108 protein-coding genes (1 of these 108 running past the window's edge) are annotated in these 115343 nt (G+C 38.2%); 29 read left to right on the top strand and 79 right to left on the bottom strand.

All coding sequences use genetic code 11. The features are described from left to right. Positions 1-58, bottom strand: partial view of an immune inhibitor A domain-containing protein gene (locus tag NRL14_RS02515; RefSeq protein ID WP_306723911.1) — the 5' portion only. It extends 2963 nt beyond the left edge of the window; 58 of the gene's 3021 nt are visible here — the first part of the coding sequence; its start codon is at positions 56-58; its stop codon lies beyond the left edge, outside the window. 487 nt (positions 59-545) lie between these two features. On the opposite strand from NRL14_RS02515, the gene NRL14_RS02510 reads away from it, so the two are divergent. Together NRL14_RS02510 and ilvN are read left to right on the top strand one after the other, a co-directional pair. Then, entirely contained in the window at positions 546-2270 is a 1725-nt protein-coding gene (locus NRL14_RS02510) for an acetolactate synthase 3 large subunit (RefSeq protein ID WP_306723910.1), read from the top strand. After that, the gene (gene ilvN, locus NRL14_RS02505) at positions 2270-2767 is read left to right on the top strand and encodes an acetolactate synthase small subunit (RefSeq protein WP_007376319.1); all 498 of its coding nucleotides are present in this window, start codon (positions 2270-2272) and stop codon (positions 2765-2767) included. The genes NRL14_RS02510 and ilvN overlap by 1 nt, the downstream gene beginning before the upstream one ends. A 92-nt stretch (positions 2768-2859) precedes the next feature. Here ilvN and NRL14_RS02500 read toward each other — a convergent pair whose 3' ends face one another. The 15 genes from NRL14_RS02500 to NRL14_RS02430 form a co-directional block, all read right to left on the bottom strand. Then, entirely contained in the window at positions 2860-3135 is a 276-nt protein-coding gene (locus NRL14_RS02500) for an HU family DNA-binding protein (protein WP_002962474.1), read from the bottom strand. Between the two features lie 206 nt (positions 3136-3341). Then, positions 3342-3881 carry a DUF3833 domain-containing protein gene (locus NRL14_RS02495; protein WP_007376320.1) on the bottom strand — a complete coding sequence of 180 codons (540 nt, stop codon included), beginning with the start codon at positions 3879-3881 and terminating at the stop codon, positions 3342-3344. A 1-nt stretch (position 3882) separates the two neighbouring features. Then, positions 3883-4371, bottom strand: a complete 489-nt coding sequence (locus tag NRL14_RS02490) for a chalcone isomerase family protein (protein WP_007376321.1) — start codon at positions 4369-4371, stop codon at positions 3883-3885. A 53-nt stretch (positions 4372-4424) separates the two neighbouring features. Then, positions 4425-4925, bottom strand: coding sequence for a DUF2878 domain-containing protein (locus tag NRL14_RS02485; RefSeq protein ID WP_306723909.1), 501 nt, complete (start codon positions 4923-4925; stop codon positions 4425-4427). Next, the gene (locus NRL14_RS02480; protein WP_008137087.1) at positions 4903-6165 is read right to left on the bottom strand and encodes a cyclopropane-fatty-acyl-phospholipid synthase family protein; all 1263 of its coding nucleotides are present in this window, start codon (positions 6163-6165) and stop codon (positions 4903-4905) included. The genes NRL14_RS02485 and NRL14_RS02480 overlap by 23 nt, the downstream gene beginning before the upstream one ends. 39 nt (positions 6166-6204) lie before the next feature. Continuing rightward, the gene (locus NRL14_RS02475; RefSeq protein ID WP_033030200.1) at positions 6205-6942 is read right to left on the bottom strand and encodes a DUF1365 domain-containing protein; all 738 of its coding nucleotides are present in this window, start codon (positions 6940-6942) and stop codon (positions 6205-6207) included. Further along, positions 6935-8191 carry an NAD(P)/FAD-dependent oxidoreductase gene (locus tag NRL14_RS02470; RefSeq protein WP_306723908.1) on the bottom strand — a complete coding sequence of 419 codons (1257 nt, stop codon included), beginning with the start codon at positions 8189-8191 and terminating at the stop codon, positions 6935-6937. The genes NRL14_RS02475 and NRL14_RS02470 overlap by 8 nt, the downstream gene beginning before the upstream one ends. Next, the gene (locus tag NRL14_RS02465; RefSeq protein WP_008137092.1) at positions 8188-8898 is read right to left on the bottom strand and encodes an SDR family NAD(P)-dependent oxidoreductase; all 711 of its coding nucleotides are present in this window, start codon (positions 8896-8898) and stop codon (positions 8188-8190) included. The genes NRL14_RS02470 and NRL14_RS02465 overlap by 4 nt, the downstream gene beginning before the upstream one ends. Positions 8899-8900: 2 nt before the next feature. After that, positions 8901-9329, bottom strand: coding sequence for a nuclear transport factor 2 family protein (locus tag NRL14_RS02460; RefSeq protein ID WP_007376327.1), 429 nt, complete (start codon positions 9327-9329; stop codon positions 8901-8903). 1 nt (position 9330) lies between these two features. After that, entirely contained in the window at positions 9331-10725 is a 1395-nt protein-coding gene (gene phrB / locus NRL14_RS02455; protein WP_306723907.1) for a deoxyribodipyrimidine photo-lyase, read from the bottom strand. After that, complete coding sequence (locus tag NRL14_RS02450) at positions 10725-11678, bottom strand: DUF523 and DUF1722 domain-containing protein (protein ID WP_007376329.1); 954 nt, start codon at positions 11676-11678, stop codon at positions 10725-10727. The genes phrB and NRL14_RS02450 overlap by 1 nt, the downstream gene beginning before the upstream one ends. An 8-nt stretch (positions 11679-11686) precedes the next feature. Beyond that, complete coding sequence (locus NRL14_RS02445; protein WP_007376330.1) at positions 11687-12367, bottom strand: ChrR family anti-sigma-E factor; 681 nt, start codon at positions 12365-12367, stop codon at positions 11687-11689. Continuing rightward, the gene (locus NRL14_RS02440) at positions 12360-12983 is read right to left on the bottom strand and encodes a sigma-70 family RNA polymerase sigma factor (protein ID WP_002962457.1); all 624 of its coding nucleotides are present in this window, start codon (positions 12981-12983) and stop codon (positions 12360-12362) included. Before NRL14_RS02440 ends, NRL14_RS02445 begins: the two co-directional genes overlap by 8 nt. Positions 12984-13051: 68 nt before the next feature. Continuing rightward, the gene (locus NRL14_RS02435; protein ID WP_033030193.1) at positions 13052-13630 is read right to left on the bottom strand and encodes an LON peptidase substrate-binding domain-containing protein; all 579 of its coding nucleotides are present in this window, start codon (positions 13628-13630) and stop codon (positions 13052-13054) included. Between the two features lie 235 nt (positions 13631-13865). Then, on the bottom strand, positions 13866-14138 hold the full coding sequence (locus NRL14_RS02430; RefSeq protein ID WP_306723906.1) for a hypothetical protein: 273 nt from the start codon (positions 14136-14138) through the stop codon (positions 13866-13868). A 302-nt stretch (positions 14139-14440) separates the two neighbouring features. Here NRL14_RS02430 and NRL14_RS02425 point away from each other — a divergent pair, with 302 nt between their 5' ends. Further along, positions 14441-16132 (top strand): alkaline phosphatase, encoded by a 1692-nt coding sequence (locus NRL14_RS02425; protein WP_306723905.1) that lies wholly within the window; start codon positions 14441-14443, stop codon positions 16130-16132. 64 nt (positions 16133-16196) lie between these two features. Here the strand turns inward: NRL14_RS02425 and NRL14_RS02420 are convergent, their stop codons facing one another. The 3 genes from NRL14_RS02420 to NRL14_RS02410 form a co-directional block, all read right to left on the bottom strand. Next, positions 16197-17675 carry a cellulase family glycosylhydrolase gene (locus NRL14_RS02420; RefSeq protein ID WP_306723904.1) on the bottom strand — a complete coding sequence of 493 codons (1479 nt, stop codon included), beginning with the start codon at positions 17673-17675 and terminating at the stop codon, positions 16197-16199. Between the two features lie 323 nt (positions 17676-17998). Further along, entirely contained in the window at positions 17999-18352 is a 354-nt protein-coding gene (locus tag NRL14_RS02415) for a hypothetical protein (protein ID WP_149604962.1), read from the bottom strand. An 88-nt stretch (positions 18353-18440) separates the two neighbouring features. Further along, complete coding sequence (locus tag NRL14_RS02410; protein ID WP_306723903.1) at positions 18441-20792, bottom strand: TonB-dependent receptor; 2352 nt, start codon at positions 20790-20792, stop codon at positions 18441-18443. Positions 20793-21011: 219 nt separating this feature from the next. Between NRL14_RS02410 and NRL14_RS02405 the strand changes: the two genes are divergently transcribed. Then, positions 21012-21641, top strand: a complete 630-nt coding sequence (locus NRL14_RS02405; RefSeq protein WP_197121451.1) for a hemolysin III family protein — start codon at positions 21012-21014, stop codon at positions 21639-21641. A gap of 74 nt (positions 21642-21715) precedes the next feature. On the opposite strand, the gene NRL14_RS02400 is transcribed toward NRL14_RS02405, so the two are convergent. Further along, a complete protein-coding gene (locus tag NRL14_RS02400; protein WP_306723902.1) occupies positions 21716-22090 on the bottom strand; it encodes a DUF3224 domain-containing protein in 375 nt (124 codons plus the stop codon). A gap of 98 nt (positions 22091-22188) precedes the next feature. On the opposite strand from NRL14_RS02400, the gene NRL14_RS02395 reads away from it, so the two are divergent. The 3 genes from NRL14_RS02395 (at position 22189) to NRL14_RS02385 (ending at position 26367) form a co-directional block, all read left to right on the top strand. Further along, positions 22189-22983: a helix-turn-helix transcriptional regulator gene (locus NRL14_RS02395; RefSeq protein WP_306723901.1), complete on the top strand. Its 795-nt coding sequence runs from the start codon at positions 22189-22191 to the stop codon at positions 22981-22983. 669 nt (positions 22984-23652) lie between these two features. Further along, complete coding sequence (locus tag NRL14_RS02390; protein WP_306723900.1) at positions 23653-25425, top strand: ATP-binding protein; 1773 nt, start codon at positions 23653-23655, stop codon at positions 25423-25425. Positions 25426-25581: 156 nt separating this feature from the next. Further along, complete coding sequence (locus NRL14_RS02385; protein WP_306724043.1) at positions 25582-26367, top strand: FRG domain-containing protein; 786 nt, start codon at positions 25582-25584, stop codon at positions 26365-26367. A gap of 146 nt (positions 26368-26513) precedes the next feature. On the opposite strand, the gene NRL14_RS02380 is transcribed toward NRL14_RS02385, so the two are convergent. Together NRL14_RS02380 and NRL14_RS02375 are read right to left on the bottom strand one after the other, a co-directional pair. Continuing rightward, complete coding sequence (locus NRL14_RS02380) at positions 26514-26825, bottom strand: MGMT family protein (protein ID WP_306723899.1); 312 nt, start codon at positions 26823-26825, stop codon at positions 26514-26516. Beyond that, positions 26815-27711 carry a LysR family transcriptional regulator gene (locus NRL14_RS02375; RefSeq protein WP_306723898.1) on the bottom strand — a complete coding sequence of 299 codons (897 nt, stop codon included), beginning with the start codon at positions 27709-27711 and terminating at the stop codon, positions 26815-26817. Before NRL14_RS02375 ends, NRL14_RS02380 begins: the two co-directional genes overlap by 11 nt. Before the next feature lie 122 nt (positions 27712-27833). Between NRL14_RS02375 and NRL14_RS02370 the strand changes: the two genes are divergently transcribed. Together NRL14_RS02370 and NRL14_RS02365 are read left to right on the top strand one after the other, a co-directional pair. Further along, positions 27834-28916, top strand: a complete 1083-nt coding sequence (locus tag NRL14_RS02370) for an efflux RND transporter periplasmic adaptor subunit (protein ID WP_007376342.1) — start codon at positions 27834-27836, stop codon at positions 28914-28916. Between the two features lie 2 nt (positions 28917-28918). Continuing rightward, positions 28919-31987 carry an efflux RND transporter permease subunit gene (locus tag NRL14_RS02365; RefSeq protein WP_149605454.1) on the top strand — a complete coding sequence of 1023 codons (3069 nt, stop codon included), beginning with the start codon at positions 28919-28921 and terminating at the stop codon, positions 31985-31987. Positions 31988-32095: 108 nt separating this feature from the next. Here the strand turns inward: NRL14_RS02365 and NRL14_RS02360 are convergent, their stop codons facing one another. The 11 genes from NRL14_RS02360 to NRL14_RS02310 all read right to left on the bottom strand — a co-directional run bounded on the left by NRL14_RS02360 (position 32096) and on the right by NRL14_RS02310 (position 48347). Beyond that, positions 32096-32428: a PBPRA1643 family SWIM/SEC-C metal-binding motif protein gene (locus NRL14_RS02360; protein WP_033030169.1), complete on the bottom strand. Its 333-nt coding sequence runs from the start codon at positions 32426-32428 to the stop codon at positions 32096-32098. Positions 32429-32761: 333 nt separating this feature from the next. Further along, positions 32762-33799, bottom strand: coding sequence for a 23S rRNA pseudouridine(2604) synthase RluF (gene rluF, locus NRL14_RS02355; RefSeq protein WP_306723897.1), 1038 nt, complete (start codon positions 33797-33799; stop codon positions 32762-32764). An 86-nt stretch (positions 33800-33885) separates the two neighbouring features. Next, positions 33886-34956 carry a DUF418 domain-containing protein gene (locus NRL14_RS02350; RefSeq protein WP_306724042.1) on the bottom strand — a complete coding sequence of 357 codons (1071 nt, stop codon included), beginning with the start codon at positions 34954-34956 and terminating at the stop codon, positions 33886-33888. A 30-nt stretch (positions 34957-34986) separates the two neighbouring features. Continuing rightward, on the bottom strand, positions 34987-36201 hold the full coding sequence (locus NRL14_RS02345) for an EAL and HDOD domain-containing protein (RefSeq protein WP_007376348.1): 1215 nt from the start codon (positions 36199-36201) through the stop codon (positions 34987-34989). Between the two features lie 90 nt (positions 36202-36291). Continuing rightward, positions 36292-37827, bottom strand: coding sequence for a glycogen synthase (locus NRL14_RS02340; RefSeq protein WP_306723896.1), 1536 nt, complete (start codon positions 37825-37827; stop codon positions 36292-36294). An 86-nt stretch (positions 37828-37913) separates the two neighbouring features. Beyond that, entirely contained in the window at positions 37914-39215 is a 1302-nt protein-coding gene (glgC, locus tag NRL14_RS02335; protein ID WP_008137132.1) for a glucose-1-phosphate adenylyltransferase, read from the bottom strand. A gap of 14 nt (positions 39216-39229) precedes the next feature. Further along, entirely contained in the window at positions 39230-41767 is a 2538-nt protein-coding gene (locus NRL14_RS02330) for a glycogen/starch/alpha-glucan phosphorylase (protein WP_306723895.1), read from the bottom strand. After that, complete coding sequence (gene glgX, locus NRL14_RS02325; protein WP_306723894.1) at positions 41760-43823, bottom strand: glycogen debranching protein GlgX; 2064 nt, start codon at positions 43821-43823, stop codon at positions 41760-41762. The genes NRL14_RS02330 and glgX overlap by 8 nt, the downstream gene beginning before the upstream one ends. After that, entirely contained in the window at positions 43816-46044 is a 2229-nt protein-coding gene (gene glgB, locus NRL14_RS02320) for a 1,4-alpha-glucan branching protein GlgB (protein ID WP_306723893.1), read from the bottom strand. The genes glgX and glgB overlap by 8 nt, the downstream gene beginning before the upstream one ends. Further along, a complete protein-coding gene (gene malQ, locus NRL14_RS02315; RefSeq protein ID WP_306723892.1) occupies positions 46044-48035 on the bottom strand; it encodes a 4-alpha-glucanotransferase in 1992 nt (663 codons plus the stop codon). The genes glgB and malQ overlap by 1 nt, the downstream gene beginning before the upstream one ends. Positions 48036-48044: 9 nt before the next feature. Continuing rightward, positions 48045-48347 (bottom strand): isoamylase early set domain-containing protein, encoded by a 303-nt coding sequence (locus tag NRL14_RS02310; protein ID WP_007376355.1) that lies wholly within the window; start codon positions 48345-48347, stop codon positions 48045-48047. Positions 48348-48738: 391 nt separating this feature from the next. On the opposite strand from NRL14_RS02310, the gene NRL14_RS02305 reads away from it, so the two are divergent. Then, complete coding sequence (locus tag NRL14_RS02305) at positions 48739-49683, top strand: hypothetical protein (protein ID WP_033030158.1); 945 nt, start codon at positions 48739-48741, stop codon at positions 49681-49683. A gap of 31 nt (positions 49684-49714) precedes the next feature. Here the strand turns inward: NRL14_RS02305 and NRL14_RS02300 are convergent, their stop codons facing one another. After that, positions 49715-50143 (bottom strand): Lrp/AsnC family transcriptional regulator, encoded by a 429-nt coding sequence (locus tag NRL14_RS02300; RefSeq protein WP_007376357.1) that lies wholly within the window; start codon positions 50141-50143, stop codon positions 49715-49717. A 197-nt stretch (positions 50144-50340) separates the two neighbouring features. On the opposite strand from NRL14_RS02300, the gene NRL14_RS02295 reads away from it, so the two are divergent. Genes NRL14_RS02295 through NRL14_RS02275 form a run of 5 tightly spaced genes read left to right on the top strand, consistent with a single transcriptional unit; the run spans position 50341 to position 55866 of the window. Further along, entirely contained in the window at positions 50341-51546 is a 1206-nt protein-coding gene (locus NRL14_RS02295; RefSeq protein ID WP_306723891.1) for an aspartate aminotransferase family protein, read from the top strand. A gap of 50 nt (positions 51547-51596) precedes the next feature. After that, on the top strand, positions 51597-52631 hold the full coding sequence (gene astA / locus NRL14_RS02290; protein ID WP_010553006.1) for an arginine N-succinyltransferase: 1035 nt from the start codon (positions 51597-51599) through the stop codon (positions 52629-52631). A 7-nt stretch (positions 52632-52638) separates the two neighbouring features. After that, positions 52639-54105 carry a succinylglutamate-semialdehyde dehydrogenase gene (gene astD, locus NRL14_RS02285; protein WP_306723890.1) on the top strand — a complete coding sequence of 489 codons (1467 nt, stop codon included), beginning with the start codon at positions 52639-52641 and terminating at the stop codon, positions 54103-54105. A 35-nt stretch (positions 54106-54140) separates the two neighbouring features. Further along, positions 54141-54944, top strand: coding sequence for a DUF1338 domain-containing protein (locus NRL14_RS02280; RefSeq protein WP_007376361.1), 804 nt, complete (start codon positions 54141-54143; stop codon positions 54942-54944). After that, positions 54922-55866 carry a hypothetical protein gene (locus NRL14_RS02275; protein ID WP_306723889.1) on the top strand — a complete coding sequence of 315 codons (945 nt, stop codon included), beginning with the start codon at positions 54922-54924 and terminating at the stop codon, positions 55864-55866. The genes NRL14_RS02280 and NRL14_RS02275 overlap by 23 nt, the downstream gene beginning before the upstream one ends. A gap of 495 nt (positions 55867-56361) precedes the next feature. On the opposite strand, the gene NRL14_RS02270 is transcribed toward NRL14_RS02275, so the two are convergent. The 3 genes from NRL14_RS02270 to NRL14_RS02260 all read right to left on the bottom strand — a co-directional run bounded on the left by NRL14_RS02270 (position 56362) and on the right by NRL14_RS02260 (position 61322). After that, positions 56362-56835 (bottom strand): hypothetical protein, encoded by a 474-nt coding sequence (locus NRL14_RS02270; RefSeq protein WP_096794558.1) that lies wholly within the window; start codon positions 56833-56835, stop codon positions 56362-56364. Positions 56836-56941: 106 nt separating this feature from the next. Next, the gene (locus NRL14_RS02265; RefSeq protein WP_232525550.1) at positions 56942-59917 is read right to left on the bottom strand and encodes a TonB-dependent receptor; all 2976 of its coding nucleotides are present in this window, start codon (positions 59915-59917) and stop codon (positions 56942-56944) included. A gap of 124 nt (positions 59918-60041) precedes the next feature. Beyond that, positions 60042-61322: a flavohemoglobin expression-modulating QEGLA motif protein gene (locus tag NRL14_RS02260; protein ID WP_149615224.1), complete on the bottom strand. Its 1281-nt coding sequence runs from the start codon at positions 61320-61322 to the stop codon at positions 60042-60044. A 146-nt stretch (positions 61323-61468) separates the two neighbouring features. Between NRL14_RS02260 and NRL14_RS02255 the strand changes: the two genes are divergently transcribed. The 7 genes from NRL14_RS02255 to NRL14_RS02225 all read left to right on the top strand — a co-directional run bounded on the left by NRL14_RS02255 (position 61469) and on the right by NRL14_RS02225 (position 68279). After that, on the top strand, positions 61469-61726 hold the full coding sequence (locus tag NRL14_RS02255; protein ID WP_007376364.1) for a DUF3081 domain-containing protein: 258 nt from the start codon (positions 61469-61471) through the stop codon (positions 61724-61726). Continuing rightward, complete coding sequence (locus tag NRL14_RS02250) at positions 61726-62031, top strand: hypothetical protein (protein WP_149605466.1); 306 nt, start codon at positions 61726-61728, stop codon at positions 62029-62031. The genes NRL14_RS02255 and NRL14_RS02250 overlap by 1 nt, the downstream gene beginning before the upstream one ends. Before the next feature lie 441 nt (positions 62032-62472). Next, positions 62473-63048 carry a transcriptional regulator BetI gene (betI, locus tag NRL14_RS02245; RefSeq protein WP_008137165.1) on the top strand — a complete coding sequence of 192 codons (576 nt, stop codon included), beginning with the start codon at positions 62473-62475 and terminating at the stop codon, positions 63046-63048. A 1-nt stretch (position 63049) separates the two neighbouring features. Beyond that, the gene (gene betB / locus NRL14_RS02240) at positions 63050-64513 is read left to right on the top strand and encodes a betaine-aldehyde dehydrogenase (RefSeq protein WP_306723888.1); all 1464 of its coding nucleotides are present in this window, start codon (positions 63050-63052) and stop codon (positions 64511-64513) included. 11 nt (positions 64514-64524) lie between these two features. Further along, a complete protein-coding gene (betA, locus tag NRL14_RS02235) occupies positions 64525-66192 on the top strand; it encodes a choline dehydrogenase (protein WP_306723887.1) in 1668 nt (555 codons plus the stop codon). A gap of 158 nt (positions 66193-66350) precedes the next feature. After that, positions 66351-67568 carry a BCCT family transporter gene (locus NRL14_RS02230; protein ID WP_306723886.1) on the top strand — a complete coding sequence of 406 codons (1218 nt, stop codon included), beginning with the start codon at positions 66351-66353 and terminating at the stop codon, positions 67566-67568. Between the two features lie 9 nt (positions 67569-67577). Continuing rightward, positions 67578-68279: a TorF family putative porin gene (locus tag NRL14_RS02225; protein ID WP_007376370.1), complete on the top strand. Its 702-nt coding sequence runs from the start codon at positions 67578-67580 to the stop codon at positions 68277-68279. 29 nt (positions 68280-68308) lie between these two features. Here the strand turns inward: NRL14_RS02225 and NRL14_RS02220 are convergent, their stop codons facing one another. The 3 genes from NRL14_RS02220 to fdxA form a co-directional block, all read right to left on the bottom strand. Then, positions 68309-70234: a bifunctional diguanylate cyclase/phosphodiesterase gene (locus NRL14_RS02220; RefSeq protein WP_306723885.1), complete on the bottom strand. Its 1926-nt coding sequence runs from the start codon at positions 70232-70234 to the stop codon at positions 68309-68311. Between the two features lie 626 nt (positions 70235-70860). Next, positions 70861-73104 carry a carbohydrate binding family 9 domain-containing protein gene (locus NRL14_RS02215; RefSeq protein WP_306723884.1) on the bottom strand — a complete coding sequence of 748 codons (2244 nt, stop codon included), beginning with the start codon at positions 73102-73104 and terminating at the stop codon, positions 70861-70863. Positions 73105-73251: 147 nt separating this feature from the next. Further along, on the bottom strand, positions 73252-73575 hold the full coding sequence (gene fdxA, locus NRL14_RS02210; protein ID WP_007376373.1) for a ferredoxin FdxA: 324 nt from the start codon (positions 73573-73575) through the stop codon (positions 73252-73254). A gap of 194 nt (positions 73576-73769) precedes the next feature. On the opposite strand from fdxA, the gene NRL14_RS02205 reads away from it, so the two are divergent. Continuing rightward, complete coding sequence (locus NRL14_RS02205; protein WP_007376374.1) at positions 73770-75377, top strand: NAD(P)/FAD-dependent oxidoreductase; 1608 nt, start codon at positions 73770-73772, stop codon at positions 75375-75377. Between the two features lie 116 nt (positions 75378-75493). On the opposite strand, the gene NRL14_RS02200 is transcribed toward NRL14_RS02205, so the two are convergent. The 21 genes from NRL14_RS02200 to dapA all read right to left on the bottom strand — a co-directional run bounded on the left by NRL14_RS02200 (position 75494) and on the right by dapA (position 94040). Next, positions 75494-76798, bottom strand: a complete 1305-nt coding sequence (locus NRL14_RS02200; protein ID WP_149605470.1) for a DEAD/DEAH box helicase — start codon at positions 76796-76798, stop codon at positions 75494-75496. Positions 76799-76888: 90 nt separating this feature from the next. Continuing rightward, positions 76889-78118: a beta-ketoacyl-ACP synthase gene (locus NRL14_RS02195; RefSeq protein ID WP_008137175.1), complete on the bottom strand. Its 1230-nt coding sequence runs from the start codon at positions 78116-78118 to the stop codon at positions 76889-76891. Then, entirely contained in the window at positions 78118-78843 is a 726-nt protein-coding gene (gene fabG / locus NRL14_RS02190; protein ID WP_007378697.1) for a 3-oxoacyl-ACP reductase FabG, read from the bottom strand. Before fabG ends, NRL14_RS02195 begins: the two co-directional genes overlap by 1 nt. Continuing rightward, positions 78840-79295 carry a hotdog family protein gene (locus tag NRL14_RS02185; RefSeq protein ID WP_096794661.1) on the bottom strand — a complete coding sequence of 152 codons (456 nt, stop codon included), beginning with the start codon at positions 79293-79295 and terminating at the stop codon, positions 78840-78842. Before NRL14_RS02185 ends, fabG begins: the two co-directional genes overlap by 4 nt. Beyond that, a complete protein-coding gene (locus tag NRL14_RS02180; protein ID WP_306723882.1) occupies positions 79288-80457 on the bottom strand; it encodes a beta-ketoacyl-ACP synthase in 1170 nt (389 codons plus the stop codon). The genes NRL14_RS02185 and NRL14_RS02180 overlap by 8 nt, the downstream gene beginning before the upstream one ends. After that, positions 80454-81014: a DUF3261 domain-containing protein gene (locus tag NRL14_RS02175; RefSeq protein ID WP_306723881.1), complete on the bottom strand. Its 561-nt coding sequence runs from the start codon at positions 81012-81014 to the stop codon at positions 80454-80456. Before NRL14_RS02175 ends, NRL14_RS02180 begins: the two co-directional genes overlap by 4 nt. Next, the gene (locus NRL14_RS02170; protein ID WP_306723880.1) at positions 81002-82240 is read right to left on the bottom strand and encodes an NAD(P)/FAD-dependent oxidoreductase; all 1239 of its coding nucleotides are present in this window, start codon (positions 82238-82240) and stop codon (positions 81002-81004) included. The genes NRL14_RS02175 and NRL14_RS02170 overlap by 13 nt, the downstream gene beginning before the upstream one ends. A 1-nt stretch (position 82241) precedes the next feature. Continuing rightward, entirely contained in the window at positions 82242-84482 is a 2241-nt protein-coding gene (locus tag NRL14_RS02165) for a transporter (RefSeq protein WP_306723879.1), read from the bottom strand. A gap of 46 nt (positions 84483-84528) precedes the next feature. Then, on the bottom strand, positions 84529-85038 hold the full coding sequence (locus NRL14_RS02160; protein ID WP_306723878.1) for an outer membrane lipoprotein carrier protein LolA: 510 nt from the start codon (positions 85036-85038) through the stop codon (positions 84529-84531). Positions 85039-85061: 23 nt separating this feature from the next. Next, a complete protein-coding gene (locus tag NRL14_RS02155) occupies positions 85062-85490 on the bottom strand; it encodes a thioesterase family protein (RefSeq protein ID WP_007378690.1) in 429 nt (142 codons plus the stop codon). Then, the gene (gene hutH / locus NRL14_RS02150) at positions 85483-87027 is read right to left on the bottom strand and encodes a histidine ammonia-lyase (RefSeq protein WP_149615215.1); all 1545 of its coding nucleotides are present in this window, start codon (positions 87025-87027) and stop codon (positions 85483-85485) included. Before hutH ends, NRL14_RS02155 begins: the two co-directional genes overlap by 8 nt. After that, the gene (locus tag NRL14_RS02145; protein ID WP_306723877.1) at positions 87020-87988 is read right to left on the bottom strand and encodes an acyltransferase; all 969 of its coding nucleotides are present in this window, start codon (positions 87986-87988) and stop codon (positions 87020-87022) included. Before NRL14_RS02145 ends, hutH begins: the two co-directional genes overlap by 8 nt. Further along, positions 87978-88727 (bottom strand): glycosyltransferase family 2 protein, encoded by a 750-nt coding sequence (locus NRL14_RS02140; RefSeq protein ID WP_033040622.1) that lies wholly within the window; start codon positions 88725-88727, stop codon positions 87978-87980. The genes NRL14_RS02145 and NRL14_RS02140 overlap by 11 nt, the downstream gene beginning before the upstream one ends. Next, on the bottom strand, positions 88720-89085 hold the full coding sequence (locus tag NRL14_RS02135) for a thioester dehydrase (protein ID WP_050482463.1): 366 nt from the start codon (positions 89083-89085) through the stop codon (positions 88720-88722). Before NRL14_RS02135 ends, NRL14_RS02140 begins: the two co-directional genes overlap by 8 nt. Further along, on the bottom strand, positions 89069-90433 hold the full coding sequence (locus NRL14_RS02130) for an AMP-binding protein (protein WP_007378685.1): 1365 nt from the start codon (positions 90431-90433) through the stop codon (positions 89069-89071). Before NRL14_RS02130 ends, NRL14_RS02135 begins: the two co-directional genes overlap by 17 nt. After that, positions 90426-90992, bottom strand: a complete 567-nt coding sequence (locus NRL14_RS02125; protein ID WP_306723876.1) for a hypothetical protein — start codon at positions 90990-90992, stop codon at positions 90426-90428. Before NRL14_RS02125 ends, NRL14_RS02130 begins: the two co-directional genes overlap by 8 nt. A gap of 4 nt (positions 90993-90996) precedes the next feature. Next, positions 90997-91242, bottom strand: a complete 246-nt coding sequence (locus NRL14_RS02120; RefSeq protein WP_002958648.1) for an acyl carrier protein — start codon at positions 91240-91242, stop codon at positions 90997-90999. A 21-nt stretch (positions 91243-91263) separates the two neighbouring features. After that, positions 91264-91521 carry a phosphopantetheine-binding protein gene (locus tag NRL14_RS02115; protein ID WP_306723875.1) on the bottom strand — a complete coding sequence of 86 codons (258 nt, stop codon included), beginning with the start codon at positions 91519-91521 and terminating at the stop codon, positions 91264-91266. Further along, positions 91518-92258 carry a 1-acyl-sn-glycerol-3-phosphate acyltransferase gene (locus NRL14_RS02110; RefSeq protein ID WP_008137205.1) on the bottom strand — a complete coding sequence of 247 codons (741 nt, stop codon included), beginning with the start codon at positions 92256-92258 and terminating at the stop codon, positions 91518-91520. The genes NRL14_RS02115 and NRL14_RS02110 overlap by 4 nt, the downstream gene beginning before the upstream one ends. A gap of 34 nt (positions 92259-92292) precedes the next feature. After that, positions 92293-93006, bottom strand: coding sequence for a beta-ketoacyl synthase chain length factor (locus NRL14_RS02105; RefSeq protein WP_188085301.1), 714 nt, complete (start codon positions 93004-93006; stop codon positions 92293-92295). Positions 93007-93122: 116 nt separating this feature from the next. After that, the gene (gene dapA, locus NRL14_RS02100; protein ID WP_306723873.1) at positions 93123-94040 is read right to left on the bottom strand and encodes a 4-hydroxy-tetrahydrodipicolinate synthase; all 918 of its coding nucleotides are present in this window, start codon (positions 94038-94040) and stop codon (positions 93123-93125) included. Positions 94041-94211: 171 nt separating this feature from the next. Here dapA and NRL14_RS02095 point away from each other — a divergent pair, with 171 nt between their 5' ends. Then, positions 94212-94865, top strand: coding sequence for a DUF6058 family natural product biosynthesis protein (locus NRL14_RS02095; RefSeq protein WP_007378679.1), 654 nt, complete (start codon positions 94212-94214; stop codon positions 94863-94865). Positions 94866-94994: 129 nt separating this feature from the next. Then, positions 94995-95855 carry a delta-class carbonic anhydrase gene (locus NRL14_RS02090; RefSeq protein ID WP_306723872.1) on the top strand — a complete coding sequence of 287 codons (861 nt, stop codon included), beginning with the start codon at positions 94995-94997 and terminating at the stop codon, positions 95853-95855. Positions 95856-95930: 75 nt separating this feature from the next. Here NRL14_RS02090 and NRL14_RS02085 read toward each other — a convergent pair whose 3' ends face one another. From NRL14_RS02085 to NRL14_RS02055, 7 genes are all read right to left on the bottom strand, one after another. Then, a complete protein-coding gene (locus NRL14_RS02085) occupies positions 95931-96695 on the bottom strand; it encodes a 2-keto-4-pentenoate hydratase (protein WP_306723871.1) in 765 nt (254 codons plus the stop codon). Between the two features lie 138 nt (positions 96696-96833). After that, positions 96834-97238, bottom strand: coding sequence for a hypothetical protein (locus tag NRL14_RS02080; protein WP_007378676.1), 405 nt, complete (start codon positions 97236-97238; stop codon positions 96834-96836). Between the two features lie 108 nt (positions 97239-97346). After that, the gene (locus NRL14_RS02075; RefSeq protein ID WP_007378675.1) at positions 97347-97505 is read right to left on the bottom strand and encodes a hypothetical protein; all 159 of its coding nucleotides are present in this window, start codon (positions 97503-97505) and stop codon (positions 97347-97349) included. Between the two features lie 26 nt (positions 97506-97531). Then, positions 97532-97687: a hypothetical protein gene (locus tag NRL14_RS02070; protein ID WP_306723870.1), complete on the bottom strand. Its 156-nt coding sequence runs from the start codon at positions 97685-97687 to the stop codon at positions 97532-97534. A gap of 302 nt (positions 97688-97989) precedes the next feature. Further along, the gene (locus NRL14_RS02065) at positions 97990-98277 is read right to left on the bottom strand and encodes a putative quinol monooxygenase (protein ID WP_306723869.1); all 288 of its coding nucleotides are present in this window, start codon (positions 98275-98277) and stop codon (positions 97990-97992) included. A gap of 79 nt (positions 98278-98356) precedes the next feature. Further along, positions 98357-99172, bottom strand: a complete 816-nt coding sequence (gene dkgB, locus NRL14_RS02060) for a 2,5-didehydrogluconate reductase DkgB (RefSeq protein WP_306723868.1) — start codon at positions 99170-99172, stop codon at positions 98357-98359. Between the two features lie 416 nt (positions 99173-99588). After that, a complete protein-coding gene (locus tag NRL14_RS02055; protein ID WP_306723867.1) occupies positions 99589-100761 on the bottom strand; it encodes an MFS transporter in 1173 nt (390 codons plus the stop codon). A 116-nt stretch (positions 100762-100877) separates the two neighbouring features. Here NRL14_RS02055 and NRL14_RS02050 point away from each other — a divergent pair, with 116 nt between their 5' ends. Next, a complete protein-coding gene (locus tag NRL14_RS02050; protein WP_306723866.1) occupies positions 100878-101765 on the top strand; it encodes a LysR family transcriptional regulator in 888 nt (295 codons plus the stop codon). A gap of 32 nt (positions 101766-101797) precedes the next feature. Here the strand turns inward: NRL14_RS02050 and NRL14_RS02045 are convergent, their stop codons facing one another. After that, entirely contained in the window at positions 101798-102094 is a 297-nt protein-coding gene (locus tag NRL14_RS02045) for a hypothetical protein (protein WP_007378868.1), read from the bottom strand. A gap of 183 nt (positions 102095-102277) precedes the next feature. After that, positions 102278-102547 (bottom strand): hypothetical protein, encoded by a 270-nt coding sequence (locus tag NRL14_RS02040; RefSeq protein WP_007378869.1) that lies wholly within the window; start codon positions 102545-102547, stop codon positions 102278-102280. Between the two features lie 239 nt (positions 102548-102786). On the opposite strand from NRL14_RS02040, the gene NRL14_RS02035 reads away from it, so the two are divergent. Continuing rightward, entirely contained in the window at positions 102787-103053 is a 267-nt protein-coding gene (locus NRL14_RS02035; RefSeq protein ID WP_007378870.1) for a type B 50S ribosomal protein L31, read from the top strand. Beyond that, positions 103053-103187: a type B 50S ribosomal protein L36 gene (ykgO, locus tag NRL14_RS02030; protein ID WP_007378871.1), complete on the top strand. Its 135-nt coding sequence runs from the start codon at positions 103053-103055 to the stop codon at positions 103185-103187. The genes NRL14_RS02035 and ykgO overlap by 1 nt, the downstream gene beginning before the upstream one ends. A 63-nt stretch (positions 103188-103250) precedes the next feature. Here the strand turns inward: ykgO and NRL14_RS02025 are convergent, their stop codons facing one another. From NRL14_RS02025 to NRL14_RS01990, 8 genes are all read right to left on the bottom strand, one after another. Beyond that, complete coding sequence (locus tag NRL14_RS02025; protein WP_306723865.1) at positions 103251-103637, bottom strand: OsmC family protein; 387 nt, start codon at positions 103635-103637, stop codon at positions 103251-103253. 72 nt (positions 103638-103709) lie between these two features. Next, on the bottom strand, positions 103710-104099 hold the full coding sequence (locus NRL14_RS02020; RefSeq protein WP_033040894.1) for a cytochrome b562: 390 nt from the start codon (positions 104097-104099) through the stop codon (positions 103710-103712). A 135-nt stretch (positions 104100-104234) separates the two neighbouring features. Beyond that, complete coding sequence (locus tag NRL14_RS02015) at positions 104235-106013, bottom strand: sugar phosphorylase (RefSeq protein ID WP_008137235.1); 1779 nt, start codon at positions 106011-106013, stop codon at positions 104235-104237. Between the two features lie 26 nt (positions 106014-106039). Further along, positions 106040-107284 (bottom strand): glycosyl transferase, encoded by a 1245-nt coding sequence (locus tag NRL14_RS02010; RefSeq protein WP_306723864.1) that lies wholly within the window; start codon positions 107282-107284, stop codon positions 106040-106042. Beyond that, positions 107277-109022 (bottom strand): HAD-IIB family hydrolase, encoded by a 1746-nt coding sequence (locus tag NRL14_RS02005; protein ID WP_306723863.1) that lies wholly within the window; start codon positions 109020-109022, stop codon positions 107277-107279. Before NRL14_RS02005 ends, NRL14_RS02010 begins: the two co-directional genes overlap by 8 nt. 145 nt (positions 109023-109167) lie before the next feature. Continuing rightward, positions 109168-110406 (bottom strand): uracil-xanthine permease family protein, encoded by a 1239-nt coding sequence (locus NRL14_RS02000; RefSeq protein ID WP_007378877.1) that lies wholly within the window; start codon positions 110404-110406, stop codon positions 109168-109170. 9 nt (positions 110407-110415) lie between these two features. Further along, the gene (gene upp / locus NRL14_RS01995) at positions 110416-111045 is read right to left on the bottom strand and encodes a uracil phosphoribosyltransferase (RefSeq protein WP_007378878.1); all 630 of its coding nucleotides are present in this window, start codon (positions 111043-111045) and stop codon (positions 110416-110418) included. A gap of 146 nt (positions 111046-111191) precedes the next feature. Beyond that, a complete protein-coding gene (locus NRL14_RS01990; RefSeq protein WP_306723862.1) occupies positions 111192-112148 on the bottom strand; it encodes a phosphotransferase in 957 nt (318 codons plus the stop codon). A gap of 569 nt (positions 112149-112717) precedes the next feature. Here NRL14_RS01990 and NRL14_RS01985 point away from each other — a divergent pair. Next, positions 112718-113602: a hypothetical protein gene (locus NRL14_RS01985; RefSeq protein WP_306723861.1), complete on the top strand. Its 885-nt coding sequence runs from the start codon at positions 112718-112720 to the stop codon at positions 113600-113602. Positions 113603-114143: 541 nt separating this feature from the next. Here the strand turns inward: NRL14_RS01985 and NRL14_RS01980 are convergent. Continuing rightward, positions 114144-115118, bottom strand: coding sequence for a transposase (locus tag NRL14_RS01980; protein ID WP_306723860.1), 975 nt, complete (start codon positions 115116-115118; stop codon positions 114144-114146). Positions 115119-115343 lie beyond the last annotated feature (225 nt).

Here is a 115343-nt window from a genome sequence, read left to right as displayed (position 1 = left end):
CTGCCACTATTGGGCTTAATAGCGTAGTTAAAAGCGCAATTAACATCACTTTTTTCACTGTGTCTTCCTCAAACATAATTATGTAGTAATCATACCTAATAATAGGAATTTAAACAGGCGATAAAAACATATAGTTAACATATGCAATAAAAGTTAATGGTCTCTCACTATTTTTATATCTAAAATCGAACCCACAACCTAAAGTGCATAATTTCTGCTAGTAAACTCAGTTAAACACAGAGTTTCTGCAGATTTGAATTAAAAAAATCCAAAAAACGAATTTAAAATGCAAAAAATCGCTTTCAAGGTTGACATAAAGGCTCAAAACCCTTAAAAATAAACCTATACAGAATTTTTAATTTAAAAGCAGTGTTTTGCTAAGTAGAGTAAAAACTATGAACACACACATTAATCTTTTAGTCGTACTCGTACTGGTCTTAGTTATAAGCCCAGCGGGGATGTATTAAAAGGTGATACTGCTTTTTAAAAACCCTCGCACTACGCGGGGGTTTTTTTATGCATAAAAAGCGCACAGAGGAATGAGGATGAGCAAACAAGAATATAATGGTTCTGAACTAGTTGTTCAGGCATTAAAAGATTTAAAGGTTAAATACATATTTGGCTACCCCGGTGGTTCAGTATTAGATTTATACGATGCACTTTTTCAACAAGATGATATTGAACACATACTCGTGCGTCACGAGCAAGCTGCTACGCATATGGCCGACGGCTATGCACGAGCAACTGGTGACGTGGGTGTTGTGCTTGCAACCTCAGGCCCTGGTGCTACAAACTGTATTACAGGTATTGCAACGGCCTACATGGATTCAATTCCTATGGTTGTATTATCAGGCCAAGTACCTACAAATTTAATTGGTGACGATGCATTCCAAGAAACTGATATTGTTGGCTGTTCTCGTCCTATAGTTAAACACAGCTTTAATTGTAGAAGTGCGCAGGAGATCCCTGCAATACTCGCTAAAGCCTTTTATATAGCCAGTACAGGTCGTCCAGGCCCAGTTGTAGTTGAACTCCCTAAAGACATGCTAAACCCTGCGATTAAGTTTGAATACAAATTTCCTCAAACAACAGAACTTAGAACATACAGCCCTAATACTAAAGGTCACTCTAAGCAAATTCGAAAAGCGGTTACTGCCATTTTAGAAGCTAAAAAGCTCGTTATTTATTCGGGTGGCGGCATTGTTATTTCAAATACATCAGAGCAATTAACACACTTAGTTGAATCGTTAAATGCGCCAATTACAAACACACTAATGGGATTGGGTGGTATTTCAGGTGTGCACCCTAACTTTGTCGGTATGTTAGGCATGCACGGTACACTAGAAGCAAACAAAGCAATGGCTAACGCCGATGTTATTTTGGCATTAGGTGCCCGATTTGATGACAGGGTAACTAATAATGTTCAAAAGTTTTGCCCTAATGCCACGATTGTACATGTAGATGTAGACCCAACCTCTATTTCTAAAACAATCAAAGCGCATATTCCCGTTGTGGGTTGCTTAGCAACGGTGCTGGAACAACTACAAGCAGGTATCGATAAAAGCCCAATTAAAATCGATCGCAGCGCACAAGAAGATTGGTGGCGTCAAATTATCAGCTGGCGCGAACAAAAATGTTTAAGCTACAACACTGATGGCGACAAAATTAAGCCACAAGCCGTGATAGAAGCTGTTTATAAAGCCACTAATGGCGATGCTTACGTAAGTTCTGACGTTGGTCAGCACCAAATGTTTGCAGCGCAATACTACCCATTTAAACATCCTCGTCAGTGGATAAACTCAGGCGGCCTAGGCACTATGGGCTTTGGTTTACCTGCTGCAATGGGTGTAAAGCTAGCCTTTCCGGATAAAGAATCTGTATGTATTACAGGTGATGGCTCTATTCAGATGAATATCCAAGAACTATCTACCTGTTTACAGTACAACCTTGCGGTAAAAGTTGTATCACTTAATAACCGCTCTTTAGGTATGGTACGTCAATGGCAAGATATGGTTTACGGCGGACGCCATTCATCATCTTATATGGATTCCCTCCCTGATTTTGTTAAGTTAGTTGAAAGCTACGGACATGTAGGTATTCAAGTAAATACGCTTGATGAACTACAACCTGCAATTGACAGGGCGATGAGCATAAACGACCGCTTAGTCTTTTTAGATATTCTTGTCGACGAAAAAGAGCATGTATATCCAATGCAAATTAAATTAGGTGGCATTGATGAGATGTGGTTACGTAAAGGAGTAAAAGCATAATGCGTCGTATTTTATCTATATTATTAGAAAATGAACCCGGTGCTCTATCACGTATTGTTGGGCTTTTTTCACAACGTGCATACAATATTGATAGCCTGACTGTAGGTACAACTGATGATCAATCATTATCGCGTATCACTATTACCACCATGGGTGATGACCGTGTTGTTGAGCAAATAACAAAGCAAGTTAATAAACTTGTTGATGTATTAAAGATTATAGATTTAACCGAGATGAGTCACATCGAACGCGAGCTTTTATTAGTTAAAGTATTCGCGCAAGATGAATCAACCCGTGCTGCAGTAACCCGTGTGGTCGATGTTTTCCAAGGCGCTATTTTAGATATGGGACGTCAAAGTTACAGCCTACAACTTGTTAGTAGCACAGATAAGATAGAATCATTTTTAGATACGTTGCGACATGAAACTGACATTATTGAAGTTGTGCGCTCAGGTGCTGTAGGCATAGGAAGAGGCGATAAAGCCTTAAAAGCATAACTTACCTATAATTAAGCCATTGAAATTTGGCTTTTTAATAGATAAAAAAAAAGGGCTAATTAGCCCTTTTTTTATTTAATTTGTTAAACCTATTAAGGGTTTACTTGGTCTTTAAGACCTTTACCTGCTTTAAAGCTTGGGATAGTTGCTGCTGCGATTTGGATCTCAGCACCCGTTTGCGGGTTACGACCAGTACGTGCCGCACGTTCTTTTACTGAGAAAGTACCAAAACCAACTAACGCTACTGAATCACCTTCTTTTAAAGAAGAAGTTACAGCACCGGTAAACGCGTCAAGAGCACGAGTAGCGGCAGCTTTAGAGATTTCTGCATCAGTAGCAATTTTTTCAACTAATTGAGCTTTATTCATTGTTAGATTCCTATTCGTTATTATTTTGCCTTCGCAAATCCTATCTTTATGCATTTTTAAACAGTTAGCAACAGCAAATTGCATTTTTTGTTTAAAATCTTCAAAAACACATAAAATTTAAATAATTCTCGGTAAAATACAGCATGTTGAGTTAACAACAACTTAATTTAAGTACAATTTTGGTGCAACTTAGGCAACATAATAAACTATATTTTTTCGATAACTAAGGTCACTTCCCCAACCTCGACACCAAACTTAACAATAGATGTGCGGTTTATCAAGCGCGTTTGTGTAACCAAGTACATCCAATCGTCAAAATTAACGTTTAAAGTGCTGTCATCATATGCAAGTTCAACATTATAGTTCCAATGAAATACACTGCCATTACTTTTCCCTTTAGCTACACCAATAACATCATCAGCAGTGCCCGTTAGGCTGTTATCGTTATTAAGCGTTACTTTCCAAATACGTTTTTGTGTTTCACCATCATCGTAAACAAAATCTTCCTCAATAACACCCTGGTTACCATCCCACGTTGCATTCATATCAACAACTAGCTTGCGGGTCAATTCGCCCTTAAAGTCTTGTACAACGCCATAGGCTTTTAAATTTCCACTAAAAAATGTTTTAAAATCGAAATTTGGCGATGTGTTTTTATAATGTTCAACATTTGGCGCTGAACAGCTAATTAAAAGTAGAGCTGATAAGCAGATCAATGCTGTTTTTAACGTGTTTAATATATTCATATTAATTCCCTAATAATTGCTTTCGTAGTTTTGGCTCAGAAGTTTTTTCGTCAAGCCAAATTGCTAAAAAGTCACTTGAAAATTGAAGTTCATTTATTTCACCAATTTGTTCATCATTATGATAAAAAACACTCATTCCCTGCTCATTAGTGATCAGCGTTAGCGAATCGCCTTTTCTAATATCAGGCCAAATAGACAATAATTCACTGTCATATTTATCAGCTAGCTCTTTTTTTCCAATATGCTCCCACTGCTCATTTGTTGCTTTTACGATTTCTTTAGCTTCAAAGTCACGTAAATAGGTAAGTTTAAATTTAATAGGATGCGTTCCTGCGCTGTAATTACCTGAAGGGGTAAATAAAACCGCGTCATATACATCCCAAAATAAATACTCCATTCGTGCTTCGCCTACTTTATTAAACTGTGTGTCAGCTAAAACAATTGAAGTTGTAAGCAAATAAAAAGTAACTGCCTTTAGTATAAGTTTCAAAATAAGCTCCCTCGAGTCAATGAGTAATGTTACGAAATGGGAATTGTGGGCGATCAGCGGTTGATGAATAACTTAATTTTTTGGTTTATAAAAAGAATAGCAGTAAACACAGTAGACCAAAGCGCACCGTACACGAGCCAAAACTGCCATAAAGGTAAGCCTAAACTTATTACTTCAAAGCGCGCCCCAGCCCAATAACTTGCTGGCGCAAAAGCTATGCATACTAAAAAGGCCTGCCAAAGTTTTAACCTACCTAAAAAGATCATTGAGGTGTTTAAAGAAAGTAATAGTGCAACCCATAAAAAGGCGAGCCATAGAGGAAAGGGATAAACTTTAAATTCTAACAAGCCTAACTTTACCGCTATAAACTCTAACAACATTGCTAGAGGTAGGGCTTTAATTAGTAATAAGGTGTCTTGTTTTTTCTGCTTTGACAAACAAAACATTAAAACAATAATTAATCCGCTAAAAAATAGCGAATCAGCCTCAAGCAGCAATGATAAAAACCACACTGCTTGAAATAAAACAAAATTAATAGCCGAGCGCAATATCATCGTTATCGCTCATAAACCTCGGTTTACGTGCCATTAAATGCACTGTGCTTGTAGCTCTAGCTCTAAACGCACCTTCGCAATAAGCAAAGTAAAATAACCACAAGCGATAAAAGCGTTCATCAAATTTTGAACGGTCCAAATCTGGCCAGCTTTTTATAAAACGGGTTCGCCAATCAGCTAATGTTCGTGCGTAGTGAGCGCCAATATCATTAACAGTATGAATTACCATGTCGGTATTATTTTTAATCTGCTCACTCATTTCGTTAAGTGATGGCAAACATCCGCCCGGAAAAATATACTGTTGGATAAAGTCAGAATTTTTTAAGTAGTGTTTATAACGCTGATCGCCAATAGTTATAGCTTGTATGAGCATAGCACCATCATCTTTCAACAGTTCACCACATTGGGTGAAAAAGCTAGGTAAGTACTCATGGCCCACCGCTTCTATCATCTCAATAGAAACAAGCTTGTCGTACTTGCCTTTTAATAGTCTGTAATCGAGCTTGAGTAACGTTATTTTATTTTCAAGACCAAGCTCAATAATTTTATTTGCTACGTAATCGTGTTGTTCGTCAGATATGGTTGTTGTTGTAACATGGCAATCATAATGCGTGGCTGCATATATAGCAAAAGCCCCCCACCCTGTACCAATCTCAATAACTGAGTCATTTTTTTGAAGCTCAACTTGCTCACAAATGCGTTTAAGCTTGTATAGTTGAGCCTCTTCAAGTGTCGCTTCTTTTGTAGGATATACAGCACTTGAGTAAAGCATTTCTTTACTTAAAAATGATTCGTACAAATCATTACCTAAGTCGTAATGAGCAACAATATTCTTTTTAGATCCTGATTCAGAATTTTTATTTTTTATATGATTGAACCGGTGTGCGACATTGCTAAAAAATGCGAATTTTTTTTCAAACTCATCAAGTTGCTTTTCATTTATAGCAAATATTTCTATAAATGAGGTTAAGTTATCGCAAGACCAATGCCCAAGAATATACGCTTCGCCTGCGCCAACACTGCCTGACAGAGCAAATGCTTTATACATTGCTTTATCATTTACTGTAACAGTTGCTTTTAGTTCTGAAGATGAATCCCCAAAAATAGTTCTTTCGTTTCCTTCAATCAAAACTATTTGACCAGTTTTAATTGACGAAAAGGCTTTAGTTACTAATTTTTTATATATGTTAGTTAACCAACTCGTGCTTTGTTCACAATTTAAGCTCGACACTTTATCCATTAAAATACCTATTTATTGTTCTAACTATCTGTATATGTTTTATGGCCTACCTGAGTGACCTAAAAAAGGCACTCGCTTTATAAATAACTTTAGCGCTTGATGGTAAATACCTTTAAAGATCGACCACGTCATGGCCGGAAAACGTTTTAGTAACTTACTGACTTCTTGATTAGTAAGCTCTGCACGTTTCAAACGAAGTGTTGCATCAAATAATAATACTTCATCTCGTTTATTTTCAATATGTATCAATGTTTTATCAGGCGACTGTCGAATATGCCAATGATAGTTCATATCTAAATTCATAAAAGGTGATACGGAAAAAACCTTCTTAAAGTTCACTTTTTTTTCTAGGGAGACTAAATAGTAATGGCGTTCATTCCACGGTGTATTACTTACTTCAGCAATCATATACGTAAAGCTATTATCGCTATTACCAAAAAAGTAAAAATTAACAGGGCTAAAATAAACCCCTAAACAGCGTAGTTGCCCAAGCATATAAACATGAGTAAATGTTTCCTTTATACCTAATGAAGAAAGTTGCTTATGAGCACGTTCAATAATGGGAGATTGGTCAGAAGCTGATAAACTTTGTAGGTAATCTGCCTCGTTAAACTTTAAGGCTTTTAAGCCTGATGTACCTAAGTTTTTATGTACACCATTTAATTGCTGAGGATTGTTTAGATCGACCCACATCATATACAAAGGATAGCTAAAACGATGTTCTTTAACAGCAAAACGGCGATGTTTTACATCGCCTAAATAAACTGCACTAGTCAAATTCGACCCCAAGCTGTTTAGCCACATCTACACCACTGTGTACACCATCTTCATGGAAGCCATTGTACCAATAAGCACCACAAAAATAACTATTATTGTTCCCATCAATACTGTGTTTTAATTTTTGAGCAGCAATAGATTCTTGGTTAAATACAGGGTGATGATAGGTAAACTCGCGCAAAATTTTACTTTGGCTTATTCCTTCAAGATGATTAAGCGTTACACAAAACTGTGTATCCGATTGTATACCTTGCAAAATATTCATTTGGTAAGTAACAACAGCTGCTTTATCAGTGTTGTTATTAAGTAGGTAGTTCCAGCTTGCCCATGCCGCTTTTCTATCTGGTAAAAGGTTTGTATCGGTGTGCAGCACCACTGAGTTCTCAGTGTAAGCTATTGCACCCAATACTGACTTTTCTTGCTCCGTAGCATCACCAAGTAGTGCAAGCGCCTGATCTGAATGACAAGCAAATATTACTTTATCAAATTTACTTTGCTCACCATTGGCAAACTCTATTGTTACTTCATCATTTTGACGCGTAACAGATTTAATATTTGTATTGAGGTTAATTTTATCGGCAAAGCCTCTGATCAGCGGCTTAATGTACTGACGAGAGCCTCCTGGTACTACATACCACTGTGGTCTATTGGTTACATCTAAAAGCCCATGATTAAAGAAAAACTTAACAAAAAACTCAACGCCTACGTTTTCCATTTCTTTAATACTGGTAGACCAAATAGCCGCGCCCATAGGAAGAATATAATGGTATTTAAAAAAGTCATTAAACTGGTTATCGTTAAGCAATTGTCCTAATGATTGTTCAGATTGATAGTCACCTTTTTCATGCATTGCTTTGCACAGTTTGTTAAACCTAACAATGTCGTACAATAAACGCCAAAATTTTGGTCTGAAAATATTACGGCGTTGTGCAAACAAACTTGTAAACGTATGGCCATTATATTCAAAACCAGTGGCTTCGTTGTGAACACTAAAGCTCATTTCTGTTTTTTGTTTATTGACACCAATACGCTTTAGCAGCTTTTCAAAGTATGGGTAAGTTCGGTCATTAAACACAATAAAGCCTGTGTCTATTGCGTATTTGAGGCCGCTTACATCAACATCAACTGTTGCAGTGTGACCACCTATGTAATCATTCTTTTCAAAAATGGTTACATCATAATGTTTGTGAAGCAAATGCCCACATGTTAAACCAGATACACCAGTTCCTATTATTGCTATTTTTTTCAACGGGCTAATCCTTTTGCGATTCTAAGCCAAAGTGGGAGTGGTAAAATACGTAATGCTTTTAATATAAGTGTAAAACGATAAGGGAAATGAACGTCTTTGCGGCGTTTTTGAATACCCTTAATCATGTAGTCAGCGGCTTTTTCAGCAGTAACGGCCATAGGCATCGGGAAATCATTTTTACTAGTGAGCGGGGTTTTTACAAAACCTGGATGAACTAAAGTCACATCAACATCATTTAAATCAACAGCTAAGCTTTTTGCTAAATAACTTACACCCGCTTTTGATGCACCATAAGCTTCTGAACGAGGTAGCGCAAGATAAGTAACGCTTGAGCTAACTAAAACAAGCTGGCCGCCTGGATTTATTTTAGGGAGTAACGCCTCAAGGCAATACCCCATAGAAAGTAAATTGACGTTTATTACACGCGCAAATAATGCACTATCAAAATTTCGCGCATCATCTATATATTCACAGTTACCGGCGTTTAAGATAACTCGATCAAAATGAGGAAAGCCAATAGTAGACTCTTTTATATCTTGCAGGTTAGTTGCATCAAATTTACAAGCTTGAATATTGTCGTATTTAGCAAGCTCGGCGAGCTTTTCACTATTACGTCCGCAAGCTATAACAGTGTCTCCTAGCTGCGCATATTTAATTGCTAGCTGCTCGCCAATACCTGATGTAGCACCCGTTATAAGTGTGATCATAATTAACCTGTCCTTTTATCAATTAGCTTTATAACGCTACCAAGTAAAGGAATGTGTTTGTATAACAACTCGCCCACATTAAAGTAGTCTCTGTGCTTGATAATTTTACCATCTTTAAAAATAAGCTTGCTATGACCTTCTACCGAAATAGTTTTACCTGATGAAAGCTTTGGATGTGCATAATGCATAGTCCAATAAATAAAAGCATTGTTACCGCTATTAAACGAATCACTAATATCAAACTGGCAATGCTTAACATTGCTGTATAAATTAGCAAAGTACCTGCGCAATTCTACAATGCCGTTAATTTCATGCATCGGATCTATAAACTGTATGTTGTCACAGTAAATATCACTCAATAAATCAAGATTAGTGCTATCAAGCTGTTGGTATATTTCAACAAATTTATCTACTGGTAACTGGTTATCCATATCACACCTTAAATGCAGCAAGTGCACGTTCTCGTGCCGCTTTATGATCAACTATTGCTGGCCAGTAACATTCCTTATCTTTGCCTGTTGCGGCTAAATAAGTGTGTGGAAAATGAATGTGTTTATCTGGCACGTTTTCAAGCTCTGGCAAATACTTACGGATAAACTTGCCCGTTGGATCAAAGCGCTCGCTTTGTCTGATAGGGTTAAAAACTCTAAAGTAAGGCTGAGCATCACACCCAGTACTTGCAGCCCACTGCCAACCACCATTATTAGAGGCTAAATCGCCATCAATTAGGTGCTGCATAAAAAAGCGCTCACCTTCGCGCCAGTCTATTAATAAATGCTTAGTTAAAAAGCTCGCAACAACCATACGTAAACGATTGTGCATCCAACCAGTTTGCTTTAGTTGTAGCATTGCAGCATCCACTAACGGGTAACCTGTACGCCCTTCACACCATGCTGTAAATTCATTTCCGCTTTTACGCCACACTACAGCGTTATACTTTTCGTTAAAGTTATCACCGCGCGAAAGCTTCGGAAATTCAGCAATTAAATGCCTGTAAAATTCGCGCCAAACAAGCTCGTTAATCCACGTAAACGTTTTACTTTTTGACGTAGTTAAAATATCAGGATAACGCTGCTGAATATTAATAAGCAGTTGCTTTGTGCTTACAATACCTAGTGCTAAATACGGGCTTAAACCCGATGTGCCTTTTACACTAGGAATATCACGCTGGTCGTCGTAACTTGTAAGTTTGTCGCATATAAAATTATCAACTACGGTAGAGAGTGTTTCGTCGTCAACCGGCCACTTATCTGAGCACCCATCACTTTTTAGTAAATCACTCTCGTCAAATTCAATAGGGTCAGAAGTTAAAGGCCATTGTGGCAAACTAAAGTGTGTATCTTGATACTGCTTTAACCATGCACGTTTAAATGGAGTAAACACTTTATACATTTCATTACTTTGATTTTTAACTGAGCCTGCAGGCGCAATTAAATCACCTTCGTACAAAGTAAAAGTAATTGAACGCTCATCGCATTCATGCAAAATTGCTTTATCCCGGTTTACTTCATTAAGCTCATATTCTGTATTAGCAATTACGTGTTTTACATCGTTTGCTTTACAAAAGTTAATGAGCTCGCGCGTACAATCACAAAAGCTAGGCGCTTCTATAATATGTAAAGTAATACCGTAATCAGCAAGTTGGGATTGAAGATAAGTAACTCGACGCTTGAGTAAGTCAATCTGAATAGGCGCTGTTTGGTGTTGTTGCCACTGCTTTTCAGACACAAAAAAAATGGCGTGTTTAGCGCCATTGTTTAGCGCTTGAATTAACGCTTCGTTAGAAAAAAGGCGCAAATCGCGCCTAAACCAAAATAATGTATCCATTAAATACCAAATCGTAGTTTTAAATCGTGAGGGTATGGGTTAAAAAACACTTGTTTTTCGAGGTACTCATTCGGATGAACTTTCAAATGATGTTTTAACAAGGTAAGTGGTACATACAATGGCACCAATCCTTCGCGGTATTCATCTATCGCATCACGAAGTTCTTGTTTTTCAACCTTCGATAAATCTGTTTTAAAGTAACCTTGTAAGTGCATTAGCGTGTTGCAATTATTTCTGCGAGAAGCTGGCTTTTTAAGACCTGTCATCAAACCTAAAATATATTCATCAGCAACTGCATTTATATCGTCACCTACAAACGTTCCAAGCAGGTTACCCAAATCACGATAAGCTTGATAATTGTGAGCCATCAACAAATACTTATACTGAGAGTGAAATTGAGTAAGCTTGTGAACCGTAAGCGGCTCTTGTACTAACTTTTGCCAGTTTTTAAATACGTAAATTCTCATTACAAAGTTTTCACGTAAATGCATATCGTTTAAACGCCCGTTTTCTTCACATGGCAATAATGGGTTGTGCTTCATTATTTGCTCAGCAAAAAAACCAACGCCTTCTGAGGTATTACCCGTGCCTGCTTCATTGTATATTTTAATGCGTTCCATACCGCAACTTGGACTTTTCGCGCAAAATACAAATCCACTCAACTCTTTAGCTTGTTCTGTTGCAACTTTTTTACCATATTCGGTAAGTTGCTGACCTACTTCGCCAGTGCCATCTGGGCGACATACTTTAATAGTATCGCCCACTTTAACTTGGCGAATAGTTGGGCGAGGTATCGGTAAACCAACAGCTACTTCCGGACAAAACCGTGTGTATTCAACGTGTTTACCTAGCTCATCCATACAAAAATTTGATTTTTTATGACCCGTATCAAATCTAACTTTTTCGCCTGCTAAACAGGCGCTTATACCTATTTTTATTATATCTGTGTGCATATATTCTCTTAGTAAATCAAATTACCTATTGGATTTAGTAACTTGCTGAAGCCCTTATTAAAATGTAGCGCACTACTGACAACTGTAAAGCACAAACACCCGTCTTTCGTTAAAGGTGTATGCTGATGACTACCATCTTGCCATATAAAGTCGCCTGGTACGTAACTACCATCTTCGTCACTAAACTCACCATCTAGGAGTAGAGTAACTTCAAATCCAGTATGCGTGTGCTCTGGTATTTCACCACCCGCATCAATGTGTAACAGGCTAGAACGTAGCGCACCATCATCAAGCGAAACTCGAGATCGCGCTAACTTACCAACTTGTGTAAATTTACTATGAGAAATACGCGTTAAAGCACGTGGAAGCTGGTAGTTATGTTCATTTACTTTAATAGAAACAGGCTCTACCTCATAAACTTCGTCGATAGAATCATCAGATGTGATCATATCAAGAACATTCAATTCAAAGTCTTCAAATAACTCAGATTGCTCAGTTTGAACTGTCTCAAATTGGACTGGCTCTTCACTAAATAACGCGTCTGCATTACTTGCTTCAATTTTAGCGACTTTAGCTTGGCACACAGGGCACATATCTACATGTATAGAAACGGCTAAACTCAGTGATGTAGCAAGTGATGCATCGCAATACTGTGTCAGTAGAGTTTCACTCGGGTGATGTTTAATCATGCTGATCTCCCATTTCATTACGTAATTTTTGCAAGGCCAAACGTAACCGTGATTTTACCGTGCCTACTGGAATGTTAAGTTGATGTGCAAGTTGCTCTTGCGACATATCTTGAAAATAAACGCCTCTTACCACTTCACGTTGAGCGATTGGTAGCTTGTCTAAATAGCGCTTAATTTGCTTATCTTCTAAATGATCACTGTATTCGTGATGTGTATCTTGTGATTCGTTTAATAACGGCCAAATATCTTCACTGATGTTTTCTTCTTTGTTACTTTTCATTTTGCGAAGCATATCGAATGAAGCATTACGCATAACGGTATAAACCCAAGTAGTCGCTGCACCTTTATCACTGTGATACAAATGTGCTTTACGCCAAACAGACGTTAACGTCTCTTGAACAAGCTCCATTGCTTGAGCTTCAACACCAAACTGCTTAATTCCAAAGCGTTTAATTTTTGGCGCAAAATATTCAAATAAATAGGAAAACGCTTTTTTGTCGCGTGATTGCGCAACGTCTATAAGCGCTTGCATGAGCTCTTTACTCGGCGTTTCTGGCATGGCAGTGTACTTACCTGTATTAGGTTCACAACGTGGTGACTGTTGTTGACTTACCATAATAATTTATCCCGTTATTGCTTTTGTATTAAGTAATACGGGCAATAATTAATTTAGGATCATAAAATTTAGGCAAATTCGTTATTAATCACAGTATGGAGGAAATTCAGTAAGTTATCAAAGTTCGTTTCAAACGCAAGTTGCTGTTTTTTCTCGATAGAAATAGGCAGGAGCTCAAGCCAACGTGCTGCAATCCAAGGCAACTTGTCAAAATGAGTTTTTTTGTACAGTAAACTAAGTTCCGGATTACTTTCAAAGACGTTTAAAAGCGCATCATGTAATAGGTAATGTTTGCCAATTGGGTTGTTAATGTCCTTGTACCAATAAGGCGTCTTACAAGGCGATACCAGCCCATGTCGCAGTTCGTCTTCGTCTTGGTAAGCATCATTAATTTGCACGTTTTTAGATGCATATACATCAATTAATAATACATCGTTATCGTCTTGATCAAAATCGATAATATCAACAAGACAACCTTGCGCACTTATATTAAAAGGCGTGTCATGCTCGAATGTACAAAGCACAAACCCTGTATTATTTTTTAATGCGTTTTTAACCATATTTAAATAGCGAGGCTCAAATATGCGTAATCGCGTATAACCTTCAGGTAACATAAAAATGGGTAATGGAAAAATCGCACGTTTCATAAAGTCTACTTATTTCAAACACTCTGCCTTTACTTACGTGCGCTTTTGCTAAGTCGATCAGCTTTGCATGAATCGAATTAATTACCTACTCCACCATTGGTTAAATATTAAACCAGCTCCCCATGCTTTTTAGTACTTGGACTGAGTAATATGCACTTATCATACTGGCTACTGGCGCTAACATTAAAGCAAATAACCCAAATTCACTGCTCATCGTTTTAATCCTTTAAATGGTTTATTTAACGTTTTTAACACTCGCGTCAGTATTTTTAGACGCAGTATTCTCGGTTAAAACAGCCTCATCTAATATTCCAACTAAAACAGTTTTAGCATCAAAATAAAGCGTTTCTTTTAATGACTTTTCAAGTTCGAATGTTGTTTGCTTAACGTAGCTTGTTACACTTTGAGCTAATATATCAGTAACATCTAGGTCCACTTCTGTTGAGTGTACTTGCGCAGAACCTAATACTAATAAACTTGCCATAGCGATTTTAATTGAATGTTTCATAATGGTATTCCTTGTTTGTATATTGTTTGATTAGACGAAGTTATATAATCAAGGGTTGTGCCAACATGAAAACAAAAATTAAAGTGTTGTAATTAAATAGGTTTTTATAAATTTAATTAATTTCAAAAATTCACACTCTATTAATCTAACCACTTAATTTTATTTTTTGACCAATATTTGGTTAATAATTAAGATCAATTTACCCACGTTAATAAAAGTCACAGTAAATACATTTAGCGTTTATAAAAACGTCATATCTAAACGTTAAAGTTCCATTACTATAAATAATTGAAAAGTGCAGTATGTCTATCTTATCTCGTCGTGGTTTTTTAAAAACATCAGTAGCCAGTGTATTTACCGTTGCTATTTCCAGCGCTATAACAGGCTGCGCTCAAACACTAGCTGACAGACCATTATCAGCAATTGAGTTTAAGCATGGTGTTGCCAGTGGTGATCCGCTCAGTAATGCTTTAATAATTTGGACGCGAGCCACAACCTCTCAACCATCTTCCATTGCGACTGCTTCATGGGAGCTGGCAAGTGATCCTGATTTTAAAAATATATTACGTAGCGGTTACGAACAAACAGATAAAAGCCGCGACTTTACTATAAAAATAGACGTGCAAGATCTTGCACCAAATACCGAATACTTTTACCGTTTTATGGGTTTGCAAACACAAAGCCCTATAGGCCGAGCTAAAACACTGCCAATAAGTAATGTTGAACAAATAAAAATGGCTATTGTGTCGTGCTCAAACTACCCTGCTGGGTACTTTAATGCCTACACTGATGCCGCCAAGCAAAAGGATTTAGATGTAGTACTGCATTTAGGAGACTATATTTACGAGTACCCAATGGGTGGATACGCCACTGATAATGCTGAAAAAATTGGCCGCCAATTAGCCGCCGATAACAGCGGTGAAATTATTACTTTAAGCGACTACCGCAAACGCTATGCAATTTATAGAACAGACAAAGGCCTACAAGCACTTCACGCAGCAGCGCCTTTTATTGCAATATGGGATGACCACGAAGTTGCTAATGATACATACAAAAATGGCGCGGAAAATCACAACATTAATGAAGGTGACTTTTTTAAGCGTCGCGCAGCGGCTATTCAAGCCTATTACGAATGGCTGCCAATTAGACCGCCTATGGGCGAACAAAGCCCGCAAATATATCGCACGTTTGATTTTGGTAATTTAATAAGCTTACACATGCTAGATACGCGCGTAATAGCACGCGATAAACAACTCGCCTACAGCGATTACAAAAACCCCGAGACCAAGCAAATGGATATTGCGCGCTTTGTCAGTGATTTAAATAATCCAAAAAGGCAGTTACTAGGTAAAACACAACTAAACTGGCTCACGAGTGCAATAACTGAGTCAAATGCAAAGTGGCAAGTATTAGGGCAGCAAGTACTCATGAGCAAAATGTGGCTGCCTACTGAAATATTCTCGCAATCCGATCGCACTAAAATCCCGCTGGTATTAAAAGAGCTTGTTGCCATTAAAAAAGCCGTGTTAGCTAATAAAGCGGTAACACCCGCGCAACTCGCACGCGTAAATACTTTAATGCCTTATAATTTAGATGCGTGGGATGGTTACCCAAGCGAGCGCGAAGCATTATACAAAAGCGTTACCGCATTAAATAAAAAGTTAGTCGTGGTTGCAGGTGATACGCACAATGCGTGGCATGGCACATTAAAAAATGCAAAAGGCGAAAGTGTGGGAGTAGAATTTGCAACACCTGGTGTTACATCCCCGGGTATGGAGCATTATTTAGCGCTTAATACAGCACAAGCAAAGCAGATGGCTGACTCGCTTTCATTGTTAATAAACGACTTAAACTATTGTGACTTATCACACCGTGGGTATATGTTACTGACTATTACTAAAGAGCAAATCACAACCGATTGGCGCTATATAGATAACATAAACTCTCCAAGCTACAACATTGCTGCTCAACACCAAAGTGTCTATAAGGGCTAACATTTTGTATAAAAAGAGAAGGTAAACACATTATTTACCTTCTCGTTTATTTTATTAAACGCGCTTAATTACAACTATAAAGAAGCGTCCACGAAGCATCACTTCCTGGAAGGCTGTTTGTATACCAATTTGCACTGTATGCATTGCCTTGATATTGTATTTTGTCGTCGGTGTTATTGTGTGTAAATGGACCGGCCGAATAATCCTTTTTCACCCAATTAGGGTATGTATTAATACCATTACAATCGGTTGAACTCACAACACTACATCCATTTGCATCAACATTTGTACCTGCGGGTGTATCTGGGCACTGATCAATATCATCATTCACTCCATCATTATCCGCATCACTTTGTGGTTCAACTACTTCAACAGCACAACCCACATCATTAACAGTTTCCCCTGCAGGGGTATTTGGACATTGATCAACACTATCGCTAATACCATCAGCATCGGCATCAGTTACCGCACAACCAATACTATCAACCACTGTATCTGCAGGAGTATTATCACACTGATCAAGGCTGTCACTTATACCATCGCCATCAGAGTCTAAAGCAACGGTACTGCCACCCCAACCTTGAATGATCTCTTTAACTTTAGTGCCTGAAGCGGTTAATGAATTCCAACTGCCGCCAGGGGTGAATAACGAAGCCCCTTCGTTTTTATCATTAATAGACCAGTTAGCGTGACTAATATTGTTTGTTTTAAAAAATGCCATCCATGCATCTGTTTCATTAGCATTAACACCACCATTGCCATCAGCATTAACTGTCCCCCACTCTGTAGCAAACAATGCAATACCGTTGTCGAGTGCTGTTTGCGCTTTATTTCGATATGATTGTCCGTGCGTGCCAGCATAAAAGTGCAGAGTGTAAGCAATATTGGCGCGATCTATCGGATCTTGTGATGCCACATCAACGTCTTGAGACCATGTTGGTGTACCAACCACAATTAAATTATCAGGATCGATTGCTCTAATTTTATCAATTACAGTTTCGGCGTAAGGCTTAATATCGTTAGCCCATGAAATTTGTAACGGCTCGTTATAAATCTCATAAATAACATTATCGTATTGCCCATACTTTGTAGCTACGTCTTCAAAAAATCGAACGGCAGTTGCCTGATCTGTATGTGCTTCATGGCTATGAAAGTCAATAATAACGTACATATCTTCGCTAATAGCAGCATTTACAACAGTATCAAGACGGCTCATATTGCCATCCCAGTCATAATTTAAGCTACCACCAGCACTTGACCCATGGCCTATTGCCGCGCGAATCAATGTTGCATTAAATTCAGACTTAGCACGTGCTACTGTTTCTGCGGTATAAAATTTTTCAGCCCCCCACCCCGTGTTACTCCAGAATAAGCTGGTACCTGCAAAGCTCGTATTTTCACCACCAGCAAGAATTTGATTACCACTAACCGTTAATTTCTCAACAGCGGCATTAGCCATTGTTGAACAACCTAATAATAAAGCTAACGATAAGCTCGTCACTTTAAAGTTCCTTTTGTTGTGATTAATTAAACTGTTATCCATAATATTTCCTTAAATTGAAGTTATCAGTCGTCATTTCGCTGATGTAATAAAGTAAAACCGCAAAAGCAATACAAAGTAATTGCCAATTATATTTTACGTAAGTTAAAAGTACCAACTTATTATTAACATTAACTGAACAAAAAAAATTCACGAAGCACTGCCGTGAATTAGGAAAAGGAGAATAAGAGGCATGTTTAACGAAGTTCGAAGATTTTGTCGGGGATATATTGTTTTTTACACTTTTTTTACATTAGGTAAAAATAAAATGTTTAAGTAGAGTAAATAGGTAGCCATCGATTAAGAAACACCACCTTGCATACATTTTAGTCAATTATATTGGGCAACACCTTACGTCCTAAACGATAGGCATCTGCAATACTCAATATCCAAATAACAATCATTAAAGGTACGTACTTATATTCAGCGAGCTGAGCGCAGGCGTTAGATGGTTGTTGCGCGGCTTTTAAAATAGCCGTAACCGACATGGGGATTTTTCCGTGTACAATTTCATTTGCAGTACACTGTGCAATCGCAAATATATCTTGAAGGGTTAAAATTAAAAGAACAGAAAAAACACCCGCAAAAATAGCGCCTATAAGGTGTTTTTTTAAAGAAAAATGCCCCGCTCCAGGATAAACAATGGCGGTAAGTAAAGCAGCTTTTAGATCTTGTTTCATTTTTACCTAATATAAATTCACTTTAACGTGATCACATAAAAAAGCCACTTTGCAGTGGCTCAATTAAAATATCAAGTAGTTAAATGTATTATTGTCCACCAAACCCGAGAGTTAACTCAATACCAACAAAGCGAGGTGCCCCTGCAACAAATGTTGGGTTGCCAAATCCCCCTCCAGTATTACCTGCATCAACTAAATACTCTTTATCTAATAAGTTACTAGCAAATACACTAACAGCCCAGTCATCACCATTTGCGATACCTAAGCGCGCACTGACTAATCCAAGCGCTGGTTGGCTAATATCTAAGCCTGATATTGGCGCATTTGCTGGCTCAAAAAACACTTCAGAGCGGTAGCTATATATTAAAGAGCTCGTTAAATTAAGTGAGTTTGACAATTCTGTTGAATAAAACAGCCCCGTACTAAATGTCCACTCTGGTTGTAATCTAAATTTATTGCCAGCGAGGTTACCGTTATTACTGTCATCATCTATTTCAGCATCAAGGTAAGCCGTATTGGCAAATACCTCAAACTCATTATTAATTAACGCCCTTACTTCAACCTCTGCGCCAACATTAGTGGCAGAGCCCGCATCTGCAGAAAACGCAACGCCTTCATCATCCTGTAACGTAACCTGAAAGTTAGAGTAATCTTGATAAAATACAGCGACAGAGTAATCTAAACGCCCGTCAAGCGCTTTGCCTTTAATACCGGTTTCGTAGTTCCAAATAATTTCCGCTGGAACTTCTGATATTGAGGCTTCAACATTCCCTTGTTCGTCGTTAGCCGAACTTACTTCAAGTACTTCCGAACGACGCCCTTTTGAAATAGTCGCATACATATTTGTAGTAGGGTTTATTATATAAAGCGCATTAAAACGTGGCAGCCAATCATCATAATCAGCATCGCCATAGAATGTTTCACCATTAGTATCAACCGTAAACAATGGCGCTTGCGTCAAAACACTATTGGGTGCAGCAGAGCTATAACCACTGCGCTTTTCTTCTTTTATATAACGAAGACCCGCTGTTAACTCCAGTGCCTCAGTTGCAGCATAAGTTACATCAGCAAACGCTGAGTACGCTTTGTTTTCACCATAGTTTGTAAACTCTAATGAATATGGCAACTCGTTTATTGCACCACCTGTTAATGCTGGCGTTAAAATATTAACGCTACCATCATTATTAATACAAGGAACACCTGAACCCAATACGCCTAAGCAATTTAAGAATATAGACTCCTCTGTACTAAATGGAATACGCTGGCTACCCTCTTCTTCAAAGTAACTCACACCAAAAATACTAGTAAACTTATTCTGCGTATAAACAGCGCGTAATTCTTGGCTAAATTGATCGCCCTCAGCAGCTTCTGCAAATTCTAAAAACCATGCCTGCGTACCATCAGCATCAAACACTTCTAAAGAATCAAAGTTACGCCCTGCGGTAATTGAGGTGATTGTTAAATCGTTACTTACATCCCAATTTACAGTCAAATTTAAATCGTTAACTGTGCGCTCCACACCTAAGTCTTTTTTTCCAAACACAGACTCTGCATACGGACTACCTGGCATTTCAACAAAACTATATGGACTTGTATCACCACCGGTTGGTGCATAAAGCCCATTTTTAAAAGATGTACCCGAGTCATCATTTTTTTCATACGTATACACCAAATCAATCGTTACATCGTCATTAGGTGTAATACGTAAAGACGGACGATAAGAAAAACGCTCAATAGCATGCATATCATCTTGCTTAAACCCAGCCGGATTTTGGGAGTTACTATCTCCTGCAATATTTTTTATAAACCCATCACGTTCACGATAAGTAAAAGCAACACGGCCTTGCATTAAATCATTACCACCCGTTACAAAACCACTAACACCTTTGGCCGAGTAATTACCAACGGATGCTTTTAATTGAGCCGAAAAATCTTTTTCTGGTTTACGTGTTGCTACACTAATAGCCCCCACAGAAGCTGCTGTTCCAAACAGTGTCGCTTGTGGTCCCTTAACCACTTCAATCCCTTCTACATCAAAAAGCTCAAAGTACGAGCCACGAGAGCGTGATACATCTGCTCCGTTATAATAAATAGACACACGAGGGGATGATTGAGACGACCCGCTATCAGACGTAATACCACGAATTACAAAGCCCGGGTTGTTAGGGCTTTGCTCTTGAATAACAAGCCCTGGTGTTATTTCAGATAAAGTGTCGAGTTCGCCAATACCTAAGCTTTCTAAAAAGTCGCCATCGTAGGCACTTATTGTTACAGGCACATCTTGTATTGATTGCGCACGCTTTTGAGCAACAACCACTATTTCATCAAGTTCTTTATTTATGGTTTGATCTGCAAAACTATTTGTTGATGTAACGCAAATCATCGCCACAGACAATTTAGTAAGTTTAAGAAAAGGCCGTGTTGTTAATTTATTTTTCATGTTTTTCACTCTTCGTCCGGTTAATTGTTTTTAGGAATTACCGGTAATCTAACGAACTATTACGACTTTTTTACGTCTTATTAATTACGCATTGGTTAAATTGATGTTTCAACTTTATGAAAAATAATAAATTATTGTATTCATATAAAAATTATAACATTGAAAAACTCAGCGTACACTTGTACACTAAAATTCATTCAAATAGTGGTAGGATCTGTCATGTCGTTAGAAGCGCCCTATTCTAAAAAAGAAGAACAACTAAACGTAATTAGTCATGCACTTGGTATTGTATTTGCCGCATTTGTTATGTGGGATTTATTTAGCCAAGCCACCAGCACTAAAGCGTATATTAGTACTGCAATTTATGGCAGTAGCCTATTTGTGCTGTTTTTGTCATCCACTTTGTACCACGCCAGTATTCAACCGCGCTTAAGAGCCTTTTATAAAAAGTGCGATCACTGCGCCATATACTTATTAATTGCCGGCACCTACACTCCCTTTTTATTAATCTCATTAACCGGTGCTTGGTCATGGGCAACACTTACATTTATATGGACTGTGGCACTAGCAGGCGTTGCGTACAAAGTATTTGTAAAAAACGGTAATAAAAAAATATCACTCGCCACCTACTTACTCATGGGTTGGTTTGCACTGGCTATTGTTTATCCGCTCTACTCTAGTGTTGATGTAAAAGCACTTTACTGGCTACTTGCCGGCGGCATTTTTTATAGTTTAGGCACTTTTTTTTACAGCGCTAAAAGCACCCAATTTAGCCACGCAATTTGGCACTTATTTGTTATTGCTGGGTGTGTTTGCCATTATATTTCAATTAGTAATTATGTTTATTGAGCTGGTATAGCTAATTAATATGGTCTGGTTTGAGCGATAAGCGGACGTAATAGTATTGTCCGCTTTGTAAAAGTTTATGAAATTTGGTAGATAGCTTTCCCTCCTTCTATGGAGCTGAAGCTGCCACTTTTACCTATTAGGCTACATTCATGGCTACTATCAACTATTGTAAATTTGCTTGATGCAATTCCACTCTCAAATTTTCCATCATGCTTTAATGTGAGTACAACTTGTTCATCGTTTTTATCACACGTAATGGTTTCAAATCCGTTGAATAGAGCATCACCATTTTCACTGTAGTAAAGTTTATATCTTACTTCGCTATTACCATTAATATCGCCTGAGTAAGCTTGTTGTACTAATGCAGTGCTAAATTTCTGACCCTTTTCAAATTGTTGTTCAACGGTCTCTTGCCACTTTGTAATTAGAAATGTACCTTTTAACTCCATAGTTTTTTCCTTTTAATCAACCTAACAACAAAATGTTACTACGATATTAGTTGATTGATATAGTAAAAACGCGACAATAAACAAAAGATTGATCACATTTGAAAATAAATAATGAAGAAATAAAAGGGGTGTTACACCGTCAGATTAGTGAAGAGAACTATCACTTACGTAGATATTTTCCAAGTGTTCTATTTAATGGTTTTATTGAACAATTTTGGTTTGTTGATTGGAATTTAGAGGAACAAAGAACTCATACTCAACAAAACTTACCAGATCCAAATTTTCACTTAATTATCAGCAATGATGGAGTTAAGTTATTAGGGCCTGTAAGCAAAATATACTCTTATAAAATGGAGGGGAAAGGACGAATAATAGGTGTGAAATTTGAAACAGGCGCCTTAAAGGAACTTTTACCTCTGCCGATTGAAGAATATGTTAACAGAGAGGTACTTGCCAAAGATATATTTGGCTTGAACTTCGTAACTAATTTAATCTCTTTATATGAACATGAAAACGATGCAGAGGTTATTAACTATCTTCATGATAGTCTTGTTCCTTTTGTTCAATCTATTACTAGACCAAAAAAGATCACTCAAAATATGGTCTCGTTGGTCAAAAATAACGAAAATATTTGTACGGTTAAGCAAGTAGCTAACTATGCAAACATTTCTTCACGATCGGTTCAGCGATATTTCTCAGAATATGTAGGCCTCAGCCCTAAATGGCTTATACGTAAGTACAGGCTTAGCAGGGTTTTAGATGAACTCGAATCCAATACCGTTAGTATCTTAGATATTGTTACCCGATTGGAATATGTTGATCAATCTCACCTTATTCGAGACTTTAAAGAAGTTTTAGGAATAACTCCAAACAGATACAACAAACTAAAGTGAATTTTTATATCCTAGTAGAGTCAATATCGGCTTATGGCAAGTTCTGTTTGGAGCGAAAACCAGTTATTCTGATTGGTAAATATAAGAGTTACTTGATTGGTTAAACTACTCTTTGCGCATATATTCATGAAAATGAGCGGCGCGCGCATATTAGTTCATTTAACTCTATCTAAAAGTTTTATAAAACTTAGTGATAGTAATACCTTAGGCAATTTGTTAAAACTACACACAATTAGGATGACAGCCATCCTAATTATTACGAAAAAAGCCAACAAAAACAGTATGAAGAGTGCATTTTTATAAATAATTAATCACGCAAAAAGCCGAGCTATGTAGACAAAATGAAAGTAACAATAGACAGCCCAATAAGGCGACGACAGCTGTTTATTAAAAAATGGCAACTGTATTGCCTTGTTCATAATATAGAAAAGCTGAAAAACACGATGCATTAAGAGAGGCAACCCCTTTTAAGCCAAAATAAAGCCACTGAAACATCCGTAAATCCTTCCAAAACGCCAGTTAAAACAATACCAAACCAGCTTTTATATTCTATGAAAAATACAGTAATCGATTGAACCAAAATAGGAACTCAGCTATGGTTGATTCATCAATAAAAATAAATAAAAAACGAGTTAATCTACAGGCTCGTTAGATTTTGAGGAAAGTATTGTGCTTTTAAAAGGTTTTGGATTTTCTGGTTATCGAAGTTTTGGTAATGAATTAACTAAAATAGCTCCTTTGCGTAAAGTTAATCTCATCATTGGGAAAAATAATATCGGTAAGTCTAATATTGTTAATTTCTTAAGTGAACAGTATTCATACTTCGTATCAAAAGCAAAAAACCAAAGGCAAATAGGAAAGCAGCAGGATATACCTTTCAAAGATATCGATAGGCATATTTCTGAGAAAAGAGCAGATCATAGAATTTCATTTCCGGTATTCCGAAGTGAGATTGACGAATATATAAGAAAATTATTACCTAATGATCAGCGCAACCGAGCACACCGGGAGGTAGCAAAGAAACTGCTTACATCAGAGCATTTTTCAGATGTTAACGGTGATGTTTGGTTTACATATAAATCAGCCAACTACAATGGTGATTTTTCATTAGAGGTGGAAGTTGACGATATATTGCCTGCATTAGAACATCGTGAGTGGCAATCTCTCTGGAGCGCCCTTACTAATAGAGGCCAAGGTGACATTAAGGCTCATTGGGTGCCTGAAACTATTAAAGCTATATCTTATATTCCATCGCAGATACCGAATATCGAAGTTATCCCTGCTATAAGAAAAATAGGTTCTGCCGGTAGCGAAGCAGGTGATTATAGTGGTGAAGGAATTATTGAACGATTAGCAAAAATTCAAAACCCTCCTCTTGTCGATCAGGCTGATAAAGAAAAATTCATCGCTATAAATAACTTTGTCCGTGAGGTTTTGGAAAATGGAAGTGCAGAAATAGAAATCCCCTACGAAAGGGATATGATCCTGATACATATGGATAACAAAACACTACCTCTTGAGTCTTTGGGTACAGGGGTTCATGAAGTTGTTATTCTTGCAGCAGCAGCCACGCTTCTTGAAAATACTATACTCTGTGTTGAGGAACCTGAATTACATCTCCATCCATTGCTGCAAAAAAAGTTAGTAAAGTATTTAGCCGATAGTACAAATAACCAGTATTTTTTTACTACTCACTCTGCTCACTTGCTGGATGCAGTTGAATCAGAAATATTTCACGTGACTCAGTTTGATGGCTCGTCATCTGTTAGTGCGATTGCTAGTACCAAAGAAAGATCTAGCATTTGCAATGATTTGGGGTACAAAGCCTCAGATATACTTCAAGCTAATTGTATTATATGGGTAGAAGGCCCATCTGACAGAATTTATCTAAATTATTGGATTGCGGCTAAGAATCCAAATTTGATTGAAGGGGTTCACTACTCAATTATGTTTTATGGTGGAAGACTTTTTAGCCATCTTACAGCCCTAGACGGTGATGAGGTACAAGGCAGGATAGATGACTTTATTTCTGTTAGAAAGTTAAACAGAAACACAGTAATTATGTTCGATAGTGATAAAGAGCATTCTAGAGCTAGATTGAATGCAACGAAGCAAAGGCTTAAAGCCGAGTTTGATTCAGGCCCGGGTTTTGCGTGGGTTACGAAAGGGCGAGAGGTTGAAAATTACCTAGATTATGACAAGGTAGAAGCAAGTGTTGTAGCAGTTCACCCCTCCGCATCTCACTTACTTGCAAAAGGTGAATGGGAAAATCTATTGAAATATAAAAAGACAAGAAGTACAGAAGAGCGGACCGCTAGCAAAGTTAAGGCTGCAAAGCACTATGTTGAAAATAATGATGTAGACCTTAGTGTTCTCGATTTAAATGATCGCATTCGCGATCTTTGTGCCTTTATTTCCGAAGTAAACTGCAATGAAATCTAACAAATCAAAGCACTCGGACTTCGCTATGCTCAGCCAGTGTTTGAGGCGTTAGAACTGTGAGGTGAATTGTGCCAATCATTGAAGAGGAACTATCGAGCGTTGATGAGCTTTGGGAACTGTTGTCACCTATTGGAGTGTTTTCTAATAAACTAAAGAATCCAATTTTTTCGCGGACATGCAAACGCCCTATGGAATTTGACTCCAACTGTTTTTAGAGATGATATTATCTTAAAATTTCATCGCAAAAGAATGGAGTATTTGAGAACCTCACAGGTAATTGAATTCGAGTTTAGTTTACTTCACGATTTCCTATTTGGCTGTGATGAGCAAGGAATATCGATTCCTTATGATAGCCATGATTTCAGAAGTTCAATGGATTACTCTACAGCGATGGCTAGATATGCTGATTCAACCGCAGGATGGCCACATAAAGAATTCCATTCCATATTAGCAATGGCACAACATCACGGGATACCTACTCGATTATTAGACTGGAGTCGTAGTTCTCTTGTTGCTATGTATTTCGCTGCTTCTCAAGTATTGAATTCAAAAGTTGAAACTGAACAACGCTTAGCTGTTTGGGTATTAGATGCAGATAACACTACTCTAGCTAATATCGGTTTGGAGACGGTTTCACCTGCAGGCAGTGTAAGTGAGAACTTGGCAGCACAAAAAGGTTTGTTTTTATTATATAAGGAGCCGAGTAACGCTTCCTACACCGATGAGTTTTGCCCAGAAACCGAAAAAAGCTTAATTGATGACTTATTGGCTAACAACGTAAAAGTATATAAGTTTACACTTCCTGCAAATACTGCAGGTGAGTTATTACTAAGGTGTATGAAGTTCAACGTATCGGCTACAACTCTATTTCCTGGTGTTGACGGCGTAGCTAAAGGAGTCATGGAATTTAAGTTAGCTAAACACCAAGCTAGTATACTCTAGAATAGTTCTAACAAGAACTTAAAATCGGAACAAAAACAGCGGGCTATGTTTCGTTCCTCAACAAAATTGTAGCCCACAATTTTTGTTCGCTTAAGTGGGCGTTACGAACGTCCGGAAATGGAACTTACCTGCCAATAATAGTCATATCACTCCCACCGGCACTCGCGCATATTTACTTTGTCGCTTTTAAACAGTACGCCTTCTGATAATAACTTTTCGCGTTGTTCTTGGTATTTTTCGCTACCTTCAGGGAATGATATTTTACCTTGGCTATTCACTACCCTGTGCCAAGGTATAACCGAATCGTTTGGCATCATTTTTAATAAGCGCCCCACCAATCGTGAGTTTTGAGGGTAGCCCGCAAGAGCTGCAACTTGCCCGTAGCTTGCCACTTTACCTATTGGTATGCCTGCGATAACAGTATAAATAAGTGTTTCTTTATCAATATCAGCGTTCATTTAAATACGCCTCACTAAGTACTTTAAATTGCTCCCAAATAGTACGCGCTACAGGGCCGTGGTGCACTGCATGTTGCCTAAAAGCTCTAATTTGTGCACTAAACTTATGCTCACGGTCAGTTATGTGTATTTCTTGAAGTGAGCCTGCTTTTATTTCAGGAGCACAGTGTTCTAGGCTCATCATTGCCCAACCTGCGCCTGAGAGTAAAAACGATTTTAAGGTCGATACATCATCAATTTTCATCATGGCGGAGCCTTTTGAATACGATAGCCTGTCACTGTCGATACTCAAGTCACTTTCAAACATGGCTAAGCACGGATACGTTTGTAGTTCGCTATAGGTGAGTTTTTGAGGGAGTACGCCTTTAGCGCTGACAATGCCAATATCGAGCCTGCCTATAGGTACGCTTTCTAAATCGCCTGTCGCGTGAAATAAATCAAACCACGGGCCAATGCCTAATTCAGCTTGCCCACTGTTTACTTGCTCTAACGAAATAAAGCGCTTCCCGCTTGTTAAGCTAAATTCCGTGCTGGTAAACAACCTAAAAGTATTACTTATGATCTCGTTGTAACTTTGCATATGGCAAAGTTGTTCGTAACAAATTCTAAATTGGGGCTCATTCCCGAGTGCTAATTCTTTAGCAAGCTGTGCTAACTCGCCGTTCGCATGCAGGAGTTGCTGCGCCTCGCGGTGAAAAATACGCCCTTTTTCAGTAAGCTGTAATCGGTACTTACTTCTATCTAGTAACTCAAATCCTATTTTTTCTTCTAGTTTTTTAATAGCAAGTGTAAGCGCGGGCTGCGTTTTATGTAGCTTTAGTGCTGCCCCACTTAAGCTTGCGCTTTGCACTATGGCATCTAAAATTATTAATTGATTCAGCTTCATATACCGCTCTGCAACATTATAAGTAAAACTTATTGAGTTTCTAAAATTTAATGATTTTTATTTTATATGTTTGCAGCGTATGCTGCACTTAATTATTTTGCCATCACTGCAACGGAGAAGACATGAAACTCTTTCGTCTATGTTTATTAACAACGACCTTACTTAGCTTAATAGCCTGTTCTGAGCCAGAACAACAAGTTAAAGAAGAGCCCATTCGCCCTGTTAAATTATTCAACATAGGTCATGATTCTCAAATTAACATTCGCAGCTTTCCTGCTGAAGTTGTTGCAAACCAAGGGTCATACCTTGCTTTTAGAGTAAATGGCGAGCTTGTAAAATTTCCTGTCTTAGCAGGCGAACATGTAGAGAAAGGCCAACTATTGGCAAAGCTCGATCCTGAAGATTTTGAATTGCAATATGATGATAGAAAAGCTAGGTATGAACTTGCAAAATCTCAACTTAACCGGATAGAACAATTATTTGAAAAACGAATTACTAGCCAATCAGAGCTCGATAAAGCAACTGCTGATATGCAAGTTGCTGAATCAGCATTCAAAATAGCTGAAACAAACCTTGAGTACAGTGAATTACGTGCTCCTTTTAGCGGCATCGTCGCTAAAGTATTTGTTAAAAACTTTGAAAATATTCAAGCGAAGCAAAATATATTACGTTTAGAAACCCGCGATTTAATGGACGTTGAAATACAAGTTCCTGAAAAAATAGTTGCACGCTTTAATAAAGGCACTAGCTACCAACCTACTGTTAAATTTGACGGTTACGACGACAAAGAATACACCTTAACGATAAAAGAATGGGATACGCAAGCAGACCCTGCAACACTTACTTATAAAGTTGTTTTTTCTCTGCCTGTACCCGATGACTTTAATTTACTTGCTGGCATGACAGGCAGTGTACTAATTGATTTGAGTAAAGTAACTAACTCACAAGTTGCTTACACAATTTTACCTATAGAATCCGTTTTTTCTGATCCTCAAGAAACCATTAAAAACAATGCATATGTTTGGCTTTACGACGAGCAAACAGGTCAGGTTCATAAGCAAGCGGTAGAAATTGGTCAACTTCATCGCGACGGCATTGAAGTACTAAGCGGCATTAAAGAAGGTCAAATAGTTGTGGCTGCGGGTGTACACTCAATAAAAGAAGGAATGAAGGTACGCGCGTGGAATAAAGAGCGAGGCTTATAACAATGAGCTTTGCACAACTCTCTATAGAAAAAAAAGTAATCAGCTGGATGTTTACGTTGCTGCTATTAATTGGTGGTAGCGTATCGTATTTTGATTTAGGGCAATTAGAAGACCCTGAATTTACACTCAAAAAGGCCATGGTTATAACCATGTACCCAGGTGCTTCACCGCAACAAGTTGAAGAAGAAGTAACCTTCCCTATCGAAAATGCGATTCAGCAATTACCTTATGTCGATTATGTAACGTCAATTTCGTCAAATGGAAAATCGCAAATTACAGTAGAAATGAAAAGCACCTACCGTAAAGAACAACTGCGACAAATATGGGATGAAATGCGTCGTAAAATTAATGATCTCTCCCCCTCATTACCTACCGGTGTCTACCCAAGTATAATTTTAGATGATTTTGCCGACGTATACGGTGTGATGTATTCGGTTACAGGCGATGGCTATTCGTATGATGAACTTAAAGATTACGTAGACTATTTAAAGCGCGAGCTGGTACTTGTTAAGGGGGTTAGTAAAGTTACCGTTGCTGGAGAGCAGCAAGCACAGGTTATGGTAGAGATATCGACTCGTAAATTAGCGCAATTAGGCATAGCTCCTAGTCATATATTTCAACTTTTACAATCGCAAAACACGGTATCAAACGCGGGTAAAATTCGCGTAGGCGATGAATCAATCCGTTTTCATCCAACGGGTGAGTTTAAAAATGTAAAAGAGCTCGAAACGCTACTGATTTCAAAAACAGGCGCAAGTGAGCTAATTTACTTAGGTGATGTAGCCAAGGTACACAGAGAATATGCCGAAGTACCAAGTAATATTATTCGCTACAATAATGAACAAGCATTATTAATAGGTGTGTCATTTACCTCTGGTGTTAACGTGGTTGATATAGGCAAGCATATAGATGAACACTTGGCATCGCTTGAGTATCAACGACCACATGGCATTGATATTAGTTCGGTATACAATCAACCTAAAGAAGTTGAAAAGTCAGTTGATGGATTTATTATCAGCTTGGTTGAAGCTATTGCGATTGTAATTGTGGTTTTGCTTTTGTTTATGGGGCTAAAAAGCGGCATTTTAATTGGTGGTATTTTACTACTGACCGTACTAGGTACATTTATATTTATGAAGTTGTTCGCTATCGATTTACAGCGCATATCGCTTGGGGCACTTATTATTGCCCTAGGGATGCTGGTTGATAACGCAATAGTAGTAACCGAAGGGATACTAATAAACCTTAAACGTGGCCAAACAAAACTCAAAGCAGCAGTTAATATTGTTGAACAAACAAAGTGGCCTTTACTAGGTGCAACAGTCATCGCGGTAACCGCGTTTGCACCAATAGGTTTAAGCTCTGATGCCAGTGGTGAATTTGCCGGTAGCTTATTTTGGGTGCTGTTTATTTCGCTTTTATTAAGTTGGATAACAGCTATTACATTAACGCCATTTTTTGCCAATTTGATGTTTAAAGAAACTCAATTCAAAGGCGAAAATGACCAAGAAGATGAAGACCCATACAAAGGCTTTATTTTTAATGGCTATAAGGCTGTATTAGATTTTTCTCTACACTTTAGAAAAACCACGCTTATATTAATGGTTGTTTTACTGTGTACTGCGGTTGTTGGTTTTGGCTCTGTAAAACAGTCATTCTTTCCTGCCTCAAATACACCTATGTTTTATGTAGATTACTGGCAAGCACAAGGTTCTGATGTTCGCTCAACCCTTGAGGGAGTTAAACAGCTTGAGGCGTTTTTACAAAAAGAAGAACTCGTTGAAGAAGTAACAAGTACCACAGGGCAAGGCGCACCGCGCTTTATGCTTACCTACGCGCCAGAAAAGTCATACCCAGCTTATGGCCAATTGATTGTTCGTGTTGCCGACAGGGAAGCTGTTGCCACTATAATGCAAAAAGTCCGTGATTATTCAAATCAGTATGCGCTTTCTGCACAACTTAAAATTAAACCAATGGAAATAGGCCCTTCTACCGATGCCAAAATAGAAGCCCGTTTTTCGGGCCCTGATCCTGTTATTTTAAGGCAACTGGCCGCTAAAGCCGAAGAACTGATTGGTAACGATGATGGCGCATACAATATTCGTAATGACTGGCGCGCACGTACCAAAATGATTCGCCCACAGTTTAACGAACAAAAAGCACGCCGCTTAGGCATTAGCAAATCAGACTTGGATGATATATTACTCACCAGTTTGTCAGGTAAGCAAGTAGGTGTATATCGTGATGGTACGCAGTTGCTGCCTATTATTGCACGATCTCCGGCTAACGAGCGCTTAAACGTAGAAAGCGTTCACGACCTTCAAATATACAGCCCAGTACTTGGTGTATTTGTACCAGTAACCCAAGTAGTAGACGAGTTTATTGTACAATGGGAAGACAGCCTAATAATGCGCCGCGACCGTAAACGTACTATTACTGTGATGGCCGATCATAATGTACTCGGCGATGAAACCCCAGCTAAACTATTTGCGCGTATTCGCGGCCCAATAGAGAATATGGAACTGCCACGTGGTTACCAACTGGAATGGGGCGGCGAGTTTGAGTCATCAAGCAAGGCTCAAAAAGCAATATTTGGCTCTTTACCATTGGGTTACTTAGCTATGTTTGCAGTAACTGTATTATTATTCAACTCAGTTAAGCAACCTTTGGTAATTTGGGCAACCGTGCCTCTTGCTATTATTGGCGTAAGTGCAGGGTTATTGATTATGAATACACCATTTAGCTTTATGGGTTTGCTTGGTTTGTTAAGCTTAAGCGGTATGTTGATCAAAAATGGGATTGTGTTGGTCGATCAAATAAATCTCGAATTAAGGGAAGGTAAATCGCCTTATGAGGCCGTATTTGACTCTGGTGTGAGTCGTGTACGCCCAGTTGCTATGGCCGCTATAACCACTATTTTAGGTATGATCCCGCTGCTATTTGACGTGTTTTTTCAGTCAATGGCGGTAACCATAATGTTCGGTTTAGGCTTTGCCACCATACTAACCCTCATTGTAGTGCCAGTACTTTACACGGTTATATTTAGAATTGATTACGAACCGCGTAAGTAGTTAAACATCTAATCGGTTAACATAAAAAATGCCACTGGCTCAAGGTCAGTGGCATTTTTATTTAATACCGATGAAAAAAGAAAGGCCACATATTGAGTGGTTAATAAATTAGCCGCAACACTTTTTGTATTTTTTGCCGCTACCACATACACAAGGTGCGTTACGCTCTGGTACTTTATCAAATACTTGTGGTGTTGACTTGCTAAGCGCAAAGTCTAGTTCGCGAATATCTTCTGGTACGTCTGCTTTAATTTCAATCGAAGCAAACAGCGAATGCTCTGCTAATATTGCTTGTACTTCAGATTGTCGTTCTGACGAGTTTACAATTAATGTTAGCGGATGTAACTCTGTCCCTACCTTTGCGGTACGTTTTGGCGAAAATCCGCTACTGTTATTTTTACCCATTATATCGGGCTTACCCATAAAGAAAAACTTTGACATGCTACTTCTATAACCTTTCTACATTATTAAGACGGCGCATCTTAACAGCTTACCCTTCATATAACTAAGTGTACTTGTTAATGCACAATATAAATTAGGCTTTACTGTATATACGCCTAATATAACGACATAAATAAGCTATTTAATGGATTTAAAATAGAGATTTAGACAAACCTTAAATTCGTAATAGAGTGAAATTACGCTGACTCAACTTAGAGACATTTTAGTATCTAATATCAATCCGTAATAATACTTGATCAATTTGAGGGCTTAAGCCTGACGCTAACTGTGTTAAAAACTTCTGATATACGACCGCATGGACTTAGCTGCACATTATTTTTTTAAACTGAGAATACGGCCTGAGCTTGGTTGTAAGTCTGATTTAGCATTAGACGACTTATTCTCTTTAATACTTTTTGGCTTACCAACATACGTGGTAGAACGCTTTTGATAAGGTGCTTTACTGCGCTCATTTTTGCGCTCGCCATTAGCATTACTACGCTCAGAGTTGCGATTTGAACTTCGCTCAGTATTACGCTCGCCACTTTGTTCGCCTTTATTAAAACGGCGAGGATTTTCACCCTGAAAGTCACGTTTTTTGGGAGCCGACGGCGTATTATTTTCTGATTGTTTGTTAGCATCAAGCGAATGTTCTTGGGTTTTACCTGAGTCAGAAATCGAGTCGTTTATTTGCGCCATTTCAGTATCAGACAAATGACGCCACTGCCCTACCTTTAAACCTTTTAGTGTTACGTTCATTATACGAGTGCGCTTTAACGTCACCACTTCGTAACCTAAGTATTCACACATGCGGCGTATTTGGCGGTTTAAACCTTGGGTAAGTACTATTTTAAATTCTTTAGGGCCACTTTGCGTGACTTTACATTCTTTAGTGACGGTATCTAAAATAGGCACGCCATTGGCCATTTTTGTAACAAACTGACGATTAAGCGGTTTATCCACCGTAACAACGTATTCTTTTTCGTGATTATTGCCCGCACGCAAAATTTTATTAACGATGTCGCCTTCGTTAGTTAAAAATATAAGCCCTTCAGACGGTCTATCTAAGCGCCCTATTGGAAATATACGCGTAGGATAGTTAACTGCTCGTATAATATTACTTTGAATTTTACTTTCGGTAGTACACGTAATACCAACGGGTTTGTTGTAAGCGATATAAACGCGCTTTGGTGTGGCTTTAAGTGGCTTGCCATCAATTAATACAACATCGGTAGCGGCTACTTTTACGCCCATTTCTGGAGAGTAGCCATTAACGCTGACACGACCCTGCTCAATATATTTATCGGCTTCGCGGCGTGAACAAAATCCTGTTTCACTAATAAATTTATTTAAACGTTTTAATTCGGTCATGGCACTTATAGCGTAGTAATTTTTAAGGCGAGTAGTGTAAACCACCCACACTATTTTTTCGCCCCTAATTTAGAATTTATAGGTGTTTAAGCATTAATTTTTGCTTTAGTTAATTTACGCCATACAAATTCAAGTGGGCCTTGGTTAAAATAGCGGCTGTATATAAAGGTAAATATGAGCTGCAGTACAACTAATGCCGTTGCCAGCACCCAGTAATCAATACGATCAAAACCGAGCACCCAGTGTGTAAACAGCACTTTATATAACAATAGTTGCATGAGTGTTTGGCTAATATACAAGGTAAATGCTAAGCGCCCTGTTTGCTGAATAAGCTTGCCAACGTGTGCGCTGTTATTGCAAAATTTAACAATTAAATGAATATACAGCGTCGCCATTCCAAGTGCCGCAAACATATTTATTAACTCTTGTATGGCATACATAAAGCCACTACTGTATTGCGAGGTATAGAGCCTAAATGCACTCAAGATCGTGGTTGCAATAACGATTGTTACTAGCTGTTTTGTGCTTAAGCCTTCGCTAAATACTCCCTGTTTATACAAGTAAATACCAATGAGCATAATCCCTGCACACATCCACAAGGTCATTATCGGCACTATAAATACCATTAATGCATTCATACCGAAATTAGAAATAAAATAATCAAAATAATGTGGACTATATAAAGAAATAAAATCTTGAGAGTCGCGATAAATAATATCCACAGGTGCACTATACATAACCAGCCCAGTGGTGATGCCACACAGTAAAATAAATGCAAGACCTCGCCTCAAAAGTAACGCATTATCGCTTTGTAGGTATTTCAGAGTAAACCAACCTGAAATGCCATAAACAAATAAAATATCACCAGCCCAAAGTAAAAACCCATGTGCTAAACCAAACAGTATTAACCAGTAAAGCCTACTTTTTAACTGCACATCAGACTTATAACGTTGCCATTGAATATAAAGCCCAGCCCCAAACAGCAAACTAAACAGCGTTCTAAAACGACCGTCTACAAATAAGGTACTAAAAATATAAATAATAGAGTCACTAACAGGGGCATTACTGTGCGCAATGTAGCCTAATTCAAAAACACCAAAAGCATAGCTATTCATGTAAACTAAGCCCAGTACAGCTATGCCACGAATGAAGTCCATATTGTAATTGCGCATTAAAGCTAATGTCCGTTAAATATTGTTCTTATAGCTATCGGCCCAATTGACCGACTGCTGGTAGAGTGCAGGCAGTATAGCATTGTCTATATTCAACAAAAGCCCAGCTTGCTCTAGCGCCCACCAGCTTCCAGTTTCGTATGCTCTAACAACATTTAAAATATAGTAAAGGTTATTTTTATCATTTAATAATGCAGCTTTTATCTCATCTGGAAAAGGCAGCTTTTCAACAAGTAAGCTCATCGGTTGATCAAGTATTGCATCAAGCAATGAAAATAAACCGGTTAAAAAAGCCTCTCCAGTTTGGCTCTTTGCTACATTTTTTGCTAAAAGCTCACAAAAACGAGCACGAACAACGCAAACCTGCATTAGCTCAGCAGGTTTCTTTCCTGCTGTATGAGCGGTAACAATAAGGCTCACAAACTTTTTAAGACGATCATGCCCTAAATAGACAAGTGCTTGCTTTAATGACGATATTTGACTTTGTATAGGAAAAACACCACTGTTTATTAAACGCAGTAGTTTATATGCAAGGGCGGCATCTAGCTCAAACAACCCAGATATAACTTTTATATCTGGGTTTGGCTTCATTATTTCAGCATAAATAGCGACAACTAACCCATAATTATAATCGATATCGTTTTGCTTGATCATAGTGGGTTTTGCAAAAAAATAACCTTGGAAATAATCAAACCCCATATCAAAGGCTAATTTATAGTCGTCTTGTGTTTCTATTTTTTCGGCTAATATTTTTATTTGTTTATGTGCTTGCAGCTTTTTAACGATGGGTTGTATTTCGTTAAGCGGTGTCATTCTTATATCAAATTTTATTAATTTGACGAGCTTTAAAAAACGATCCCACTGTGGTTTATACACAAAATCATCGAGTGCGAGTTTATAATTACTATGAAATAAACCTCGGCATAGTTCGTAGTTATCATCGTTTGGCTCAATGGTTTCAAGTAGTTCGATTACAACATCTTGGCAAGGCAAAAAAGCGCATAAGTCGAGCTTCAATGATTCAGGACCAATATTAATGAGTGCTTTTTTACCTGATGTAATATGGCGAGTACCTAAGTTAAGTTGATTCTCCATAATAAGACGAGCGGTCGCTTGGCCTTCTGCAATATCAGGAAAATAATTTTTAGGGCTATCACGAAAAAGTAGCTCGTAAGCTACTACATTTTGACGACGATTAAATATTGCTTGCCTTGCAACAAATACAGACACATTACCTACTTCTTGTTTTTTACATCAGACTAAGTCATTAAACATTAAAGCGATACAATTGTCACTGAACTTTGCAAAGCACGTAATAATTTACCTATATAAGGTTGTTATATAAGCAGTTGCGATTTGCGACCATGAAAAACGGGCTTGCTCAGCACCCTTTTTTACTTTATGCCACTTTTGAGGTTCTTGCTTTTTAATTGAGAGTGTTTCGTCTAAACAGGTGATTAAATTACTAGTTTGCATGGCTAATGTGTCGCCACTAAAACTAAAACCATTTTCATTATGCTGAACGGTGTCTTTTAATCCGCCAACACTATGCACCAAGCAAGGCTGTCCCGCTCGCATTGCCAGCATTTGACTTATACCACATGGCTCAAACGAACTTGGCATTAAGAACAAATCACCTAGTTGATACATTAAATCACCAACACCTTGACCATAACCTTGCAAAAATAAAAGGTTAGAATTGCGTGCCATCGCTTTAGTAAAAAGACTTTCAAGTTCTTTGTCACCCGAACCTAAAACAATGAATCGACCACCGTATTTATTAACTAGTTGGCAAACGTTATCAATCGCTAAAGTACCGTTCACCTGCTGGCACAACAACAAGACTTTTTGCTCTGTAAGTCGCCCTACACTTGTTACTAACGGGCCATTATTTGCTGCTGCTTTAAATTGCTGTAGTCGCTGGTGCGCAATATAATAACCACTTTGAAGCTGCTTATGGTTACTCATCCAGCTAAATAAAGTGTTCTCTATTTTTTTATATAAAGTATTTAAGTCTGCATTTTCATTTGTTAACTTAGGATACTCACAGCCATTTAAAATACCAACCAGCTTGCCTTGTTCTGCCGCATTTTGTAGATCTTGCTCAAGCCCTTCGCCGCCAAAAAAACCATGTTCATAATTACTTGGTTTAAGTACTTCTTGGCTATAGGTTGGTGATACAACATGTACTTTATCGCATAGGTTAATGGCACTGCGCATTGGGTTAAAACAATGCGGATAACGTGGATCACATAAATGTTGACCGTTATAACTAAGCGAAGGAAACCATGCTTCTAGACTCGAGTCATCGTGCTTAAAAGGCCTTATTCCCTGCAGCGCTATGTTATGTACAGTGTAGGCTATATGTATGTTATTTAGTGCGCTATAACGTGGCTCAAATTTAATTAAAACGGCAACACACGCGCTGTGCCAATCATGCAAATGTAATGCATTAGGGCGTGTAAGTACCCCTTGTAATAATGCCTCACAAACTGCGGCATTAAATAAAGCAAACTTGGTTGCATCCGTGGCAAATGGCCTACCGGGTGCATCGTTGCAGTAAACAGTGCCTGATTCACTAAACAATGGGTGGCTAATAACAATTTGGCTGACATTACTTTGCGTTTGTCGTACTTTAAAAAGTGTTAAAACATGTGGCTGTGCATTAAAAGCAACCGTTACTTCACCGAGATAAATACGCTCAATAAACGCAAAGCCGTAATCAGGAATAACAACATCTACAGTTACACCTTGCTCTGCCAACGCCTTTGGTGCATCACGCACTACATCAGCTACTCCACCTACTTTAGCGCCTGGTAACGCGTCGTTCTCTGCTGCAACCATTAATACATGCATTAATTTACTACTTCCTTTAACCTAATGAGCCTGCTCAATAAAGAGCAAGCCTTGTTGTCATGCTTAAAATTAGTTAGCTAGTTTATTTAAGCTAACTTTTTATTTTCATTTGCTTGGCGCGCAAGCTTTTTTGCAAGCTCAGTGAGCATATCACGGGTCACGAGTACAATGCCTTTTTTAGACACTCTAAAGCCATTGTCTTCATCTGTCTTACGATCAAAACCAATTTCTAGTCCTGCTGGTATCTCACAGCTTCTATCTATTATCGCCCGCTTAATTTTGCAGCCTCTATTTATAATTGCACCAGGCAATATAACTGACTGCTCTATCTCGCAAAATGAACGAATATGTACATTTGAAAACAATAAAGACTTTCTAACAGCAGAGCCAGAAATAATACAACCACCAGAAACTGTTGAGTCTAAGGCCATTCCGCGCCTATCATCGTCATCAAAAATAAACTTAGCGGGCGGTAGTTGTTCCTGATAGGTCCAAATTGGCCACATCGGATCGTATAAATCAAGTTGCGGCTCAGGCATTACCAGTTCCATATTAGCTTCCCAGAATGAATCTAGCGTACCCACATCACGCCAATAAGGTTGTCCTTCTTGGTTTGGATCTCTAAATGGGAAGGCAAATACGTTATGCTCTTCTATTATTGCTGGAATTATATCGTGGCCAAAATCGCGACCAGAACCTTCATTTTCCGCATCTTTTTTGAGCTGTTCAAACAAAAATTCGGTGTTAAATACGTAATTTCCCATTGAAGCTAAACACGTACCTGGCTTACCAGGTACTGAACTTGGCATTGCAGGCTTTTCGTCAAAACGGCAAACACGATTTTCCTCATTAACGGTCATTACACCAAAAGTATCGGCGGCTTCTTCTACAGGTACTTCGATGCAACAAACAGTCATGTCGGCGCCATTTTCTACGTGCTTAGCTAAAAGAGCACCGTAATCCATACGATATACATGATCGCCCGATAAAATCATCACATATTTTGGTAGTTCATGACGAATAATATCTATATTTTGAAAAACAGCATCGGCGGTTCCACAATACCAATCATCGCCTTGACGCTGCGATGCAGGTAGAATTTCAACCGACTCTCCCAATTCCTTTTTAAAATGCCCCCAAGCACGGTTAACGTGCCTAATAAGTGAATGAGACTTATATTGTGTGGCAATACCAACGCGCCTAACGCCTGAGTTAATACAGTTAGATAACGGAAAGTCGATTATTCGATGTTTACCACCAAAGTAAACCGCAGGCTTTGCTCGCCAGTCAGTCAGTTCATGCAGGCGTGAACCGCGACCTCCAGCCAGTATTAGTGCGTAAGTTTCTCTGGTTAGGCTGCTTATATAACGATTTTCGTAGTTGGGCATAATACTCTCTCCATTTAGTTTTTGCTGTTAGTGGTATGACTTTTAGTTGTCGTTAAGTCTGTTGCACTAATGTTGAGGGGTTCTAAATGCCAAATGTCGTCACTGTATTGGCTTATGGTTCTATCACTTGAAAACATGCCACTGGCTGCTGTATTTAAAATACTCATTTGTGTCCAGTAGGTTTGATCAGTGTAGGTCTTATCTACTTGTTTTTGAGCATCAACATAGCTTTCAAAATCATGCGCGACCAACCAAGGATCATTCGGGCTCTTAATCGCATTGATCACGTCATCAAATAAGCATGGTTCGAATAAATTAAAATGGCCACTTTCTAAAAGCTGCATTACGTTTGCCAAGTCACTATTTTGTGAAATTAAATGCTCTGGATTATAACGTGATTTAATATCATCAATTTGATGTGCTTGAGCACCAAACAAAAAGAAATTATCAGCACCCACGGCATCTCTAATTTCAATATTTGCGCCATCAAGTGTACCTATCGTCAATGCACCATTCATCATGAACTTCATGTTACCTGTACCTGATGCTTCTTTACCTGCGGTAGATACTTGCTCTGACAAATCGGTTGCAGGGCAAATAACTTCCATTGCTGTTACGTTATAATTTGGTAAAAATGCTACACGTAAATACGGTGCTGCTAATGGATCTTTATTAATAACCTCAGCCACATTGTTGATTAGTTTAATAATTTTTTTAGCCATGTAATAGCCTGGCGCAGCTTTACCGCCGAGTAATACACAACGCGGAACAAGCCCTTGCGTATCACCGCGACGAATACGGTCATATAGATGAATTACATGCAACACATTAAGTAGTTGGCGTTTGTATTCATGAATTCGCTTAACTTGTACGTCAAACATCATCGATACATCGAACTCAACACCGCAACGCGCTTTGACTAAATCAACAAGGCGTTGTTTGTTTTCGCGTTTAGCTGATTGCCACTGAATATGAAAGGTTTGGTCATCAAAAAATCGACGTAGTTGACTAATTTGACTAAAATCGCCTACCCAATCGTTACCAATTTTTTCGCTAATTAATTTGCTTAGAATAGGGTTGCAGTGAGCAACCCAACGACGTGGTGTTACGCCATTTGTTTTGTTATTAAACTTATCTGGCCACAGTGCATAAAACTCTTTAAACAAGCCCGCTTTTAGTAACTCAGTATGCAGTGCCGCGACTCCATTTACGGAGTAACTACCGACTATTGCTAAATAAGCCATACGAATTTGCGGCTCATCACCTTCTTCAATAAGCGATAGCGCTCGCTGTTTGTTAACATCCCCTGGCCACTGCTGTGCAACTTGGGCTAAAAAACGTGCATTTATCTCGTAAACTATTTCTAAAATACGCGGTAATAACCTTGCAAACAAAGATACTGACCACTTTTCAAGTGCCTCAGGAAGTAAGGTATGATTTGTATAGGCCATTGTTTTAGTAGTAATTTGCCAAGCATCTTCCCAATCAAGTTCGTAGTCATCAATCAAAATACGCATCAGCTCTGCAACAGCAATACTTGGATGCGTGTCGTTTAATTGAAACACATGAAAATCAGAAAAATCAGAAAAACTCTCACCGTGTTGTGCAACCCATTGATCAACAATGTCTTGAATACTCGCAGACGATAAAAAATACTGTTGGCGTAACCTAAGTTCTTTACCATTTTCGCTACTGTCGTTTGGGTAAAGCACCATAGTAATTTGTTCAGCTAGATTTTTTTGTGCTACAGCTTCTGAGTAACTACCAGCATTAAACTCAGTTAGATTAAATTCATCTGTCGCTTCTGACTTCCACAGACGAAGTGTATTAACAATATTATTTTTATAACCAGGAATTGGTACATCATAAGGCACAGCTAATACATCGTGCGAACTCATCCATTGACGATGCTCTCGGCCATATTTATCTGTATAGCTTTGCACATAGCCACTAAACTTAACGCGCTTTGCATGCTCTGGAGCACTCAGTTCCCATGGATGTCCTTCACGAAGCCAGTTGTCGGGTTGTTCTATTTGATTTCCGTCATTTATAGACTGATTAAACATACCGTATTCGTAACGAAGGCCATACCCAATGACAGGCAGGGCCAAACTTGCACAGCTATCTAAAAAACAGGCCGCTAAACGCCCTAAACCACCATTACCTAGCCCTGCATCATGTTCGGCATCTTCAAGCGTTTCGACTGTTGTACAATATTCTTGTAATGCAGAAGCAACTTGATCATCTAAATCTAGATTTAAAATAGCGTTACCCAGTGCTCGTCCCATTAAAAACTCAAGAGAAAGATAAGCCGTTTTACGGCGCTTTTGCTGTCTAATTTGTTGATTGGTTTCTCTGCAACGAGCAACAAGTCGATCGCGAATAGTGAGCGCTAATGCATGATATAAATATAACTGTGATTCGCCGACCTTATCTCGGCCGAGGGTGTAATAAAAGTGACGTGTTAAATCATCTTTTAACGTACTTTCATCAATAACAGGGCCTTCTTGCCAACCCTTTACTACACACACTTGTTCATCTTGCTTAGCCATGACCTACTTCCTCTAAATTTGAACTGAAAACCCAGCTACTTTGTGCAGAAATTTCAACCATCGCATCGTTGTTACTACTTACAGATGCATTATTTACACTTGATAAAACCATTTGCCAAGGCGCACTTATTGGAGATTGCGGCAATTGGCAGGAGATTACTTTTTTACTCGCATTAAAAATTATTAAAAGTGCATGTTTATTTTGCTTATCGAGCAAGCTGTACATTAAAAACTGACGCGTATTTTCATGCCAATGCGCGTCAGTCATAGTTACACCTTCTTCGGTAAACCACCTAACTGTAAAGCGCTCATCAATATCATCTAAAAACACACTGTGTTTAAACGCACTGTGGGCACGTCTGATTTTTAGTGCATCGTCTATAAAACGAGTCAATGTATGATTTAATTGTGAGTCTTTCCATGCAAGCCAACTGGTGCGATTATTTTGGCAATAAGCATTATTATTTCCCCCTTGCGAGTGCGCTATTTCACTCCCAGATGAGAGCATAGGAACTCCTTTGGACAAAATAAGTGTAAGCAAAAAGTTTTTTTGCTGTTGCAAGCGAAGCGCTGTTATTTTAGGATCATTTGTAAATCCCTCTACACCACAATTAAAAGAATGATTAGCACTGTGACCATCTCGATTTTGCTCACCATTTGCCTCATTGTGTTTTTCTTCGTAGCTAACTAAGTCAGCAAGCGTAAAACCGTCGTGACTCGTTATAAAATTTATACTATTGAGCGGACCGCGCTCACTATGCTCGAAAATATCAAATGAGCCATGTAAACGTTTGGCAACGGTGGCGATAATGCCTTCTTCACTTTTCCAAAAACGCTTTATTACATCACGATATTGATCGTTCCATTCTCGCCAAGGTGCCGGAAAAGCACCTAACTGATAGCCACCAGGGCCTATATCCCACGGTTCACTAATGAGCTTTACTTTGTTTAAAATAGGATCTTGGGCAACCGCTTGTAAGAAAGTATGAGAAGCGCTAAACCCAGATTGAGAACGCCCTAAAATAGTCGCCAAATCAAACCTGAAGCCATCAACTCCCATTACTTCAACCCAATAACGAAGACTATCGAGTACAAGTTGTAATACACGAGGGTGGTCAATATTAATCGTGTTACCGCATCCAGTATCGTTTATATATAAATCTGGTCGATCGCTTACAGTGCGGTAATAAGCTAAGTTATCAAAGCCTCTAAGTGACAATATTGGGCCATCATTACCGGCCTCTGCGGTATGGTTGTAAACAACGTCGATAATAACTTCAATGTCGGCCGCATGAAGCTCTCGCACCATTTGCTTAAACTCATTTATATCGTCTTTAACCAAGTAGTCTTTATGAGGTGTAAAAAAGTTAAGCGTGTTGTAACCCCAATAATTTTGCAGCCCTTTACCCGTTAAAAATTGTTCACTAATAAATGAATGAACAGGTAAAAGTTCCACAGCTGTAATACCAAAACTCTGCAAGTGTTCAATAAAACTGGGATGACTTAATCCTAAAAATTTCCCTTGTAGGTACTTAGGAATTTCGGGATGACGGCACGTTGCTCCTTTCACATGGCATTCGTATATAACCGTATTTGACCATCTATGGTTTGGCTTTTTATGCGCGTACAACACAGGTGCTGCTACTTTTGACTTAGGTATATCAATCGCATTATTTACGGTGCTTTTAGTGCCGATTGGCATTTGCCCATAATGACGCTCACTCCAAGTAAACTCACCAAATAAGTCTTTTGCGTAAGGGTCTATTAATAGTTTGTTTTCGTTAAACAATTGACCGTGCTTAGGGTTATATTCACCCTCTACTCTAAAGCCATACAAAGCACCTGCATTTAAAGGAAATATATGAATACTCCAAATGCCGCCTTCGTTAATGCTCATTGCCACCTTTAATATTTCTGAATGGCCACTTTTGTCAAATAAACATAAATAAGCTTGAGCTGCTTTTGGTGCATAAAGTGCAAAATTTACACCGCCGTCAGTAACACTTGAACCTAAGGGTTCAACTTGGCCGTGAGTGACTTCAAATTGATTACTCATCTTCGACCTTTTGTAAATAAATAGTAGTTAAACCACCAATGGCAATAGAAATGCTTTGAGCGAACCCATGATTAGGGCTGTCGAAGGTAGTAACTATCTTTGATTCGTTTTGTGTAACGTTTATCCCTGAGCCAAAATAATCGGTTTCATCTGTATTTAAAATTACTTTATAGCGGCCTTTATTTGGCACACCAATGACGTAATTTTGATAAGACTCTGGAGTGAAATTAGCTATAACAACCACTAAATTTCGTGCATTTTTGGCATACCTTACAAAACTTAAAATACTTTGATCGTTATTGTTGTTATCTATCCAATCAAAGCCTGCTGCACTTGTGTCAAGTTCGTACAAAGCAGGTTGGTTTTTATATACATGATTGAGTGTTTTAATTGTTTGTTTTATACCATTGTGACTTTGATGCTCTAATAAGTGCCAATCAAGCGAATGATCGTGGCCCCACTCAGTGCGCTGAGCTATTTCACAACCCATAAACAATAATTTTTTACCTGGATGCGCCCACATAAACGCATAATAAGCTCGAAGGTTTGCGAATTTTTGCCAATCATCCCCTGGCATTTTTTCAATAAGTGAGCCTTTGCCATGCACTACTTCGTCGTGACTCAATGGCAGTATGAAGTTCTCACTAAAGGCGTATACCATCGAAAAGGTTATTTCGTGATGATGGTGCTGTTTGTAAAGCGGATCGCGTTGCATATAGTGCAAACTATCGTTCATCCAGCCCATATTCCATTTATAGCCAAACCCTAAACCGTTATGCTCAACACTTTGTGTAACACCTGGCCATGCAGTTGACTCTTCGGCTACCATCATGATGCCAGGGTTGTTTTTATAACTTCGTAAATTAACCTGCTTTAGGCACTCGATTGCACCAAGGTTCTCGCGTCCACCATAACAATTAGGGATCCATTCACCTTCTTTACGGCTGTAATCTAAATACAACATTGAAGCCACTGCATCTACTCGTAAACCATCAAGCCCAAATTGGTGTAACCAATACATTGCATTAGAAATCAAAAAGCTTTTAACTTCAGGGCGATCGTAATTATAAATATAGGTATTCCAATCGGGATGAAAACCTTGACGCATATCGGCATGTTCGTACAAATGAGTGCCATCAAAACGATGCAAACCATGCGGATCACTTGGAAAATGCCCAGGTACCCAGTCGAGTAAAATACCTAAATTTGCTTTATGGCATTGCTCTACAAAATATTTAAAACTGTTATAGTCACCAAAACGGCTAGTAGGTGCAAATAAACCAACGGGTTGATAGCCCCACGAGCCATCAAACGGGTATTCACTAATAGGCATAAGCTGTAGGTGGGTGAAATTCATTTCAAGTGCATAGCTAACTAGCTTGTCAGCAAGTTCTGCGTAAGTTAAATAACGATTATTTTCACCGCGTTGCCATGAGCCTAAATGCACTTCATAAATACTAATTGGTGCATCAATATGGTTACGCTTTTGTCTATTTTTTAAGGCCTGTTCATCAAGAATTATAGGTTCTGGTTTGTATTGCAATACACTGGCAGTACCGGGGGCTTGCTGCATTTTAAACGCATATGGGTCTGCTTTTTCAAACACGTCTCCACTTTGTGCGGTAATTGCAAATTTATAGCACATGTCAGCTTTAAGGCCTGGTATGAATAGTTCCCATACACCACTCGCTGGATGAAAACGCATAAAATGACGATTAGCTTGCCAAAAATTAAATTCACCAATAATTGATACACTTGCTGCATTTGGCGCCCACACACAAAAACGCACCCCCTCTACATTTTGTTGAGTGCTAAAATGTGCACCAAAGTGTGAGTATGCATGCTCTAAACTCCCTTCGTTAAATAAGTACATTGCCTGTGTATCGAGCGCAGTGTCAAAACTGTATTCATCGTAAAACGTAACGGCTGTATCTGTGTATTCAACATCACATTGATATGGCGCGCTTGGCAATGTTTTTAGCTTTGCAATAAACAAATCACTTTGCTTATATCGCAGCGCTTTTATTTTTTTACCGTCAAGGTTAATTACAACATTCAACGCAGTGGGTAAGTAAAGTCGTAACTCTGTGTCTGTGTTTGTTAGTTTATGTGCCCCAAGAAAGCTAAACGGGTCTTTAAAACGACCTGCGCTTAACGCTTGTACTTGATCATCATAACGATTAAAAGAAGATCCAATATTATCTACTGCTGAGCTACTCATTAACCTTTCCTTATTGAATCTATTGCAGCTAACAAAGAGGCATTTTTACTAAAAATCTCTTCGCAAGTGTGTGTTAAAACACGCCGCCAATTGGGATACTCGGTATCTGTTCCTGGAATATTGACACTGTAAAGCTGCTCATCTAAATCATCTATTTGCAGCGCAAGTAATCGTGATTGCGACTTTGCTAAACATAAGGCAAGTGATTTATAAACGTCCATTGCATTAGCTTGTAGGTTAAGTTCTTTTGTTTGATTGGCATTAATAAAGCGCAATAATCGCTCTTGCTCTTCAACACGTTGGTGGGTTAAGTCGTTGCATTGCTGCTCGTTAATTAAACTGTATTGCTGCTTTATATCTAAATCATCGTGTTGCCACCAGCCCATAAAAGGAGGCACATCGTGATTGGCAATCATTAATAAGCAACGTGATGGTAAATCGTTAACCAATAAAAATTCATCATCGTGCTGTTTTTCAAAATAAAATAAGCTGTTAGAAAAAATACCGCTAGAGGCTAAAGCATCTCTTACCTCAGGGGGGACTACACCCAGATCTTCGCCAATAACAATACTTTGATTAATATGCGATTCAATTTTTAAAATTGCGAGTAAATACTCAAACGGATAATAAACATAACAGCCATCTTGTTTACCATTCGTTTCAAAACACCACCATAAACGCCTAATAGCCATTACATGGTCAATTCTGAGACCACCTACATTTTGCATATTTGCGCGAATAAGTGAGCGATAAAACTCGAAGTGATTATTGCTAAGACTGCGAGGATTGAGTGCCGGAAGCCCCCAGTTTTGACCTGCTTCAGCCCATGGGTCTGGCGGGGCACCAACACTTGCCTCTTGGCTAAATAATGATTGCTGATTTTTAAATTCGGCCCCATCGCCAGCACACCCAACAGCTAAATCGTTGATTAAACCAATAGCCATTCCCAGCTCTATACAACTTTTTTGACAAAGTGCTAACTGTAAATACGCTTGCCACTGCAAATAATAGTCAAACGTTAAATTGTCTGATTCAAGGGTATTTAGCGTACTTGTATGAGTGTTACAAAATGCTGTAAACGCTTGTCGACGCTCATTACTGGCAGTTAATTCAAACTGACTATAAAGCGCTTTAAATAACGTATATTTAATACGACTTACGTTTTCGTAATTTATAAATTGATCATTGCTTTGCATGAGAGAAATAACATCATCACTTTGCATTAAAGCATTTAGCTCTGCATTGTTATTAGCGTCGTCACATAAATCAATGGCAATATATAAAGGGTTTAGCAAAGCACGACTGTTAGGGCTATAAGGACTTGCTCGCTCTGGCATATCGGCAAATAATAAATGAAGTGGATTAAGTAAAATATAATCCATGTTTTGCGCACTACATAAATGAGTTAACGATAATAAATCGCTAAAATCTCCAACACCTAATAGCGCTTTATTTTTTAAAGTATAAAGCTGAATAGAGAGCCCTGTACGCTTTATATCATCTACTTGATATACTTGTTCAGGAACAGACCAAACCTGTGTATTTGAAAATTGCTCGCCTACTTTTACCGTTGCATCATAATATCCAGCTGGGATAAAAGGTAATTCAAGCGCAACCTCAATATATCGCACGCCATGCAAGTAATATTCACCTGTGACAGGTAAATCACGCATAGTTTGAAATGCCAAGTCAAGACCAAGCGCCTCTACTTTTATGCCTACACATAAATGCTGTTGACGTTCATCTATACGAATCTTTAAGGTATTTTCAGGCCATTCAAGCAAGCTAACACGCGGAACTAATTGCTGCCAAGTCGCTGCATCTAATTCATAGTTAAGATGCGCTATTTGATTAGCATCGTCGGTGTCAATACCACAGCACTGTAAAGCCTGCTTTCGTGTATCGTTGCTAAAAACAACCTGTTCACCAGTGTATTTAGTGAATTCATAACCAATGCCATGCAGGTAAAATAACTGCGAAAGAGCGTCCATTTATTGGCCTTAATTTATACGTTGCGTATTCACTATGCTATTTTCTGTGCCAAATGTATTACCAATGTAACCGTCGGCTTGGTGGTCGTTATCCCAAATATCTCCATTGATTAGATAACGAAAATGGAACTGCTGATCAATAGGAAGGCGTTGCTTACATTTAAAAACGCCCTGTTTTTTATTGAGCTTCATTGGCACTGGCTGCCAATCATTAAATTCACCTAGCAAACAGACTTGCTCTGCCTCAGGGTGAGTGAACTCAAAAGTAACTTCAGCTTCATCTTTTGTTTTAAAAAAACGTTTATTCAACATAGCAGGCTCCAACTAAACCATAAAGGGTAATTAATCTTTGCCACAGGCCATACAACTAAACAAAAAGGCGATGTGGATTCCATTCAAAATCATTAAACACGTTGTAAGTTAACCAAAACTTTATTTACGCATTATTACAGTGCAGCAATTCTTTTTTTTGCACCTAAAAAGTGCAGTTAGTATCTAAACATTCACTTTTGAAAAGCTCAATATTATAGAGCAATATTTAAACCAACTAGACGTGCCACACTTTATTTATTGTCTCAACTTTTATTAGTACCAAACATGAAATAATTCAAAAGTATTACTTAAACTTATAAAATTCTTTTGTTATGCGCTTTTATAAACGATAATAAACCGCATATTAATACTTTGAAATATCATAATTTTCATGTTGAAAAAAAGCATTCTAATAACTATAGCAATCACCTTTTTAATAATAGCCACACTTATTGGTTCTTCAATCTATACCCTTTATAGCAAAAAAGAAATCTCAGTTGATCCTAAATTAAAAGAAATATCAGGTATAGAATTTGATAAGCAAAAACGCCTATGGGCTATTAACGATGGAGGCAATGAACCCAAACTATATAGGCTCAATAAAGATGGCTCTATCGCCAAAGAAATCTTAGTTGAAAATGCCAAAAACATAGACTGGGAAGATATGACTCAAAACAAGTTTGGGCATTTTTTCCTAGGTGATTTTGGCAATAACAAAAACGATCGCAGATGGCTCACTATTTATAAAATAGAAAACCCAATAGATATAAAAACAGATATAACTCAAGCAGAAATTATAAAATTTACCTACCCAGAAATGGATGGAAGTCCAATAAAACCCAATAATCGAAATTTTGATTTAGAAGCATTTGTCGCGCTTGGCCGTCATTTATATTTATTTACTAAAAACCGCACTGAACCGTTTGATGGTATTACTAAGGTATATAAAGTGGGCGATCACGCCGCTAACTTCAAAGCTGAGTTAATCGATTCTTTCAAAACATGTACTACATTAGAAAAACTATGTTGGATAACATCAGCAGCCTTAAGTCCAGACCGTAAAAAATTGGTATTACTTGATTCAACCAGTATTTGGTTATTTGAAAACTTTGAAGGTGATAAATTTTTCTCTGGTGATGTATCAAAAATAGACCTAGGGATTGTTACTCAAAAAGAGGCTGTTACGTTCTTTGACGACAACACCATTGTATTTACCGATGAAGAGTTTAAAGGTATTGGCGGTAATGCTTACTTTATTAAGCTTGATGAAGCAAATAAAACTGTGGTGAAAAGAGTAAAAGTGACGCCAAAAATAACCAATGCATCAACAAAGTAATCTGATGTATTGACATAATACATACTCTGGCTCATCGCTTGAATTTGGTTTCTAAAATAACAGACGATGTTGTACGCTCTACCCCATCAAGGTTGCCAATATCGTCTAGCAAATGACTAAGCTGTTCTAAATTTTGAGCTTGGACCACCGCAATTAAATCAAACTCGCCACTTATGGCATAAAGCTGTGAAATAGCGTCAATTTGTTTTAGTTCTAAGTTGGTTTTAGTGGTGAGCTTTTGCTTTACTTTTATTGATACATGCGCCGATACCATTTTGTTTAAATAGTCATCTCCGTAGTCTACGCTATACCCTTTAATTACCCCGCTTTCTTCTAACTTTAACATTCTACTTTGCACTGTAGAGCGCGACAGGTTCAATAGTCTGGCAAGGTCAGAAATACTCGCGCGCGCATTTGTTTTTAGTATCGATAATAGCTTTTCGTCTTGTGGAGTTATCATAATGGTTATTTATTTCGTTATTTTGCCTTTTATTCTAATCATTTTTCACAAAATAGCACTGCAATTTTAACTGCAAACCTTCGATAATAGTGTCCTATAAAAAATAATAACGTGTTTGCTCAAGAATAACGGCTATATTCTTCTTTAAATTAGCAACTAATCTTTTATCTAAGCCCATTTAATTTAGGTGTATAAAAATGCAAGTAACTAGAGACTTATTTAACGACGTAATGGTACCAAACTATAACCCATCAGCAATAATCCCAGTTCGTGGTGAAGGTTCACGCGTTTGGGATCAAAATAACAATGAGTTCATTGATTTTGCCGGTGGTATTGCCGTTAACTGTTTGGGTCACTGTCATCCTGCATTAGTTAAAGCATTAAAAGAGCAAGGCGAAAAAATTTGGCATTTATCAAATGTTATGACCAATGAGCCAGCACTTCGTTTAGCTCAAAAAATGGTTGAAGCAACATTTGCTGATAAAGTTTACTTTGCAAACTCAGGCGCAGAAGCAAACGAAGCCGCGCTTAAGTTAGCGCGTCGTTATGCACTAGACGTATATGGCGCTGAAAAATCGCAAATTATTGCCTTTAATAAAGGTTTTCATGGTCGCACATTCTTTACAGTAACTGTGGGCGGGCAAGCGGCTTATTCAGACGGCTTTGGCCCAAAACCTGCTGACATAGTACATTGTGATTTTAACGATATAGCGGCATTTGAAGCGCTGATCAGCGATAAAACATGTGCTGTTATGATGGAACCATTACAAGGTGAAGGCGGTATTATTTCACCAACAGATGAATTTGCTAAAAAAGTACGCGAACTTTGTACTAAACATAACGCATTACTTATTTTTGATGAAGTACAAACGGGTGTCGGTCGCACAGGCGATTTATACGCTTATGAAGGTTTAGGGGTTGTTCCTGACATTTTAACAACGGCAAAAGCATTGGGTGGTGGTTTTCCAATTGGCGCTATGATCACACGTACACCGATTGCTGAGCATTTAAAAATTGGTACTCACGGTTCTACTTATGGCGGTAATCCGCTAGCTTGTGCTGTAGCTGAAGCGGCATTTGATACAGTAAATACACCAAACGTACTAAACGGAGTTAAAGAGCGCGAGCAATTGTTCCGTGACGAATTAAACGCAATTAACGAAAAGTACAATGTATTTAGCGAAGTACGTGGTAAAGGCTTATTAATTGGCGCAGTACTAAATGACAAATTTGAAGGCCGTGCACGCGACTTTTTAGTAGCCAGTGCTAATAATGGTTTAATGAATCTTGTAGCGGGTATGAATGTAATTCGCTTTACACCGTCTTTAGTTATCCCGTTTGAGGATATTAAAGAAGGCTTAGCGCGCTTTGAAAAAGCCGTTAGCGACGTAGTAAACGGTTAATAGAGTTTAAATTAGCACGCCTACAGGCGTGCTATTGGAGCAAGCAATAAATGCAAGTATTACGTCCTATTACTGCCAATGATTTTGACGCGCTTAAACAAATAGCGATTGAATCCGGTCATGGGTTTACCTCTTTACCTGTGGACGATGCACAGCTTAAAGAAAAAATTGAACGTGCTGAAAAAAGCTTTGCCAAAAACATTAACCAGCCACTTGATGAAAGCTATTTATTTGTTTTAGAAGACAGTGAAACAGGTGACGTTATTGGCACAACCGCTATAGAAGCCGCGGTAGGTTTATCCGTGCCTTTATATCATTATCATTTGGGTAAAACAGTACACCACTCGCCTACTTTAAATGTATATAACACCGTTGATATTTTAAGCATGTGTAACGACTACACAGGTTGCTCAGAAATATGCACATTATTTTTGCGCGAAAATAGCCGCAAAGGTTTAACGGGTCGATTTTTATCACGTTCACGCTTTTTGTTTATGGCTCAACATAGCGAGCGTTTTGCCGATACTGTTATCGCAGAAATGCGCGGTGTTAGCGACGAAGACGGTCATTCTCCTTTTTGGCAATGGCTACAAGAGCACTTTTTTAGTATCGAATTTCCACAAGCGGATCACTTAGTTGGCTTAGGCGATAAGGTATTTATTAGCGAGTTAATGCCTAAATACCCTATTTATGTGAACTTGCTTAGCAAGAAAGCCCAAGCAGTGATTGGGCATGTACATGAAAAAACAAAGCCTGCGCTAAAATTATTAGAAAAAGAAGGGTTTGAGCACAGAGGCTACGTTGACTTATTTGACGCAGGCCCAACGGTTGAAGCAAAGCTTGGTAATATTCGCAGCATTCGCGACTCTCAAGTTTGCCCTATTACTATTGGTGAGCTTGATCACATATCACAAAATAGCTCTGATACGCTGGCTGTATGTAATCAAGGCGTAAGTGGCTTTAGAGCAACATTTACCAAAGACGCACATTACAATCATGCAAAACATACTCTCGTCATTAGCCAAGATGTGGCTAAAGCACTTAATTTAAGTCAAGGAGATGCAGCGCGATTTTTCCGCCTGTAAATTATTTATGAATACACACCTAATTAATAACCAGTGGCATGCAGGGCAAGGTCCAGCATTTGAGTCAATCAATCCAAGTAATGGCGATGTGGTATGGCAAGGTAATGGCGCAAACGCCCAGCAAGTAGGTTCTGCTATAAAAGCAGCCAGAGCTGCGCAACTACAATGGGCAGACAAACCGCTTGAAGAGCGTATCGCCATTTTAGAAAACTTCGCAGCACAATTAAAAGAACACAGCGAAGAATTTGCTACTATTATTGCACGCGAAACGGGTAAGCCATTATGGGAAACCCGCACCGAAGTGGGCGCAATGACAGGCAAAGTAGCTATATCTGTAAAAGCCTACCATGAGCGTACAGGTACAACCGAAAACCCAATGCCCGGTGCTAAAGCGTTTATTAGACACAAACCGCATGGTGTTGTGGCTATTTTTGGCCCGTATAACTTTCCGGGGCATTTACCAAACGGGCATATTGTTCCTGCAATTTTAGCCGGTAATACCGTTGTATTTAAGCCATCAGAATTGACTCCGCACGTTGCAGAATTTACCCTCTCACTTTGGTTAAAAGCAGGTTTGCCAGCGGGTGTTATTAACCTTGTCCAAGGTGAAATTGAAACAGGTAAAGCACTTGCTTCTCATAAAGATATAGATGGCTTGTTTTTTACCGGTAGCTCAAACACAGGCCACTTATTACATAAACAGTTTGCAGGACACCCTGGCAAAATTTTAGCGCTTGAAATGGGCGGCAATAATCCTCTTATTGTAAAAGATGTGAGCGATATAAGCGCTGCTGTGCACGATATTATTCAATCAGGCTTTATTACCTCAGGTCAACGTTGTACGTGTGCACGTCGCTTATTTATTGAAAAGTCGCTCAATGGTGATGCTATTTTAGAAAAGCTAATAAGCGCAACTAAAAACATAGTTGTAGACGACAGTTTTGCTACAGAGCAGCCTTTTATGGGTGCAATGATAAGCGAAAAAGCAGCATTGGGTATGGTTGCCGCGCAAAGTGAATTAGTCTTAAAAGGTGCACAAATCCTTGTTGAACTTAAGCAATTAAAACCAGGCACAGGTTTTGTAAGCCCTGGCATTATTGATGTAACAAGCATTACCGACATGCCAGATGAAGAGCATTTTGGGCCGCTAATTAAAGTGTATCGTTACACCGACTTTGACAGTGCAATTATTGAAGCCAACAACACAAGCTTTGGTTTATCTGCAGGTTTACTTAGCGACAGTGAAGATGATTACACTCACTTTTTAAAGCGCATTCGTGCCGGTATTGTTAACTGGAACCGCCCCATTACAGGAGCCTCTAGTGCAGCTCCATTTGGCGGTATTGGCGCCAGTGGTAATCACAGAGCAAGTGCATACTACGCCGCCGATTATTGCGCATACCCTGTAGCATCTGTGGAGTCAGACAAAGTGAACTTACCGCAAACCCTAGCGCCGGGCTTAGTAATTGAATAAGCAATAAAACCAAATTTTAGATTTAAGGACTTAACATGCATACTGATGTAAATACATTATTTGAGAACCTTTGGGAAAACTATTTAAACGTAACTCCATCGGCAGATAAAATTCATGACCTTTTAGGTTCAACGCAAAAAGATGACATCATTAACGATCATATTGCGCTGCGTACATTTAATATAGAAAAAGTGAGTCTTGAAAAGCTCGCCGCTCACTTTTTAGCAATTGGTTACAAAGAATGTGGTGAGTACCACTTTGAAGCTAAAAAACTTTACGCAAAACACTATGAGCATAGCGATCCGGCTCAGCCAAAAGTGTTTATCTCTGAGCTATTAGTAGAAAAATGCTCGCCAGAGTTACAAGCCATCGTGACAGGTATGGTAAGTCAAATTGACGAAAGTGCAGTTACAGCAGACAACTTTTTATATTCAGGCACGCATTGGCAAGTAAGCACCGATACTTACAAACAACTGCTAGCTGAAAGCGAATATGCAGCGTGGATGTCGGCGTGGGGTTACCGTGCCAATCACTTTACCGTAAATATTAATACGCTTGCTAAGTTTGATAACATTCATGATGTTAACCAAGCTCTAAAAGATGCAGGTTTTTCGCTTAATACATCAGGCGGCGAGGTTAAAGGCTCTCCAGAGGTGTTACTAGAGCAATCGTCAACACTTGCTGATGAATACTCAGTTACCTTTAGTGACGGTGATATGAGCATCCCTAGCTGTTTTTATGAGTTTGCTATTCGTTACCCTAAAGCAGACGGTGAGCTTTATACTGGTTTTGTTGCAGCCTCTGCTGACAAAATATTTGAAAGCACCAACGCTCGATAATAAAATTCAAAATTTAGTACAAAAAAGCCCGAAAGGGCTTTTTATAAAGACAACATTGGAGATACTTGGTATTTTTAAAGAAAAAGGCATAAATATGAAGTTTTTTAAAATATGTATTCTTATCAGTTTATTAGTTACACCTTCTTTAATTTATGCGAACCCTTCCCTCACTATTTTATCTTATTCGTATTTTTCAGATGAAGATGCCGATTCAAGACCCGGCGAACAATACTATAATTTTTTTCAGCCAATTTTGAACACGTATTTTAATACCGTTTTAACGAGAACAAATCATGCTCGATTAATTAAACGTTTATCGACTAACGAGGCAGTTTGTAGCTTTAATTTAATAAAAACAAAAGCTCGAAACAAACAGCTTGTCTTTTCTCAAATTCCAACTTATATGCATCAGCAACGCAAATTATTCGGTTTCAAAAACACTTTAAAAGATTTACCTACAAAAGTTTCTATTTCAAAATTACTTAATAACAAACACACCTTTGCCATAGTTAGTTCAACAAGTTATCAACAATTAGATGTGATATTTTCGGATTATAGAACCCAAGTAGCAAAAATAACAGGCGCAAACAGCTTTGCTCAACTTAGCCAATTATTAATTCATAAACGTGTTGATATGATCATCGATTATGAAAACACTATGAAAATGAACTTAACAGATACGCAATTTTCTCAGCTAGAAAGTCGAGACATAAGTGAATACCCCGAGTTTATAAATGGGTACTTTGCTTGTAGTAAAACTTCAGAAGGAAAAAAAGCAATCGCCTTAATTGATAATTACATGAAAACACCTGCAGCCTATGATTTTTTAAAGCAGACTCACCATAATTCGACTTCGCCAGAGGTAGCAGAGCGGATGATGGCAATATATAAAACTACGTTTAATATAGCTCAACACAAATGAATATTAAGATTTGAAACTTAGTTAACCTTCATCTGACCCCTGTTTTTTGTCATGTTCATATAACCACTTGACAATTAATAATTAACTTCAAGAATTTTTAAGAGTCACCTACGAGGGACGTTTTACTCTTTGTTGCCGGCATGAGTATAACGGCGAGAGCCGAACGCGAAAGCTTTACTCGGTTTTTTACTTATCCCACTAAGTTACAAACCTCTTACTACGATTAAATCGTTCCTAAATAGAACAAATTCCAATCATGCAAGGTCAACAAAAGTGAATTTAACTGTGCACATACATTATTAGTGACACTGAACTGACTCGTAGATAAACCATACACAAACAGTTGTTTGTACTTACACCTACAGCTGGAGGTACGTGCACTAACTTGGCAACAACCAGTGAAGCCAACTTAGTTGCTAGCGAAGATATCCCGAGTGAAAGTACTATTCACAGGGTTCCAATTAAAAGCAGTTGCTCATTCCAACCGCGCTTTTATTAAATTGAACCTTCAAAACATTGCTTTTCCCTTAATCTACCCTCAATTATGAGTGGTTTTTTAAGTTTGGATTTTTTTATGTCCGAAACTATTTCTCGAGTGGTTTCATCTTCAATCCAAATAAATACATTATTTCCATCTATTTTTCTATTCAGAATATATCTTCCCCCTGATTTTAAATTAACTTTAAATTTTACAAAGGCATTTTTTATGCTCGATTGAAAATCTCTGTCACCAATTACTGCTTTAACCCATAAGATGTGTTCTCCTCTCTCATATTGTCTAGCCTGATGCCAGTCTGTTGGTAATTTATTATTACACATTAAAAATACGTATTCTCTTTTCTTACCTTTATCAAAAGCAAAGTTTTCAAAACGAAAATGATTATCTTTTATATCTATTTTAATAGGAAAATTTTGACATCCAGTTACAAAAGATAAGCAAACTAAAATTAATAAGTAAACTTGCTTCATATAATTTCTTCTTTATTATTGTTTTACTTCTAAAGGAGTCATAAAATAAAAAAGCACTATAAAATTATAGTGCCTTTATTAGATTCATTTCGACTAGGTCAAAAAATTAGAACATCATATTGAATACAACTTCAACACGACGTGGCGTTTGGAAATATAGAGAACTACCAAACTTCGCATTCGGGTTGAATGCTGCATCTTCTTCTGCTAATTCCTCATAAGTGGTAACATTTGAGGCATCAAATAAATTGAATACATTTAAAGCTATATATGCAGAGTCAAACGTCTCAAAGTCACTTAAGTCATATTTTATATTAGCATTAATTGTTGTAGTCCAAGGTGTTCGGCCAAAACTACCACGAGAGAATTTAGTATCTCCTACATAATAAGTATCACCGTATTCATAAGAACCTTGATCTGGAGCATAACCCGCACCAAGTGCATTACGAGGACGACCAGAAGTAATATTAGCATTCATACCAACAAGTAAGTTATCTGTAACAGCGTAAGAACCGAACAGTTTTAATGCATGACGACGATCATTTGGTAAATAACCGTTTGCACCATCCATTAAGTAAGGGTAATCCCAGTCAGTAGTTAAACCAGCATCATCTTGACCATTATCAGATTTCACATAACCTTCAGCATTGCCGTAACTTTGTGACCATGTATATGTTGCGTTAAACATCCACAGTCCGTCCCAAGATTTTTCAAGTACTACATCCACTGAGTTGTAGTTACGTTTAGCATCTGGATAACCTAGTTGCTCTGCAGTGAAATCGTAATCTTCTAATGTGCCGTCACCATCATAATCATACTGGAAGGAAACACCCTCACCAGGATTAAATAATAAGAAATGATCACTATCTAAACCAATATCCTTGAAGGCTTCAACCATACTGCCATCATCTATGATGCTTTTTACTTCACGGCGCGTAAATTTAACACCTAGTGACCAGTCTTCGTTAAGCATGCCTTGGTATCCGAAAATCAGCTCATCTTGGTACATTGGTTGTAGACCGTTATCACGCACACTAACAGGGCTAGGTGTAGTGCCATCCCCTATTACATCTGTCTCACCTAGCTTATCTCCAAGTACAGGAACACCATCAGAACCTTCACTTTGAATTGTATAGTAATCATGCGTATAAAGCTCGGCACCTGATAGACGAACATTTGTATTTGATGCAACTGGTAGATAGTAACGACCTGCGTTAGCAAATATCTTATGCTCACCATCACCAAATAAATCATATGCTAGACCTAAACGAGGAGCAAACTGATTATCAATTTTAACAAAAGTGTTACCACTTGCATTTAAGTTTTCAAAACTATCCCAACGTAAACCAATTGTTGCTGTTAATTGTTCTGTAACATTCCAAGTATCTTCTATATAAAATGCTTCATTATTGATATCAAATTCACCACCAACATTGTAGTTACGAACACGTACGTATCGGCCTGATTCATTAATTTCATAACCGTTTGGTAAAATTGAACCTGCATCATAACCAATATATCTGTAATAAATGCCACCAGATAAGTCAACCTGGCTTGTGGAAGTGTTTTTTTCAGCATCATACCCGAAGCGTAAACGATGATCGTCAGCAACTAACCAATCAAAATCTAAACGATACTGCTTTCGCTCATCGCTATTAGTAGAAATTTGAAAAGCTGATGGATCCCAACAACCTAAGTTTTGCCCTGCTTGAGCATCGATAACTACAGGGCAATCAGCGCCAGCTGAACGCGTAGTATCATTGAATTCTACTTTACCAGCCATTGCGGACACAGATAGATAATCTGTCAAATTGCCATTATAGCGGATAGACCAGCTAGTACCACCACTTAGTGTATTAGAGCTAGAAGCATTTTCTTTATCGAGAGCCCCATTTTCATCACGATCATAAGTAGTTGAGTATTCTTTAGATTCATCTTTAAACATCCAAGCCATTAAAGAGTGATCTTCATTAATATTCCAATCAAGACGACCCAAGTAATATGGGTCATCATCTGTACGATTCAGCAATGCCGTACCACGTGACGACAGATCATCGTAGTCGTACTCTCTAAACTCATAAAGAGCATAGAAAAATAAAGTGTCTTCGATTAATGCACCACTAGCAAAAATATCAGTAGTTCTTGATGCTCGTGAATCTTCGCTATTATCAGTTATAATATCACCAACTGTGTTTGCGCAAGTTTTAACAACTTCATCATTTACAGATTTATAACTACAATCATCTGATAAATAGTTTGTGTTCGGACGTTGGCCACCGAGTGATTCAATATTCTGGCGATGTTGAAGACCGAAGTGAAATTCATTAGTCCCAGCTTTTGTTACTGAGTTAATTACACCGCCTGTAGAACGACCGAATTCAGCTGAATAACCACCCGTTTTGATTTGAAAAGAATCATAAGATAAGAATGGAATTGTAGAGCCCCCAACACCATTTCGGAAGTTGGTCATATTGAGACCATTTACATAATAAACATTTTCAGCTTGTGATGCCCCACCGAAACTCCCTAATGAATTCCCTTTTGCATCAGAAAAACGTGAGTCACCAAGGTTTACACCCGGCGATAATAATGCTACTGAGGTAATATCTTGCGCAACCGGCAGGCGAGTTAATTCATCAGCTGAAATATTAAATGAAGCCTCAGAACTAGTTACATCAACACGTGCAATTTTACTTCCTGTAACAGAAATAACTTCAATATCACCCTCAGTCATTCCAACTTCAATAGCAGCTGATTTACCGATACCAATTACAATGTTTTTAAGTTCTGATGTCTGGTAGCCTACTTTTTCAATTTTAATATTATAGGTACCAACTGGTACAGCGTTAAGATTAAATTGGCCATTGCTGTCAACCTGGATAGACTTAACATAACCATTTGCTGGATTCGAAATTGTTACAGTTGCACCTGCAATCGGAGCTTCGTTAGCTTGTTGTGTAATGATACCTTTAATTGCACCATCAACATTGCTAGCTGAACTAATACCACTATAAAAGGTTAATGTTGAGCATATTGCAGCGCATAACGCTGCTTTTTTAAATAGTTTTGCTTTTGTTTTCACGATAATTATCCCTGTTTTTGTTATTAAATTACATCCAAAAGGATGAAAAAATACAATAGCATTAGCGTTTCCAGTATGTAAACAAAAAACAGATAGTTAACATAAAAAATAAAAATACCATTAATTATAAAAATAACGGTTTATAATCGTTTTCTAACTTTTCAAACGATAAGTCGCCAATAAAACGACCGAAGCTCAACCAGGTGGCCAAACCGCGTAAATCTTTAAAGTGTGGTGGTACAAATTGTGGGCTCTCTATCACACCTAAATCATGAAGCTGCGATATTAATCTAAAGTCATCTATCGATATTTTACCTACCAGTAATAAAGGGAGTCTATCGATTCGACCAAGCTGTATTGCAACGCGTATTAAGTTATAAACCAGTACAAAGCCTTTAATGTAGGCAATATCTTTTGTAAACGGCAGACCTGTTGGCGTACTACCTCTAAATACACGCTGCGCAAGTGTGTAACTGTCATCTTTTGATAAACCTTGCGCTACGTAATCACGGTAAATGTCTACAAACTCAGCACCATCAATTACCTTTGTAACGGCTTGAATACGATTCACTAATTTAGATAAGCGCCTTGGAGTCGACTTTAAAGTGATAATTTCGGTAAGGACCGCTAAACCTTCTTGGGTAATAGTCGAGCTAGGCGTGCCTTTACTTAAACAGGTTAAATACGGCTGCGCTAATCCATTTTGAGTTGTGCCCACGTGTATCCACCCTTCGTGAACTTCTAAAATATCAAGCTCACGCTGAGAAAACTTAACATCTTGATTTAGCTTTATATTATTTGCACCGGCGGCTGCATCACTGACAATGCCATCGCTAAGCATTACCTCTACATTTATACCTGCCATGCTGGCATTTACTTGCTCAGACAAAATACGCACCGCATCAACAGCAGCAATATTTTTAGGGTCGTCAGGTAGTATGTCGGCTATGAGTAAATTTTGCAGCGGTTTATCTAGCATATTAGCTAGCTCAGAAAGTGAGGGCTCACCGGCATGAAATAAATCTTTAGGATGACCAAATAACTCTACCGATAAGTCATGGAACTCAGGTGTGCCACGATACTCAAGCATGCTTAATACCGTTTTATACTCTGTGCACATTTTTCCCATGTATTGAGCAATGGGATTTAACTGCCCCAATTGGTTAATAATGTTACGGTGCAAAGTAGAAAACGCTTGGCGTAACTCGCTAGGTACAAAACCGAGGTCGCGCTGTTGATAGTATGCACGATCAATAAGTGGATTTTTTTGACATTTTTGTCTAAAAAACTCCTCTTTAGTTTGTTTATCCCAATTAATAGCATCGAGTATCCTAATAGGCGTTTGCAATGCAATTAATTGATCCGATAACTCACGAGTTTTTAGTAGTAACGCCTTGTCTATCATGGTGTAAGCTCAACAATAAATGAGTTTTGAGCATAATTTAAAAAGGCTAAATTACAAAGCAATATCACACTTTTTTAGCTATTGTTTTTAAGTTGATCGACCCTCATATCTGTATCGTATGAGTTACTAAATAAAAGGTATAAAGCATGAAAAACGAACTCGACAATAAACAGATTTTGGCCGTTTATGAACGTATAATTCAAAAAGGCGAAATGACTGATGAAGGTAAACATTATCAAGGGGTTACTGCTTATTCTGACGTAGACGGTTACACCGTATATTTACAAGGTAGCGGCGTAGAACTACGCTTTGGTTTTCATAATACTTACCACCTTGACTACCAACATGAAAAGCATAAGGACGACTTTTTGAAAAAATTATATAACATTGCAAACGAGCGATAATGCACCCACGAAAACTAAGACACCGCCCTACCAGTAAGCTCAATACTACTTTTATTAACCAAGTAGTAGAAGAGCTTCAAGCTGATCCAAGCAAAATCTCAATTATTCAAAAAAACCTAGAACAGTACCGCTCTCAAACTCATTTAAAGCGTGGTTTTTTACTGGCTATAGAGCGTTTTGATTGGGTCTTTGAGGCAAGCAAAGATATTGACTTTATTTGCCAGCAAATTTTAGCTGATGACTACATTGGCAATAGACTAAGACGTTACCCCCTACTATTTAAAGGCGTTATTAATAACGCTTAATTGCAATAAAAATTTAAAGTCAGAGCATCATGTTGTCCGAATCTAGTTTAAATATTAATTAATTTATGGGTCAACTATTTACACATGTGTTTATTAGAACACTAACTAATTGTAGGTTTAATACTCTTTTGCATTAAAATAACACTATTAGTACTCTAACTATTACGGTACTAACGATTTTATAATGATTTTCTTAATTTATTATAGTAACGAAATCATCACCATATCAAATACTCAAAAAAACAAACTTAACCATTTGATTTTATTGAATACATACCCACTTTAAAATCATTGCATTTATTCTATTAATCACTAGATCATTAATGTTCTATCTACATTTTAATATCTCGGTGTTTACCTTAGCCTTGAATTATTAGAGCTATTACCTTAAGCTTATCTTTATTGAACGTTCAATTAATAATAATTATGCCTAAAGTCGGAATGGAACCTGTCAGACGTCAGCAGCTAATTGACGCAACTATAGAGTCAGTTGCAAATAAAGGGCTTCAAGGCACAACGATAAACAGCATTAGTAAAAATGCAGGTTTATCGTCAGGCATCATTAGTCATTATTTTGGTGGTAAGCAGGGGTTAATTGAAGCCACGGTTAGGTACTTACTAACAAGCTTAAAGCAAGGCTTAATAAGTAAGGTAAATCATCAAACCACTGCCACTGAGCGTTTAATGTTTATTATCGAAGCCAACTTTGCGCTTGTACAACAGCGTAATGATACAACCCGAACGTGGTTAAGTTTTTGGGCGCAATCGATGCACGATGAAGAATTACACAGACTACAAAACGTAAACAGTAAACGCTTGCAAAGTAATTTAGCATTTTCTTTTAAGCAATTAATGCCTATTGAGCAAGCAAATCAAGCTGCAGAACTTAGCGCCGCGATGATCGATGGCCTATGGTTAAGAGCAGTACTGAGTAAATCAGACAATAATCAGTTTAAACACAGTGAAAAGTTAGCAAAAAGCTATGTACTTTCACTTATCAAGCAATATGGAGCCTAGCGTGACTACACCTGTCTATCAAAATTTTATTAACGGCCATTTTCTTGCAAATCAGAGCGGCAAAACATTTGATGTAACAAACCCAGCAACGGGTGAGGTTATTTACGCAGTAGAAATTGCCGACGAATTTATTCAAAACGAAGCCATTGCCAGTGCAAAGCAAGGTTTTGCACAGTGGTCAGCAATGACACCCGTTGAACGTAGTCGTATTTTATTAAAAGCAGTGGCTATTTTACGCGAGCGCAACGATGAGTTAGCACTCGTAGAAGTACTAGATACCGGTAAACCAATGCAAGAAGCAAATTGTGTTGATATTGAAACCGGCGCTGATGTAATTGAATACTTTGCAGGCCTTGCGCCAGCACAAGTAGGCCAACAACAAATGGTTGGTGATGACTTTTACTACACACGTAAAGAGCCATTAGGTATCTGTGCGGGTATAGGTGCATGGAACTACCCACTACAAATTGCATGTTGGAAGTCGGGCCCTGCCCTTGCTGCTGGTAATGCATTTATATTCAAACCATCTGAAGAAACACCACTTGGCGCAATTAAACTTGCAGAAGTATTTGTTGAAGCTGGCGTACCTGCAGGTGTGTTTAATGTTGTTCAAGGCGCAGGCGATGTAGGCCAGTGGCTAACGCAGCATAGCGATATTGATAAAGTATCGTTTACGGGTGAAGTAGGCACAGGTAAAAAAGTAGTGGCAAGTGCTGCCGGTACGTTAAAAGATGTCACGATGGAACTTGGTGGTAAATCTCCACTATTAGTATTTGATGATGCCAACATAGAGCAAGCGGTTAGCGCTGCTATGTTAGGTAACTTTTATACGCAAGGCGAAATTTGTACTAACTGTACACGTATTTACATTCATAAAAATGTATATCAGCAGTTTATTGATGAGCTTAAAGCGCGCACTGAGAAAAACATTATTGCTGGCGACCCACAAGATTTAAATACTAACTTTGGCGCACTTATTTCTAAAAAGCACCAAGAACTAGTAATGAGCTACGTTAATAAAGGCATCGAAGAAGGTGCAACGCTATTAACCGGTGGTACAACGCTTTCACCTGAGTCTGCACCTAATGGCTATTTTGTAGCACCGACTGTGTTTATCGATTGCAACGACGATATGACAATCGTTAAAGAAGAAATATTTGGCCCTGTAATGAGCGTGCTTGTTTTTGACGACGAAGACGATGTTATTGCACGCGCTAACGCAACTCACCTAGGCCTAGCCGCAGGCGTATTTACTAGCGATATTAAACGTGCGCACCGCGTTATTCATAAGTTACAAGCCGGTATTTGTTGGATTAATGCATACGGTAACTCACCTGCTGAAATGCCAGTTGGCGGTTACAAGCAATCGGGTATTGGTCGTGAAAATGGTATACAAACGCTTGATCAATACACGCAAACTAAGTCTATTTATGTTGGTATGGCCGACATAGAAAGCCCATTTTAAGGCGCCCTACTATGAGTAATCATTACGACTATATTATTGTTGGCGCGGGTTCGGCGGGTTGTGTTTTAGCAAACCGTTTATCTGAAGATTCAAGTAACCGCGTGTTACTACTAGAAACTGGCGGTAGCGATAAAAGTATTTTTATAAAAATGCCAACCGCGTTATCTATTCCTATGAATAGTGACAAATACGCATGGCAGTTTCATACGCAGCCTGAGCCTCATTTAGATAACCGTGAAATGCATTGTCCTCGAGGTAAAGTATTAGGCGGTTCGTCATCTATTAATGGCATGGTATATGTACGTGGCCACGCAAAAGATTTTGACGAATGGCAGCAATACGGTGCAAACGGTTGGGATTACCAATCGTGTTTACCGTATTTTCAAAAAGCAGAAAGCTTTTACCTTGGTGAAAATACTTACCGTGGTGGCAAAGGCCCGCTTGGCGTTAATAACGGCAACGAAATGAAAAACCCACTTTACCGTACGTTTATAAAAGCAGGTGTACAAGCTGGTTACGCTTCTACAGATGATTATAATGCGTCGCAGCAAGAGGGTTTTGGCCCAATGCACATGACCGTAAAAGACGGCGTGCGAAGCTCTGCGTCTCGTGAGTATTTAGACCCTGTTAAATCGCGTAGTAATTTAACGATTATTACCGGTGCACTCGCACAACGCGTGATTTTAGATGGCAAAAAAGCCACAGGCATTGAATACAAAGTCAATGGCGACGTTAAAACCGCACATGCTGCAAAAGACGTTGTACTAAGTGCTGGCCCAATCGGCTCTCCACATATTTTACAACTCTCTGGTATTGGTGATACTCAAGCGCTTGAAAAAGCAGGCGTTGAAGTTCAGCATCATCTACCAGGTGTTGGTCAAAACTTACAAGATCATCTTGAGTTTTACTTTCAATACAAGTGTAAGCAACCTATCACGCTTAACGGCAAGCTAGGCATTATTTCAAAAGGGTTGATTGGCGCGCGCTGGTTATTAACGCGTTCGGGTTTAGGTGCAACGAATCATTTTGAATCGTGTGCGTTTATTCGCTCAAAACCAGGTGTTGAATGGCCAGATATTCAGTATCACTTTTTACCAGCGGCTATGCGTTACGATGGTAGAAGTGCATTTGCAGGTCATGGTTTTCAGGTACATGTTGGTCATAACAAACCAAAAAGTCGCGGTAGTGTTACTATTGCTTCTGCGAACCCTGAGCAGCCACCAACTATTTTATTTAATTACCTTGAACACCAAGACGATATTGAAGGCTTTAGAGCGTGCGTTCGCTTAACACGCGACATAATCGAACAAAGTGCCTTTGATGAATACCGCGATGAAGAAATTCAACCTGGTAAACATATTCAAACAGATGAAGAAATAGATGCTTTTGTTCGCCAAGCCGTAGAAAGTGCCTACCACCCTTCTTGCTCATGCAAAATGGGTGAAGATGATATGGCCGTTGTTAATTCAAATACGCAAGTACATGGTATTGAAGGACTGCGTGTTGTTGACTCATCTATATTCCCAACAGTTCCTAACGGAAACTTGAATGCACCTACCATTATGGTTGCCGAAAAAGCAGCTGACATAATTTTGGGTAAAAACCCATTACAGAAATCGGATGTGAATGTTGCCATAACAACAAACTGGCAAGAAACACAACGTAGTTCAAAGATCTAACTTTAGCCACATGCTCAGGTTTAGCCTCGTCGGGCTAAACCTGAGCGTGCCTTGCAGTGGCACACGATGTAAATAGGTTACGTTGTGTTAATGCGAGAATAAAACAATAAAATACGGAGTGCTTATGAATTATTTTTATTCATTATTGGAGGGTAACAATGACTATTTGGCTTAATGCAGGCATCATTTTTACTTTACTCGCAGTTGTTATTATCTTACTTAAATGGGGTAATGTACGTGTAGTAGGTGTAACACCGGTAAAAACCTTTACGTTTATAGCGATACTTTTTACATCAGGCCTTGATGTTGGCCTTATTATGTTTCCTTTAACTGAGTTTGCAGGTTATGCAGACATAAAAGCAAGCCCAGAATACGCGTTTGCAAATCCACTGGCTATTGAATTTGGCTATTGGGGATTCTTGATCTGGGGATTTTACTTTCTTACGTGCTTTTATTTCTGTGTAATAGAACCTAAAGTTAAATTTTTCGAAATTCCTTGGGTTAAATTTATCAATAATGTTGTAATTATTGGTACATGTGCATTTACAGCTTATTTACTACTTACAAATTTACCTTGGTACTTACCCGAATTAGGTGACGGTACAAGTGTAGTTAGCGAGTTTTATTTAATTGTATTTGCCGCGATTTGTTTTGCAGTGTACTCAAGCACCGACATTAAATATGTGCGTATTTTAAGTATTGCGACTACGTGGTTATTCTTAGCGTTAATAGCTTTCATGTGGGTTGGCGCGTTTGTTATTGGTGATAGTGAAATCTCTGCGTTTACTAATAACTTGGGCTCAATTGGCACTTACTTTGCCAACATTAACGAATTTATTTTACCGTTGAATGATTACCATGAGTTTTACTTATTTTGGTGGTTTGCCTGGAGCATAATGATTGGTCAATTTACATCACGCTTTGTTGGTGGACTTAAAACATACCAAGTATTAGGTGCGATGTTGATATTCCCTTCTATTCCTATTGCGATATGGTTTAGCGTACTTTATCACTATCATGAAGCAGGGATCCCAACTCAAGGTATTAAAAACTTTGCTATGGTATTTGTAGGTATTGTATTTGTAATCAACTCACTCGACTCGTTAGTGCGTTTATATACAGATAACCTAAACCTTACTGTTAAACGTTTTGGTAAAATGAAATATATACTTGGGAATGTTGTCGCTCTGTCTCTATTAACACTATTATTTAAACTAGAGTTTTTACAAATTCAGTGGGTAGGCGCATTAGTTATTGGACTATTCTTTCTGTGTGCTGCTTTTATTGGATACAGTAAATTTAAAACAGTCAAAAATATAGACAGCTCACCAAAAGCAAACAAGATTGATTACACAAAAATAGACACAGTACACTAGGGATAAACAATGAATAACAAACTAAAACAACTTGTAGTAGCACTACCATTTGCACTTTTATCAACAACAGCAGCTGCTGATTGGTCAACAACAATCACGGCAGCGTCTGACTACACATTTAATGGTGTAACACAGACAGATAACGACCCTGCAATTCAAGGCAGCTTAGATTATGCTTTTGATAGCGGTGTATACGCCGGTGTTTGGGCGTCAAATGTAGATTTTGGTGATGACACTGATTTTGAACTTGATGCTTATGTAGGCAAGTATGTGCAGCTTGATGAGCAGTTTAGCGTTGACTACGGTATTGCTTATTACACTTATCAAGGTAATAACAGCGATGGTAACTACGCTGAAGCTTACACTAAGTTTGGCTATGCGAGTGAATACGGCCAAACTGAGCTTAACTTTTGGTATAGCTGGGATTACTTTGGCCAAGGTGGAGGTCATGTAATCTCAATGGTTGCACATACCTATGAGCTGGCTCCAAATCATGCACTACGTGCAAGTTTTGATATATCAAACTCACTTGATGGCCAAAAATGGGCGTGGGACGTTAACGAGAAAAAATCATATAACCATTACCGTTTAGCATATCAAACTAGTTATGAAGGGTTTGGTATTGAAGTGGCGGCTGAAAATACGAGCCTTGACTACGATTACGCAGATGAGCGTATCGTACTTGCCATATCACGTACTTTTGATTTGTAAGTAAAACACATCAATAATTAAAAGGCTTCTTATGAAGCCTTTTTTATGCTCTCAAGATAAGCGCATAAAGAACTCGCATCTAACGGTTTAGAAAAATAATAACCTTGTAAATGCGAAACGCCTAAACTGTATAACTTTTCGCTCTGATCAATTGTCTCAACACCTTCAGCAACCACATCAAAGCTAAGTGAACTGGCCATTTGTACCACTGCATTTACTATACTCAGACCTTTTTTATCGACATCTTGAATAAACGTTTTATCTATTTTTACGATATCCACACCAATATCTAACATACTTGATAAGGATGAATAGCCAGTACCAAAGTCATCTATCGATATCCTAGCCCCTAACTCTTGCAAAGATTTAACCGTTGATAAAAATGTACTTTTATCCTTAGCAAATACTGACTCAGTGATTTCTATATGTAACTTATCAGCTGGAAAGCTAAATTTTCTTAAAATATCAGCAACTTCAACAACAAATTTTTGCCCTTGAAGCTGCATAACAGAGACATTAACACTAATTGATAAATCGGGAATGATTCTTTGAAACTCGAGCCCTTGAATACACGCGTTTTTTAAAACCCAGAGTCCAATTTCACTAATCATCCCATATTGCTCTGCAATAGGAATAAACTCATCCGGTGGAACCGGTTCACCATCCATTTGCCAACGTAAAAGTGCTTCAACTGAACTGGGGCGATTTGTATTCGAATCTATAATAGGTTGAAAAACAAGCGATAAACTTCCGTCTTGTACCGCAAAAGAAAGCCTGTCATTTAAGCGTCTTATACGCTCAAGTTGCATACGCAAATTATCATCAAAATAACTAATTTTTCCTCTATTAATACGCTTTTGATGATACATCGCCATATCTGCGTTTAGTATTAATTCGTCCAAATCACTGCCATGTTCAGGATAAAATGCAATACCTATCGTTGCACCTATTCCCGCTTTATAATGGCTATTCGAGTGTACTTGTGTAATGGCACTAATGATTTTATTTGCAAAATCATTAGTTTTATCCTTACAGTTATAATCAGTAAGTAATAAAAACTCGTCACCTCCCCACCGACACTTATACTCATTTTGGCTACACACTGCTGAAATTCTCTGGGCAGTTTTTGTTAAAATCTGATCGCCAACCTCATGCCCCATAGTATCGTTTATATGTTTAAAGCCATCTAAGTCAATAAATAACAACGCAAATGATTCATTAGGGTATCGCGATAGCCTTTTTTTTGACTCTTTTAAAAAAGCGTTTCTATTCAATAATTGAGTAAGGGAATCGCTATTTGATAGATGATAAATTTCTTGTGTTCGTAATTCGACACGCTGCTCCATCAGTTCTAATAGTTCAATATTTTGATTTTTTAAATGGATGGCATTTTGCGTAAAGTTTGCAGCCTTGTGTAAAGCAATAAGCGTAACAAACCCAAAGCCTATACCTAATACTCCTAATACATTTTGATAATGTTCTTCAGATAGGGTCAGTAGCACTGAATATGGTATCAATAACAAAAATGCGTATATAAAACATGTTGGTCGATGCGCTGAAAGAATATTTGCAGAGCCACCACCAAGTGCAGAAAAAATGATGATTATACTTGTAAGCTCTAGGACGCTGAAAGATGAATGGAAATACAAGCCATAACAGCACCAAATCAACGCCGTGAGGATTACACTTAAAGAGAATCTATATAAATCAATATAACTCGCTGCTTTACTGCTTCGTTTAAAATAGTAAACATCTATCAAACGGATCCCTAAAACAACAACCATGATAAACCACCAAATAAGCTTATCGGTAACTGAAGTAAAAGACTTATCACTAAAACCAAAAACTATGCCCGTACTAGCAATAAAAGATATAAACAATCCAGAATAGGCATTTAAATAAAGGATCCGCACACTATCATTTAATTCTTTTTCTATTAGAGGGCTCACATGCATTAAAGATATGCCTTTGTTTAATATTATCAACTTTTTATACTACTAAACGTAAGCTTTAAATTCGATATTGTCCAATATAAGGTGTCTTTTGATGTGTTTATTTTCAGTGCTATAGAAGGTAAAAACGATAGATATGAGCGTTGTTCTTCACAAAGCGAAGACCCTATGTACTTGCTATATTGAATTAATTTTATTGAGGAAGTAGTTCAGCAAACACTACCTTTACTGAAAATTTAAATCTGCTAGGGGCTGTTTATCTTTCGAGGTTAAATTTGCAGCAGTCTGTTTGGTATTTAGGCAAGGCAGAGTCTATGTAGTGTGGTTATTTCCCATAAATAGGCGATAACGTGGAATAAATGCCAAACATGCGCTGCCCGAAGGGTTCTGCCTAGGGGCAATTTACTCTTTGTTGCTTGGTTTTGACTTAGCCCGCTAGGTTACAAACCTCACGCCGCGATTAAATCGCCCCTAGATTGAACAAATTTTAATCCTGAAAGGTCAACAGGCCCTAGTAAAAGGAATTTACTATTAAACTCGAAACTATACATATGATTATTGTAATTAAATAAAATTGTAACAGTCTTTCGAGGTGACTAATAAGCATTAATCACCTCGTTTTAGCTACTTTAAAGTTGCCATGCATAGCTAACTTTTGTAAAAAACGTACGCTGATCTCGTTCAATATTTTTAAGTGAATCGTCTTGGTACCCTCTATCTGAATACCCTAAATAAAATAATGTTTGTGCGTTAATTTTATATGAGTAAACAAGCTGGCTACCATAATCCTTATTAGTTTGACTAACCTGATAAAAGTAAGCTTTTTCGTTACGATCTATATCTTCAAATTGTAAAATTAACTTAAGTATTGAACGCATACTGAATTTATAATGAAGCCTAAAATCAACCAAGTTCGCTGTAAATACACGATCCCCTTGTGGGTTGTCTAATTGGCTGTAATTATGTTTCACATCAAGCTGCCAGTGGTCGTTAATATCCCATATTACTTGAGTTTGGGTATCAAACACATCGCCAATCTGCTCATTCGCATAATCAATTCGGCTAGCGTATTCAAGATATAACGAAAGCTTTAAATCTTTAGTAGGTTTGAACCCAGTGTAAATATATCCAATATTTTGATTATAAAAATTATCGTTATAATTTTCATAACGGTGCACTAAACCAATTTCAAAAATGGATTGTTTTTGACCTTTGAAGCTTAAAAAACCTTCGTATTCTTCTTCAAGTAAGTCGCCGTTTTGCGCCCACGTTTTATCCCAGTCAGCTTCATATGACCATGAGGTGAGTAAATCTGACTCATCTCTGTACCATGTTTGTCCGCCACCTAAGCCTACTTTTTCATAATCGACTTTAGCTTGATAACCTAAATCAGTGCGGTAATCCTGCCCAATATTTTCATAAGAGGCGAACAATTTGTAATCACGTTTATCGCGGGTAAGTTCTAAGGCATAAGCTTCATCTGACTGAGTTTCAGATAAGTTATAGTTTTCAATTAAAAACGCCGAGTTGCGAATATCAGCCGTCGATACTTGATACAAAAGAGTATCCGATTGATTAAACCAATAACTACCATCAACTGACAATACTGTATTATGGTAGCTATCACTTTCTCTATGTGTGCTTGAAAGTCCAATAGTACCTTGCTGACCAATATCATATTGATAACGCCCAGCCACCGCATTCGTTTTTTCGTTTAAGCTTGCAAAGCCAGAGCCCTGATTCGTTGGCAGTAAAATATTACTGTTGTCGTCGTCAGCCAGCATTAAAGCATAACTATGATTGCCTGTTTTACCCGTTAATTTTGCGCCTAAATTAGGCTCTGCAATTGTACGCGTGTATAAAAGTTCAAATAAGCTGCTTTTAAAGTAAGAAGCCCCATCTAAAAAGAAAGGACGCTTTTCAGCGTAATAAATAGAGAAGGTTGTATTTACATCAAGTTCTAAAGAGTCTGTTTCTACTTGCGAGAAATCAGGGTTAATTGTTGCGTTTAAAACAGCGTCTTTTGTTAAACCCCAGCGTAAATCTAAGCCCACTTCAGTGTCTATATCGCCATTATTCCAATCACCCGGTAATTCAGGTTTGTTATCGTTACTAAGTGCCGTCAACGTGGGTGTTAATTGAATATTTTTACTTGATTCAATGTCACTAAAGCCAACTAACTTATCAAACTGACAAAGGCTGCATTTCACATTTCTGTCAAAGCCCATGTTTGATAGCTGATATAATACATCTCGTTGATAGTTTCTCATTACAGAAAAACCCCACGTTAGCTCATTTTTATTTTCAGGAAAACGCAGTGCTTTAAAAGGAATACGCATTTCAACAACATAACCTTTCTCGTTAATTTGTCCTGCGCTATCCCAAATAGCATTCCATGAAGTATCAGAGCTCCACCCATCGGTATCGGTCATTCGTATATCGCCTTGCGCGCCCAGCGGGTTCACATGGAATTCATAGCCACTGCGTTCATCATTAAATGTATCAATAACAAGAATAACTACGTCGTCTTCCCAGAGCGTATCACGATCACGAAGTGATGCACGAATTTGCGTAGGGTCTGGGTCTTGTGCAACATAGGCAACATATAAGTTTGTGCCATCTTCATAGATAAAGGCATCAGTTTTTACAGGAGGAGTGCCTTTTTCATTAGGCTCGTCTTGGTAGAGTAAGGAAACACGTGTCGCATCTTTCCAATGCGCTTCATCCATAACACCATCAACGGTGATATTTGAATCAATGCGGGATAAGGATACTTGCTGTTTTTCAGCGGCTACATCTAGGCTGGATAGTAATAAAGAAAAACTTGAAAGTATAAAAATAATTTTTTTTATTATGGTTATAAAGAGTTGCATAAACATCCATTTAAACTTGCTTTACTCGGTGTGAGTAATTTATAGGATGAATTGTAATTTAAGCGAGTAAATTTGTTAATACCTTGCAAAGATTATTATGCTAAATATTAACGAATTAATAATAAAGGACTAATTTTAAAATGATAATTAAGTTTCGAGTAACTTAAGTTTGTTGTCTATACCATTCCATACGTCAGCATCTTCTGGTGCAGGTTTTACTTGTGTAATACGTGGCCATACAAGTGCAAGCTCGGCATTTAACTCAGTAAACTCTTTTTGAGATTCTGGTAATTCATCTTCTTGATATATAGCATCAGCTGAACACTCAGGTACACATAAGCCACAATCAATACAATCAATTGGGCTAATAGCTAAAAAATTAGGGCCTTCAAAAAATGCATCTGCTGGGCACACTGATACGCAATCGGTGTACTTACACTTTATACAATTTTCGGTAACGACAAACGCCATAATACTTTAACACCTACTATTTTAAACAACAGCTGTGGATCATACCCATCCATCCCAAAAATACAATAAATAAGTGCCATATCAGGCTATTTTAACGTAAAATACGCGCCTTATGTTTGCACACTATTTGTGCCCTGCATCCCCTTATTGTGAGCGGTAATAATACCCCGCTATGACACCTAAAAGAGATATAAATGATACGTTTAACAGAAATAAAGCTGCCACTTGATCATGACGAAGATGCAATTGGTCAAGCAATTGTAAATAAACTTAAAATCCAACCTGAACAATTGCACAGTTTTAATGTGTTTAAACGTGGTTATGATGCACGTAAAAAATCTGCTATTTTACTTATTTATACACTCGATATAGAAGTTGATAACGAAGCCGATCTACTCACCGAATTCGAAAAAGACCAACATGTAAAAGTAGCGCCAGACACAAGTTATAAATTTGTAGCACAAGCCAGCGAAAATATAACAGAGCGTCCTGTCGTGATTGGTTTTGGCCCTTGTGGTTTATTTGCAGGTTTATTACTTGCCCAAATGGGCTTTAAACCCATTATTTTAGAGCGCGGTAAAGAAGTACGTGAACGTACAAAAGACACATTTGGCTTTTGGCGTAAACGCACACTTAATACAGAATCAAATGTACAATTTGGTGAAGGTGGCGCAGGTACATTCTCAGACGGTAAATTATACAGCCAAGTAAAGGATCCAAAACATTACGGTCGTAAAGTCATTACTGAATTTGTAGAAGCAGGCGCACCCGATGAAATTTTATACGTAAGTAAGCCACACATTGGTACGTTTAAACTTGTCACCATGATTGAAAAAATGCGCGCTCGTATAATAGAGCTCGGCGGCGAAATTCGCTTTAGCACACGTGTTGACGATATTCATTTAGACGACGGGCAAGTAACAGGTTTAACGCTTTCAAATGGCGAGCAACTAAACACTCGCCATGTTGTATTAGCCGTTGGCCACAGCGCACGTGACACGTTTGATATGATCCATAAAAAAGGGATTTATGTTGAAGCAAAGCCATTTTCAGTTGGTTTTAGAATCGAGCATAAACAATCAATGATCGATGAATGTCGTTTTGGCACAAATGCAGGAAACCCTATTTTAGGCTCTGCCGATTATAAACTTGTTCATCATTGTGATAATGGCCGTACAGTTTACAGCTTTTGTATGTGCCCAGGTGGCACAGTAGTCGCTGCAACCTCTGAAGAAGGTCGCGTTGTTACCAATGGTATGAGCCAATATTCACGAAGTGAGCGCAACGCTAACAGCGCTATTGTGGTAGGTATATCACCAGAGCAAGACTTCCCTGGTAATCCACTTGCTGGAATAGACTTACAACGCAAACTTGAAGAGCAAGCGTATGAGCTTGGTGGTAGCAACTACGATGCACCAGCACAGTTAATTGGAGATTTCTTAAAAGGTAAATCATCTGCAGACTTAGGTGAAGTACAACCCTCTTACACACCTGGTATTAAGTTAACTGACTTGAGTAAAGTGCTACCGCAATTTGCAATTGATGCTCTTCGCGAAGCGATACCTGCGTTTAATAAACAAATTCGTGGTTTTTCGACTAACGACGGTTTATTAACTGGCGTTGAAACACGTACTTCGTCGCCTATTAGTATTAAGCGTGATAAAACATTCCAAAGTATCAACACTAAAGGGCTTTACCCTGCAGGTGAAGGTGCAGGTTACGCTGGCGGTATTTTATCAGCGGGTATTGATGGTATTAAAGCAGCTGAAGCGGTCGCACTGTCTATGTTAGAAAACGCTTAAACCTGACGCTAACTTTGTTAAAAATTTCCTATTTAGAACACTATAAGTATTAACACTAAAATTTAGGCACAAAAAAGCCTGAGTAAACTCAGGCTTTTTAAACTTAAGGGCGTTAACTATGACTTTTTAAGTGACAGTTTTTCGCCTTTTAAGCTTTTACGAACGCTTGAAATACGTGAGCGATTAACTGCTCTCGCTTCACCGGTTGCCTGTCCTGATAACTTGTTAGAACGTGTACGGCGTAAATGCGCTGGTTTTTTACCAATTTTATCAATTAGTACTTCACGATTACTTACTTCGTAACCTTCTAAATATACACGTTTGATTTTTTGGCCGATTAGCGTTTCAATTTCAAACAAAGTGTTTTCTTCTTCGCGGCTAACAAATGAGATTGCTTGACCTTGGCGACCAGCTCGACCTGTACGGCCAATACGGTGAACGTAATCTTCTGCAAGCCATGGTAAATCAATATTAATTACACGAGGTAAACCATCAATATCTATACCGCGAGCAGCCACTTCTGTAGCCACTAATACGCGCACTTTACCTTCTTTAAATTCACGAAGTGCACGACGACGGTTACCTTGAGATTTGTCACCGTGGCAAACGCCCGCCGGAATACCATCAAGGTTAAGCTCTTTTACAAGCTCGTCAGCCGTTTCTTTCATGTTTACAAATACAAGCACTTGTTGCCAGTTTTTCTTACCAATCAATTCAGAAAGTAGCTCTTGCTTACGACGTTCTTCAACAGGGTAAACAACATGCTCAACAGTGCTTGCTGTACTGTTAGTTTGATCAACACGTACTATTTCAGCTTGTTTTAATACCTTAGATGCAAACTGTTTAATTGCTGCAGGGAATGTAGCTGAGAACAGTAAAATCTGGCGCTCTTCTGCACAGCTTTTAATAACGTTTTGCATATCTTCAATAAAGCCCATATCAAGCATACGGTCAGCTTCATCAAGAACAAGGTGCTTAACACTTGCAAGGCTTAAGTTACCTAAACGAATATGATCAAATAAACGACCTGGTGTAGCAACAACAATATCTACACCTTCTTTTAAAGCGTTTGCTTGGCCGGCGGTACTAATACCACCAAATAAACTAACGACTTTAAGCGATGTATGCTTTGCAAAATCTCTGAAGTTATTTGCAATTTGTTCTGCAAGTTCACGCGTTGGCGCAAGTACTAATGCATGAGGTGCATTCGTTGTGCTGAGTTCAGACTCAACCAATTTTTGGATGATAGGTAAAGCAAACGCGGCAGTTTTGCCGGTACCAGTTTGTGCACTGGCTAAAACGTCTTTACCTTTACGAACAGCAGGGATTGCTGCGCGCTGAATGGGCGTAAGAGTGTGATAGTTAAGTTCGTCCAACGCCTGGATGATTTCAGGAGCGAAACTAAAAGATTTAAAATTCATGCTGTATAACCTACGGCCACATTATCAAGGGTCGCAAATTATACAGTAAAAACGAGTCAACAGTTAGTCATTACTTCTATTTTAACGCGTTTAATCTGCTTTATAGCGTTTAAATATTAAAGAGGTGTTAATACCACCAAACGCAAAATTATTACTCATTACGTAATCGGTATTAATCTCACGACCTTGGTGTGTTATGTAATCAAGCAGAGCACATTCGTCATCAACGTTGTCTAAATTAATTGTTGGTGCAAACCAGTTATCAGCCATCATATTAATGCTTGCCCAAGCTTCTATTGCACCACAAGCACCTAAAGTATGTCCCAAATAACTTTTTAACGAGCTAATAGGTTTATTGCCAAGTGCGTTAAACGTTGCATGAGATTCGGCAATATCGCCTCTGTCTGTCGATGTACCATGCGCATTTACGTAACCAATTTCTTCTGGTTTTAGATTGGCATCTTGCAGTGCCATTTCAATCGCTAGTTGCATTGTTTTTGATGTAGGTTGAGTAACATGTTCACCGTCAGAATTGCAACCAAAGCCAACCACCTCTGCTAATATTGTCGCCCCGCGTGCTTTGGCATGCTCGTATTCTTCTAAAATAAGTGTACCCGCGCCTTCGCCTATCACTAAGCCATCACGATTTGCATCAAAAGGACGAGGTGTTTTTTTTGGTGTTTCATTTTTTGTAGATGTCGCGTAAAGGGTATCAAATACTGCAGCCTCTGTGATACACAACTCCTCTGCACCACCAGCAACCATTATTTTTTGTCGGCCAAACTTAATTGCCTCATAGGCATAGCCTATACCTTGAGAGCCCGATGTACACGCTGAGCTTGTTGTTATAACGCGCCCTTTTAAACCAAAGAATACACCAACATTTACAGGGGCGGTATGCGCCATCATTTTAATGTAACTGGTTGCTGTTACACCCGACATCGAACCCGTTTCCATCATATTTGCAAAGGCGAGTAAAGGCGCAGTAGAACCCGTTGATGAGCCATATGCGATGCCCGTAGAGCCATCTGTTAGGCTTTCGTGTTCAAGTAGCTTTGCTTGTTCAAGTGCACACTCAGTAGCGCGAGTTGACATAAGTGACACTCGCCCCATTGAACGTACTTGTTTGCGCTTATAGTGACTTGGTCGCTCAAAGTGGTTAACTGGTGCTGCTAGACGAGTATTGAGTTCGTCGGCCATATCCCACTCTGGCATAGTAACAACTGCATTTTCACCTTTAATTAAGGCTTGTTTAAATTCAGACCAATCATCACCCAATGCAGTGACCACTGACATACCGGTTACGACAACGCGTTTCATCAAACCATGCCACCATTAACAGAAATTACTTGGCGTGTAATATATGCTGCGTCATCAGACATTAAAAAAGCGACGGTTCCTGCAACTTCTTTAACGCTCCCCATGCGCTTAAGGGGGATCATTTTCATCATTTCATCAATAGGTAATTCGTCAGTCATCGCCGTTTCTATCAAACCAGGTGCCACACAATTAACTGTAATTTTGCGTTTTGCCAATTCTAATGCAAGTGCTTTAGTGGCCCCAATAATACCGGCTTTTGCTGCACTATAATTTACCTGCCCTCGGTTACCTGCAATACCTGATACCGACGACATTGTAATTATACGCCCACCTTTGCGGCTTTGTACCATAGGCATTACAGTTGGGTGTACTACATTATAAAACCCATCAAGGCCTGTGCGTATAACACAATCCCAATCTTCCCCTTGCATGGCCGGAAATGCCATATCGTTAGTAATACCTGCATTACATACCACGCCATAATAAGCGCCATGCTGAGCTATATCTTGCTCTATTTGTGCCTTTGCCAGCTCTCTATCGCATACATCAAATTGCAGTAAGCTGGTCGTTCTACCTAAGTTATTAATTTCATCGCATGTTGCTTGAGCCTGCTCAACACCCGATCTGCAATGCACTGCAATATCAAACCCTTGCTCAGCAAGTTTTAACGCAATAGCTTTACCAATACCACGGCTTGAACCTGTAACTAAAATTCTTTTTATCATTGATTTTCTCTTATAAATTCCAGCGGATTTTCAGGCTGAAATACATTAATTTTTGCTTGGCAAAGTAAGGTTTCACGCAAGAGTATTTGGCATTCAAATACACTCAAACCTGATTCTTCTTGATATAGCTTTTTCACTTCAATAGTCAGCTTACTGCCGTTTTTAAAACACGGTAGATAAGTTTGATATTTTCGCGTACCAATTAAAAAACCAATTTTTACTGGTTTATTTTCATCATTCGCCAACGCGCCAGCGTAAGCGGCAATAGACTGCGCCATATACTCAACGCCAATATAGCTAGGTACACCATTAATCGCAGGGCTAAAAAAAGGGCTTTGCTCAGTGATAGTAATAATGCATTGTGCTTCATCTTCGCTATACGCTAAAAGGCTGTCGATTAAAATCATAGGCGCGTCGTGCGGGACCACTTGCTCTATAGGGTAATTAGTCAACGTTAACTCCCAATATTAAGCTGGCATTATTACCGCCAAACGCAAATGAATTAGATAAGCAGTATTTAAGAGCGGGCTTAAACGCTTGTTTTATTATTTTTATATCAGCCAAATCACCGTCTTCTTTAATTGCGTTAAATGGCAGTATATGTTGGCCGCTGTCTTTTAATAATAACCAACATATACCGGCTTCAATGGCGCCTGCAGCACCTAAGGTATGTCCTGTTAAATGCTTACTTGAACTAAGCGGGGTATTGTTGCCAAACACGCGATTAATTGCAAGTGCTTCCATTTTGTCATTTTTGAAAGTGGCCGTACCATGGGCATTAATATAGTCAATATCACCAGAGGATAACTTTGCACTTTTTAATGCTTTTTCCATTGATGCTTGAGCACCCATTCCATTAGGATCAGGTGCAGACATATGATGAGCATCAGAACTTTCCCCACTGCCTACTAGCATAATGCCGTTATTTGTTATTGGTGTATTTTTAGTCATTACAAATAAAGCTGCCCCCTCACCAATATTAATGCCGTCTCTGTCACTAGAAAAAGGCTGACATAGGCCAGAGCTTAAAGAGGCTAGCGAATCAAAGCCATTAATTGTTAATTGACACAAACTATCTGCACCACCACAAATTACTACATCAGCTAAATCAGCATTTAACAACGCACGCGCACTAATTAACGCTTTTGCACTTGAGGTACACGCTGTAGAAATACTGTAACAAGGCCCTAATGCTCCTATTTTATGTGCAATGTAATGAGCGGGTGTTGCTAGCTCTTGATCACTGTAACTAAAGTCACCGGGCCAGAGTTTTGTACTTTCATAGCTTTTACGCGCTCTTTCGCCATCATGAATACCTGATGTACTAGTACCCATTACAATTGCGATACGCGACTTATCAATATGCGAAAGTTTATCTAAGGTTGGCTTAATCTGTTCTAAAGCTAGATCAATAAATGTATTGATACGTTTATTATTTGATAAAGCAATAGATTGAACTTGCCCTACATACAGCGGGGCTTGCTCAGCACTTAGGCTTTTATTTAAAGTTAATAAAGGAGTTGTAGGGTTATATTTATTTAAGCTTGTTGTGGTTGCATCTTGGCCTATGCCCATCGCACTCACAATGCCTAAATCATTCAGCCAATATGTCACTGTTCTACCTTTTTAAATGCTATTTGATACTGATGTAAAATATTGTTCAACGTTGTCGACTCATCACTATAGTCAATGGTGATAAATATACCCTCATCGTTAAATACCTCCCGATTAGAGCCAACCTGCTCTATTAAAGCACCCTTTAACTGCTTTTGTAAAAATGCTACTGGCCAATGTACTAATGCAATATCCGCCAAAATATAATGAGGGTCTATCCCTTCTACCGCCAACATCTTTCTTGTTTTTACTGGGCCATTTAAAGGTTTTTCAAGCTCCATAATTGGAAAGCCTTGCACTGTCATTAACAATAATTTAATTGAACCACTGCCATTTATAGCTAATTGAGCAAACACAGTGTGTTGTTTATGTTGATTCGTAATATACAAAACATGTTGCCAAGACTGTCCAAACATTTGTGTTGGGACGCTATTAATATTTAATTGAATATTAGGCGATAGATACACTCTATTTTTAGATGCCGTAAAACTCGTACATGCATTCAATACAGCAAATATAAATACAATACCCACCGCATACTTAATTAATTTTGACATAACTGAGCCAACACATTTAAACGACGTTCACTTTGCGCAACAAATGGATTATTCGTATCCCATGCATAGCCCGCTAAAATAGCACTGATCATTTCTCGTACTTGGGTATTTTGTTCTGCATAAAATATTACATCCTGAAAACGCGTGTCGTACCACCCTGTTACAAATGTTCTAAAACAATCGACTCCAGCTTGTAATGGCTGTGCGTAATGGGTGTCAAAATCAACGTTCTCATCTTTTAAATAGCGGTCAACAAGTGGGGCAATTAAATTTGCTGATTTAAGTGCAATTGTTACACCTGATGAAAATACAGGGTCTAAAAACTCCCCCGCATTACCCAATAAAGCAAAGTGCTTACCATATAACTTACTCACATTTGCCGAGTAACCTTTAATATTCCTTGCAGGAGTTAATAACTGACGTTGTGCCAACAGTGTTTTTAAATAAGGGTCTTGCTCTATAAATTGATTTAGCACATCGCTAGATTCGTCGTTATTAAAACGCTCCGACTGCGCCACAACCCCAATACTCGCAGTACCATCACTAAAGGGAATAAGCCAATACCACACATCAGAATATTGAGGATGTACGGTAATCAAAATTTTATTGCGATCGAAGTTTTTATCACTAATATTGTCTTTAAAGTGGCTAAAGTAAGCGCTGCGTACAGGAAAGTGAGAGGGAAGCTCTAAATCTAACAATTTTGGTAATACACGCCCAAAGCCACTTGCGTCCAATACAAACCGAGCATTAACGCGGTAAGCTTGCTGCTGCTCGTTGTGCACAAGTAACGACGCACCATTTAATTCGTCATTATAATCGACTACAGTGTGTTGATATCGAATTTCTACGCCTTGGTCTTGTGCTTTGTCTGCTAATAACTTGTCAAAGTCGGCTCTTTTTACTTGGTACGTAGTGCCTGGGCCTTGAGTAAATTTTTCGGTGAAGTTTATAGTTGTATTTTGCCCCGCCCGATGAAAAGCAGCACCATCTTTAAATTGAAAACCTAAAGACGCTGCATTGTCATGTACTGAATCAATTAAAGCTGCCTCTTCTAAGTAGGCCATGCATTGCGGTAATAAGCTTTCACCAATTGAAAAACGCGGAAACACCTGTTGCTCGAGTACAAGTACCCGCCAACCTTTTTGAACTAACAGGCTACTAGCCAGAGCGCCTGATGGACCCGCGCCAATAACAACAACATCGTACTGCTCAAGGTTATTCAATTTATTGTTCCTTTTGAGGCTTTAAAACACTTAGCGGTGATAAAAAATAAATAGCTAAGATCCCGACCATTACACTCAGCCCAAAGCTAAAAATAGCAGGGGTTTCAGAGGCACTCAGCATGCCAAATACCCACATCGATGACGCTGCAGATAAACTAATCGCCAGTACATTTTTGGGCTCTAACTTATTTATTTGATAAAAAACGAGGTAATCAATTGCTAAAGCAATAACAAGTAATGCACCGAGCAAATTAAATAACGACAAGCTACCTTGAATTACGTTACATATCCAGAGCATGCTCAACACCACAACAGATAAAATGGTTACTTGCAGAAGCGCTATCTTAATCGTAAACCGCCAGCTAAATAGCAGCCAGCTGATCAGACCCGCGAGCACCAAGCTTAGTAGCAAATATTCGCGGTAGTCACTTAATAAAGCACTAATTTGTTGAGGTTTGTTATAAATATAAACACCTTTGCTTTTTTCAACTTCATTAATTAATTGATCAGATGAAATACCCGAAAGAGACATCCATGTTATCGACTGATTTAGTTCAACAACCATTTGGGAACGTAATAATGGTTTAAATGCACTCGTGGCGAGTGTTTCATAAGTGAGTAACGGTGATTTTGTACTTGCAAGTGCTTGCCCTGTAACGCGCTCTGCAATATCCAAAGTCCCTTTGTTTTTAGCCTGTTCAAACACAGCCTGATTATCGCCCTGTCTTTGTAAACTAGGCAACCAATGGCTAATGCTATTATGTTTAAAATTTGGGTCTAGTTGGGTTAAGCGTGTTAAAAATTGTTCTTGTTTTTGTAAAAGCGCTTCGTCGCTATTTGCAAACATAAAAACAATTTGGCTGTCCCATTGTCCAAGTAATAACAAATGCTTTTTTTCGTTTAGCATTAAGTGATCGGAGCTTGCATTTAATAGCTTTACATCATCATTAAAGCTAATAGGTTTAATTAAAAATAACGCACTGATAAAGGCCAGTAATGTAATAAGTATTGGTGTTTTTAGGTGGTTACAATATTCAAAAACATTGATGAGTTTTTTACTCATTAATAAACTCGAAGGCGATAACGTGAGCGTAGATTGCCACAATGGCAAAACTAACACGGTAAATAGCCATGCACTCACCAAACCGGCAATAACAAACACCCCAACTTGAGACAATAACGTCAGTGGCGCACCGAGTAAGCAGCAATAACCCAGCGTAGTCGTAATAAGAGACAGTAAAAGCGCAGATTGTGTCCCTTTGCTGTAGCCTTTTTCATGCTCTTTTTTGGCTAAATCAGCCATGCCATGAAATGCATAATCAATGGCAATACCAATCAAGGTAACTGCAAAAACAAGCGTTAATAAATGAATAGTCTTAAATAGCAATACCATAGCGATAGCGCCACCAGTAAGTGCGCTCAGTACGGTAAAGCTTGCTAATAAAATACTGTTTAAACGCCTAAATACCCAAAATACCATAACAATAAGGGCTAATAAGCTAATACCACCAAACAAGCTCATCTCGTATTTAGCTTGTTTAGCATTTTCAGCCGTATGAAATAGCACACCGGAGTAAGTAATGCTTAAATCAGGGTAGGTTTTATTAAGTATATTGATCTGTTTAATTATCGCGCCAGCTAAATCAATTGATTTATTAACCCCTAAATTTTCAGGCGCTAAGTTTGCCAAAATGACACGGTATTCAACGCCTTTTAAACGTCGAGTTAAACGGCCTTGTTCAAGCGTAAACAATTGGCTTTGTTTTAAGTTATCTTCTATAAATGCCGCTAAGCTCAAACTTGTATCTTTGCTTAAAGTAGCACTTACAAATGGGTTGCCTAACTGATTTAATTGCGCAAGGTAATAATGTTCAAACGTTGTTTTGTTGCTTAATGTTTGTTTGTAAGTATCACTTAATAACGCATGTTTGAAAGGTGAGAATGTTTGCGCTAAATCGTTAACGGACGGAAAGTTAAGTGTGCTTTTAATTGCATTATCGTCAAGCCATTTTTGGAAATCATCAAATGCTTTATTTTTATTATTTCCTGCAAACGAGAACATAACACGGTTAGCATTTTGTTGAAAAAAAACATCTTCCGCATAGGCAATTTGAGAGTGTGATTTTGGTAACAAGCTAAACATATCGGCGCTAAACGTTGGTTTAGACAGCCAAAAAGCTGCAGCAAAAAGTAAAATTAAACTGCTAAACCACCCTACAATAACGGTAATTCGTTTTGTCACTGCACTACTCCCTTAATTAACCACTGCATTATTTAAAAACATAATTTTATTTGGGATAAGTAAACTCAATTTTTGTGTTATTTCCTGAGTGCTCATTTAGTGTAATACTGCTCACTTGCTTAGCAGTATTACATAAAATAAAATCACTAAATAATTGCTGTAGCATCGCTTCTTTTGGTGTTAACTGTGTACAACCGTCTTGCATTTTAACAATGTCAAAACGTATTTCCAGCGCACTCATATTTACGCTAAGTAAGTCACTCAGTAATCCTACAAATTGCTCGCTACCGGGTTGTGGTATTAACTCACCATTGGCATTTTGTGCAAGCACTTTGCCGTTTTCTATTATGAGCATACTCTCAACAGGCATTTTCACTTGCCAAATTAGTTTTTCGTCAATTAACGAAAAAACACCCGACGAAATAAAAGGCTTAGCAAACCCATTAAATTGCTTATATTGCTTAAACTCACCTTTAATAGCTGCTGCATTTACTACAGAGCAAAACAGCAAAAAGCTAATGGCAATGCTCAATGTAAAACATTTTAAAAAATTCATTTAATCGCCTATAAAATAAAAATTTAATTCAAAACTGCTTTTAACTTATTAAATAAAATAGCGGGTGATTCAAATTGCATTTCTTTGGAGCTGATCTCAACCGCAACTTGCGTGGTTGAGGCTTTAGTAAGGCGCTTATTAGTTAGCGAGTCAGTGATTACGTAGTCAATCCGTAGTCGATTCTCGAATTCTTTTAAATAAGCCGCTACTTTAATTTTTTGAGTAAATACCGCTGAGGCAATATACTTTATTTGCATATCAACAATAGGCCACGCGTAGCCCGACTCATGCATTTGTGGGTAATCGTAATCAAATAAACGCAGTAACTCACAGCGCGCTACTTCTAAATAACGTGGGTAATTACCATGCCATACAACATTCATTGGGTCGCAGTCATGAAATGGAATTTCAATTTCTACCACATGCGTTAATAATGCACCTTTACTATTCATACAACGCCCAACGTTTAGTTTGAATATACCCTATTGTTTGCCTTAGCACGGCTTCCATTGGTCTATCCTCTGTGAGGTTTTCAAAGTAATCAGTTATATCGGTATACATGTTTTGCATATCTTGCGTTAAAGTCGAAAACTCTAGATCGCCTTGCTTAATACGTAATCTAACACCTTGAATACTGGCTAATAACGTACTTGCTAACACTTGTTCTGTTAGCTGTAAAATACGTAAACAATCGCGTGACGCAATAGTCCCCATACTCACTTTATCTTGATTATGGCACTCTGTAGAGCGAGAAAAAACGCTGGCCGGCATGGTTAATTTCAATGCTTCAGCAGTGTAAGCACTACAGCCAATTTGAACCGCTTTAAAACCATGATTAATATAACGGCGCTCTGGTGCACTATCAGACAAGTTTGAAGGTAGGCCGTTGTTGTACTTAGTATCAACCAAAGAAGCAATTTGTCTGTCTGCTAAATCCGCAAGGTTTGCAACGGCTGTTTTCATGCTATCCATTGCCATTGCAATGTGGCCACCGTAAAAATGCCCGCCGTGCAATACATGCTCACCTTGGCCGTCAATTATTGGGTTATCGTTTGCTGAGTTAAGCTCGTTTTCTATCATGTGCCTAAAAAACGGCAGACTGTCTTGCAGCACCCCAATAACATGGGGTGCACAACGGATTGAATACCTATCTTGAAGTCTGTCTGCATTACGAGGGTGATCGTGATGGTTTAAATCTTCTCTTATCCAACGTGCTATTTGTTGCTGCCCAGGATGTGGCTTAACTGAAAATAATATCTCATCAAAATGATGGCTATTTCCTTTAAGTGCTAAGCTTGATAATGCAGTAATACGGCTCGCCAATTTAGCCAAGTAATTAGCCCTATCAAATGCTAAACACGCTAATGCAGTCATTACCGCTGTGCCATTCATAACGGCAAGACCTTCTTTTGGCCTTAGTGTTAGTGGCTCTAAGCCAACTTCTTTCATAACTTCAGCACTGTTACGTACTTGGTCTTTGTAAAACACATCACGCTCGCCTACCATCGCACCTGCAACGTAAGATAACGGTGTTAAATCACCGCTGGCACCTACTGACCCTTCTTGTGGGATCACAGGCACTATATCGTTATTTAAATAATCTTTAAGTAGGTGCAGCATTTCCCAGCTAATACCAGAATAGCCTTGTGAAAGTGATGTTAAACGCGTCGCTAAAATTGCACGCCCTTGCACTTTATTAAATACATCCCCCAGTCCACAGCCGTGAAAGCGAGTTAAATGCAGAGGTAATTCATCAACTAAATCAAGGGGTACTGCCACCGTTACAGAATCACCGTAACCAGTTGTAACGCCGTAAATTACGCCATCTTCTTTTAAAAGTGTGTCTAAAAAACACAAAGCGCTATTAATTTTAACGCTAAAAGTTTCACAGCTATTTAATTGCACTTGTGTTTGATTAAAGGCAACTCGAACAATATCTTCAATTGATAATCGCTGATTGCCAAAAAGCTGTATATTTTGTTCAGTCACACTTGCTCTCCATTGATTGATCGCGCACTACCTGCTGATCACTTTTCCAAAAATCGTAAAAATTAAACCACTGATAAGGATATAAAGCTGCGTAATAACTCAAACGCTCTGCATAGTCAGTAATAATAAGTGTTAGCGCCTGCTGTCGCTCTCGTCGAGGCATTTTTAATGATTGGCTGTAATGCTCAAATATCACTTGATACTTTTTTCTTTTTTTATCTTTTAAACAAAACAAAAAGTAAACAGGGCAATCAAGCAACGCGGCTAATATAAAAGGCCCCTGTGAAAATGGGGCGTTTTTTCCTAAAAATGGTACCTGTACCGACCGAGAAGCCGTTGTTGTGCTTGTTCTGTCACCAACAATAACGATTATTTCCCCCAGCTCTACTTTTTCTTTTAGTAAAATAGCTAAGTCAGGGCCCATATCTGTCACTTGTATTAAATTAACCGACACATCTGGGTTAATCTTTTTAAGCATTTTATTAAATTCAACAGCGTGATGAGTAAACACCAATACATTTATTTTTTTACTGCTGCGGTGTTGGCTAAGTGCCCTGCATACTTCTAAATTACCCAAGTGAGAACCTATAAAAATAGCCCCTTGGTTTTGCTCATCTAACTCAGCAAATAAATGCTCATTAGTGTACTTAATATCACGTTGGGTTATTCGCCCAAGCCAAGCATCAATTTTATCTAATGCGCTATCTGCAAAACTGCAAAAGTGTGTTAATTGCATTTTAAACGTAACAGGTTGTTTGCAGCCTTGGTAAACATTAACCTGCGCTAAAAACGCTTTAGATGCTGTACGTGCTACTTTGCCTGTTAAAAAAAGATAAAAAACCACAGGAAACAAAACAATCCACAGTCCTTTTCTACCCAGTAATTTATGGGCAAATAACAGTATTTGAATACCTAAAAAATTACCGCGTTCCTGCATTTTAGACCAATGTTTAGCGGCCATAACGCCTCTTTAATTTATGACAAATTAACACAGGAGAGCGAATCAACATGCCAAAAAACAAACGAGTGTGTAACCAGGAAATACGCGCATTATCGTGCAATGGTTGAAAATGAGAAAGCCCATTTTCAGGGTAAATTACTTGGCTAGGTAAAAATACAAAAGGCACATTGCGCCAATATAAACGCACTAAAATTTCAGGGTCAAAATCCATGCGCTTTCCAAGCGACACCTCATCAATTAGCTTTGTACTTTGCTCAAGTGGATACACTCTAAAGCCACACATCGAATCTACAATTGTAAAACTTAACGTTTCAATCCATACCCACACATGCGTTAAATAACGTGCTAAATAACGGTGTTTAGGCACTGAGTCATCATATATTGGGCAACAACTTATAAGCGCTTTAGGCTGAGCATTTGAAAGTGCTATTAGTTTTTTAATGTCAGCTAAATCATGCTGCCCATCTGCATCAACCTGTATCGCATGTGAAAAACCTAGCTTATGTGCCTGCTTTAAGCCTGTTTGTACCGCGCCGCCTTTGCCCTGATTATCGTCGTGGGTAACTACACTCAACTGCGCGTATTTTGCATCAAGGTTACTGAATACATTTTTAGCTTCGGCGTTGCTTGCGTCATCAACCATAATAATAGGAAGATTAAATGACGATAATTGGCTAAGTACATCATCAATAACCGTAATATGATTATAATTTGGGATAACAATACAAAAGTTATTCATTTATTAGGCTATCAAAAACAACACGGCCAGATGCATGCTGTCCTTTATTTGAATTATACGAAAAAGTGTATTTATTATCTGCTTTTTGCTCAAGCAATAATTCGATTGTTATACCTGGGGTAATCACTACCTGAAACTTTAATACTTCAACATTTTTAACAGGTTGCTGAACCTTATAATATTTACAAATTGCAGCCACAGCCCAGTCTAATTGCACAACACCTGCGAGTATTGGGCCATCCGTAAAGTGTCCTTTGAAATAATCTAAATCATGAGGAACTAGTAAGCTTAATTTATACTTTTGCTCTGCTTTTTCACAAGACAGTAAATCAGGCTGTGTTTTAGTCAACTTTTGCAAAAAGACTCTCCAATGCTTTTAAATTTAACTTTGCCTGTGAGTTGTATGGTAATTGCTCTACAAAACGCCACTTTTTAGGGATACAAATTCGCTCAAAGCGCGCTAATGCATGCGCTTTTAATAAATTATTTGTAGCTAGCTTACCGTCACCATTAAAGAGCATCTGCCCTTTATGCGTAAGCACAACAATAGCCCCTACAATTAATCGCTCACCAGGCAAGGCGATTACTTTAGCTTCACTTACCCACTCACTAGTACACAAATGTAGTTCTAGCTCATCTAAACTTAATCGTTTTTCTTCTAATTTTATAATTCGGTCGAATCGACCTAATAATCTAAATTGACCATTTTTAAGTACTTCGCCTCGATCATCTAAAGGGTAATTTTTGTCGCGAACAAGTGGAGAGGTTAAAATTAAACGCTGATCATCCAAAGCCCGTACTTTAATACCCGAGAAAGGCTGCCAAAGGCTAACTTTTTCATGTGACGTAACTTGTCGATATGCAATACCACCTGTTTCGGTACTACCAAAAACTTGTGTGACTGGTTTATTTAATTGCGTAAACAACGAAATGGCATCTTCATTTAGTAGCGGTCCACCTGATGAAAATATCCATTGTAAATGAGACTTATCATTCACTAATACATTATCGATACATAACCGTTTTAACTGCGCTGGGCTTGAAACAAACACTACTTTTTTAAATAACCTAAGCTTTTTAGCTACATGCTCGGGGTAATGCAGTAGTTCCGTATTAACAACTTTCCCTGCACGTAATGGCCACAGTAACCTAAACAGTAAACCGTATATATGCTGATGCGAAACACTTGCTATAAAAATAGGATTATCAATCAGTGCGTAGCTGTTAATTAATGTATTTACTTCTTTATTTATTACCTGCCACGTTTTTACAATTGGCTTTGCTTTTCCCGACGAGCCCGACGTATAAAAAACGATTGTACCTTCTTCAGGCCAATTAATTGTTTCAATGAATACAAAGTGAGGTTGATTGGCTAAAGTGCTTACATCTAAAAAATCAGCCGCTAAATCAGCTATTAATTCAGACTCACCAATAAAAAACGGCGTCTGTTTAAGCAAGGAGTTTAACGTTTCAGGTTGCCCATTAGGCGGTAAAATCACTGTATTTCCGTGTAATGCCAAAGCAAATAAGTACACGGAAAATTTGTAGGCGTCTGTGGTGTATAAAACAACCGATGATGTAGCGTTTAACGTTGATAGTTTTGCTAAAACCTCATTTATATCACTAACAAACTCACGCTCAGAAATATCATTATCAGTATGATTAAAACATGTTCTTATTGCATTACTTTGAAAAGCATTAAACACCGGCGTTCCTTTTTACTTTTTGTCTGACTAACCACTCTATAGCAAACAATGTGCCCATAGCTAAGTAAGCAATAAAACCATTATAAAAAGCCCAGGTTTCTAGGCTACTAAAAATACTGGTGTACAGGGCAATACCACCGTTTAATACAAAAAACAGACACCACACTAGCGTTACTTTTTTTGTATAAATCAGAGCGTTTTCATCAAGTGAGGGCTCAGTAATGCGCGCAAAGGTTTCAATAATAGAAGGCCCTTTATACAAAGAATACGCAAACACAACTAACATAACTAAATTAATGATTACGGGATACAAACGCAGCCCTAAGTCGCTATCCATTACCTTGGAAATCAAAATAGTAATGACTGCTAAAAATGTAGCGGGCTTTAACCACGGCATTTTATCAAATAAGGTTCTGCTTAACCAAAGTCTAAGCCCGAGTAAAAATAGCAGTAATACTGTAATAATCTGACTATTAAAACGCGTAAGGCCTACGTACACAATAATAGGGTAGCAAGCCAAGCAAATCATAATTAACGTTGTTAAAACTGCTTTTAACATAGTATTAGTTAACTAACTTTTCTATTTCGGTGACTATATCTTGCACTGTGCGCACAAGCTTAAAGGCATCAGGCTCAATTTTTTTACCTGTGATTTCTCTTAATTTCACAACTAAGTCAACAGCATCAATACTGTCTAAATCAAGATCTTGGTATAGGTTAGCCTCTAAGCTAATATCTTCTGGGTCTATTTCAAATTCGTTTTCTAAAATGCCGTGTAATACATCATAAATTTCAGCAGCGGTTTTCATTTTTCTTCCTACTTTTATATATTAAGAACGTGCTTGTTCAATAAATTTTGCTAAAGAATTAACTGAGGCAAAGTGCGCTTTAGTTTGCTCAGAATTTGCATCTATTTTCACATCAAATTTCTTTTTTATCGCAAGGCCAAGCTCTAACGCATCTATGCTGTCTAGCCCTAGCCCATCTACAAATAAAGCGTCATCGTCTTTAATGTCAGCAGTGGTCATGTCTTCAAGGTCAAGGCTTGAGATAATCAGTTGTTTTATTTGTTCTTTTAATTCGCTCATATATTTTTTAGCTCTTGTGTAAAATAATGTTGTAAATCTTTAGTCAATTGGCGTGATTGCATTGCAGGCATATCGCTGTCGTACGTTGCACAATTAAACTGCTGGCTCGTAAGCCTCATTGTAAAATGCGCCTGATATGGCGCGACTTTATACCAAGGAGTGCCTTTGGTTAAAGTGTTTGGTTTCATTTTAATTAAAAAAGTAGTGATAGGCGCATTACATCTAATTGCAATATTTGCAGCGCCACGTTTAAACTTTAATTTTTTGTGAGGCTCTGTCCGTGTCCCTTCAGGAAATACAATTAAGTTATTACCCGTTTGTAAACTTTGCTCGCACTCTCGTAATAACTCTTGCGGATCATCATTACTTATATAGCCTGTGCTTTTAATAACGCCGCGCACAAAAGGGTTTTTAAATAAATGCGCCTTTACTACGCAATCTGCGTTTTTTATCACCGAAATTAAAACAACAACATCAATTAAAGAAGGATGGTTGGCTAATATCAATTGTCCTTTTAAGCTTTCAATTTGTGCTTTATCGTTAACATGAAACCGAATAGCCCCCAGTAAATGCATTAAACTAACAAACAATTTGAAGCAGTAATGCACTGTTTTTCGAGCTTTAAGCTTTTGTTTAACTGAGTCATTTTCAAATAAACGCTGAGCGGGAAAAATAATAAAGGCTAATACTAAACCACCAATTCCAAAAACTGAAAAGCAAAATGCAGTAGTAATCATTCGCCAAAACAATCCACATAATCTTTGTGCATTTTTAAGCATGGTATGTAAGCTGCCAATCGTGCTCAAGCGCGTTATGAACAAGTAATATATTGCTGCGCTCATACAAAGCTTTAGCGCATTGGATACTCATTGGTAAGTCGCTTTTTTCCATGCCCGTATTAAATACTTTATTTAAACTAAAATGAGGTTCGCCTTCTTGCGGGGCTCTGATTATTAAACCAATAGAGTGTGCTATTTGCTGTTCATCAGCGAACTGCACGTAAATGTCAGGGAGGGTTTCATCGGTATGGACTATTAATATATGTTGCTGTTCACTATCAATAAGGCGTACAACGCCATCTACTAGTGCATAAATAAAGCTTTCAGCGCCTGCCGAAATTGCATTTGTAGCACTTGTATTACCCTGTATTATCCCAAAAAGTCCTGAAGCCGCATTATGCACACTTAACCCAAAACCAGTTGGCGACAAAGGCTGATCATTTACTACATCAACAAGTAAGTTAGACGTTTTGTGAAAATCGCCGTGGCGAGAAGAGAAAACACTCGGTAAATTAATATAGCTACCTTGAGCACTTACTTGATGGGCACTAAAGAGCGCCATTTTAATAAAAGGAGTCATGCGGCGTCGCTGCATAGCAGGCACCCAACTAAGATTTAATACGGAGGAATCAAACCAATTACTCTCTTTTATTTGTCGCTGTTCAGGCTTTATCCATATAGCGAGTTCTTCAACAACAAATTTCACAGATATACATATTTTATTAATTATAAGGACGAGAATTTTACCGATATTAGCAATAAAAGTAAATAATCATTAAATAAAAGCCAGTAACTAAAATCATTCAGTACTGGCTCATATTACTAAGAAAGTAGAGCAATATTTTTTATATCTATATAGTCAGCCTTACCGCCTACTACATCACTTTCGTTAAGTTGATTTATTAATGGCAAACCGATTTTTTGTTGCTCATCGCTAAGCGGTAAATACGGTAATCTAAATACTGGATTTACTGCACCTGTCATCATCAACGCGGTGTTAATAGCAATCGGGTTTGGTTCACAGAACAACCAGTTCATTAATGGTTGTAACGAAGTATTTAGCTCGTTATTTTTAGTATCCATTAATTGGCGAAATAACCCAGGTATTAAGTTAGAAGTAACCGAAATAACACCGTGCGCTTTGTGTACATGACGAGCGTCGTGTGCTTCATCGTCGTTACCAGACCAACACGCAATGCCTTGCTGCTCATAGTGTGCAATGCGCTCATTGCCGCCACATTCTTTAATACCAATTAGGTTCAAGTGCTGTGCTAATGGTTCAATAATATCAGGTGTTAGATCTTGACCTGTGCGACCGGCTACGTTGTAAATAAAGGCAGGTCCAATATCAAGTACGCGTTTAAAGTGCTCTTTAACACCCGCGATTGACGTACGTCCGTAGTACGGGTTAATTTGCAGTGCTGCATCCATACCGCTGGCAAAACCATATTTAGTTGCTTTAATCGCTTCACGGGTGTTGTTACTACCGGTATTACCAACAATAACCAGTTTGTCGCCATACTTGTTTGCACTGTGCGCTATAAGCATTAAATGCTCTTCCCAGTTCATTAACTGCCCTTCGCCTGTTGTGCCACCGACTACAATGCCATCAACGCCCGCTGCAATTTGTATTGCAACGAGTTCATCGTACTTTGCTAGGTCTATTTCACCGTTTGCTAAGTATGGCGTTTTAATCGCTGTAATAAGGCTTGCTTGTTTAATTTGTTCTAGGGTGCGCATAAAAATTCATTATTTATAAAACTTGCGCTATTTGTAACATATTTGCCAGTACTTTTGGAGGTGTAAGCGCATATTTAATTATAAAATACCTTGTGTTATTGAGTTTGTTAATTCAAAATGAAGCACTGTATATATAAACAGTATTTGTATTTTAACGATACCAGAGGCTTTATGCGTTTATCTGACTACTTAGCAACTCATTTTTATAACACCGATGAACTATGCCAAGCATTAAATATAGATTCAGACATGCTTTTAACTTGGCAAGAGCAAAGTGTTTTCCCCAAACCAAGTTATTGTATTAAAAGTCAACTTAGTTGTAGTTCATATTCAGGTTTGTATGAATGCGAAGAGTATGACGATTATTACCCACGCGGCTGTGTAAATTGGGGGCAAGGTTTAATAAAACAAAAAATAGAATCATCAAGCCATGCTTTTAATTACTTTGCACAACAATACATTGCCATTTTGACTAAATTAGCTCAGCAAGGGTTTGAATTTAATGAAGAGTTATTTGGCTGCGAAATAGACGAGCACTTACAACAAGTCTGGCAACAATTTTTATGCAGTAAATACGGCGTACTTACTCAAAATGGATTAATAGACGAAATAGTCGCTGTTGATATTGGTCGCTTAGTTGTAGACGATATTACCGAACTACGAAGTAAAGCGAGTTTAGACAAAGACGAGCGTTCTTACTTACATCCCGCTATGAAGCTTTTAAACCGTGCACTGAGTCATGGTGCCGATCATGAAAAGCAAAGCACATTACGCACTCGCTACATTGATGCACTTGTTTTAAAGTATGATTTGTCTATTAAATAACATTATATTAAGTTGATTATTTACTATTTTAGGATTATTTTTAGATTAAATGAGATCTATTAACGTAACTATCACGTATCAAACGAGCGAAAATTCGCAATAAAGCACCTTAATAAAGGCACTGACTCAATGACAATGAAAACAAAAATAAGCTTAATTTCTGCTGCACTCACAATTCTTTCTTTTAATACACTTGCTAAAGCTAACCACGAGAACGTAAGCGATGACGTAGTAAAAACACAGCGCGCCGCACTTGCTAAAAACACAATTAATAAAGGTTTTGGCCCTCAATCCCCGCGTAATATTGATAATCATAAAGGCGAGAATACAGTAATATTTTCTGATGCGCCTGCTTCATCACAAATGAACTTATGCAATATCCATTTTCATAAAAATGCAGAACACGCCGGCGGCGAGTTTAGTAAATATGCAGGCAATGGCGATGGTCATGGCTATCAAAGTGGCTATGTGTATTCAGGCTCTTTAACTAAAAATGAGAGCAAACCTACAAAAATACAGATTTGTCCGAGCGAACACGGCGCTCTTTCAGTAGGCGACACCATTGAAGTTCACAATGTGCATAGCAGTGCAATGGTTAAACCTGGCCCTACACTGGGTAGTTGTTTGAGTGATTCGATTAAAAATCCGCAACTACGTGTTGAAGCGCAAGTATACGTATTAGTAAACGATGCAAACGCGCTTGATTTTAACGAAATAAGTAACGTGTCATCGGTTAATGGCTATTACCAAGCAGCGAATGCACTTACTAATACTGGTGAAGCAGTTATTTATACCGGCTCTACCACTGGCCCTGGTTACAATGAAGCAGGCTCTCCTTTCCAAGTAACATGGTCAGTTAAACCAAAAGTAGCAAAAGTAGATATAAACAGTGTAGGTAAGTGGTGTGAAAGTAATACCTTTAATGAAGATCATGCTCACGGTGTAAGAAATCTCGTAATAAACCCTGCATTACTCTCTAAAATCAAATAATTAAAATTTAGCCTAATAAAACAACCCACTAATTAGTGGGTTGTTTTATTATGACCGTTAAAATGAGTATTACGCTTAATGGGATAAAAATGTCACATTAAATGTATTTAAATCTTCATATGTAATACATGTTTGCTCATTGGTATTAAGCTCAACAACACCACAATAAGAACCTGTTATAAACACTTGCCCTGCTTTTAAATTAATTCCCTTTGCTGATAAGTAATTAACCGCCCAATAAAGTGGAAGCTGCGCAAGTTCTGCAGGATGCACACCCGCCAGGTTTAACTCCATCTTAGTTTGCTTAACGTTAATATTTACAGTACTTGCGTTATACGCTTTGGCTTTATCTATTTGTGGGCCTAAATACACACCTTGATTAGATAAACCATCGGCCAGCTTTTCAATGTGAGTGCATGGAGTGTCTTCATCAAATCTTTTTTGAATAAGCTCAAGTGCCAAGTGGACGCTGGCAAATGCAGTATCCACGTCTTCATTTGTATAGGTTTTATTACTTGGTAAATCGCTTTGTAAAATAAATGCAATTTCTGGTTCAATAAGCGCTTTATTGTTTGTTGTATACAGTGGGCAATTTTCAGCTTGTTTTATAGGTGCATGTAAAAGAGGCGCTAATATAATTGAGCCATCATCTAAAGGCAGCATACACTTCCAGCCATATACAGTTTGATCATTTAAATAAATCATCAACTTTTGTACTTCTATCGCATCGTCAGTCGAGTCTAGTACTAACTCTTTGGGAAAGTTTGAACGCGCTGGTTTTTCTTCTCTTTGTGCTAATAAGTGAGTAGCAATTAGTTTTAGCTGTATTGAGTTGTTCACATAAATCTCTTTAAAATACGTTATTGGTTAAGCAGTAAATAGGAAGGATTATATTATTAATATATTAGTTTAGGCATTGGAACATCATGTTAAATGCCTATAATTAAAATTGTATTTAAAACAAAGCGTGGTAATTATTTAAGTATCAACAGATTTAAGCGAACGTAAAAACAGCCCTAAGCCACCAAACGCTAAAATTATAATAACAATCAAATCAAACGACGTCATAGTTCGCATACTAAATCGAACACTCGATATAACGCCAAATATTAGTGCTGTTAACGAGCCAAGCGATAGCACCCAGCCTAAAATATTTTTAGAATTATAAAAAATCAGGCCCACACCAAAAATAAACGGGATCATAACCATGCCGCCTGTAACGCCAAAGCCACCTAAAGCATTAACACTATAAATGCGAGAGCTTAGTCCAAAATTCGAGGTCACCGAAATTGCGTTTAGCAGCATATAAAAGCCACCGCACATCATAATTAAACCAATAAAAAAATGCCCAATACCACCAGAGCTTCCACCCGCACCTTTCATTATTAATTATTCCTTTTATATTTTTAACTTAATCGTTTTAGATGGTAATTGCTCAACTATTAACATTGACCGCGGTCTACAAATCAATCAGTGCACACGCGAAAGCACTTATCGCGTAATTACATGCCAAATAACATAAAACCAAGATAAAAAACCATGCAAAATTGCCCATAACACAGACTCGTTAGCACTCCATGAAATAGCAATTGCTAGGGCTGTACCAAAAGAGACTCCATATTTTACTATTTCATTTCTTGAGTTTCTCATTAATTATATTCCTAATTTTTAACTTGTTAGCTGCTTGATTTACTTACTAAAAATGAAAGCTCTTTACCATCAATATTAATACTTGCTTCTTTGCCTAGTTCAACAACTAAAGAGGGAGCCATGTGTTTTCCACCTAGCTTCAGGTCAGTTGCTAAACTAACAGAAGAATCATCAATTTGCATTAGTAAGAGCAAAACCATATGAATTATCAACTAAAACAGGTGGGCCAAGTAGATTTTCTATTACCATAAAATTTGGCGTTCACTACAAAACTATCTTAGATTTCGACACACTACGAATTCATAAAAAGAGTCCTATTAGGTTGCATTGATATATTGGGGAAGTTGAGTATTTTAGAGGCAGGTTAGAGTGAAAAAATAAAAAGGTGATGTAAGTTAACAGCACCTATTTGAGTATTTACTTTATTACATGTAATTTAGCTAAGTATTTTAATACATACCATAATAAGCACTATAAAAATAATTTAACCAATTGATTTATATACATCGATACTACTATTGGTTAAAAGCCCAGTAACTTGAATACCAAACGCTTTAAAGTGTGGCTCGTTTTTATGCGCTTCAAAGTGTTCGTCAGACGCCCACTGTTCGCTAACTACATAGTCAGTATGTTCATCATCACTTTTTACCGATAATTCATAACGTAAGCACCCTACTTCTTGGCGCGATGACTTTTGTAAGTTTTCAAGTGCTGTAAGCATCACATCTGCATCAATATTTTTGCACGACAGTGCAGCTATAACCGTTAACATGTGTATTCCTTTTTAAAAGTTAAGGTGTAGATAATCTACACCTTAAAATATTTAGTTTAACTTTGCGTTTGAGATAAGTTTACTGATCCCACTGCGGCGCAAAGTCTGGTGTTGCTTGGCGGTCGCCACAATCTAGGCCATCAATGCGGGCTATGTCTTCATCATCTAATTTAACGTGGTCGTTAAAGTTATCTTCTAAATTTTTGCGCTTAGTTGATGATGGAATTGTCGTCATACCGCTGGCGTTAACCCATGCTAAAACAACTTGTGCTGGACTTGCATCGTGCTTTTTAGCAATGTCGATAATGGTTTGATCTTTAAGTACTTTGCCTACTACAAATGGCATGTACGCCGTTACGTGTATATCGTGCTGAGCACAAAACGTACGCAATCTAGTATTAGTTAAATATGGGTGAACCTCAACCTGATTGGTAAATATTTCACGCGAGTCGAGTGTTTGCATTGCTTCATTTAAGTTTGCAATGGTGAAGTTTGATACACCAATGTGCTTAGTTAAACCAAGCTGCTTCGCTTTTAGTAATTCAGTGAGGTATTCACTCATTGGCTCGTCGTTAGCAGGCGATGGCCAATGAATTAGCAGTAAGTCGACCGAATCAACTTGTAGCTTTTCAAGTGACTTTTTAACGCTTGGAATAAAGTCGCTTTTGTTTAATTTGTTATTCCACACTTTGGTGGTTAAGAATATTTCACTGCGCGGAATATTACTGTCTTTTATGGCTTGGCCTACTTGCTCTTCGTTGCCATAAATTTGTGCGGTATCAATATGGCGAAACCCAACTTCAAGTGCCATTTTTACTGAGTTATAGGCAGTGTCGCCCTCTAAGCGGAATGTTCCCATACCAAGTTCTGGCATTTCTATTACACGTTTTGTCATGGTTTATCCTTATAAAATAATCGGTTAAAAACAAGCTCTTTTAAAGCTTTACGAAATACACCTTTTACTTCTTATTGCGACTGTCACTTAAAAATCTATGACCTTATAACAGGTATGAGGTCATTAATTTTAGTTTCAAGGTTAGGGTCTGTTAATCTTTAGAGATTACATTTGCAGCAGTGTATTTGGTATTTAGGCAAGGCAGAGCCTATGCAGTGTGGTTGTTCCACATTAATAGGCGATAACGCAGCATAAATGCCAAATACGCGCTGCCTGTAGGTTCTTCCTAGGGTGAATTTACTCTTTGTCCCTCGATTTTTACTTAGCCCACTAGGTTACAAACCTCGCTCCGTGATTAAATCCTCCCTAGATTGAACAAATTTAATCCTAAAAGGTCAACAGACCCTGCTAAGACTTTATGCTTGCTGAATTTCACGTTTATCAAGCATACCGCTGTAGCGTGTAACACCGAGTGCTAAAACAGAGATAACAGCGCCTATCCATGCTGTGTCTTGCAGGGTCATGTTCTCTACTACGCTACCACCAATAATTGAGCCAAGTGCAATACCAATATTAAATGCGGCTATGTTTAAACCTGATGCAACATCTACCGCATTTGGCGTGTGCTTTTGTGCTTGCTTTACTACATAAAGTTGCAAGCTTGGCACATTGCCAAAAGCAAATGCGCCCCAGACTAGAATAGTAAGTACAGCGGCAATTTTTGATTCCATCGTAAAGGTAAATATCAGTAAAATAACACTCAAAGCGCTGAATATAATACTCAAAGCGCTAATTGGGCCGCGCTTGTCGGCCAACTTTCCACCCCAAATATTACCTACCGCTACCGATACACCGTAAACAAGCATTATTAAGGCAATAGCCGAAGGCGCAAAACCTGTTTGTTGCTCTAAAATAGGTGCTAAATAAGTAAACGCTGTAAACGTGCCGCCGTAGCCCAATATCGTCATTAAATACACGAGTAATAAACGTGGTTTTACGATTACTTGTAGTTGTTCTTTAAACGTGGCTGGTATTGATTGTTGTAAGTTTTTTGGCACTAAAATAGAGCTGCCGATTAATGCAATTAAACCTAATACCGACACAACTAAAAACGTTGCACGCCAACCAAAGTGTTGTCCAATCCATGTACCTAGTGGCACACCAGTTACGAGTGCTACAGTAAGCCCGGTAAACATAATGGCTATTGCACTGGCTTCTTTGTCTTTGCTTACTAGGCTAGTGGCAATCATCGATCCGATTGAAAAAAACACACCATGGGCAAGCCCCGTTAAAATGCGCGCAAGTATTAATGTTTCGTAACTTGGCGCTTGCCATGCAAGTAAGTTACCTAAAACAAATAAGCCCATTAAGCTTATTAGTACCACTTTACGATTCCAGCGACCCGTTAAAGCTGTCAGCACCGGCGCACCAATGGCAACGCCAACCGCATATAAACTTACAAGCAAACCTGCTGAAGGTAGGCTTACGCCTAAGTCGTTTGCAATGGTGGGTACTAATCCCACTATTACAAACTCAGTTGTTCCTATTGCAAATGCGCTTAAGGTAAGCGCCCACAAAGCCAATGGCATAGTTATAACCTCATTAATATATGAAGAATATAGTTTGGCTAAAATATCGTTTGCAAAAAATAGCATTAGTGACAAAATACTTTTGTTAATAATGCAAAGGTGATGTTGGTATACTTATGGCGGTTCATTCAAAAACTGAAGATTTAGAAACGTTTATAACGGTAGTCGATTGCGGAAGCTTTTCGGGGGCGGCTAATTTGCTCGTTCAACAGGTGGCTAAAGTGTCGCGAGCTGTATCACGCCTTGAAAATACACTGCAATGTACTTTGCTAAACAGAACAACACGCCGATTAGAGCTTACCGAAGAAGGCCATACTTTTATAAAATATGCGCGCGAAGGATTAAATACGCTTTATACCGGTGAAGAAGCCATAAAGCTTTTAAAACAAGCACCAAGTGGCAAGCTGCGAATAGATGCGGCAAGCCCTTTTGTATTGCACCAACTTACGCCTTTAATTGGCGAATTTGCTAAGCAATACCCGCACATAACGCTTGATATAACCTCGCACGATAGCATTATTGATTTACTTGAACATAAAACCGACCTAGCCATACGCATTGGTGATTTAAAGGACTCAAACCTACATGCTCGTAAGTTAGGCCATAGTAAACTGCGTATAGTCGCAAGCCCTGAGTATTTAAAAAGTAACCCTAAAATTAATGCTATAAATGATTTAACCAGCCATAAATTAATTGGTTTTACCGACTCACCTAAACTTAATAGCTGGCCGTTAATTCAACCTTTAAAACTAAGCTATTCGCTGAGCGCGAGTAGCGGAGAGACAGTACGACAATTATGTTTAGTAGGGCAAGGCATTGCTTTACTTTCGGATTTTATGATTGGAAATGACATAAATGAAAAGCGACTTATTGAATTACTACCCAATGCGGTTATGAGGCCAAATAATCGTGAAATTATACAAGCGGTTTATTATAAAAACAGCGCAGTTTCGTCTCGTATTGTCGCTTTTTTAGATTTTATAAAACCAAAACTAACTTTGTGATCTTTTAAAATAGAAATAATAAAGGTAATAAATTAATCATCGAGTGTTATTTGATAACCAACATAAATAACCATGGCTCTCATCCTCATCTCTCTCCATGATATAAACTGCGTTTGCCTAGTTATGTACGCTTCCCAATCGTTACTAGGAAATAAATTAAATTGTTTTTCGTCCGTTATTTCAAAACCGCCTCCGGCCAATAAACTATCAAAATCATTATACTTTGTATGTGAGCTAATAAAGTCAGGTGTCATTAGTTTATTAAGCGGTATTTGATTATCTTTCACTATTGTTTTTATATTATTTACTAACTTATTAATGTCTGCCACTGTTGACTCCTGTTAACTGACTAATTTTAACAAACATTTCTTAAAAACTTGAAATTATTAAACTAATTTAGCTCGGTATAACCAAACTTTAATCAGAGAGTAAATTTATATTAGTCTAATAACGCTTTAATCATAAAGTTAAATTATTCGTATTTAGAGTAAAACTAAGCATCTAAAACAATATTAGTTTTGATGCTCATATTGACCTCGATAAATTTCAAAAACTTTTAATACCGTATGCTGTTCTTTAGATAAATTATCAAACCAATCGTCAAACAATTCATCATTGTCTTGCTCACTGAGTGCCATATATTGTGCCAATAACTCAACAATGTCGTTGTGGTTACAACTTAAAGGATTAAGTTGATGTGCTAAGGCACTATGGTCACGCTCTCTTAGGGTATCCATCACCCCTTGATCTATTTTTTCTTGTTGTTGTACTGCGTCGCTCATACATTACCTCTGTGATCAACTGTAAATGCGGTTTTAACGTTTTTATTAGCTTAAATATAGTTATAACAGCCTAAACGCTAATAGCCAGCATTTTTAATCTAAGTGCTTATTTTTTGATTTATTTGCACAAATAGCCATCAAACTGGTGCTTTTCACTGCTTTTAAAACTATTTGCAAAGCACAAAAAAATGCGTTAAATTAAATGATATATTATCACATATCATTTACTGAGGCGCATTATGAAACCAAATATTCACCCTGACTACCAAGTAGTTGCTTTTCACGACACCGCTGCCGACTCTTATTTTATTATCGGTTCAACAATTAAAACCAACCGCACTGTTGAGGTAGACGGTAAAACTTATCCGTATGTGCCTATTGATGTGTCGAGTGATTCACACCCTTTCTATACAGGTAAGCAAAAAACCGTAACCACAGATGGTCGTGTTGCACAGTTTAATCGTCGATTTAAAGGTGTTTCAACGAGTAAAAAAGAGGAAAAATAATGAAGGTACTTAGCTCACTCAAAAGTGCAAAACAGCGCGCTGGTTGTCAAATAGTTAAACGCAAAGGCCGTGTATTTGTTATCTGTAAAAGCAACCCTCGCTTTAAAGCCGTTCAAGGGATGAAAAAGAAGTAATCTCAGCGGGGTATTAATACATAATTAGGTAGCTTATTTAAGCTACCTAATTTTAGGACGTTACTATTTTACAATGACTGAAAATTCAGGCACGGCCTGAATTACTTTTTTAACAGTACACGTATTAACAGCAGCTATAAGGGCTTTTTTATATTTTTCAGGAAAACCCTCTGGTAGGTTAATTTCAATAGCAAATAACTTTTTACCATTGTCATCAACGTTTTCATTGTTTTGTGTTAGCGTCATTCCTTGTGTAGAAATATCACGTTGTTCACAAAATTTTCGTGCGTAAAACCCTGCGCATAGCACCATGCTCACTAAAAAATAGTCAAAAGGTTCAGGGTGTTCGGCACTCCCACCCGCAGCAATACTTTGATCGCTTATCACTTCTAAATCGCCAAATTTTGCACTTTGCTTTTGGCCTTCTAACATTGAAACTAAAATTTCCATTGTTATTCCTTATATAACCTAAATGTTGGTTAAAATATTTACTAATACATAATTTTTTAGTTTAAGCCTAGATTACGAACCAAACAATAATTCAAAAAAGCCTGGTGGCTCATGTAGTTTGTGATATTTTTTACGTAAATCATCTATATTTTTTAATGATGCTTTCGCCTCTGCGAGCCCTTGTTCATTAGCCGCATTTTTAGCAAGCTCAGCCTGAGCAATTACTTTATCAAGGCCTTGTAATGACTGTTCGGGCTCTTTATAAAATTTGGCTGTTCTACTTACTTTTACCAGCTTAATAAACTTATCGATTGCGATATTAAATTCTGCTAGATCAGTTGCTTGTACTGTTTGTTTATAAGCAAGGCCTGTGTTTTTCATGTTTATTTCGAGATCAACAGGCTGATCAGCTAATGCTAATGAGCTAAATAACAATGTGAAAAATATATAAAAAGACTTCATGAACAACCTTACTAAGTTAAAAACATACAGATTGTATCAAGGATAGAAAAGAAAGTAACTCGGGTAGTGAAATGGCTTAAAACTAACTGTAAAGCCCCTTTACAGTTAGTTTTATATTTAAATCGTTAAAAATATTTACTGCAGGTTGCTCAACCACACGCTTTGATATGGCTCGAGTTCAATATTTAGCTGCCCTTCTTCTATTGTGTTTACTGCGACTAAATCGAACCATTGCTGCGTATTAATTAGGTTTAAATCGGCTAGTATTAAGGTTTGTGCTTTATCGCTTATATTATAAACACAAAATATACTTTGCTTTCTATCGATGCTTTGTCGCCAAAAACCAAATAATCCCCCCGCTAAATGCAGCGTAAACTGCGTGGCATTAGGATGAAACGCACTTTGCTTTTTACGTACACCCAATAACGCTTTAATACCGATAAATACTTTATGATGATGGCTGTATTTTTCACCAATCGCTGCTAACAATTTTGACTCTTGCCAACGATGACGGTTAATGGCTCTGTTGTGTTGAGAGTTTTCAAAACGCTCGTAATCGTTTGTTGTGCCAAGTAAACTATGGATATAAAGCCCAGGTATTCCCTCAAGTGCAAACATAATTGCGTGTGCACACATAAACCGTTCAAGGCCAAATTTGTCTGGGCCGTTATGTGTTCCTTGTAGCGCATCGAATAATGCAATGTTTAGCTCATACGGGGTATGTGTGCCGTCATTACTGGTACGCATTGAAACACGCCCACCAAATTGCATCGTTGTGCTTACGAGTGAAGCCACTTCGCTAGGTTCTAATAAACCCTCAATTGGCCTAAGCCCAATTCCGTCATGCGATGCTATAAAGTTAAAGTAGGCTGTGCCATTTTGCGCCGGCGGCATACTCATCATCCAGTGTTTAAGTGCTGTGCTATCACCACTTAACAAAGTGTGTAGCAATAATGGTGGCAGTGCAAAGTTGTAAATCGCATGCGCTTCATTGGCGTTACCAAAATACGATAGGTTTTCTTGATTTGGGATATTGGTTTCGGTAATTATGACCACACTTGGCTCTACATGCTCAATAAGCGTGCGCATTAGCCTTACGGCTTCATGTGTTTGTGGTAAGTTAATACAATTTGTATTTAGTTGCTTCCATAAAAAAGCAACTGCATCGAGTCTAAATAAGCGCACACCGTTGTCTAAATAATGCCGAATTATGCCCACAAATTCTTTAAGTACATCGGGATTGCCAAAATCAAAATCAACCTGATCGTGACTAAACGTGCACCATACGTGTTTTTCGCCGCTTGGCGTTGTTACGGTATTCAATAACGATGAGGTACGCGGGCGTACAACTTGGCTTAAATCATCAGTTAAGCTTGCCGTTTTAAAGTAATCTTTACCTGGGTGTAAATCGTTTAAAAAATTCTCAAACCATACGCTTCTGCTTGAGCAATGGTTAATTACTAAATCAGCCATTAGCTTTACATCTTTGGCTATGTTTTGAATATCACCCCAATCCCCTAGCGATTCGTTAACTTGCACGTAGTTCATTACTGCAAAGCCTTCGTCTGAGCTGTACGGGTAAAATGGTAATATATGCAGCGCATTAAGTTGCATATCGCATTGATCTTTTATAAATCGGTGTAGTGTTTTGAGCGGAGCTTCCATTGGGCTCGATACCGCAAAATCACTATTATCATGCTTAATAATTGAATCGCCATAAGCTATCAATACTATATCTTGTTCATCCCACCTATTTGTATGCGGTGTCGGGTCGCGCAGTGGACTGCTGCCTAAAATAATCTTAATCAATTGCTGAGCAAGCTCAGCAATTGATAAGGGCAGTTCAACATCCTCATAAATTATTCGAAGATGTTGCTCTACCCGCTGTAAAAATAGTTCGTTAACTGTGCTCACATGCGCCCCTTTTATTTTTTAGTTACTTAACCTGAACATTTATTTTTAGGTTGGCTATATTCTTTGTTATCTAACTCCACTGCTTCTTTTAAGCGCTCAAATACATCTGGCATTGCTGACACAACACGGTTCCAACTTGGTACAAATGGCGCTTCCATTGGGTTATCTAAAAATTGTTGCCCTGCATTCATAATATTTTGTGCAAACATTTCTACTGCTTTTTCTTCTTGATGCACATCAAGCGTTAAGCCATTCATTATTGCATCATTATGGTAGGTTTCTATAAAATCTAAACCAATACGGTAATACGTTGCTTTGAGTGAGCGAATAGTTTCACTGGTAAAAGTAACGCCTTGTGTTGCTAGCTTTCTAAATAAAGCTTTGGTTATATCAATCGACATCTTAGATAACCCAGCACTTTGATCATCAAGTGATAGTGCTTGGTGTTTGTGATCGTAGTTATCGGCTATATCTACTTGGCACAAACGATTATGTGAATAATTACGATACATTTCACTTAGTACACCAATTTCTAATCCCCAATCACTTGGGATGCGAATGTCGTTTAATACATCACGTCTGAACGAAAACTCACCTGCTAATGGGTATCTAAATGAGTCCATGTATTCCAAATAGTCGCGGTTACCTAATATAGTTTTGAATGAACGCAGTAGTGGCGTTACTAATAAGCGTGATACACGGCCGTTAATTTTTCCGTTTGCTGTACGCGGGTAAAAGCCTTTACAAAATTCATAGTTAAAACGCGGATGCGCAACGGGGTAAATTAAGCGAGCAAGTAGGCTTCTGTCGTAGGTTAAAATATCGCAATCATGCAGCGCGATAGATTCTACTTCTGCTGTTGCTAGCTTATAACCCATGCAGTACCAAACATTTCGGCCTTTTCCAAGCTCTCTTGGCGCTACGCCTAGCTCTTGTAATTCTTTATCAAGAGCTTGTAAGCGCGGGCCGTCGTTCCAAAGTACTTTGTGGTTTTGATTTAACTCTTTAAAAAAACCAAGTGCGTGGCGATACTGTGCTTCGTCAGCTCTATCTAGGCCAATAGTAATTTGCGATAAATACGGTACTTCACGCAACTCGCTAACTATATTTTGCAGCGCAGGGCCTTCTAACTCGCTAAATAACGATGGTAATATAAGCCCCATTGGACGCTGCTTACTAAACCCGATTAATTCTTTTTCTAGCTCTTCAATTGGTCGGTCAGCTATATTGTGTAATGTAGTAATTACGCCATTTTGGTAAAAATCAGCCATGAGATGTTTGCTCCTCAGTAATACTTAAAATACTGTTAATACAAGGTAGTGATGTTATTTCTTCAATCCAACCTAATGGTGCTGGCGATTGTGAATAGCGTGCCTTGTTATGTGACAATTTAACCGGTTTTTTGCTCGCCGGATTTGCAATAATAATGGCAATATTGGCTTGCTCTAACATTTGCTTATCGTTATCGCTATCGCCCAATGCTATGACTGTGAGAGGCTTTCTAAAGTGATGGGTAAACTGCTTAACTAACCACTGCTGTGCAGCGCTTTTGTCTGTATTTTTGGCAATATGAATAAAGCGCCCTCCTACTTTTATGTCGTAACCAAGCGCTTTAACATCTTCGACAAAGGTATTTAGTAAGTCATCATTGCCATACCAATAAAGTGGATCTGAGTAGTCTCGCGTTTGCGCACGCCTTGCTTGTTCGTCACTCAACCCTGTTAACTCAGAGATTTGTTCACCGGTTAAGTTACTAAATAATTTATAATGCGCTTTGTATTTAGAATCGAGCGACTCTAAATCACTTAATAAACGCGACAAAGGCTTAGCTAATGCAAAACACCAATAAGCGCCAACTTTTTTACAACCAATCGGTTTAAGTTCAAAGTAGTGATCAGGTATATAAACTGCAGCGCCATTTTCAACAATAAAAGGCTGTTGGATGTTTAATTCGTTTTTAATTTCAACCACTTCGCAAAATGTTTTACTGGTATTAAACACCACTGGGATATGTGCGTTTTGTAACTGTTGCAATAACACACTCACATTACTGGTGTTGTAATCGCTATGATCGAGTAAAGTGCCATCTAAATCGGTAAAAATAATTGGCTGAAGGGTGTCATCGCTAATTAAATGCATCCCACTTATATCGCGATTAGCATCAAGCTCAATCAGTGCGTTTGCTTTACTGCTCAAAGTATTTAAATTTTCGCGTGTAATACGCTCAAAATGAGAAATAAACCACACTAACTGCGCATTAGTCATCGTGCCTGATCCTGCACCTTCTTTAGCAATTAGTTTTTGCTCTTGCTCTTGTCTCCATGTAAATACATCACTAAAGCTTGGCGCTTTAAGCATTACGGTGTAATCAATTTTATTAAAAATTGCTTTATACTCATTGGCTAAACAACTGTTTATACAACGACGCCACACACCCTCCTTATCATGAAGCTGCTCCAACTCATTAAGCGGTTCACTCAATGAAAATAATGGCTGCGGCTCACTGCCTACACACCATCCTTCTAAAATAACAATATCGACAGGCGTTGAATTAGCTAACCATTCATTTTGAGAAATGCAATCATCAATGTGTTTATTAAAGCGTGGTAATGGCACATTTATATCACCTGCTAATAGCTGCGAAATAGTGCTATTCATCAACTCCGTGTCATGAGTACCTGGTACTCCACGAGTTGCAAATAGTGGATGAACATCCTCAGCAAGTTGTTTACGCGCTTGCTTAGCTAAATAAAAATCGTCAATAGATAATGCGACACTGTTAAGGGATGTGTTTTTAGAAAACCACGTAACTAAAAAATCAGCGAGTGTTGTTTTCCCTGATCCTTGGCATCCATTTATGGCAACAAAAATAGGAGTATTTGTTTTTTTAGATTCGAGGATGTCATGCGCGAGTGGAACAAAGTATTGCTCACTCAAATATTGATATTTTAAAGGCAGTTGGTGCTTTGCTAAAAACGGGGTTATATCCACAATATTGGCCTCTGACATAGTAACTCCTTGCATACAATACGTTCTGAAGGAGTAAATGCAGATACTAGACCAATATTTTTTTTGTATACTTTTTAATAGGTTAAAAAAATAGCGCATTTAAAATGCGCTATTATGGTGCAAACTAATTAGTTAATGTTCAAAATTAAGCCTCTACAGGCTCTGCTTTAGGTAATATTAAGTTAAGTACGATACCTAAGATGGCGCATAAACTTACGCCCTCCAAACTAAATTGGCTACCACCAACATGCATTCCTCCAATACCGCACACTAAAATAAGGGCAACAATGCTTAAGTTGCGCGGCGCAGTTAAATCATCTCCCGACTTAACCAGTGTATTTAGGCCAACAACGGCAATAGAACCAAAAAGTAGAATCATAATACCGCCCATTACAGGTACTGGTATTGTTTGCAGCCCAGCCCCCATTTTAGCGATAAACGCTAAAGCAATAGCAATAATGGCCGTCCACATCATTACTTTTGGATTAAAGTTTTTGGTAAGCATTACTGCCCCCGTTACTTCTGAGTAAGTAGTGTTAGGCGGGCCACCAAATAATGACGCGGCTGATGTAGCTAAGCCGTCACCAAACAAAGTACGGTGCAAGCCAGGCTTTTTCAAAAAGTCTTTGTTGGTTACTTGGCTAATCGCCATCATATCGCCAATGTGTTCAATGGCTGGCGCAATAGCCACAGGCACCATAAACAAAATAGCTTGCCATTTAAATTCTGGCCATGTGAAGTTAGGCACAGCGAACCATTGTGCATTACTTACTGCGTCAAATTGCACAACACCTAAAATAAGCGATAAGCCATAACCCGCTACAACCCCTGCCAGAATAGGAATAAGTTTAAATACCCCCCTTCCCCATACTGCAAAAACAAGCGTTACTAATAACGAAAACATCGAAATAAAAATAGCGTTATTGTAATCAATAATTTGAAGACTGCCGTCGCCACTTTTACCCATCGCCATATTTACAGCAACAGGTGCAAGGGCTAAACCAATAACCATAATTACGGGGCCTACAACCACAGGTGGTAAAATTTTATGAAGCGTTGCTACGCCTTTAAATTTTACTAATAAGCTCAACAGCATATATGCAAAACCTGCCGCCATTAAGCCCCCCATTGTCGCGGGCACACCCCACATTTGCACGGCAGCAATAATAGGTGCAATAAAAGCAAATGAAGAGGCTAAAAATATAGGCACTTGACCTTTAGTCACTATCTGAAACAGCAAAGTACCAAACCCTGCTGTAAACAATGCCACACTCGGATCGAGCCCTGTTAATAGCGGCACAAGCACCAATGCACCAAATGCTACAAACAGCATTTGTGCACCCGTTAAAATGGTTTTTATAGAAAATGTGGCGTTATTTTGCACTGAACACTCCTAAACTGTACCGAATATTTTGTCGCCCGCATCACCTAAACCGGGCACTATGTATCCTTTTTCGTTCAGGTGGCTGTCTACTGATGCAGTAAATATTTCTACGTCTGGGTGAGCCTCAAGTGTTTTTGCAACGCCCTCCGGTGCTGCTACAAGTATAATAACTTTAATTTCTTTACAGCCTGCTTTTTTAAGCATGTCGATAGTGGCAATCATTGAGCCACCGGTTGCAAGCATTGGGTCAATTACTAGGCTCAAACGCTCGTCAATATTACCTACTAACTTTTCAAAATAAGGGATTGGCTCTAGCGTTTCTTCGTTACGTTGAAGACCTACAACACTAACCTTAGCGGCTGGTAGTAATTGCATTACACCGTCCATCATACCAAGGCCTGCACGTAAAATAGGCACTACTGTAATTTTTTTACCTTTAATGTGCTGCACATTTAATTTATTGCCGTCCCAACTGGTAATTTCGTTATCTTCAAGTGGAAGGTTTTTAGTAGCTTCGTAGGTTAATAATGTGCCTACTTCAGAGCACAGTTCACGAAAGCTTTTAGTGCTAATGCCATATGCGCGCATTAAACCAAGTTTATGTTGAACAAGAGGATGAGTAATAACGTGAATAGCCATGATAAAAACCTACTAAGACAATAATTAGCGGTATTTTATATTAAAAAAGGTCATTTGACCTGTAATTTTAAAGGGATTTTCATATGCTGTGCAAAAATCTATTGCTTTGCTTGATATTTATGCAAGTAGCTAACACAGTCTGTTTATTAAATATTAGCTGCTAACCAGTTATTTACTTGCTTAAGCATATAGCTATTTATTTTTTGATGTTCAGGACTCCAGCCAACTAAAAACCGATAAAAGTCAGCCCATGCCGCAGGCCATAAAACGAGCCAATCGTCAGCTATTTTACCTGCTGGTGCTGTAGGGTAATAAATATTAATAGCAGCCTTTAAATTATCAAAATAGTACACAAGGTAATCCTCAGCCCATTCGTGTAATTGTGCATCACTTAAGCAACTGGTCATAAAATACATTACATCAATTATCCCACTACCTGCACCTATATACTGAAAATCATAACCGAGTATTTTATCGCGCTCATTTACTGCAAAGTTAGCAAGCTTTGCATCGCCATGGTTCAGCGTTTTATACGCACAACTTTGTAGTTCCTCATCTATTTTATGTGCAAAATTTTTAATATCGGACTTTTCATTCGCGCTTGTTTTTAATTTATTAAACTCATCTGGCCGCGTACTTAAATGCCAATAATTGCCTTGCCGCCACAAGCCGTCAACAGGTTTGTTTAGGTTAAATGCATGAAAGTGCGCAAGCCACTTTAATATAGCTTTTATATGTTCGCTTTTCGCTTGAGTAAACCCATGCTTGGTAAAGTCTTTAAACACCAGCGCGTATTCATCATCTTTATTAATTGCGCTTATACATTCAATACTTTGCGCATGTACTGGTAAATGCTGGCTATAAAGCTTATAAAAAGTGTATTCAACGCTATAGGAATGCTGCTTTCTTTTAAGTGCAAATTCGCTTTGTTTAATTTTTGGATGGTTTATATAGCTAGGTATTTCAATCGCTTTAATAACACATGCCTCATCATCAAGCTGGCACTGCACAATATTGCCACAGCCACTCCAAAGGGATGTTAACGTATCGCCAATTTCAATGTGCTTAAAATGAGGTTGTAATAAAGGAATGTAAAATGCCATGGTAATATTAAATAATTAAATTTTTTGTAGTTTAACATTAGTGGGCGTTTTTAATAAAACTACTTAATAAAAACCGAACGGTTTAACAAAAATATACATTTCTTTTTGACTGACACCCATCTTAATTTATCTATACAACTTGTTTCTAAAAATGCAAAATTTAGGATGGGCGTCTGGCTTATTTATCTTTGTTTTTTAGCAAGCTTGTGACGCATCATTACTGGGAAATGGGATACATGATAATTAACAAAAGCAAAAACTTAGATGTTTATACATCGGCTCGTCTTGACTTCAAGGGAGCGTCCATATGTGTCATGTTAATTTGTTTTATTAATATTTAGTCAAAGTTAGACATAGCCAAAGTATAACTTGTATAAAGCAATGCAGCGTCTGCTCGGATAACGTGTTCTAGTAACGCCTGTGCTCCTAATTATACTGATGGGCATTGACATAAACTATAAGCCTGACTTAATATCAACTGGCTAAAAATCAAGCAGGAAAGAAGTAAGTTTATTCTACAGGATGCTTACCTCTTTTTTCTAAAGAAACATAAAGCAAATGAATCGCAAATGAGAGCCGATGGACATATAAAGATATCTGTAGAAGCAATTACTCAAATGCAAAAAAACTGTCAAGTGGAAAGGAAACTCTGTAGCCTTCCAATATTCGTAAATGGGACTTATCAGTGGAGCAACCCCGAAGTTTCAAATCGAGCTGATTTTATCTCTGCATTTATTGCCTACATGGTCAACCTTAGAGCATATAATTTTAACGCTTTCGATCCTAGAAAAAATCTTGCAAGACGAATCGCAGCGGTTGATTTTGATGAAAGTTGGACACATGAAGCTCCAACTGGCCAGCGTTATCACTTCATGAAATCTTCTAATGAAACCGAATATGACTCATATATTAATGGCTGTGTGTTCATTAAGGAGAAGATGGATCGATGGGTGATTGAGTGTAAGCAAAAAGTTAATATTTTAAAACAGCTTCAAAATGATAATGAAAATGTAACTTTTCAAACTAGGAGGTACGGGGTAAAACATTTAGCTTTGGCTTTACACGCATTACAAGATTCATTTTCTCCAGCCCATACAGTAAGAAGTGAAAAAGCTATATATCAAATCAAATGCAGAAAAGAAGCTATGATCAGTGGTGTTGATGCTGCAGAAGCTAACCACCCCCATCCAATCATTAAAATATTTGATTATGATAAGCAGAAACATGGTTCACCAATAGACACAATTACTCCACACTCCAAAGGTGATATACACTCAGGGTCTTTGAATACTAATTCAGGTAAACTAGCTGTAAAAGCAACACAAGAGTTGATTATTTTGGGGTTACAATCGGTTTCTCAAAATAAAGATTCACTAGCTGGTTGGGGAGCATATAAAGCAAAGTGGTTAGCACAAAAAAACCTACCTAGTACGGAAAATTATAAATGTTCATAAGTAAAAGTAAATTAAAACGGATATTGTTTAATAAGATTTCTGGATCTATCTATTGGTTACTCGTATGGCCTTATATTAGTATGATTTTTCAATCCAATTCGCATTATCCTGCCTACCTTAAACCTATAGGTGTGTTTTTTGTTTCTTCAGATTCATCAGCGCCTGAAGGATACTATACAAGTATGTCCTATTTTATCAGTGACATTTTTCCTGCTATATTTTTCTGGGGGATATGGGCGGGAATAGTTATTATATTACCAGCAGCTAAATTTAAAAAAGATTAAAATTATCGCCATTTTAAACTACAGCTAAACTATGAAGCTACTTTAATCAGTTAAAATAGACAGCCACTATAATTAAACAAACAAAACGTTGCCATTAAATTTAATTTGTTGGTTAAGAATTTATCTTTTACTACTCAGTTACTTACATTTCATCCATAAAAAAATTAGCACGCTTAAACCTAAATTCGGCCCATGAAAATAACTGCATGGTGCAGTTATGATTTATTACTGAATAGTTTTACTGAGTAGTTTAAGTTTTATGCCAATAGCTTTTCGCAGTTACTGATATTCGCTCGCCGCTTTCGCTTTAAATTTTCACAATAACTTTCTTGTGAGGCTGGCCTGCCTACTGCGCCATGAAATACGCGCGTAAATTGGGTTGTAAGCTTTAACCAGTTTTCGGGGGAAATATTAACTCTTTCGAGTAAGGGTAAGTGTGTACTTTTAATATAACCGCGTTTATCCTCTCGTATACAACGCCCTGTTAATTCAACAAGTTCAAGGTACGATTTAAGCTCAAACGGGAGTCCTTTTGGCATTATCTGACGTGGCATTCCTGCAAAGCGCAGTAGTTGTTTTGGTTGTTTGCCTTCTTTTGCGTATGTTAGTCGTTGTTTAACGCCGGTGTGGTCTGATTCCTCAGGCGTTTTAGCCATTTTAGCTCTAATTGGGTTTAAATCGACATACGCCATACAAGCGGCAAGTGCTGCTTCATCTAGTAATGCTTGTGATGTAAATCTGCCTTCCCAGAACCGTCCTGTGCAGTTATCTTCTTTATTTGCTCTGCGCGCAATGTTTTCATTTAACAACCGCATAAACCAGCTAATACTTGATAGGCGTTCTCGATATTCCTTTACTGTTTGATTAAAAAAGATAAGCTCAGCTTTACTTAGCTTTTCACTCTGTATGTATTTTTGCGTAAGTACAGTGCCTTTACAGAGTTTATGCCAGCGGATAATAATCGCTTTATCATTTAATCGATTCACTTTTTTATCATCAACATACAGCACTAAATGAGTGTGGTTACTCATAACGGCATAAGCACATACATCAATACAAAATACCTTAGCTAGCTCAAGCAGTTTATCTTCAACCCAGCCTCTGCGGTGCTCGTAAGATTGACCTGTAAAGTGGTCTTCACCACATAGAAATGCACGGCGCAAGCAACGCGAAATACAGTGATAATATTTTGTATCAACCAAACTTACTTGACGCTTTCTTGCAATTGCCATGTGACACCCTGCTTTTTTTTTGCACTAAATAAAAGCTAGCCTCTAACTTCGAAAAGTGCAAAATTTAGGATGGGTGTCTTGTTAATTTATTCTTGATTCCCGCTATCCACTCGTTAATGAAAAGCGGATAAAAGAAATCAAGGATGCAGAAATACTCACCGAAGATATGGCGGTGATCACGCCAAATTTATTGCTTATTGAATGCCTAGTTCCGCAACTTAAACA

The sequence above is a fragment of the Pseudoalteromonas sp. 20-92 genome (assembly GCF_030847595.1).
Lineage (GTDB): Bacteria > Pseudomonadota > Gammaproteobacteria > Enterobacterales > Alteromonadaceae > Pseudoalteromonas > Pseudoalteromonas fuliginea.
Note: the sequence above shows the minus strand (reverse complement) of the source record. Positions and strands in the feature narration are given on the sequence as shown.

What these genes read in the sequence shown, in the direction of transcription:
- NRL14_RS02510 (WP_306723910.1), top strand. Translation starts at nt 546, where the DNA reads ATGAGCAAACAAGAATATAATGGTTCTGAACTAGTTGTTCAGGCATTA.
- ilvN (WP_007376319.1), top strand. Translation starts at nt 2,270, where the DNA reads ATGCGTCGTATTTTATCTATATTATTAGAAAATGAACCCGGTGCTCTA.
- NRL14_RS02500 (WP_002962474.1), bottom strand. Translation starts at nt 3,135, where the DNA reads ATGAATAAAGCTCAATTAGTTGAAAAAATTGCTACTGATGCAGAAATC.
- NRL14_RS02495 (WP_007376320.1), bottom strand. Translation starts at nt 3,881, where the DNA reads ATGAATATATTAAACACGTTAAAAACAGCATTGATCTGCTTATCAGCT.
- NRL14_RS02485 (WP_306723909.1), bottom strand. Translation starts at nt 4,925, where the DNA reads ATGATATTGCGCTCGGCTATTAATTTTGTTTTATTTCAAGCAGTGTGG.
- NRL14_RS02480 (WP_008137087.1), bottom strand. Translation starts at nt 6,165, where the DNA reads ATGGATAAAGTGTCGAGCTTAAATTGTGAACAAAGCACGAGTTGGTTA.
- NRL14_RS02465 (WP_008137092.1), bottom strand. Translation starts at nt 8,898, where the DNA reads ATGATCACACTTATAACGGGTGCTACATCAGGTATTGGCGAGCAGCTA.
- NRL14_RS02460 (WP_007376327.1), bottom strand. Translation starts at nt 9,329, where the DNA reads ATGGATAACCAGTTACCAGTAGATAAATTTGTTGAAATATACCAACAG.
- phrB (WP_306723907.1), bottom strand. Translation starts at nt 10,725, where the DNA reads ATGGATACATTATTTTGGTTTAGGCGCGATTTGCGCCTTTTTTCTAAC.
- NRL14_RS02450 (WP_007376329.1), bottom strand. Translation starts at nt 11,678, where the DNA reads ATGCACACAGATATAATAAAAATAGGTATAAGCGCCTGTTTAGCAGGC.
- NRL14_RS02445 (WP_007376330.1), bottom strand. Translation starts at nt 12,367, where the DNA reads ATGATTAAACATCACCCGAGTGAAACTCTACTGACACAGTATTGCGAT.
- NRL14_RS02440 (WP_002962457.1), bottom strand. Translation starts at nt 12,983, where the DNA reads ATGGTAAGTCAACAACAGTCACCACGTTGTGAACCTAATACAGGTAAG.
- NRL14_RS02435 (WP_033030193.1), bottom strand. Translation starts at nt 13,630, where the DNA reads ATGAAACGTGCGATTTTTCCATTACCCATTTTTATGTTACCTGAAGGT.
- NRL14_RS02430 (WP_306723906.1), bottom strand. Translation starts at nt 14,138, where the DNA reads ATGAAACATTCAATTAAAATCGCTATGGCAAGTTTATTAGTATTAGGT.
- NRL14_RS02425 (WP_306723905.1), top strand. Translation starts at nt 14,441, where the DNA reads ATGTCTATCTTATCTCGTCGTGGTTTTTTAAAAACATCAGTAGCCAGT.
- NRL14_RS02420 (WP_306723904.1), bottom strand. Translation starts at nt 17,675, where the DNA reads ATGGATAACAGTTTAATTAATCACAACAAAAGGAACTTTAAAGTGACG.
- NRL14_RS02415 (WP_149604962.1), bottom strand. Translation starts at nt 18,352, where the DNA reads ATGAAACAAGATCTAAAAGCTGCTTTACTTACCGCCATTGTTTATCCT.
- NRL14_RS02410 (WP_306723903.1), bottom strand. Translation starts at nt 20,792, where the DNA reads ATGAAAAATAAATTAACAACACGGCCTTTTCTTAAACTTACTAAATTG.
- NRL14_RS02405 (WP_197121451.1), top strand. Translation starts at nt 21,012, where the DNA reads ATGTCGTTAGAAGCGCCCTATTCTAAAAAAGAAGAACAACTAAACGTA.
- NRL14_RS02400 (WP_306723902.1), bottom strand. Translation starts at nt 22,090, where the DNA reads ATGGAGTTAAAAGGTACATTTCTAATTACAAAGTGGCAAGAGACCGTT.
- NRL14_RS02380 (WP_306723899.1), bottom strand. Translation starts at nt 26,825, where the DNA reads ATGAACGCTGATATTGATAAAGAAACACTTATTTATACTGTTATCGCA.
- NRL14_RS02375 (WP_306723898.1), bottom strand. Translation starts at nt 27,711, where the DNA reads ATGAAGCTGAATCAATTAATAATTTTAGATGCCATAGTGCAAAGCGCA.
- NRL14_RS02370 (WP_007376342.1), top strand. Translation starts at nt 27,834, where the DNA reads ATGAAACTCTTTCGTCTATGTTTATTAACAACGACCTTACTTAGCTTA.
- NRL14_RS02365 (WP_149605454.1), top strand. Translation starts at nt 28,919, where the DNA reads ATGAGCTTTGCACAACTCTCTATAGAAAAAAAAGTAATCAGCTGGATG.
- NRL14_RS02360 (WP_033030169.1), bottom strand. Translation starts at nt 32,428, where the DNA reads ATGTCAAAGTTTTTCTTTATGGGTAAGCCCGATATAATGGGTAAAAAT.
- rluF (WP_306723897.1), bottom strand. Translation starts at nt 33,799, where the DNA reads ATGACCGAATTAAAACGTTTAAATAAATTTATTAGTGAAACAGGATTT.
- NRL14_RS02350 (WP_306724042.1), bottom strand. Translation starts at nt 34,956, where the DNA reads ATGGACTTCATTCGTGGCATAGCTGTACTGGGCTTAGTTTACATGAAT.
- NRL14_RS02340 (WP_306723896.1), bottom strand. Translation starts at nt 37,827, where the DNA reads ATGCATGTATTAATGGTTGCAGCAGAGAACGACGCGTTACCAGGCGCT.
- glgC (WP_008137132.1), bottom strand. Translation starts at nt 39,215, where the DNA reads ATGCCCAACTACGAAAATCGTTATATAAGCAGCCTAACCAGAGAAACT.
- NRL14_RS02330 (WP_306723895.1), bottom strand. Translation starts at nt 41,767, where the DNA reads ATGGCTAAGCAAGATGAACAAGTGTGTGTAGTAAAGGGTTGGCAAGAA.
- glgX (WP_306723894.1), bottom strand. Translation starts at nt 43,823, where the DNA reads ATGAGTAATCAATTTGAAGTCACTCACGGCCAAGTTGAACCCTTAGGT.
- glgB (WP_306723893.1), bottom strand. Translation starts at nt 46,044, where the DNA reads ATGAGTAGCTCAGCAGTAGATAATATTGGATCTTCTTTTAATCGTTAT.
- malQ (WP_306723892.1), bottom strand. Translation starts at nt 48,035, where the DNA reads ATGGACGCTCTTTCGCAGTTATTTTACCTGCATGGCATTGGTTATGAA.
- NRL14_RS02310 (WP_007376355.1), bottom strand. Translation starts at nt 48,347, where the DNA reads ATGTTGAATAAACGTTTTTTTAAAACAAAAGATGAAGCTGAAGTTACT.
- NRL14_RS02305 (WP_033030158.1), top strand. Translation starts at nt 48,739, where the DNA reads ATGTTGAAAAAAAGCATTCTAATAACTATAGCAATCACCTTTTTAATA.
- NRL14_RS02300 (WP_007376357.1), bottom strand. Translation starts at nt 50,143, where the DNA reads ATGATAACTCCACAAGACGAAAAGCTATTATCGATACTAAAAACAAAT.
- NRL14_RS02295 (WP_306723891.1), top strand. Translation starts at nt 50,341, where the DNA reads ATGCAAGTAACTAGAGACTTATTTAACGACGTAATGGTACCAAACTAT.
- astA (WP_010553006.1), top strand. Translation starts at nt 51,597, where the DNA reads ATGCAAGTATTACGTCCTATTACTGCCAATGATTTTGACGCGCTTAAA.
- astD (WP_306723890.1), top strand. Translation starts at nt 52,639, where the DNA reads ATGAATACACACCTAATTAATAACCAGTGGCATGCAGGGCAAGGTCCA.
- NRL14_RS02280 (WP_007376361.1), top strand. Translation starts at nt 54,141, where the DNA reads ATGCATACTGATGTAAATACATTATTTGAGAACCTTTGGGAAAACTAT.
- NRL14_RS02270 (WP_096794558.1), bottom strand. Translation starts at nt 56,835, where the DNA reads ATGAAGCAAGTTTACTTATTAATTTTAGTTTGCTTATCTTTTGTAACT.
- NRL14_RS02260 (WP_149615224.1), bottom strand. Translation starts at nt 61,322, where the DNA reads ATGATAGACAAGGCGTTACTACTAAAAACTCGTGAGTTATCGGATCAA.
- NRL14_RS02255 (WP_007376364.1), top strand. Translation starts at nt 61,469, where the DNA reads ATGAAAAACGAACTCGACAATAAACAGATTTTGGCCGTTTATGAACGT.
- NRL14_RS02250 (WP_149605466.1), top strand. Translation starts at nt 61,726, where the DNA reads ATGCACCCACGAAAACTAAGACACCGCCCTACCAGTAAGCTCAATACT.
- betI (WP_008137165.1), top strand. Translation starts at nt 62,473, where the DNA reads ATGGAACCTGTCAGACGTCAGCAGCTAATTGACGCAACTATAGAGTCA.
- betA (WP_306723887.1), top strand. Translation starts at nt 64,525, where the DNA reads ATGAGTAATCATTACGACTATATTATTGTTGGCGCGGGTTCGGCGGGT.
- NRL14_RS02230 (WP_306723886.1), top strand. Translation starts at nt 66,351, where the DNA reads ATGACTATTTGGCTTAATGCAGGCATCATTTTTACTTTACTCGCAGTT.
- NRL14_RS02225 (WP_007376370.1), top strand. Translation starts at nt 67,578, where the DNA reads ATGAATAACAAACTAAAACAACTTGTAGTAGCACTACCATTTGCACTT.
- NRL14_RS02220 (WP_306723885.1), bottom strand. Translation starts at nt 70,234, where the DNA reads ATGCATGTGAGCCCTCTAATAGAAAAAGAATTAAATGATAGTGTGCGG.
- NRL14_RS02215 (WP_306723884.1), bottom strand. Translation starts at nt 73,104, where the DNA reads ATGCAACTCTTTATAACCATAATAAAAAAAATTATTTTTATACTTTCA.
- fdxA (WP_007376373.1), bottom strand. Translation starts at nt 73,575, where the DNA reads ATGGCGTTTGTCGTTACCGAAAATTGTATAAAGTGTAAGTACACCGAT.
- NRL14_RS02205 (WP_007376374.1), top strand. Translation starts at nt 73,770, where the DNA reads ATGATACGTTTAACAGAAATAAAGCTGCCACTTGATCATGACGAAGAT.
- NRL14_RS02200 (WP_149605470.1), bottom strand. Translation starts at nt 76,798, where the DNA reads ATGAATTTTAAATCTTTTAGTTTCGCTCCTGAAATCATCCAGGCGTTG.
- NRL14_RS02195 (WP_008137175.1), bottom strand. Translation starts at nt 78,118, where the DNA reads ATGAAACGCGTTGTCGTAACCGGTATGTCAGTGGTCACTGCATTGGGT.
- fabG (WP_007378697.1), bottom strand. Translation starts at nt 78,843, where the DNA reads ATGATAAAAAGAATTTTAGTTACAGGTTCAAGCCGTGGTATTGGTAAA.
- NRL14_RS02175 (WP_306723881.1), bottom strand. Translation starts at nt 81,014, where the DNA reads ATGTCAAAATTAATTAAGTATGCGGTGGGTATTGTATTTATATTTGCT.
- NRL14_RS02160 (WP_306723878.1), bottom strand. Translation starts at nt 85,038, where the DNA reads ATGAATTTTTTAAAATGTTTTACATTGAGCATTGCCATTAGCTTTTTG.
- NRL14_RS02155 (WP_007378690.1), bottom strand. Translation starts at nt 85,490, where the DNA reads ATGAATAGTAAAGGTGCATTATTAACGCATGTGGTAGAAATTGAAATT.
- NRL14_RS02145 (WP_306723877.1), bottom strand. Translation starts at nt 87,988, where the DNA reads ATGGCCGCTAAACATTGGTCTAAAATGCAGGAACGCGGTAATTTTTTA.
- NRL14_RS02140 (WP_033040622.1), bottom strand. Translation starts at nt 88,727, where the DNA reads ATGAATAACTTTTGTATTGTTATCCCAAATTATAATCATATTACGGTT.
- NRL14_RS02125 (WP_306723876.1), bottom strand. Translation starts at nt 90,992, where the DNA reads ATGTTAAAAGCAGTTTTAACAACGTTAATTATGATTTGCTTGGCTTGC.
- NRL14_RS02120 (WP_002958648.1), bottom strand. Translation starts at nt 91,242, where the DNA reads ATGAAAACCGCTGCTGAAATTTATGATGTATTACACGGCATTTTAGAA.
- NRL14_RS02115 (WP_306723875.1), bottom strand. Translation starts at nt 91,521, where the DNA reads ATGAGCGAATTAAAAGAACAAATAAAACAACTGATTATCTCAAGCCTT.
- NRL14_RS02110 (WP_008137205.1), bottom strand. Translation starts at nt 92,258, where the DNA reads ATGATTACTACTGCATTTTGCTTTTCAGTTTTTGGAATTGGTGGTTTA.
- dapA (WP_306723873.1), bottom strand. Translation starts at nt 94,040, where the DNA reads ATGCGCACCCTAGAACAAATTAAACAAGCAAGCCTTATTACAGCGATT.
- NRL14_RS02095 (WP_007378679.1), top strand. Translation starts at nt 94,212, where the DNA reads ATGCGTTTATCTGACTACTTAGCAACTCATTTTTATAACACCGATGAA.
- NRL14_RS02090 (WP_306723872.1), top strand. Translation starts at nt 94,995, where the DNA reads ATGACAATGAAAACAAAAATAAGCTTAATTTCTGCTGCACTCACAATT.
- NRL14_RS02080 (WP_007378676.1), bottom strand. Translation starts at nt 97,238, where the DNA reads ATGAAAGGTGCGGGTGGAAGCTCTGGTGGTATTGGGCATTTTTTTATT.
- NRL14_RS02075 (WP_007378675.1), bottom strand. Translation starts at nt 97,505, where the DNA reads ATGAGAAACTCAAGAAATGAAATAGTAAAATATGGAGTCTCTTTTGGT.
- NRL14_RS02070 (WP_306723870.1), bottom strand. Translation starts at nt 97,687, where the DNA reads ATGCAAATTGATGATTCTTCTGTTAGTTTAGCAACTGACCTGAAGCTA.
- NRL14_RS02065 (WP_306723869.1), bottom strand. Translation starts at nt 98,277, where the DNA reads ATGTTAACGGTTATAGCTGCACTGTCGTGCAAAAATATTGATGCAGAT.
- dkgB (WP_306723868.1), bottom strand. Translation starts at nt 99,172, where the DNA reads ATGACAAAACGTGTAATAGAAATGCCAGAACTTGGTATGGGAACATTC.
- NRL14_RS02055 (WP_306723867.1), bottom strand. Translation starts at nt 100,761, where the DNA reads ATGCCATTGGCTTTGTGGGCGCTTACCTTAAGCGCATTTGCAATAGGA.
- NRL14_RS02050 (WP_306723866.1), top strand. Translation starts at nt 100,878, where the DNA reads ATGGCGGTTCATTCAAAAACTGAAGATTTAGAAACGTTTATAACGGTA.
- NRL14_RS02040 (WP_007378869.1), bottom strand. Translation starts at nt 102,547, where the DNA reads ATGAGCGACGCAGTACAACAACAAGAAAAAATAGATCAAGGGGTGATG.
- NRL14_RS02035 (WP_007378870.1), top strand. Translation starts at nt 102,787, where the DNA reads ATGAAACCAAATATTCACCCTGACTACCAAGTAGTTGCTTTTCACGAC.
- ykgO (WP_007378871.1), top strand. Translation starts at nt 103,053, where the DNA reads ATGAAGGTACTTAGCTCACTCAAAAGTGCAAAACAGCGCGCTGGTTGT.
- NRL14_RS02025 (WP_306723865.1), bottom strand. Translation starts at nt 103,637, where the DNA reads ATGGAAATTTTAGTTTCAATGTTAGAAGGCCAAAAGCAAAGTGCAAAA.
- NRL14_RS02020 (WP_033040894.1), bottom strand. Translation starts at nt 104,099, where the DNA reads ATGAAGTCTTTTTATATATTTTTCACATTGTTATTTAGCTCATTAGCA.
- NRL14_RS02010 (WP_306723864.1), bottom strand. Translation starts at nt 107,284, where the DNA reads ATGGCTGATTTTTACCAAAATGGCGTAATTACTACATTACACAATATA.
- NRL14_RS02005 (WP_306723863.1), bottom strand. Translation starts at nt 109,022, where the DNA reads ATGTCAGAGGCCAATATTGTGGATATAACCCCGTTTTTAGCAAAGCAC.
- upp (WP_007378878.1), bottom strand. Translation starts at nt 111,045, where the DNA reads ATGGCTATTCACGTTATTACTCATCCTCTTGTTCAACATAAACTTGGT.
- NRL14_RS01990 (WP_306723862.1), bottom strand. Translation starts at nt 112,148, where the DNA reads ATGGCATTTTACATTCCTTTATTACAACCTCATTTTAAGCACATTGAA.
- NRL14_RS01985 (WP_306723861.1), top strand. Translation starts at nt 112,718, where the DNA reads ATGAGAGCCGATGGACATATAAAGATATCTGTAGAAGCAATTACTCAA.
- NRL14_RS01980 (WP_306723860.1), bottom strand. Translation starts at nt 115,118, where the DNA reads ATGGCAATTGCAAGAAAGCGTCAAGTAAGTTTGGTTGATACAAAATAT.